Below are 111,293 nucleotides of genomic sequence, written 5' to 3' on the forward strand. Positions count from 1 at the left end.
TTGCCGGCGGCAACGCGGTGATTCTCAAACCGTCCGAGCTGACGCCGTTGTCGGCCCTCAAATTGGTCTCGTATCTGGTTTCGGCGGGTTTGCCTGAGTCCGTGGTCACCGTCGCCACCGGCCGCGCCGAACTCGGCAAAGCCCTGGTCGCCGCCCGCGAGGTGCGCATGATCTCCTTCACCGGCGGCTTCGTCACCGGCGAACAAATCGCCCGCACCGCCGGCCTGAAGAAACTCGCCATGGACCTGGGCGGCAACGCACCGGTCATCGTCATGGGCGATTGCGACCTCGACGCGGCCGTTGAAAGTTGCCTGTCCGGCGCCTTCTGGGCTGCCGGCCAGAACTGCATCGGCACCCAACGCCTGCTGATCCAGGCGCCGATCTACGCAGCCTTCCGCGAACGTTTCGTCAGCCAGGCCCAAGCGCTGGTGGTGGGCAATCCCTTGCTGGCCGACACCGACATCGGCCCGATGATCACCCCGCAAGCCGCACAAAATGCCGAGCATGTGGTGAACGAGGCCCTGCAAGAAGGCGCCACCTTACTCTGCGGCCACCGCCGCCAAGGCGCCTGCTACGCCGCCACCGTCCTGGAAAACGTCGACCACGCCAGCCGCCTCTGGCGCAACGAAGTCTTCGCCCCGGTGGTGGTGTTGCAGCCCTTCGACACCTTCGACGAAGCCATCGCCCTGGCTAACGAGCCCGACTACAGCCTCCACGCCGGCATCTTCACCAACGACCTCGCCACCGCCATGAGCGCCGCACGCCGAATCGAAGCCGGAGGCGTGATGATCAACGACTCCTCCGATTTTCGTTTTGATGCGATGCCGTTCGGTGGCTCCAAATACGGCAGCCTGGGGCGGGAAGGGGTGCGGTTTGCCTACGAGGAAATGACCCAACCGAAGGTGGTGTGCCTGAATACGTTGGGTTGAACGATCCGGGAAACAGGAAGCGGGGAGCGCTGTCCGCCTGGCATTCCGCCCCGGACGACAGGCCGCATTGACGGCGCCCCCTCGGCGCGGGCGGGCCGGTCAGGCCCGGGCCATCCTTAGTTGATGCTGCGAACGGAGATCGCCGAGGTATTCGGCCTCCAGTCCTTCCAGGGCGGCGCAACGGTCGATCAGGTCGCGACGACGAACCTTGCCGGTAATTTGCGCCATGACCATCAAGCCTTTGAGCACACCGGCTTCTTTGGCAAACCGCTCGACCCGCTCTATGGTCGCCTCGGGTACACCCGTCATCGACAGGTACCGGGCAAAGCAATGGCGGGAGCCGGCCAGGAGCGTGAACACATCATGCAGCGCGCGAAACTTGGTCGTGTTGCAGGCCAGGGGATTGTCGAGCAGCTGTTCCAGGTGGGCGTAGAACCAGGGTTGCGCCTGGAAGTTATCCAGGAATGCCTGATGCCGCTGTCGGAATGCCGCGTCGACATCGTGTTGTTGAGTCGGCGTCCATTCCAGGCAAAACATTCGCCGACTGCCCTCATTCTGGAAGAACTGATCAAGCACCTCCTGGGGGTATCGGTACTCGCACAGCACGCTGGCGGGGTTGTCATCGACGATGTCCCAGCTGCCATCGGTATTGGCCTGGCGCAGCACGACAACGTGCTGCGCATGCGAGCTGCGGTATTCGGGACAGTGGGCAAAGTAATACACATCCCCCGACAGGAAGGCGCAGCCATAAGCCTGGATCTGCTGGTGGATGACGGGCAGCAGGTCATCCAGGCATTCGGCCTTGCGCTCATGAAAACGTATGCCCAGCAGTGCCAGGTCGTCGGCGGCGAAATAGGGACTTTGCAGCGCGTACTTGGCTTTGTTCTCCACCACCATTTGCTGGAAGATGTCGTCCACCGCAGGCAGCGCGTTATAAAAAAGCCAGTCCACTTCAATGCCCAGGCGCTTCATGAACACAACGGCATGACGCTGGAAGCAGTTGAGGAAACGCCGGTCGTACAGATGTACATCGTAGGGGAACTGTTGTTCTTCCATGACGGGCAATCCTTGGCCTAGGCAGTCAGGTAGTGGTTCAGGAGAAGCCCGGCGACGGACGCCGGGCTGCCCAGGAACTGGGGGGCCAGATGGTCGGTTTCGAACTCGATTTGAAAGGCGTCTTCCAGGCGCGTCACCAGGAGCATCAGCTTCATCGAGTCAACACCTGCTTCGAGAAAAGACAACTCAGGGTTGACCTGGACGCTCTGGGGCGCCACTTCCTTCATCAATTGGTAGATCTGTGCGAGTACGGTGTTTCGATCGGTTTCAAGGTCTGTGGAACTCATCGGGTGCCTCCGTCAATCAATTATGAACGCGCCAGCGGAACGGGCTGCGAGGCTCGACGCAACTGAGCCAGCCCCAGCAGCCCAATGGCGGTGACCAGGCCGGTGCCGATCATCAGCCCTGGGCCGGATGCCGGACCGAAGACCGATGCCGAGGTTGCAAAGGTCAATAACAAAGGGCCGGTGGCCTGCATCGAGTACGCACAGAACGTGCTGCGACTGCCCACCAATGCCGCCTGGGCATCGTTGTTCGCGCAGCGCATCAATTGGCTGCGAACGGCGATTCGCAGGTGGTTGGTGACGAATCCGACCAGAAATGCCCCGACCAGCGAAAGCAGCACTTGGGGCGCCAGGACCATCAGCGCGTCGACCACGATCAGACAGGTCGCGAACATCACCAGGCGGTGTTTGCCCAGCGGCATCAGCGCGGCCAGGAAGGCTCCGATACCCGCGACGCCGGAAGCGATGCCGAAACTGGTGGGGCTCCAATGGTTAACTTGCTGATAGACGACGGGCATCATGCTGTTGAATGCGCCGATATGCAGGGCAATCAGCCCAAGGCAGGCCATCCATCCATAAGGCATTTCGAAGGTATCGTCAGAGGTTGTCCTGGCCTGCGTGGGTGCAGGGCCTGGAGTCTGGATCGCTGCGCTGCGTTTCATCCTGCCAGCCAGCAAGACCGGGCTGAGGGCCGCGCCAGTCAGTGCCACGGCGATCAGAAAGACCGAATCATCGAGCAGACCCAACAGTGCTCCTCCGGCCAACGAGCCCGTGAAGCCACCGACCTGGATGGCGGTTTGCATATAGCGCGCGGCATCGTCCGCCGGTAGCCAGCCGGCGACGACCCGGCGGGTATTCTCGATTTCCAGGGAGCTGGCTGTGAGGAAGTCGACCGTTCCCACCATCAATGCGATCAGCAGGAATACACCGAGAGCCGCGGCCAGTCCAAACCAGGCAAAGAGTGCCGCAATGACAAAGGCGGCGACACGCAACGCGACCAGCCAGGCGGCGCCGATGTTGGCCGCTCGCCCTCGGCTCACCAGGTCCAGCGCGAACGGTACAGCCACCGAGAGACACAGGACGACACCCAGGGGGACGCTCGAACCGGACAGTTTGAGCGACATCCAGATCACGCCAGTCAGTACAGCCTGGTCACAAGCCGTGGACAGCGCTACGACACCGTAGAACAGCAAGTTTCGCGACGACATGAATGGAACTCCGGTGGGGCCAATCGCGTGACCGGTGAGTGACGAAGCAGGGACCGTCGAACGATGTCTTCGAGAAAAACCGCAAGCCATCGCCTTCATGATCGGCTGAAAGGCGCTACGAGGACGCCTGAAAATACCCAGGCCCCGACACGCTCCGCAACTTGCGTTAGCAAAACTAAAGGCCATTGCAAAAACCTAACGCAACGCCACGAGCGCGGTTGCCGGTAGTAGGCTCTGACCACCGATGACATCGGACGCAGGAGCGAGCAGCGTGAGAAGTGAAGGACTGCAAACACTGATTTCAAAGTTGAAAGAGAACCCGCGCAACACGGTTGTGTTTCATGGACGTACTGAAATGGAACGTGTCCGGTTTTCTGACTTGCACCAGGCTGTTTCGCTTGTCTCGCAGCAGCTCGGCGAGTTCGGCCTGGAGGCGGGCATGCAGGTCGCAATGGTCGCCGAAAACGGCAAGGCGGCTTTTTTGCTGGATCTTGCCTTGTTGAATATCGGCTGTATCACGCTGCAGGTTCCCGAGAAAACCGCGGGGAGCGCCCTGGCCGACATCGGCCAGCAGAACATTGCCTTTCTGCTGGCTAACGCCTTGCACAAGGATGAGGTGGACACCGGTTCGTGGGAGCCCATTGGAACATTGCAGGGGATGAGCCTGTTCCGTAACCCGGCCTGTTCGAATGCATTCGCTCCGGTCGCGGGACCCATTATTTTTTCGTCCGGGACGAGCGGCAAAGAGAAGAAGATTCGCGTCAATAACGCGACCGTCCTGCTGAATGCCCGGCAGTTTTTTTCAGCCATCGATGCCCGGCAAGACGACAGTTTCCTGATCTTCCTGCCCCTCTCCAATTATCAGCAGAAGTTGTTGATCTACGGCTGCATCGATACCGGCATCGATATTGTTCTCAGTGACATGCAGAGCGTCATGCAGGCCCTGAAGCAAACGTCCCCCAGCCTGTTTCTGGCCCCTCCGCTTTTTTATGACTCGATGTGGCGCCTGGCGGATGGACGCGGCGAGAAACTGCGTGAGCTGTTCGGTACGGGCATGCGGCAGATGTGGAGTGGCATGGCTGCACTGCCGTCGGCCATCCTGGAGGGGTATCGCGCTGGTGGGCTGCCGTTGCTCGAAGCCTATGGCATGACGGAGTACGGCCCTATCGCCGTCAACACCCTCCAGCATAACCGGCCCGGTTCGGTGGGACGGGCGCTGGTTCCAGGCAGCGTGACGCTGGAAAGTGACGGGGAAATTCTACTCAGGTCGAGTCAACGGTTGACCTGCGGTTATGTGGACCAGCCTGTTGATGTCGAGCAAGCGGTGTATCGGGATGAAGTCGCGATCGCCACGGGCGACGTCGGTCGCATCGACGATGAGGGTTTTATTTTCATCGAGGGTCGCAAGAACGACACGATCATCACCTCGGGTGGCCAGAAAGTTCATCCCACTGCCGTCGAACAATCATTCAACAGCCTGCCTTGTGTGCAGTATGCCGTCGCGCTGGGTGCCCGTCGGCCTCACCTGGGGATGTTGCTGGTGGTCGAACAGATCGATTCGAGCGCCCGGCAACTGATTGAAAAAACCATCAGCGATTACAACGTCGGTGCCAGCGTACCGATACGCAACTATTTCCTGTCCACCGAGCCGTTCACCGCCGAGAACGGTTTGCTGACCCGGAACCTGAAGCTGCAGCGCAAGAACATATCGTCCCGATACGAAACTTGCGTATTCAACTGAGTCGTCACGCAAACATTGATCTTCCACACTGAGAAGGCAAGGAGATTTACCTTGGACGCGTTAAAAGAAGACTTCGGACTTAGCGATGAGGAAATTGCTTTTTTCTTCAAGAATGGATACGTAAAGCCGTTCAAGGTCTACGAGCCTGAAGAGATGGAACGGCAATGGCGAACGGTGCGCCTGCAGACACTGGATCGCAGCAATGCGGTTTATTCCGACAATACAATCTCCAACTCAGGCAGTAATAACCTCGCCAACTATGACCGGCATCTGGATATTCCTTTTCTCGGTCAACATGTTTGTAACCCCAAGATCGTACATAAAGTGCGTAGTCTCATGGGCAAAGACTTGCTGTGCTGGCGCACCGAGTTCTTCTCGAAGTATCCGGGAGATGCCGGGACCGACTGGCACCAGGCAAACACCTTCGCTGGGGTGGCGGGGCGCCCTCATATCATCTGGCCTGATGACTCGGGGCGTCGCGGGACGCTGACCGCCTGGACCGCTTTCACCGACACGATGAAAGACACGGCCTGTATGGCGATCGTCCCCGGCACCCACAACATGATGCATTACGACGAAGATAAGCGTCTGATATTCAATCCGGAAAAAAACAACGACCTCGTCAAGGACGGTGTTCGTCGTGGGTTGTGGGGTTACGACTACCGCGATCTGCAAGTCGATCCGGATTGGAAGCCTGACGAGTCGAAAGCGGTCTACTTCGAGATGAAAGCCGGCGAATGCGTGATTTTCTGGTCGACAGTGCTGCATTCCTCGCTTCCGCATCTGGGCCTGACCGACAAGATGCGCTTGGGCTATTCCGCTCGCTACGTGCCACCAGAGGTGCTCATCCACCCCGATACCGACATGCTTCACGAGTTCGGTGGAGAGGTCAGCCTCGAAAACTACGGCGCTGTCGTGGTGTCGGGCGAGAACCGCTATACCCACAACCGCATTCGCGAAAAGAACATGCTGGGCGAGCCGTTCATCCCTGCCTGATCACTGTCGGGCCGGATCGTCTCCGGCCCTGTTCTGTATAAGGACGAACGCGCATGCGCATAATGATTGACGCTTGTTCCTACGCCTTGGGTGAAGTCGAACGTCCTTATCACGATGTGCCTGACTTCAAGAATATGCTTGATCGCTTTGGTTATCCGGATGAACCCTCGGTATTTGGCTGGGGAAGTTACTTCAAGACCGACGGCGATATATTCGACCTGGGCATCAGGTCCGCTCGCCAGACCCTGGCCCAGAGCCGCGTATCTTCGGACGATGTCGATTTCGTCATGTTCTGCTCGACCTGTTTTCCGGGAAACGAGATCGAGTACATCAATTACAACGTTCGACTGTATGAACGTCTGGAACTGAAGAAAGCGTTTCCCATCGGCATCACGCTGAACAACTGCATCAGTTTCATGAGTGCGATCGTGATGGCTGAAAGCATGGTGCGCAGCGGGATCTACAACAACATCCTGATCATCACCGCCGACAAGGTCTACGACGAGTCCATACGCTTCAACAACTTTGCCTTGCTCAGCGATTCGGCGGCCAGTTGCCTGGTGACCCGTTGCGATGGGCCGGGCCTGGAAATAGTGTCCGCGCGTTTCGGTGTCAGCCAGGATCCGATCACCTCCAATCACGGGAAAGACGAGCCTGAACTTTATGGGCGCATCCTGACTGACGTACTGGAGGCTAGCGCGGTAACCCTGGCCGATATCAGCAAAGTGTTTTGCAACAACATCTTCCGCCCCGTGACGCAGCTCAAGGAAACCCGTCTCGGGTTTTCGCGTCGGCAGCTGTACCTGGATAACGTGGCGCGCTGCGGGCATTGCTTCTCGGCAGATACGTTAATCAACTATGTCGACTATGCCCGACAGAACACGCCGGCCGAGGACCAGAAATTCCTGTTCTCGATCGATGCCCCCAACCTGCGCGCCAACCTGCTTGCTCAATACAAACATCAACCGTGACTCATCCAATATCGCTCTCTGGAGGAATGCCCATGAACATGCCAACCCAGGAACTGCACACTCCGACCGACACCCATACGTTGTCGACGGTCCACGCCATTTGGGCCGAAGTGCTCAAGCATCCGGCGCAAACCGACCAGGCGGACTTCTTCGACGCCGGAGGCAACTCGATGCTGCTGATCGCGATACTGAACCTGGTCCATGAGCGGCTTGACCGCGAGATCAACCCGGCCGCGCTGGTCGACGGTATCACCCCGGCCAGGCTCGCTGAACTGGCCGCCTGAGCATGCCCAGGCCGACGCAGAGACCCACAGGGAAGGATTTTTTATGATCGAGTTCATTGATTCTCGCGGTGTGCCTGTGCGAGTGCAGGACGCCGCCGAAGCAGACGAATTGGAGACTGCCCTGACGGGCATTCTTGGAATGGAGTTCGATCCACTCCCACTCCTGCAGCGGCGCGAAGTGCGTTGCCCGATTTCTCGGTTGATCGAAAGTGTCGTCAGGTTATCGAGCATGGAAGACCGGCAGATCCAGCAGGCCACGCTGCTGCTGGGCAGTCTCGACCCTGAACAGTTGAACCCCCGTGAGCGAGGGCATCTGGCGGCCTGCGATCATTGGGTCAACCAGGACTATGATCTGGCCCACGCCTGCTGGCGCGAACTGCTGGTCCAGCATCCGCGCGACATCGTGGCCTTGTTCAGCGTGCATATGCTGGAGTTCAACATGGGGTGGACCGAGCGGATGCGCGAAACCGTGGTCGCGATAAGGCCCTTCTGGGGACCCGCGCATCCGCTGTATGGGTACGTGCGGGGCATCGAAGCCTTTGCCCTGGTGGAAAACGGCGACTATGACGCCGCGAGTATCGCGGCCGAGTGCGCGCTGGCGATCAACCCTCGGGACATCTATGCGATCCATGCCGCCTGTCACGTCGGCTACGAGCGTGGGCAGTACGCCCAAACGCTGAAGTGGCTGGACGACACCGAGCGTAATTGGGCTGACAACCTCTGCATGCGCATTCATCTGTGGTGGCATCACGCGCTGTTCAACCTCTACATGCAACGCCCGGATGCGGTCCTGCAGACTTTTCATCAGAAAATCAGGATCAAGAACGACCCAGACGGATATGAGGATCTGGACGCAGTCAGTCTGTTGTGGCGCTTGTCGCTGACGGGGGTGGATGTCTCCGAACTGTGGCAGGAAGTGGCGCAATACTGGATGCCGTCCATCGATCAATCACAGTACTGGTTCAACGATGTGCATTCGATCATGGCGATGGCCAGCTCCAATCACCAAGTGCTGGTGCAGCGCATCTTGCGACGTATCGACGCCACGTATGCCAAGGTCCCGATGATTGCCAACGTGACTCGCACTGTTTGCCGGGGGCTGATTGCCTTCCAGCAAGAGGACTACGACAGTGCCCTGGAATTGTTGAGCAAGATATTGCCGGCGGTGCGGGCCATTGGCGGCAGCAATGCGCAACGTGATCTGCTGGAACTGACCACGATCGAGGCGGCCATACGGGCCCGACAATTCGATCGTGCAAGACAGCTCATTCAACAGGGACGCAGCCTGCGTCACCCTTCACCCTTTCGTACATTCTTTGTCGACCGTTTACAGGATGAGGAACCGATCCACCTGCGAGCTTGACCGGACAGGTCCGTGCGTTGCGCTCAAGAGCGCAATGCACTGTCCTCACCGGCCGCGCGGGGTGATTCCGTCGAGCAGACGTTGCATGTTTCCCGAGAGCAGCAGGCGAACATCGGCAGCGCCGATACCCTGATCCGGGTCGACGATGAACGCGCGCAGTCGTTTGTTGATCGCCTCATGATTATTGATGGGCCAGTCCGTGCCAAAGATGATCTTGTGATTGATCTCGCTCTGGAACAGCGTGGTCAGCACGGGGGCGTTGCCGCGGGCATCTATTGCGTGCTGGGCGCCACTCAGGTCCAGGTAGACGTTGGGGCGGTACTTGCAGAGCTGGATACATTGGGCCTGATCATTGACCGCCCCGTGGGCGAGGATGAAGGGGATATTCCGGTAGCGACGCGCCGGTTCGTCCACCCACATCGCTTGGGCGGGAGCGAAGGAGAGCGCCGGGGAGGTCGGCCCGATGTGCAGCAATACCGGCAGGCGATAAGCGTCACAGTATTCGTAGAAGGGCGTCAGCGCCGGGTCATCGGCCTGGTATCCACAAGGTGGATAAAGCTTCAGGCCGCTGAAGCCGTACTCCTCGATGCCCCGGATGAACAGATCGAGCCCGTCCTGTCCCCAGCGTGGATCCACGCCGGCAAAGACGTCGAAACGTCCGGCATGGCGCTGGAGAATGGCTCGGTGTTCCTGGAACATCTCATCGATACTCAGTTCGACGTCCGGCAACGCGAAGGAGAAGTCCGGAAGCAGCAGGACGGAGCGGCTGATGCCCGCCCTGTCCATCGCGGCAATCTGGGCGTCCCCCTGGTGATCGCTCAATTCGCGCTGGAACTGATCGATGATTCTCGATCGGGAAACCGGGAATCCGCTGGCCCGCAGTTTCACTTCGATGTTATCGGCCACCCCCTCCAGGAAACTCAGCGGGGTGAAACGTGTGGAGGCGACGTGGCTATGGCCGTCGATGAGTGTCGGTTCGTCGATATCCCCGGGCACATCACTCATCGCCCACCTGCTGCTTGCGCAGAAAGCGTGCGTAACGCTCCATCATCTGCCTGACGACGCCTTCGCTTTCACGGTCAACGCCGAAAACGTAGCGGGGGAAATCCAGGCCCTTTTGTACGTCCCAGATCTGATCATGCTGGTCCGGGGAAAAGAGCTGCGCCGGATCACCCACGGCGATCCAGCCGATCGGCACCGTCGTGCCTGCCTCCAGCACGGTCTTGATATGGACCACCCCATTGATGCGGACCTCCGAGCCTTTGCCGAGGCGGGCGCCGTTGAAAACGGACGCACCGGTTGCGACAAACACCTCGTCCTCGATGCGGCAACCGGTCAGATGGCAGTGCGGTCCCACCATCACGTGATTGCCGATATGGCAGTCGTCATGGGCGGTGCTGCGGATCACTGCATTTTCCATGACGATGCAGTTCTCCCCGATCATCAGCGCGCCGCCTTCTGCGACAAGGACCGCGCCGTGCCCAATGACCGTTCCGGCACCGATGGACACATTGCCTTCCAGGACCGCACTCGATGCAATCCGCGCGGTGGGAGCAATTTTCTGTTTGGGTTCGGTTTTGTCAGGCATGTGCACGATTCCTTTCAGTTATTGTTTTTCTCCAGAGACGAAGAATACGCCGATCCCCGCCCAGCCGCCCGGGCTCTCGATGCTTTGCGTGATCACAGCCATCTCGCGTCGGGCCAGTTCGAGTTCGTCTTCTGGAATCACTTCCATCTTGTAGCCAAAGACCAGGTCGCAGAAGGCGCTCGCGCCGATCAGCGAGGTAGACACCAGCAACATGCTGCAGCGGATGTCGCCGTAGCCGGCTTCTTCCAGGTAACTCGCCAGCTTGCTGCCGACGTGACGATCGCCTCCGCGAGCGGCTTGAGCCCTGGCCACGCGAGTGAGGAAGGACTGCAGCTCGGGCGGCTGGGGTGACGCGCCGAACCACCGGTCGTCAATGTCGCAGATACACAGTCGCCCGCCGATGGCCAGGCTGCGGTGGATATTGCGCAAGGCGCTCAACGGGTCCGACAAGTGCTGGAAAACCATCCGCGCATAGCTGAAATCGAATTGCCCGGGGTCGGTCAGGCTGTCGTCATAAAGGTTGCATTGGCGTACCTGCGCTTCGTCAATCCCGGCGCTGGACAATTGCTTGCGCGTTTCGCTGATACTGGTTTCGTTGCAATCCAGTGCCGTCAGGCGGCTTGGCTGGGCACGAAGCGCGATCTGGGTGGTGATGATGCCGGGACCGCAGCCGACATCCAGAACCCGTTGTCCCTGGGTCAGGCCGGCTTGCCTCAAGTGATCGAACTCCAGGTCCAGCGCAATACCTGCCTGGGATTTCAGGCGGCGCAGGGAGTCTTCGTTGTCACGAAAGGTTCCCAGCTGATACGACTCGTCAACGATCAAAACCATGAGCATTCCCTTCCATTTTTTTCTGTAGCCAGACTATGTCGACCAGATTGTTTTCCAGTCTTGCGATTCGAGGAATCCGTACACATTCGGCAAAGCCCTGAGACTTGCACCCGCGGGCACTGGCGTGATTCGGCCCCAGGATAATGGCGACCAACGATTCGAAACCTGCCTTCCGGGCCGAGACCTCCAGGGCCTGCAACAATCGAATACCGACCCCGCGTGCGCGCATGTCTCGCCGCACATACACGGCGACTTCCGCCATGGTTTCGTCGTCGGGCCGGGCGGAAAATGGCTTCAGGGCACCCCACGCGACCGTATCGCCATCACTCGATAGATAGACAAGCACGGCAAAGCGCCGATCTTTTCCAAAATAGGTCAGCCTGAACTTTTCAATCGAGTCGTGGGGGACATCGCAGTTGGCGAATACCTTGTCGGCAATGGCCTGATTGTAGGTTTCCACCATGGAGGGCAAATCATCGGGAGTGGCCGGCCGAATCATCTAGTAACTTCCTGTAAAACACGTTCAGCATCGAATTTCCGCGTGCGCCCACTGCGCCGCCCAACAGGAAGGGGCTGTCGGAAAACCATGAAGCATGGTGTTGCATATGGCTATCCACCACGCTGATCAGCGTGTGAACGCCTTGCTCTATTCCCTTTGAAGCGCATGCCGTGGAAAGCACATCGAACACAGTGGAACTGGCGTCTTCGTCTTCACTGTGCAGGACCAGCTTCATGCTGCCGTCGTAACCGGCGCGTTCGTGAAACCGAAAGTACACGGCCCAGCCGGACGGCACTCCGTCCCAGCGCGTACAGCGATAGGCGCCACCCGGCCGACGGGAATTGAATATCTCTGCGACACAATCATCCGGGCTGGAAAAACGTTGGGCCAGGACCCGTTGCCAGGTATCGCTCCCCATGGCGTCGGTCAAACATCTCAATGTGGCATCGGGGGCCATGGGGTGTGCGTGGTAAGCATCCGATACAGTACTTTTCACGATGACGAACCCTCTCGCTCACCCTGTCTTGATGTGACTTGAGTCTACGCCCAAGCATGCCGGGCAAACGGCACGTTAGATTTTTTAAAGCCACGGCAGTAACGCTTAACGAGCCTTGACGGCGTTGCGGATCGCTCAACAGGGCGTGGGTTGAAGGGACTTGCTGGCGGTATCGATGATGCGTCTTCCCACCAGATCCTTGACCACTGAATGGTTCATCCAGCCATGCCAATACAGGGGTTCCCTGTAGCAGTTTTGCGGCATCAGATCGACCAACTGCCCCTCTTCGAGCAGCGGCGCGGCGACATCCGCAGGCATCAGCGTGTAGCCAAGCCCCGCCAGGACCGCATCCTGGACCATCGGCAATGAAGGCAAGTAATGACAGGGGAAGCGCTCGATCGAAACACCCAGCAGTTCGCGGAGGAAGGCTGCATGGCGCGTGTCATTACGCCCGCGGGTGATCGCCGGCGCATCGAGCAGCGAATGTGTGCCCAGGCCCCGGGCCAGATAGCGGTGCATATAGTCAGGTGTACTGACGCATTTGTATTCCATGACCCCCAGCGGATGGACTTCAAACCCATCGAGGGGCTCGGCAACCACCGAAACGCAACCCTGGACATCCCCGCGTTTGAGAATGTTCAGGCTGGAGCAACGGTCATCGGAAATGATTTCCACACAGACCTGTTCGGCCCGCATCAACTCGATCAGTAGCGGGGCGAACCAGGTGTTGAGCGAGTCGGGATGTACACCAATGGCAATCTTTGAATTTGTATTGCCCTTGCGCGAAAGCAGCCTCAGGACATCATGTTCCAGCGAACGCAATGCCGAGACATGTTGTAGTAGGGCCTGGCCGGCTGAGGTGGGATGGATCGGTCTTTCGCGAATGACCAGGATGGTTGAAAGCGAGTTTTCCAGCGACTTTATTCGTTGCGAAATGGCACCGCTGGTGATGTTGAGCGCCGAGGCTGCGCGTTCAAAACTCTTATGCTCAATGACACAGGCAAACGCTTCCAACTGTTGGCGATCCAGCATGTCAACCTCCCTGTAAGCCACTGCGTTATCAGACTGATAACGCAAGGTTATGAACATCCGTGTGCTCGTGGCTCAATGGCCACCCCACATACATTTTCATTGGCAGCAATCCGAAAAAATCGGATCGTTTGAATAAGGAAGACTGTCATGGGGAACGCTGCCCCAGTTGTTCAAATCACGAGCCCGTCCAAGGGTGTGGCGCGTCGCGTTCGAATTTCCTGTTCGATACGAATCGCGTGGCTTGCACCCGGGCTGAAGCCATAATTTCGAATGGCTATATTCTTATGCGAACACAAAATAGCCCCATTACGCCCTTTGAGACAAGTCCTGGATCCAATCCATTTGCCGGATGGAATCATGGCTTTTTAGTGCTATCTGGTCTCGTCAGAAGGCACCGTCGGGCTTGAACCCAAAGGCCAGATAATCGCTTGAGCGACAATGGTTCGCTCGCCATTGAAAGTGACGGCCGGACCGCCGTGTAGCGCATAACCCATTTTCAGGGCATCGCTGACGCGATGACAAAATGCAGCATCGTCGGGGCCTGTCAGCACCCTGTAGATGGGAAGCCCGTCGGGCGGTAGGTTCATGCTTCTTCTCCTTCAGTACACCGGCAGCGACATGTTGGCCGTCGTTCGACGCCGCCGTGGAGTGGCGTTCTGCATACCGTGAGGCAGTCTACTCGCCGTGGATCGGGGCCAACAACGGTCATGCCGCGTTGATGTCCCTGACAACCCCCTCAATCGACACTCTCGCAGCGTTGTCTGCAACTGCGCCAGAATCCGCCGGGCTTGTGCGCCTTGGGTTGGGTCGGTAGTTTGAGGCCTGCCACTGCCCACCAGTGACACCAGAAAACACCCAAGGAACGCCCCACATGCTGCAAATGGATTGGCTCAGTCACAACATGGACAAATGCGACCTGATGGCCGAATGGCTTTATCAGGAGTTCAGCTACGAATTCGCACAACAATCCCTCGCCAGTTGGCAGCACGAATTCTCGGCCGGGCAACACGATGGTCGCTGGAAATGCCTGATCGCCACGGAGCAAGGCCAACTGCTGGGCGGCGTCTCACTGGCCGACAACGACCTGCCCGACCGGCCAGAACTGGGGCCATGGTTGGCATGCGTCTACATCGCACCAGAAGCCCGACGCAGAGGGCTCGCCGCGCAGTTGATCGAAGGCATTTGTACTTATGCGAGAGAGGCTGGATTTTCCACCTTGTACCTGCACACCCACAGCCAGAGTCATTACTACGCCAAGCTGGGCTGGGAAGTGTTGGAGCGCTTCGAGGCCTGGGGGAAAGAACAATGCCTGATGGCTCGGCGTTTATAAGCAGCGGCCCAACAAAGACAGCACCTGACGATGGATGGCACGCTACGTCGCTGCAACATGATCACCTGGCCACCCCCAATCCCCTGTGGGAGCGAGCCTGCTCGCGATAGCTGTGTATCAGCAACCTTCCGGCCCGCTGTTTATCGTGACTCCACGAGACTAGCCACGACCGACATCGCCTTGCGCCATTGCCTACAACTACGCCAGAATCCGCCGGCTTGTGTGCCTTGGGCCGCGTCGGTAGTTTGAAGCCTGTCACTGCTCATCAGTGATCGGGTTTCGCAGCCCGGACTCTATAGGCGCACAACGTCACCTTCGAAAGCAGATAGCCTATGTCTGTGATTTCGTCAGAGGTGGCTGTGCGTGGGAGACCTTTGGTCTGCCGGTCCCTAGAGTCCCGGTCTGCGAACCCGCGTACAGCTGCCACCCTAACTTCGTTTCGCAGCGGATGGTGGTAGCTCCAACAGACTCTAGGAGCTTTGCCATGGCCAAAATTACACCGAACCCTCCACCCACGGACGAACATGAGTCTCGCGTTCAGTCTGCTCGTAACAAGAAGCTTGATGACGCTGCCAATCGGGCTTTGGATTTTTATCTGAAGCCTGCGCTGAAGAAGGAACCGTCCGACAAAACCAACACCATCTTCCGTATCGCACCTGATGTTGATTCGGAATGTCTGCTTGCCAATCTCAGTGAAAACCTGGCTTCGGCGAATGCCATGATCAGTGATCTGGCGTTTGATCTGGATGGGTCAAGACGACATGTGGCGTTGGGAATTTTGCAGGTGATTGAGTTGAGTGAGCTGTTGGCGAATCGGGCTTTGGATATTGTTGAAGTGAGGTAACAAGGGACCACGCTTACCCCAGGTATGAAAAAAGGTCTTGCAGGGCAAGGCCTTTTCTATAGTCGAGAGATTGGTAGAGGGCTGTCAGGTTTGGGAGTGTCAGAAGATTCATAGCTCAAATTGTGCAAAAGGGTGCTGCACTACTACCGAATAGGAAACTTGTGGTGTTGTGTCTCCGGGGCTACAGTAATTGGCAGAATCTAGATTTTTGATGCTTAGGGGCTACAAATGACCACCTTGTTTGACGTGGCTGAGATGCTGAAACGGGCTCGAAGTGAGGCCGATTTGAGCCAGGATGCCTTGGCCAGTCGCGCTGGCGTATCCCGTTCAACAGTGGCACGTATGGAAACAATGGCAAAGGGGGACATGAGCGTCTCGGCCCTTGTCCGATTATTGGAAGCGGCCGGATACGACTTGAAATTAGTGAAGGCTGGCCATGAGCGCACAGTTGAGGACATCCTTGCCGAGCAACGTTCCGGAGTTTCTGAATGATGATTTTAGACGTACACGTCAGCGGCAAGACGGTCGCCAAACTTTACCGAGAGCGTGATGAGTACGTCCTGAAATACCTTCCGGGTACCGCCGCGGCGGACTTTGTCAGCTTGGCATTACCCGTGCGCGAAGAACCGTGGCGCTGGCCCCGAGATCTATTCCCGTTTTTTCGGCAGAATCTGCCTGAAGGGTACTTGTTGGGCGTTATCCGTGAAGAGTTTGGTGCCTTGCTGGATGGCACGGATTTATCGCTGCTAGCCGTAATCGGCGGTGCAGGCGTTGGGCGGGTGACGGTAACGCCGGAAGGCGTCATGCCGGGCGTCGAAATGGAGCCCTTGGAAATAGATCATCTGCTGACTGCTGAAAACACAACCGAGCATTTTGCGACGCTGGTACGCCGTTATGCTCGTGCGGCCCCGGCGACACGTTCTACCGCCATGTCGCCAGCAGCGACGTAGGCACACCCGTTCCTCTGTGGGAGCGAGCCTGCTCGCGATAGCGGCTCATCAGCCAAATAGATCAGCAATCTACAGACCAATCAGCAGTCCGCTACTCCCCCAATATCCAGCCGACACCGCCTTGCGCCATTGCCTACAACTACGCCAGAATCCGCCGGCTTGTGTGCCTTGGGCCGCGTCGGTAGTTTGAAGCCTGTCACTGCTCATCAGTGATCGGGTTTAGTCGCCCAGGGTGAAACAGGTTGTGCAAGGCGTCATCCAGTCAGGATTCCCATCCTGCACTCGATGGTGGCTGTGCGCAGGGCGTCCTCGGACGCGCCGGTTTCTTGTTTCCCCGGTCGACTAACCTGCGTACAGCTGCCTCCCATCGTTTAGTCGCGAGCGGGTGATGGCTCCAACTACAGGAAGCAAGACAATGGCAAAAGTTACTCCGAATCCCCCAACCACAGACGATACCGTCTCCCGCGCCCAATCGGCCCGAAACAAAAAACTCGACGACGCTGCTGCGCGAGCGTTGGACTTCTATCTGAAGCCCACACCTGAAAAAGAAACATCCGACAACGCTCACCCGCTGTTTCTTATCGCGCCTGATGTTGATTCTGAGTGTCTGCTTGCAAACCTCAGTGAGAACCTGGCTTCAGCGAATGCCATGATCAGTGATCTGGCGTTTGATCTGGATGGGTCAAGACGACATGTGGCGTTGGGAATTTTGCAGGTGATTGAGTTGAGTGAGCTGTTGGCGAATCGGGCTTTGGATATTGTTGAGGTGAGGTAGGGCAGGGCGTTCGCTGCCTCCTGGCGTAAAAAAGGTCTTGCTGAGCAAGACCTTTTTCGTATCCGAGAATCCCTAAATGATACCGGGCGCATTTGTGTCTGAGCTGGGCTTTGAGGGACTGGAGTAGGAGGGGCCGTTGTGGCTTTGTGTCTAGCCGTTGAAAAACACATTGCACCGGGTACACCACCCTTCAGCTGTGCTCCGGTTCATTGGAAAACGGAAGGGGGGATGACCTGAGTTGGCAACCGTCAAAACCAGTGAGAACCCTGTGAATTCACGCCGAATCTCCTCGGCTGGAACGCTCATGCCTACCTCATCGACTATTCGAAGAACCCCGCCCGATACCCTGCGGTCAATCCGTCGCCACTCGAGGTGCCAGCCTGTTATCCACGTGAAATCTCGAATTTGATAATCGCCGGTAGCGCTTTGGCATTGAGCGAGTTTCTGGTTGGAAAGGTCAAAGACAAAAAATAGGGGGCTTGGAAAGCCGAGCAGTTGAGTATCGTCCAGGCTCAAACCTTCTTTTAGGTTGATGGACGCTACAAGTGCTTTTGCTCTTCTCTTGCGCCGGATCAAATGCCATATGGAAAGGCAAAAAATAGAAACAGAAGCCAGGAAGAGCTGGCGTGCCTCGGCGGTAAGCTTATCGGGCCAATACGCAATCACGCCCCACACGAGTGCTGTCGTGGTAAGGCCGGATAACCAGGCGGCGGGGATCACCATACTGTTAGCGAGGCTGGTTCCGAGTGTCCTCAGACAGCTTTCCATTACTTATCCAATGTCATTTGTAGAAGAGCGTGCAGGTTATCACTGTGAGCGTTCAGGCATTGCACCTAGCCGGCTGAGTAGCGTGCTTTCGTACGACTGTTACGGTGACTTCAAGCATCCTTGCGTATGTTTGTCTGCTGGTTTTCAGGCATTAAAAAGCCGGCTTATGGCCGGCTTCTCGTTGACTGACTCAGTTCGTTTTTGACAAACCTTACCAGCCTTCAAAACGTACATCCGGCTCTTGCGGCCGGCTGTGGGACTTGGTCAGAAAGTGATCTGCCTTGTCGGTGCGAGGCATGGGCTCGCAAATGTGGGGCGCAGGATACGCGGGTTTTCTTCGGAAGCCCAGGGGTAAGTGTTGTGGAATCATTGGGTTACCGGTGATTCAAGGGACAAAGTGGGGGCTGCTTTGCAGCCCAGCGGGGATGAATCCCCTCGCCACAGAGGATCTCCTTGGTACAAGCAATCTCCTTGAGGCAGGGAGCGCTGGCTACTGTCCTTTAGTCCAGAGGCTCAATCGAATACCTGCGGGCGTTGCTTGTTGAGGGTGGACCACCAGAATACCCAGCCCAGTACCCTGATGTTTTGCGCTTCGATCTGTTCGGCGCTGAAGACTTCGTCCGGGTAGGCGGTGCTGTTGTGGCTGCGTAGGCGCAGGCGGTTGCCGGGGATTCGGTGGAGGTATTTGATGCGTAGCATGCCGTCGTGTTCGAGGGCGTAGATCTGGCCGTCGATGACTTGGGTGAGTCCGCGGTCGATGGCGAGGATCGAGCCGTCTTCGATGCGTTCGGCCATGCTGTCACCGACCATGGTGGTGCAGATGGCGTCGTTGGGGTTTATTTCCAGGGATTCGAGGTGGCTGCGGGGCAGGCGGATGGATTGGTCGGGGATTTCGGTGATGTGGGTTTTGTTGCTGCCCGTCGCGATAGGGGCTTCTGTGTAGAAGGGCAGTTCGACGTCCTGGGATTCCGCCACGCTGTAGACGCCCTGGACCTCGGCGGCTTCATAGGTGGTGCCGGGGCCGAGGCCCAACGGGGTTTGTGGGCCTTCGCCGTGGGCGAGCCATTGCGGGCTGACGGTCAGCAGGCCGGCGATACTGTGGATACGACCCGGCGGGATGCCGCGGTTGAACCAGTTGTTCACGTGCTGCGATTTAACGCCGTATAACTTCGCGAAGTCGGCGGATCGGATTTGTGCTTCTTTGAGAAGGGCTCTGAAGCGGTCGCCACTGGAGGTCTTTTTCATAAACGGAAAGTTTAGGAGCGACTGTGTTTTGAGCAATAAACAAGTCGTTCAAATTTATAAGACGATCTTTCCGTTTGCAGGATTTGAAAGCGGTGGGATAAACGCAATTAAACACTGTTAATACATTTTCGTATTAAGCGCTATTAAGGCATAAAAAAACCCCGGTGCAAACCGGGGTTCTTCTTTAAATCAGTTTCAGCCTTTGTAGGCGGCAACCGACTTGGTGATCGCTTCGCGAGCGGCGTCAGCACCGGCCCAGCCTTCGATCTTGACCCACTTGCCTTTTTCGAGGTCTTTGTAGTTCTCGAAGAAGTGTTCGATCTGCTGGATCAGCAGCGCTGGCAGGTCGGTGTATTCCTTCACGTTGACGTACAGTTGCGACAGTTTGTCGTGTGGCACTGCGATGACTTTGGCATCGCCGCCGCCGTCGTCGGTCATGTTCAGGATGCCGACCGGACGGGCGCGGATGACCGAGCCAGGGGCCACTGGGTAAGGGGTCACGACCAGCACGTCGAGGGGGTCACCGTCGTCGGCCAGGGTGTTGGGGATGTAACCGTAGTTGGCCGGGTAGAACATTGGGGTGGCCATGAAGCGGTCAACGAACAGGCAATCGCTGTCCTTGTCGATTTCGTATTTGATCGGGGCGTGGTTGGCCGGAATTTCGATCGCAACGTAGATGTCGTTCGGCAGGTCTTTGCCAGCCGGAATCTTGCTGTAACTCATTGGGCGGTGTCCCCGTTAGTTGACCAAAAGGCTGGTCGGATTGACCAAAAGTGGCGGCGATTATAGGCATATTCAGCCATCGATGCCACGTTACCAGGGTCTTAGAGACCTTAGTATGACGCCTGATAGACCGGATCTTCGGCCTGAAGTTGCCGCAGCCGGGCCAAAGGATCCTGGCGGTAGAACGCCTTGAGTTGGGCATAGACCTTCGGGTACGCCTGGTGCAGCAGGTCCGGGGCGCTGAAGAAGTATTCGCTGGTGACGGCGAAGAACTCCGCCGGGTTTTCTGCGGCGTAGGGGTCGATGAGGGTTTCGGCGTCGGGGTTATGGTCCAGTTGGCGGTTGAGGTCGTCGAAGGCCTGTTGCATGGCTTCGGCCCAGTCGCTGACCCGCATATCGGCGTGTAGCGGTGGCAGGCCGTTGGCGTCGCCGTTAAGCATGTCGAGTTTGTGCGCCAGTTCGTGGATCACCAGGTTGTAGCCGTCCCAGCCCCCGCTGGCGAGCACGCCGTCCCAGGCCAGGATGATCGGGCCTTGGGGCCAGGCCTCGCCGCTGTGTTCGCCGTCCCATTCGTGTTCGATGCCGCTGGCGTCGCGATGGCGCTGGGGGCTGAGGAAGTCGTCGGGGTAGAGGACGATTTCGTGGAAGCCCTGGTACCAGTTCAGCTCGCCCAGGTGCATCAGCGGCAATTGGGCCTGGGCGGCGAGCAGCAGGCGTTGTTCCTGATGCAATTCGACGCCGGGCAGGGCGGTCAGGTGTTTGTCCCGCAGGAACAGCACGCAGGCTTCACGCAGCCACTGGTCCTCGGCGGCGCTGATGCCGTCGAGGAAGCTCAGGTGATGACGCACGCGCTGCCAGGTGTCCTCGGCCACGGGATGCTTGGCGAGGGTGCGTTGGCGGCGCCAGTTGCTCAGGGACCACATGGGCGATCAGGCTTTCGAAGCACGCTGGCCCAGTTTACTGCGGACCAGGCTGATGATCATTGGCAACAGCGATACCAGAATGATGCCCACCACCAGCAGCGACAGGTTCTGCTTGATGAAGGGTACATTGCCGAAGAAGTAGCCGAGGGTGACCAGGCCACCGACCCACAGGACCGTGCCGAGCACGCTGAAGCCGAAGAAGCGCGCATAGGGCATTTTCCCCACGCCGGCGACGAAGGGCGCGAAGGTGCGGATGATCGGCAGGAAGCGCGCCAGGGTCACGGTCTTGCCACCGTGCTTGTCGTAGAAGTCGTGGGTTTGTTGCAGGTAGTCGCGGCGGAAGATTTTCGAGTTGGGGTTGCTGAACAGCTTCTCGCCTGCGGTGCGGCCGATGAGGTAGTTGGTGCTGTCGCCGAGGATCGCCGCCAGCATCAGCAGGCCGCCCAGCAGCACCGGGTCCATGCTGCCGCCTGCGGCTACGGCGCCGGCGATGAACAGCAGCGAGTCACCGGGCAGGAATGGCGTTACCACCAGGCCGGTTTCACAGAAGATCACCAGGAACAGGATGGCGTAAACCCACGTGCCGTAGTTGGTCACCAGCATGTCGAGGTACACATCGAGATGCAGAATGAGGTCGAGGGGATTGAAATCCATGCAATACACCTGTGATGACGGCCGGGTTGGGCGGGCTTGTGGGTCTGGCTTTGAGTAAGACTACTGGGTTTGTAGCTTTTCCTTACAAGCCGGAAAGATCGGGATTATACGGGCTGGAATGTGATGGGCGTGTTGAGTTTGTTGCGGGGGATTTCGGTTTTTGCAATATCGATTGATCGTTCCCACGCTCCGCGTGGGAATGCATCCTGTGACGCTCTGCGTCACCTTTGCTGAAGCGGAACGCTGAGCGTCCCTGGCGGCGTTCCCACGCGGAGCGTGGGAACGATCAGTGGCATTCAGGTGAGATCTTCGCTGATTGGCAACACGTAGTTCTTGAACTCGGTGTCTTCCTTGAAACCGATGGACTCGTAGGTCTTCTGCGCCACTTCATTGTTGCTGCTGGTGGAGACGCGCATGCGGACGGCGTTGGTTTCCTTGGCCATTTTTTTCGCGGTGCGGATCAGGTGGTCGGCCACCAGTTGGCGGCGGGCGTCTTCGGCGACGTAGATGTCGTTGAGGATCCACACGCGCTTGAGGGACAGCGACGAGAAGCTTGGGTAGAGCTGGCAGAAGCCCAGCAGCTTGCTGTCGTCGTCATCGGGCAGGGCCAGGTAGATCACCGATTCCTTGCGGCGCAGGCGCTTTTCGAGAAAGGCCCGGGACGAGTCCGGGTATGGCAGCGAGCCATAGAATTCCCGGTATTTGACGAACAATGGGGTCAGCAGGTCCAGGTGTTCCAGGGTCGCTTGAATAATCCGCATGGCAAGTCTCGTTTACAAAGGTCGACACAGAGTCTGACAACAACGGCGCGCTGCCGTGCTTTTGATGCTGCCTGAAAGCGGATCAAAAACGCAATGGATCTACGGATCAGCTTTGGGGCGGCATCAGTAGGAAATTACCTTTCATATCGGCACCGTTTTCCGACTCTAGAGTGTGCACCTGGGCTTCGTCCTTCAGATTGACCCCGGAAAGCTGTCGGCGACAGGCCTCGCGCATCAGGTAGACCAGGCGATGGGCCGCCATGCCGTAGCTCAGGCCTTCGAGCCGGACATTGGAGATGCAGTTGCGATAGGCGTCGGTCAGGCCGACCTTGGGGTTGTAGGTGAAATACAGGCCCAGGCTGTCGGGCGAGCTGAGGCCGGGGCGTTCGCCAATCAGGATCACTGACATTTTTGCCCCAAGGCGTTCAGCCACTTCATCGGCCACCGCGACCCGGCCCTGTTCCACCAGGATGACCGGTGAAACTGACCAGCCGTCGGCGGCGATCTGTTCTTCCAGGCGCGCCAGGAATGGCAAGGTATGGCGATGCACCGCCAGCGCCGACAGGCCGTCGGCCACCACGATGGCAAGGTCGACGCCGCCAGGATGGGCCGCCGCGTAATCGTCCAGCGCCTGCGCCGAGGCTTCATCCAAGCGTCGGCCCAGGTCCGGGCGCTGCAGATAGCTGTTGCGGTCGCTGGCGGCGCTGTGGAGCAACAGGCTCTCGCGGCCGCGCTCGGCCAATTGGGCACGAATGCCCTGGTGGTCGAACGCCAGGTGCACCGCATCCCGCGCCTGGGCGTGGGCGTATTGGAAGTCCAGTTGCGCCTGTGTGGGCAGGCTGGTGCCGGTGCGGCCCAGGGCGATGCGCGCCGGGGTCAGGCGGCGCAGTTCCAGCCAGGGGTTTTGCGAATCGACAGGTTTTTTGTCCATCGGCAGGTCACTCATCCCAAGTGAGCCAAGGCGTGACGAAACGCCGGAGGCAGGTTGTCGCCGAACCGCACCCGGCCGTCGGCTTGGGTGAAGATGCCCATGTTTGCCAGCCATTGCTCGAACTCCGGCGCCGGCTTCAGGCCCAGGGTCTGGCGGGCGTAGAGGGCGTCGTGGAACGAGGTGGTCTGGTAGTTGAGCATGATGTCGTCGGAGCCGGGGATGCCCATGATGAAGTTGATCCCGGCCACGCCGAGCAAGGTCAGCAGGGTGTCCATGTCGTCCTGGTCGGCTTCGGCGTGGTTGGTGTAGCAGATGTCGCAACCCATCGGCACGCCCAGCAGCTTGCCGCAGAAGTGGTCTTCGAGGCCGGCACGGATGATTTGTTTGCCGTTGTACAGGTATTCCGGGCCGATGAAGCCTACAACGGTGTTGACCAGGAACGGGTTGAAATGTCGTGCCACGGCGTAGGCCCGGGTTTCACAGGTCTGTTGATCCACTCCGTGGTGGGCGTTGGCCGACAGGGCGCTGCCCTGGCCGGTTTCGAAATACATCAGGTTGTTGCCCAGGGTGCCGCGATTGAGGCTGAGCCCGGCGTCGTAGCCCTCTTTCAACACGTTGAGGTTGATGCCGAAACTGGCATTGGCCGCTTCGGTGCCGGCGATGGACTGGAACACCAGGTCCAGGGGCACGCCACGGTTGGCCGCTTCGATGGAGGTGGTGACGTGGGTCAGCACGCAGCCCTGGGTCGGGATGTCGTAGCGTTGGATGATGGCGTCGAGCATTTCCAGCATGGCGCAGATCGAGGCCGTGCTGTCGGTGGCCGGGTTGATGCCGATCATGGCGTCGCCGTTGCCGTAGAGCAGGCCGTCGAGGATGCTCGCGGCGATCCCGGCCGGTTCGTCGGTGGGGTGGTTCGGTTGCAGGCGCGTGGACAAGCGTCCGCGCAGGCCGAGGGTGCCGCGGAATTTCGTCACCACGCGGATTTTCTGCGCCACCAGCACCAGGTCCTGAACCCGCATGATCTTGGACACGGCGGCGACCATTTCCGGGGTCAGGCCGGGGGCCAGTGCCCGCAGGCTGTGTTCGTCGGCGGCGTCACTGAGCAACCAGTCGCGAAAGCCGCCGACCGTGAGGTGGCTGACCACGGCGAAGGCGTGTTTGTCGTGGGTGTCGACGATCAGCCGGGTGACTTCGTCGGCTTCGTAGGGGATCAGCATTTCTTGCAGGAAATGGCTGAGGGGCAGGTCAGCCAGGGCCATTTGCGCGGCCACGCGCTCGCCGTCGTTGAGCGCCGCGACACCGGCAAGGAAATCCCCGGAACGCGCCGGGCTGGCTTTGGCCATCAGCTCTTTGAGGCTGTCGAAACGATAGGTCTGGGCGCCGACGGAATGGGCGAATGCGGCCATGGGCGGTGTCCTCCTGGTTCTCTTGATAACTCAAGTACACCGCAGAAACCCGTGTGGGAGCGAGCCTGCTCGCGATAGCGGAGGGTCAGTAAAACATTTGTCGACTGATACACCGCTATCGCGAGCAGGCTCGCTCCCACAGGGGGAACTTGCGTTCAGACAAGGAACTCAGTCCCCCGGCAGGCTCTGCGTGCACTTCCATAAGGCTGGCGCCGGCCATGGGGCCCGGCGCCGGTGCACTGTCAGATACCTGTGAGCATAGCGTCCGCCGGGGCATCGGAGCGTTGTTTGGCGGTCAGTTGGAAGTACAGATAGCCAACGAACATGAAGGCGAGGAACACCAGCCCGATCAGGGTATTGAACCAGGCCATTGCTACCAGGCACACCACGGCCAGGAACAGCGCGATGCCCGGCACGATGGGGTAGCCCGGGGCGCGGAAGGTGCGTTCCAGGTTCGGTTCGACCTTACGCAACCGGAACAGGCTGAGCATGCTGATGATGTACATCACGATGGCGCCGAACACCGACATGGTGATCATCGCCGCCGTCAGGCTCATGCCCTGCAGGTTCACCAGGCCATCGCTGTAGATCGCCGCGATGCCGATGACGCCGCCGGCCAGGATCGCCCGGTGCGGGGTCTGGAAGCGCGACAGTTTCGCCAGGCTCCGTGGCAGGTAGCCGGCCCGGGCCAGGGCGAAGAACTGCCGCGAGTAGCCGAGGATGATCCCGTGGAAGCTTGCCACGAGGCCGAACAGGCCGATCCACACCAGCATGTGCATCCAGGTGGAGTTATTGCCGACCACGGCTTTCATGGCCTGGGGCAGCGGGTCGTTGATGTTCGACAGCTGGCGCCAGTCGCCCACGCCACCGGCCATGATCATTACGCCGATGGCCAGGAACACCAGGGTCAGGATGCCGCTGACGTAGGCACGGGGAATCGTGCGTTTCGGGTCCTTGGCTTCTTCGGCGGCCATGGCCGCGCCTTCGATGGCGAGGAAGAACCAGATCGCGAAGGGGATCGCCGCAAAAATGCCCGGAATTGAAGCGAGGCTGAACTCGTTTGCACCAGACCAGCCGTTGAGCACGAAGTTACTGAAGCTGAAACCCGGTGCGACCACGCCCATGAACACCAGCAGTTCGGCCACCGCCAGCACAGTGACCACCAGCTCGAACGCCGCGGCGATGCTGACGCCGAGGATGTTGAGAGTCATGAACACGATGTAGGCGCCGACCGCTGCGATCTTGGGGTCCAGATCCGGAAACTGCACGTTGAGGTAAGCACCGATGGCCATGGCGATGGCCGGTGGCGCAAAGACGAATTCGATCAGCGTGGCGATCCCGGCAATCAGGCCGCCTTTCTCGCCAAAGGCCCGCCGGCTGTAGGCGAACGGCCCGCCCGCGTGGGGGATCGCGGTGGTCAGTTCGGTAAAACTGAAGATGAAACAGGTGTACATCAGCGCCACCATCAGCGCAGTGATCAGAAACCCGAGGGTCCCCGCGGTGCCCCAGCCGTAACTCCAGCCGAAGTATTCGCCCGAGATCACCAGGCCGACGGCGATGCCCCATAAATGGAGGGTGCCGAGTGTGGGTTTGAGTTGGGTATTAGTTGTCATAAGTCCTCGCTGTTCTTTTTGATCTGTTGGACTTTCAGTAGGGGTGTGCAGCGGATACGCAAAGCTCATGCCAGCGACAGGGCATTGATTCTATGGTGTGGATGGAGGACTTCTTGTCGATCGTTCCCACGCTCCGCGTGGGAATGCAGCCTGGGGCGCTCCGCGCTCCTTGAAGCCGAACGCAGAGCGTCCGTTGAGGCGTTCCCACGCAGAGCGTGGGAACGATCAGCTCCAGGCTTAGAAGAAGCCCAGCGGATTGATGTCGTAGCTCACCAGCAGGTTCTTGGTCTGCTGGTAGTGATCGAGCATCATTTTGTGGGTTTCACGACCCACGCCGGATTTCTTGTAGCCGCCGAACGCGGCGTGCGCCGGGTAGAGGTGGTAGCAGTTGGTCCAGACGCGACCGGCCTTGATGGCCCGGCCCATGCGGTAGGCGCGGTTGATGTCGCGGGTCCACAGGCCGGCGCCGAGGCCGAACTCGGTGTCGTTGGCGATCGCCAGGGCTTCGGCTTCATCCTTGAAGGTGGTGATGCTCACCACCGGGCCGAAGATTTCTTCCTGGAACACCCGCATCTTGTTGGTGCCCTTGAGCAGGGTCGGCTGGATGTAGTACCCGCTGGCGAGGTTGCCTTCGAGTTTTTCCACCTGGCCGCCGGTCAGCAACTGGGCGCCTTCGCCCTTGGCGATTTCCAGGTACGAGAGGATCTTGTCGAACTGCTGCTCGGACGCCTGGGCGCCGACCATGGTGTCGGTGTCCAGCGGGTCGCCGCGTTTGATCTGCTCGATCTTCTTCATCACCACTTGCATGAATTCGTCGTAGATCGATTCCTGCACCAGGGCGCGGGACGGGCAGGTGCAGACTTCACCCTGGTTGAAGAACGCCAGCACCAGACCTTCGGCGGCCTTCTCGATGAAGCTCGGCTCGGCCTGCATGATGTCTTCAAAGAAGATGTTCGGCGACTTGCCGCCCAGTTCCACGGTGGACGGGATGATGTTCTCGGCGGCGCATTTCATGATGTGCGAGCCGACCGGGGTCGAACCGGTGAAGGCAATCTTGGCGATGCGCTTGCTGGTCGCCAGGGCTTCGCCAGCTTCCTTGCCGAAGCCTTGCACTACGTTCAGCACGCCGGGCGGCAGCAGGTCACCGATCAGTTCCATGAGCACGCAGATGCCCAGTGGGGTTTGCTCGGCGGGCTTGAGCACCACGCAGTTGCCGGCGGCCAGGGCCGGGGCGAGTTTCCAGGCGGCCATCAGCAGCGGGAAGTTCCACGGGATGATCTGCCCGACCACGCCCAGCGGCTCGTGGATGTGATAGGCCACGGTGTTGCCGTCGATCTCGGCGGCGCTGCCTTCCTGGGCCCGCAGGCAACCGGCGAAGTAGCGGAAGTGGTCGGCGGCCAGGGGGATGTCGGCGTTGAGGGTTTCGCGCACGGCCTTGCCGTTGTCCCAGGATTCGGTGATCGCCAGGGTTTCGAGGTTCTGTTCGATGCGGTCGGCGATTTTCAGCAGGATCAGCGAACGGGCCTGGACCGAGGTGGCGCCCCAGGCATCGGCAGCGGCGTGGGCGGCGTCCAGGGCTTTTTCGATGTCTTCGGCCGTGGAACGCGGGAATTCGGCAATGGGCTGGCCATTGACCGGGGAAGTATTGGTGAAGTACTGACCTTTGACAGGCGCGACGAACTCGCCGCCGATGTAGTTACCGTATTTGCTCTTGAACGAGACGATAGCGCCTTCAGTACCGGGGTGAGCGTAACGCATGGTGAGTTCTCCTTGGCTTTTGTGCTTATACGGGAGGCCGCGCAAATTGAGCGCTGGTATTTAAGCCTAGAGCAAAGGTCGGGCCATTGCCGTGCAGAGCCCGGAAATCAAGACGTTGAGGGGATTTCTTCGGACCAATGGAGGCCCCGCGTGACGATTGCGATACAGAGGATGTGACACTTTGTGCCAATTGTGAGACGGCCGTTGACCGACGGGTCACGCCAGCATTGCAAAGCGCTTGTGCCTGGAGGATGCTGGGGCAATCTGTGAGTTGCCCAAGTATCGATGGAGACGTCGGGCATCCTGTGGGAGCAAGGCTTGCCCGCGATGAACGATGACGCGGTCTAACTGTGATCCGCGCCAAGGCAATCGCGGGCAAGCCTTGCTCCCACAGAAACAACCCTTTACCTGGGGCTAGGTGTTCAGCAGTGACTCCAGCAAGGCCGCAACCTTCGGGGAGAATAATAAGAAATGCACAGCAACCATTTGAGTCGCCATGCCCAGCAGGTCCTGACAGTTACCCAGGGCAAGGCCCATCTGCAAGGACCCGGCAGCGATCCGTCGATTGCCCGTTCCTGGCTGCGCTGCCTCGAGGACTATCACCTGGACCCAGCCCAGAACCTGGCGCCGACGGTGCTTGAGCATGGCCGGGTGCTGGAAAGCCGCGAGCGTCTGCAGCAAGTGCTGCACATTGCCGGTTCCGAAATGACCAGCCTGCACCAGCAATTGTCCGGCGCCGGCCACGCGGTGCTGCTCACCGACGCCCGGGGCGTGATCCTCAACTGCGTCACCGCTCCCAGCGAGCGCAAGATTTTCGAACGGGCCGGCCTCTGGCTCGGTGCCGATTGGAGCGAAGCCTGCGAAGGCACCAATGGCATCGGCACCTGCCTGGTGGAGCGCCAGGCGTTGACCATCCATCAGGAAGAACATTTTCGTGGTCGCCACACCGGCCTGACCTGCTCGGCCAGCCCGGTGTTCGACCCACATGGCGAACTGCTGGCGGTGCTCGACGTGTCCTCGGCCCGGCCGGACGTGTCGCGCCAGAGCCAGTTCCACACCATGGCGCTGGTCAATCTCTCGGCGAAGATGATCGAGAGCTGCTATTTCCTGCGCTGCTTCGACAATCAATGGCTGCTGCGCTTTCATCTGCAGGCCGAGTCCGTGGGGTTGTTCAGCGAAGGGCTGCTGGCGTTCGATGGAGAAGGGCGGATCAGCGCCGTCAACCAGAGCGCACTCAACCTGCTGGGGCGCATTCGTGGTGGCTTGCTGGGCCAGCCGGTAGAGGCGTTTTTCGATTGTTCACTGGACGAGTTGCTGGGCCGGGCCAGCGCCCAGGCCAGCGCCAGTTGGCCGCTGCGCACCCGTGATGGTCGGCATTTGTTCGCGGTGCTGCGTGGTCAGCCTCGTAGCATCCCGGTTCCGCTTGTCCCGGCGCCCAAAGCCATGGAGCCTGCGCGACTGACGGGCATCTGCCTGGGGGATGCGCAACTGCAGGAGCATTTCCGCAAGGCGTTGCGGGTGTTCGAGCGCGATGTGCCGCTGCTGATCAATGGGGAAACCGGTTGCGGCAAGGAAGCCTTCGCCAAGGCCGTGCATCACGCCAGCCAGCGCGCCGGGAAAAACTTCGTTGCCCTCAATTGCGCGGCCATCCCCGAAAGCCTGATCGAGAGCGAGCTGTTCGGCTATCGCGGTGGCAGCTTTACCGGTGCCCGCAAGGAGGGCATGCGCGGCAAGCTGCAACAGGCCGACGGCGGCACCTTGTTCCTGGATGAAATCGGCGACATGCCCTTGGCCTTGCAGACCCGCTTGCTGCGGGTGCTGGAGGATCGTCAGGTGGTGCCCATCGGTGGCGAGCCCGAGACGGTGAACGTGCGCATCATCAGCGCCACCCACCGGCAATTACTTGAGCGGGTACAGGACGGCAGCTTCCGCGAGGACCTGTACTACCGGCTCAACGGCTTGGAAATTCCTTTGCCGGCGTTGCGCGAGCGCAGCGACAAGTCGCAGTTGCTGGACTTTCTGCTGGCCGAAGAAAGCGGCACCGAGACGGTGTTCATCGACGAACCGGCGCGCCGGGCGCTCCTGGCGTTCGACTGGCCGGGCAACGTGCGGCAGATGCGCAACGTCCTGCGCACCCTCGCCGCGTTGTGCGACGGTGGCAGGGTCGGTCTGGACGACCTGCCGGCGATGATTCGCCAGGCACGCCCGGCATTGGAGGAAACACCCGCGTCCGAACATCCGCTGGAGGATGCGGAACGTCTGGCGTTGCTCAATGCGCTGGAACAGACCCGCTGGCACATGACCAACACGGCCGAGCAACTGGGCATCAGCCGCAATACCCTCTACCGGAAACTGCGCAAACACGCGATCGCTCGCTGATCACCGCTCCTCCAGGCACCGAAGCCCTGTGGGAGCAAGGCTTGCCCGCGATAGCCTTGACACGATTCCATGAAAGTCCGCGTCATCGTTATCGTTCATCGCGGGCAAGCCTTGCTCCCACAAGTCGAAAGACAAGGTGCGATTTCCCCCTCCCTACGCTAACCTGCGGCCATGTTTTACGAGGTCGACTATGCACATCCATATTCTCGGTATTTGCGGCACTTTCATGGGTTCGATGGCGGTCCTGGCCAAGGAGCTGGGCCATCATGTGACCGGTTCCGACGCCAACGTCTACCCGCCGATGAGCACCCAACTGGAAGCTCAGGGCATCGAGCTGACCCAGGGGTATGACCCGGCGCAACTGGACCCGGCACCGGACCTGGTGGTCATAGGCAACGCCATGTCCCGTGGCAACCCGGCGGTGGAGTACGTGCTCAACAAAGGCCTGCCGTATGTGTCCGGGCCGCAGTGGCTGGCCGACCATGTGTTGCAGGGGCGTTGGGTCCTGGCTGTGGCGGGTACCCACGGCAAGACCACCACCAGCAGCATGCTCGCCTGGGTGTTGGAACACGCGGGCATGAGTCCGGGCTTCCTGATCGGCGGTGTGCCGCAGAATTTCTCGGTGTCGGCGCGCCTGGGCGGTACGCCGTTCTTCGTGATCGAAGCCGATGAATACGACAGTGCGTTTTTCGACAAGCGTTCGAAATTCGTCCACTACCGCCCGCGCACGGCGATCCTGAATAACCTGGAATTCGATCACGCGGACATCTTCCCTGATCTGGCGGCCATCGAGCGGCAATTCCACCATCTGGTGCGCACCATTCCAAGCGAAGGCCTGGTGATTCACCCGACCACCGAGCCGGCCTTGCAGCGGGTCATCGAAATGGGCTGCTGGACCCCGGTGCAGACCACCGGCGCGGGCGGACAGTGGCAAGTCAAGTTGCTGAAGGAAGATGGTTCGCAGTTCGAGGTGATGTTCGAAGGCCAGTCCCAAGGCGTCGTGGAGTGGGAATTGACCGGCCAGCACAACGTCGCCAACGCCCTGGCTACCTTGGCGGCCGCGCGTCATGTGGGTGTGGTGCCGTCGATGGGCATTGCCGCATTGAGTGCGTTCAAGAGCGTCAAGCGTCGCATGGAAAAGGTCGCCGAAGTGCACGGCATCACCATCTATGACGATTTCGCCCACCATCCGACCGCCATTGCCACCACCCTCGACGGTTTGCGCAAACGTATTGGCGATGCGCCGCTGATCGCGATCATCGAGCCGCGCTCCAACTCGATGAAACTTGGCGCCCACCGCGATGGCCTGCCGGAAAGCGTGGTCGATGCCGATCAGGTGATCTGGTATGCGCCGGCCAACCTCGGTTGGGACCTGGGGGCCACGGCCGCACTGTGCACGGTGCCGTCGATTGTCAGCGATTCCCTGGAAGGCATCATCGAGCGCGTGAAGAGCCAGGCCCAGCCCGGCACCCACGTGGTGATCATGAGCAACGGCGGCTTCGGCGGCCTGCACGGCAAACTGGCTGAGGCGCTGCAATGAACACTCGCTTCGAGAGCAATGGTCCGGAGCGCATCACGCTGGCGATGACCGGTGCGTCCGGCGCCCAGTACGGCTTGCGCCTGCTCGATTGCCTGGTGCGAGAAGACCGTGAGGTGCACTTTCTCATTTCCAAGGCCGCGCAGTTGGTGATGGCCACGGAAACCGACGTGACCCTGCCGGCCAAGACTCAGATGATGCAGGCCTTCCTCACCGAATACACCGGGGCGGCGGCGGGGCAGATCCGGGTGTACGGCAAGGAAGACTGGATGTCGCCGGTGGCGTCGGGCTCCGGCTCGCCGGCGGCCATGGTGGTGGTGCCGTGTTCCACCGGCACGCTGTCGGCGATTGCCACCGGGGCCTGCAACAACCTGATCGAACGGGCTGCGGACGTGACGCTCAAGGAGCGCCGCCAGTTGATCCTCGTGCCGCGGGAGGCGCCGTATTCGAGCATTCACCTGGAGCACATGCTCAAGTTGTCGAACATGGGCGTGACCATCCTGCCGGCCTCGCCGGGCTTCTATCACCAGCCGCAGACCATCGACGATCTGATCGATTTCGTGGTCGCGCGGATTCTCAACCTGATGAATATCCCCCAGGACATGTTGCCGCGCTGGGGCGAGCACCATTTGAGCAGTGATGAATAAGCTGTTGATCGTTCTGCTGGCGCTGCAACTGACCGGCTGCGCCACCGCCCGCACCCTGGACGCCGCCAAGCCTGGCGCACCGGTGGTGTATGCGGGTACTCGCCTGGATCTTTACGCCCTCAACGGTGGCTGCTGCGCCAAGGATCGCTTTGGCGCCGAAGCCCCGAGCTATCCTGGCGTCGATCTGCCGGGCAGTGCGTTGCTCGACACCTTGTTATTGCCGTTGTCGTTGTTTACGGCGATGGGAGTGGGGTTTCAGGCGACGGGTGGGTTGTAATCACCGAATCCTGGCCTTATGGCGAGGGCACTTTCTGTGGGAGCAAAGCTTGCTCGCGATGCGGCCGCCTCGGTTCCAAGGCAAGAACCGCGTCAACTTCATCGCGGGCAAGCCTTGCTCCCACAGTTTGCTTGCTGAAAATCCTGTTTCAGCAGTCTTAAGAGTCACTTGCCCAGCTTACGCAACTCGTCCGACTCCACCACCCGCACCCCATCCTGTTCTTCCAGCGCCAGGCGCCACATGGCGCGGGCCAGTTGGCAGGCTTCGATGCCGTGGTATTTGCCGGGAATCAGTTTCGACAAGGGCCCGGCCAATTGCTCGGCCAGGCGGGGTTCGACGCGTTCACCCAACAGCAGGGAAGGACGGCAGATGGTCAGCTGCGGCCAGTCCTGGGCCTTGAGTGCGGCTTCCATTTCGCCTTTGACCCGGTTGTAGAAGATGGATGACGTTGCATCAGCCCCCAGGGCGCTGATCACCACCAGATGCCGTGCGCCCAGCGCCCGGGCACGTTTGGCGAAGGCCACGACCAGGTCCAGGTCCACCGCGCGAAAGGCTTGTTCCGAGCCGGCCTTCTTGATGGTGGTGCCGAGGCAGCAGAAGGCGATGTCGACCTGGCCGCTGAGGCGAGGCAATACGTCGGCCGGTTCCCCAACCGGGTTTTCCAGGCGTGGATGCTCGGCCAACGGCCGGCGGGAGGGCGCCAGGACGCGGCTGATGGTCGGCTCGTTGAGCAGCCGATCCAGCAGGTGTTCCCCGGTCAATCCGGTAGCGCCGGCGAGCAAAACATGCTGAGGCGTCAAGTACATAGTGTTTCCCCCTTGATACGGTTCAGCTTAGTTGCTCTTTTTGGCCTCGTCGTTCAGTGCAGCACTTTGCAATGCTTTTCGTGCCTGCAATTTGCGCAGCAGTTGCCAGTGGGAGAGGACGGTCCTGGGGGCCCAGATCTGCGGCTCGGACGCCTCGAAATTATCCGCCTGCTCCCGTTCGGCCACAGTGGCCTTGGCCAGCTTGAAGGCTTGTTCCAGGTCGTCGGTCTGGTTCAGCGCCTGGGCGAACAACGCATCGCCGAAATAGGTGAAGTTGGCTTCCTCGGAGCAACCGAAGGACACCCGGTCGGCCCGTGAAGCGGTCATGACCAGGGTGCGTTCGTCCTTGAGCGCCGGGATGAAACCGCCGGAGTAGCAGGCCGAGATCACCACGATCTTGTCGCGGTTCTTCAGCGGTGCCAGCACCACGGCCAGTTCGTCGGCGGGCAGGTCGGCCAGTTCCATGCGTGGCTGGTCGAGTACCAGTTCATGTTCGCTGGTGCCATGGCTGGTCAGGTAGATGAAAATCAGGTCTTCCGGGCCGCTGCGTTCGGCCAGGGTGCTGGCGGCGCGGCGCAGGCTTTCGCGGGTCGCCATGGGGCGGTCGCCCAGGTGATCGCGATGATTGACCAGGCGGATCTGGCCGAACGCGCCGAAACGGCTGGCGAGCATGTTGGCAACATAGTCGGATTCGCGCAGGAACACGCTTTGCTTGCCGTCTCCGCCCAGAGTCAGGCTGTACAGCTCCACTGCTGGTGTCGAAGCAGGGATCTGGGCCAGGGCGTCGTCCAGCAGGCGGCCCTGTGACAGCAGGCCGAGTTCGAGTACGTCCGGCAGCAGCTTGCCATCCGCGTCGCGCACCCGCTGGCCGTTGGACCAGGTGCCGCTTTGTACCGTACCGTCGGTCAGCACCAGGGTGCCGCGCCCGTGGTAACTGTCGTTTTCGAACGCACCGATGTAAAAACTGCCATCGGGCAGGTTCAGGCGGCCCTGGCCGGTAAAGCGCCATTCATTGAAGCGGCCGAGGTAATGGCTGCCATCGGCGCCGATCAGCTCGCCCTTGCCGGTGAGCGCGCCGTCCTTGAACTGGCCGATCCAGACGTCGCCGTCGGCATTTTCGTAGCGGCCGCGGCCGTTGAGCTGGTTGTTCTTGAAGCTGCCGACATAGACATCGCCTTCGGCGCTGTTGAACGTGCCTTTGCCCTGGAGCTGGCCATCGACGAAATGCCCGGTGAACTGGTTGCCGGCGGCATCGAAGCGCTGACCATCGCCGTTGGGCTTGCCGTTGGCGAACGGGCCCTGGTACTGGCTGCCGTCGGCGAGCTCCAGGCGGCCGAGGCCCGAATACCGGTCGGCCTTGAATTCGCCGCGGTAGGTGACGCCGTTTTCCTTGAGCGTGCCTTCGCCGTCCCGTCGCCCCAGCTTGAAGCCACCGGTGTAGCTGCTGGTGGGCGTGTCGAGGCTGCCCTGGCCGTGGAACAGGCCTTGCTGGAACTGGCCGCGATAGACTTCGCCATTGCTGCCGTGCCATTCCCCGGTGCCATGCCATTGGCCTTTGTCGAACTGTCCGGCATACCAACTGCCGTTGGGATAGTCGATGCGTCCCTGGCCCTGCAGCAGCCCGTTCACCAGATCGCCGCGATAGCGTCCGCCATCGGGCAGGCGTGCGTCAGGCGGCAACAGGGATTCGCCATCGCCGCAGGCGGCCAGCAGGAGGGTCAAAGCCAGGGGGAAAAGTAAGCGCATAACGGGATCCAGGTAATCAGGCGACGAGTATGCCGCAGCTATGCGCGATAGAACTAGAGAAGCGGTGCGAAACTGCCTGGGCGGTTTCGCATGCGCAAAGGGTTACACGAAGCAGAGCGACAGGGGTTCGGCGATGTAGGCCGGTTTGTCCGAGCCTTCGATTTCCAGCGTGGCGTTGGCTTTGAGCAGCCATTGGCCGGGTTTTTTCTCGGTGGCATCCACCAGGTCGACTTTGAGCCGCACCTTGGAATCGACCTTCACCGGCTGGATGAAGCGCACGCTGTCCAGTCCGTAGTTGACGACCATTTTCACGCCTTCAGGCAGGATCAGGATGTCTTCCATCAGCTTGGGCATCAGCGAAAGCGACAGGAAGCCGTGGGCAATGGTGCTGCCGAATGGCGTCTGTGCGGCCTTGACCGGATCGACGTGGATGAACTGAAAGTCGCCTGTGGCTTCGGCGAACAGGTTGATGCGGTCCTGGTCGATGGTCAGCCAGTCGGAACGTCCGAGTTCCTTGCCGACATAATCTTTGAGCGCTGCAACGGGAACATAGGGCATTGAGACTCTCCTTGGTTCATCGGTTCTATCTTTGGTACGGGGGTAGGTGGCCTGCGTGGTCAATTCGTGTGCTCAAATTAGCCGTACAGGCCACTAGCGCCCCCGGGAACCACTGTAGATCAACATGACGCACAGGGCAGGTCACTGACCATGCTTTTTACGAATGCCGGTCCATAGCCTGGGCGTGCTTATAATGCGGGCGCTTTCATTGGGTAGAGGTTGCAGGGGAGAGGACGGATGTTGCTACGGGGCCTGACCTGGCTGGTGCTGTTCCAATTGCTGGGCACCGCCATCAATCATTTGTTCTTGCCGGTGCTGCCGGGGCCGATCATCGGCCTGCTGCTGTTGCTGGGCTATTTGATCGTCCGTGGCGAAGTCGCCGAGCCATTGAGCCTGGCCGCCAGCAGCTTGCTGCGTTACTTGCCGTTGCTGCTGGTGCCGCCGGCGGTGGGGGTGATGGTCTACGCCCGCGCCATCGCCGCCGATTTCTGGGCCATCGTCGGCGCGCTGGTGTTGTCGCTGGTCCTGTCCATGGCGTTCACCGGGGTGTTGATGCAGCGCCTGGGCCGGCATCACGTCGCGGCCGTGGAAGAGGACCAGCCATGATCCTCGACTGGCAGGGCGCCTGGGCGTCGGTGATCCATCATCCGCTGTTCGGCATCGGCATTACCCTGGGGGCCTATCAACTGGTATTGGCGGCATTCGAAAAGACCCGCTGGGTATTCCTGCAACCGGTGCTGATGTCGATGGTGCTGCTGATCGGTGTGCTGGTCAGTTGCGGCATCAGCTACGCCGAATACCGCAAGAGCACCGAAATCCTCAGCATCCTGCTGGGGCCGGCCACGGTCGCGCTGGCGGTGCCGCTGTACCTGAACCTGCGACGGATCCGGCAATTGTTCTGGCCGATCTTTACTACGCTGGTGATAGGCGGGGTGTTCGCCACCGGCTCCGCGGTGTTGCTGGGCTGGGCGTTTGGCGCCGAGCACATGATTCTGATGACCATGGCGCCCAAATCGGTGACCTCTCCGATTGCGATGCTGGTGGCCGAGCAGATCGGCGGTGTGGCGGCCATGGCGGCGGTGTTCGTCTTGATCACCGGGGTACTCGGGGCGATCCTGGGCCCGAGCATCCTGACCAGGCTGGGTGTCCACAGCCCTGAAGCCCGGGGCATGGCCCTGGGCCTGACAGCTCATGCGGTAGGGACTTCGGTGGCGTTGCAGGAAAGCGAAGAGTCCGGCGCCTTTGCGGCGCTGGCGATGAGTCTGATGGGCGTGGCCACGGCGGTGCTGCTGCCGCTGGTGGTGTCGATGACGGTCTAGGAAACAGTTATGAATTTGCCGCTTTTTCCGTTGAACACCGTGCTTTTCCCCGGCTGCATTCTCGATTTGCAGATATTCGAGGCACGTTACCTCGACATGATCGGGCGCTGCATGAAGAAGGGCGAAGGGTTCGGGGTGGTGTGCATCCTGGACGGGCAGGAAGTCGGCATCGCGCCGCAAGGTTATGCACGGGTCGGCTGTGAGGCGCTGATCACCGACTTTTCCCAGCAGGACAATGGCCTGCTGGGAATTCGCGTGCAGGGCGGACGCCGCTTTATCGTGCATGGCAGCAGTGTCCAGGCCGACCAGCTCACCGTGGCCGATGTCGAATGGCTGGAGGATGAACCGGAGCAACCGCTGCAGGATGAGGACGCCGACCTGGTGGCGCTGCTCCAGGCCCTGGCCGAGCACCCGATGGTCGAGGCCCTGAACATGGGCACCGAGGCGACCGGCCAACAGTCATTGGCCAACCAACTGGCTTACCTGCTGCCGTTCAATGAGCTGGACAAGATCGACTTGCTGCAACTGGATGATCCGCAACAGCGCCTGGATGCGATTCAGGCGCTGCTCGATGAGTTGCAGGGCGAGCTCTTCGCCTGAGGCTGTTCACCGCAAATCATTGTGGGAGCGAGCCTGCTCGCGATGGCGGTGTGTCAGCGAAGCAGGTGTTGGCTGAGGCGCCGCCATCGCGAGCAGGCTCGCTCCCACAGGGATTCCTCTGTGCCGATGAAATCAGTCTGCATCAATAGGCATACCGCAGCATCCCATGGGGCAGGTGCCGCAGGGCAAAGAAGCTGAATGCGGCCACCAGCGCCGGCAGGATCAGCCACCAGATCTTCGGCGGCATGGCGGGCAACGGAGTCTGGCGCTGGCTCAGCCACAGGACGGCGGCGCAGACGCAGGCGGCGAGCATGGCGCCAGCCAGGATGTCGCTGGGCCAATGGGCGCCCAGGTACACCCGGGACAAGGCAATCGCCAGCGCCGGCAGACAGCCCAGCAGCAGCCAGGTCAGGCGCAGGCGTGGCGGTTGTCCGCGACCGGCCAGGACCGCGAGCGCCAGGAACAGCGCGAACGAACCGGAGGCATGGCCACTGGGCATGCTGTAGCTGGTCAGCGGATCGGCCAGGATTTCCGGGCGCACGCGGGCGAAGAAATGCTTGCTGCCGGTATTGGCCAGGGCGGTGAGCAGCATGGTGGCGCCGGCGAAGATCGCCTGTCGCCATTGGCGGGCCAGCAACAGCAATCCGGTCAGCAGGGCGCTGAAGATCAGCATGAAGCGGAATTCGCCGATCAGCGTGAAGGTCACGGCGATCTCGTCCAGCATCGGGCTGCGATGTTCCTGGACCAGGGTCATCAACCCTTGGTCGAAGGCCGTCAGGTAGCGGAAGCCGATGAACAGGCCAAGCAGGATCACCAGGCCCAGGCCGGCAATCAGCGCCGTGGCATGTCGGTGACGCCGCAGGCTGCTGTTGACACTCAACCCGATCATCACCGCGACGCTGCCGATGACGATGCCGGCCTGTAGCCAGAAGCCTTCGGGCAACGGCAGGCGAATCGCCGCCCCGGTGGCCCAGCCCGGCAACAGATACGCCACGCTCCAGCCCGACGCGGCCAGCAGGCTGACGGCGGCAAAGCGGGGGAAGGGCATGTCGCACATCCCGGCGACCATCGGCAGCATCGGTCGCAGCGGGCCGATAAAGCGTCCCACCAGCAGGCTGGCGATGCCGTAGCGCTGGAAATAGCTTTCCGCCGCGTTCATCCATTCCGGGTGGTGCCGCAGTCCCGGCAGGCGTCGGATGTTCTGGTGGAAGTGCCGGCCGAGGAAATATGAGGCCAAGTCCCCGAGCAAGCCTCCCAGCAAGCCCAGCAACAGTGTCTCGCCCAGGGACAAGGCGCCACTGCCGGCCAGCACCGCCACGGCAAACAGCAGCACGGTGCCCGGTACGATCAACCCGGCAATCGCCAGGCACTCCACGCACGCCACGATGAACACCGCCACCGCCAGCCATTGCGGGTTGGCAGCTAGCCAGCCAGTGATGCTATCGAGCCATGGGCCCATAAATACAACTCCATTGAATGTGCATTGTTTTACTGTGGGAGCGAGCCTGCTCGCGATAGCGGTGTGTCAGTCAACATCAATATTGGATGTACGGACGCCATCGCGAGCAGGCTCGCTCCCACAGGGGATCTGTTGTGAAGCAAAAAAACCTGGTTCCCACAGGAAATTGTGTTGCATCGCTCATGGCAGCAAAAAATAATCGCGCCCCTCGACCTGTCCGCGCCGCAACGGGTTGCGGGTGCACCACGGTGCGTAGGCGGCGTCGACGAAACGGTAGGGCAGATGCTCGTCGCGTCCCAGTGGGATGCCCAGGCGGGTGGTCTGGATCACATTGACCGTCGGCACCGCCACGTCTTCCACCAGCAACCGTTCAGGGTCGAAGCGTTTGGCGTCCCATTCCGGCACCTTCAGCCCCAAGGCCTTGCACAGCAGGGTCTGGCCGGCGCAGAGCTTCTGCGGCGTACGTGGGCGGCCTTGGGCGTCGGGATTGTTCAGCAGCATCTGCGCCAGGCTGTCCGGACCGGAGATGCCATCGACCCATGGGTACGCCGATTTGATCAGCACCGCGTTACCCGGTCCCTGGGCGCTGAAGTTCAGCGAGTCGCCGCCCCGGGCGTAGTACATATAGATGTGGCCGCCGTCCAGAAACAGTGCCTTGCGTTTTTCCGTATAGCCCAGGGAGGCGTGGCTGCCCTTTTCGGCGAAATAGTACGCTTCGGTCTCGATGATTCGGGCGCTGAGCCACAGCTCGCCGACCCTGTGGCGAATGACTTTGCCCAGCAGGTCCCTGGCGAGCACCTGGGCGTCGCGGTCAAAAAAGGCATGGGGCAAGGCGTTTGGCGTAGGTGGCGAATCGGTCATGGCAGTAGACGAATTGAGGCCAAAGGAAGGGCGATGATAGCAATGGAAATCTTAATCGCCGCTGAACAGGTGAAATTCCTGACAGTTTTGCGCCTCCGCCGGTCACCACTGTGAGTCCATGCTGTTAGTCGAGGGTTACGACAGCTATAATCTGCCGCTTTCCTCTTCGCCAAGACCACACAGACCATGACTGAGTCCGTTCTTGACTACATGACCCGCCTGGGTCGCGCCGCTCGCGAAGCGTCGCGCATCATCGGCCGTGCCAGCACCGCGCAGAAAAACCGCGCCCTGCAAGCCGCCGCCAATGCGCTGGACGCCGCTCGCGCCGAGTTGTCCGCCGCCAATGAGCTCGACCTGGCCGCCGGCCGGGCCAATGGCCTCGAGCCGGCCATGCTCGAGCGCCTGGCGCTGACCCCGGCGCGCATCGACGGCATGATCGTCGGTCTGCGCCAGGTGGCGGCACTGCCGGACCCGGTCGGGGCGATCCGCGACATGAGCTACCGGCCATCGGGTATTCAGGTCGGCAAGATGCGCGTGCCCCTGGGCGTGGTCGGGATCATCTACGAGTCGCGGCCGAACGTGACCATCGATGCCGCGAGCCTGTGCCTGAAGTCCGGTAACGCGACCATCCTGCGCGGCGGTTCCGAGGCGATTCATTCCAACCGTGCCATTGCCGCCTGCATCCAGCGCGGCCTGGCCGAGGCCGGTCTGCCGGCCGCCGTGGTGCAAGTGGTGGAAACCACCGACCGTGCCGCTGTCGGCGCGCTGATCACCATGCCCGAATTCGTCGATGTCATCGTGCCGCGCGGCGGCAAGGGCCTGATCGAACGGGTCAGCCGCGATGCCCGTGTACCGGTGATCAAGCACCTGGACGGTATCTGCCACGTCTACGTCAGTGCTCACGCCGAGCTGCCAAAGGCCCAGCGCATCGCCTTCAACGCCAAGACCTATCGTTACGGCATCTGCGGCGCGATGGAAACCCTGCTGGTGGACCAGGCCGTTGCCCAGGACTTCCTGCCGGCGATGGCTGCCCAGTTCCGCGAAAAAGGCGTCGAACTGCGGGGTTGCGAGCGCACCCGGGCGATCATCGAGGCGGCGCAAGCCACCGAAGAGGACTGGAACACCGAATACCTGGCGCCGATCCTGTCGATCCGCGTGGTCGACGGTCTGGACCAGGCCATCGAGCACATCAATCGTCACGGCTCCCACCACACCGACGCCATCGTCAGCGAACACCAGGGCGAAACCCGGCGCTTCCTGGCTGAAGTGGATTCGGCGTCGGTGATGATCAACACCCCGACCTGCTTCGCCGATGGCTTTGAATACGGATTGGGCGCCGAGATCGGCATTTCTACTGATAAGCTGCACGCCCGCGGCCCGGTCGGCCTCGAAGGCCTGACCTGCGAGAAGTACATCGTGGTCGGTGATGGCCAGTTGCGCGGACAGGAGCCGGTCTGACTTGGGCGACCTCGACCCGTCAGCCGCTGTGACGACGACAGCTGTGCCCAGGCGCATCGGCATCCTGGGCGGCACGTTCGACCCGGTGCACATCGGCCATTTGCGCGGTGCGCTGGAAGTCGCCGATGCCCTGGGCCTCGATGAGCTGCGCCTGACGCCCAACGCCAGGCCGCCTCACCGGGATATACCGCAGGTGTCGGCGCAGGACCGTCTGGCGATGGTCGAGTGCGCGGTGGCCGGCGTGTCGCCGCTGGTGGTGGACGCCCGCGAATTGCAGCGGGACAAACCGTCCTACTCCATTGACACCCTGGAGCTGATGCGGGCCGAAATGGCCGCCGACGCCCAGGTTTTCCTGCTTCTGGGCTGGGACGCATTTTGCGGCCTGCCCACTTGGCACCGTTGGGAAGAGTTGCTCCAGCATTGCCACATCCTGGTGCTGCAACGCCCGGATGCCGACAGCGAGCCGCCGGATGCCTTGCGCAACCTGCTGGCGGCACGCTCGGTGAGCGACCCGCTGGCCCTCAAGGGGCCGAGCGGACAGATTGCATTCGTCTGGCAGACACCGCTCGCGGTATCCGCCACCCAGATCCGTCAACTGCTGGCCAGCGGTAAGTCGGTACGTTTCCTGGTGCCCGACGCGGTCCTGGCCTACATCGATGCGCACGGGCTGTACCGTGCGTCGAACTGAACGAGGCTGCTTCAAGGCACGTGAGTACGTGTAGCGAAGCGCCCGAATATACGAGCAAAACGAGTTTTATATGACTGACAAAGACGTAAACAAAGTAAAGCGCAAGGGCACCTTCAAGAGCGCCCCGCTGCCCGTGGAGGCGCACACTGGCGCCGTGCTGGCCGGCGAAGAGCTGGTCAAGGTGGCCGTTGCGGCCCTGGAAGACGTCAAGGCCCAGGACATCCAGGTGATCGACGTTCGTGAAAAGCAGAGCATCACTGACTTCATGATCATCGCCACCGGTACCTCCAACCGCCAGATCGGCGCGATGCTGGACAAGGTCCGCGAAGCGGTCAAGGCCCAGGGTATCAAGCCGCTGGGCGAAGAAGGCAAGGGCGACAGCGACTGGGTCCTGCTGGATATGGACGATGTCATCGTGCACATGATGACCGCCTCGGCACGCCAGTTCTATGACCTGGAGCGCCTGTGGGCCGGTGCCGAACAGAGCCGTGCGGCGGATGCCCGTCACCACAGCCCTGAAAACACCCATGAGCACTTCACCAAGCTCAACAAAGACCAGCAGTAAGGGATCGCTGTGCGACTGCGCCTGATCGCCGTCGGTTCCCGCATGCCCAAGTGGGTGGAAGAAGGCTGGCATGAATATGCCAAGCGTCTTCCTTCCGAGCTGGCCCTGGAACTGGTGGAAATTCCGCTCAACACCCGTGGGAAGAACGCCGACGTGGCGCGCTTCATCCGCCAGGAAGGCGAAGCCATGCTGGCCAAGGTCGGGCCGAACGAGCGCATCGTCACCCTCGAGGTCCACGGCAAGCCCTGGAGCACCGAGCAACTGGCGGTCGAGCTCGATCGCTGGCGGCTGGACTCGCGCACGGTGAATTTCATGGTCGGTGGCCCGGAAGGGCTGGCGCCGGAAGTCTGTGCGCGGGCCGATCAGCGCTGGTCGTTGTCGCCCCTGACGTTGCCGCACCCGTTGGTGCGGATCCTGATCGGTGAACAGTTGTATCGTGCCTGGACAGTCCTGTCCGGGCACCCTTACCACAAGTAATCCTGCCCTCATGCCTCAGCCGATCCGCATCAAGGACCACGAAAAAGACGCCCGCCTGGTGCGCAGTCGCGTCGTGTTCGGCGCCATTACCGTGGTGACGCTGATCGGCGTGCTGATCGCGCGGCTCTATTTCCTCCAGGTGATCCAGTACGAGTACCACTCGACCCTGTCGGAAAACAACCGTGTGCATGTGCAGCCGATCCCGCCGACCCGCGGGTTGATTTTCGACCGCAATGGCGTGGTGGTGGCCGACAACCGGCCCAGTTTCAGCCTGAGCATGACCCGCGAGCGGTCCGGCGACTGGCAACAGGTGCTGGATGTCATCGTCGAAGTGCTGCAACTGACGCCCGAGGATCGGGCCATCTTCGAGAAGCGCATGCGCCAGGGACGTCGGCCGTTCGAGCCGGTGCCGATCCTGTTCGAGTTGACCGAAGAGCAGATTGCCCTGATCGCGGTGAACCAGTTCCGCCTGCCGGGCGTCGAGGTGGTAGCGCAGTTGGTGCGTCATTATCCCCAGGGGGCGCATTTTGCCCACTCGGTCGGCTACATGGGGCGGATCAACGAGAAAGAGCTCAAGAGCCTCGATCCGGTCAACTACAGCGGTACCCACCACATCGGCAAGACTGGCATCGAGCGCTTCTACGAGCCCGAGCTGCACGGCCAGGTGGGTTACGAAGAAGTCGAGACCAACGCCCGCGGTCGCGTGTTGCGGGTTCTCAAGCGCACCGACCCGATTCCCGGCAAGGACATTGTCCTGAGTCTGGACATCAAGTTGCAGGAAGCCGCCGAAGCGGCCCTGGGCGGACGACGGGGCGCCGTGGTGGCGCTGGACCCGGCCACCGGCGAGGTCCTGGCGATGGTCAGCCAGCCGAGTTTCGACCCGAACCTGTTCGTCACCGGCATCAGCTTCAAGGCCTATGCTGAGTTGCGCGATTCCATCGACCGGCCGCTGTTCAACCGTGTATTGCGCGGCCTCTACCCGCCGGGCTCGACCATCAAACCGGCCGTGGCGATTGCCGGGCTGGACGCCGGCGTGGTGACCGCCTCGAGCCGGGTCTTCGACCCCGGCTATTACATGCTGCCCAACTACGACCACAAGTACCGCAACTGGAACCGTACCGGCGACGGCTATGTGGACCTGGAAACGGCGATCATGCGTTCCAACGACACCTACTTCTATGACCTGGCCCACAAGCTGGGGATCGATCGGTTGTCGTCCTACCTGGGTAAGTTCGGCATCGGCCAGAAAGTCTCCCTGGATATGTTCGAGGAGTCGCCCGGCCTGATGCCTTCCCGGGAATGGAAGCGGGTGACCCGGCGCCAGGCGTGGTTCCCGGGTGAAACCCTGATCCTGGGGATCGGCCAGGGCTACATGCAGGCAACGCCTTTGCAACTGGCCCAGGCCACGGCCCTGGTGGCGAGCAAGGGCAAGTGGCATCGCCCGCACCTGGCCAAGACCATCGAAGGCCAGCCGCCCGTGGACCCGGACCCGATGCCAGACATCGTCCTGCACAATCCGTCGGACTGGCAGAAGGTCAACAACGGCATGCAGCAAGTGATGCACGGTGCCCGGGGTACGGCGCGCAAGGCGGCAATCGGCTCGCCTTATCGCATCGCCGGCAAGAGCGGTACAGCCCAGGTGGTCGCGATCAAGCAGGGCGAGAAGTACGACCGCTCCAAGGTCCAGGAGCGCCACCGCGACCACGCCCTGTTCGTCGGTTTCGCCCCGGCCGACAACCCGAAGATCGTTGTGGCGGTGATGGTCGAGAACGGTGAGTCGGGCTCTGGTGTCGCCGCGCCAGTGGTGCGCCAGGTCATGGATGCCTGGTTGCTGGATGAACACGGCCAGCTCAAGCCTGAGTACGCAAGCCCCACCACCGCGGAGGCTACGGCCCGTGAAGAATAATTTCGACCGGATCCTCTCCAGCGAAGACGTGATGCGCCGTCGCGCCACGCTGTTGCAGCGCATGCACATCGATGGCCCGCTGCTGGTCCTGCTGCTGATCCTGGCCGCGGGCAGCCTGTTCGTGTTGTATTCGGCCAGCGGCAAGAGCTGGGATCTGCTGGCCAAGCAGGCCACCTCGTTCGGCATCGGGCTGGTGTCGATGATCGTCATTGCCCAGCTCGAACCACGTTTCATGGCGCGCTGGGTGCCGCTGGCCTATGTGGTGGGCGTGAGCCTGCTGGTGGTGGTGGACGTGATGGGCCATAACGCCATGGGGGCCACGCGCTGGATCAACATCCCCGGGGTGATCCGCTTCCAGCCTTCGGAGTTCCTGAAGATCATCATGCCGGCGACCATCGCCTGGTACTTGTCCAAGCGTACCTTGCCGCCGCAGCTCAAGCACGTGTGCATCAGTCTGCTGCTGATCGGCATCCCGTTCATCCTGATCGTGCGCCAGCCGGACCTCGGTACTTCACTGCTGATCCTGGCCGGTGGCGCCTTCGTGCTATTCATGGGTGGGTTGCGCTGGCGCTGGATCCTGAGCGTGGTTGCCATCGCGATACCGGTGTCGGTGGCCATGTGGTACTTCGTGATGCACGACTACCAGAAGCAACGCATCCTGACCTTCCTCGACCCGGAAAGCGACCCGCTGGGCACCGGCTGGAACATCATCCAGTCCAAGGCCGCCATCGGCTCCGGTGGGGTATTCGGCAAGGGCTGGCTGATGGGCACCCAGTCGCACCTGGACTTCCTGCCGGAAAGCCACACCGACTTCATCATCGCCGTGATGGGCGAGGAGTTCGGCCTGGTGGGGATCTGTCTGCTGCTGCTGATCTATCTGTTGCTGATCGGCCGGGGGCTGGTCATCACCGCCCAGGCCCAGACCCTGTTCGGCAAGTTGCTGGCGGGCAGCCTGACCATGACGTTTTTTGTTTACGTTTTCGTCAACATCGGTATGGTCAGTGGCTTGTTGCCGGTCGTAGGAGTGCCGTTGCCCTTCATTAGCTACGGAGGAACTTCGCTGGTGACGCTACTGTCAGCGTTTGGGGTCTTGATGTCGATCCATACCCACCGCAAGTGGATCGCGCAGGTTTGAATAAGGTGAAGAGTTCAATGCAAGCAATGCGTGGCTGGTCGACGCGACATGCGTGGGTCGGCCTGATCAGCCTCCTGGGCGGTGCGTCGCACGCCTTGGCCGGTGATTACGAAGGCTCGCCGCAGGTGGCCGAGTTCGTCGGTGAAATGACCCGCGATTACGGCTTTGCCGGTGAGCAACTGATGGGGGTGTTCCGCGAGGCCGAACGCAAGCAGTCGATCCTCGATGCGATCTCCCGGCCCGCCGAGCGGGTCAAGCAGTGGAGCGAATACCGGCCGATGTTCATCACCGAGGCGCGCATCGCCCGGGGTGTGGACTTCTGGCGCCAGCACGAGGCCGCCTTGACCCGCGCCGAGCAGGAGTACGGTGTGCCGGCCCAGGTCATCGTGTCCATCATCGGTGTCGAGACCTTCTTTGGCCGCAATACCGGGAATTTTCGGGTGATCGACGCCCTGTCGACCCTGGGCTTCGATTATCCGCCGCGGGCCGAGTTCTTCCGCAAGGAACTGCGTGAATTCCTGTTGCTGGCCCGCGAGGAGCAGGTCGATCCGCTGACCCTCAAGGGCTCCTATGCCGGGGCCATGGGCCTGCCGCAGTTCATGCCCAGCAGTTTCCGCGCCTATGCGGTGGATTTCGATGGCGATGGCCACATCAATATCTGGACCAACCCCACCGATGCCATCGGCAGCGTTGCCAGCTATTTCAAGCGCCACGGCTGGGAAGCCGGACAACCGGTGGTCAGCCGTGCCGACGTGCGTGGCGACCAGGTGGACGAGGGCCTGAGCGAGGGCATCGAGCCGACGAAAACCGTCGGGGAGTTGCGGGCGCTGGGCTGGTCGAGTCATGATGCGCTGCGTGACGACATGCCCGTCACCGCCATCCGCCTGGAAGGTGAACAGGGTCCTGAATACTGGATGGGCCTGAAGAATTTCTACGCAATTACGCGTTATAACCGCAGTGTGATGTACGCCATGGCTGTGCATCAACTGTCTGAAGAGCTGGTCAAAGCACGGGGCGTCAAATAATGCAGGCATTGCCTACCTATCAACCCCTGAAAGCCAGGCCCCTGAAGTTCGTGGCACTGGCTGCGCTGTCGCTGTTGGTCGTCAGTTGTTCGACCAGTCGCGCACCGACCCAGAAGAGCTCCACCGCCGTGCGCGCCATGCCGGGCCTGGACATCAACCGTGCCCACAAGGACGGCGCGCCGTGGTGGGACGTGGATGTCTCGCGCATTCCCGACGCCACCCCAACCCTGCACACCGGCCCCTACAAGGCCAACCCGTACACGGTGCTGGGCAAGACCTATTTCCCGATGGCCGACTCCAAGACCTACGTCGCGTCGGGCACGGCGTCCTGGTATGGCACCAAGTTCCATGGCCAGAACACCGCCAACGGCGAGGTGTATGACCTGTACGGCATGAGCGCGGCCCACAAGACGCTGCCGTTGCCCAGTTACGTGCGGGTGACCAACCTGGACAACAACAAGAGCGTGATCCTGCGAGTCAACGACCGTGGGCCGTTCTATTCCGACCGTATCATCGACCTGTCGTATGCGGCGGCGAAAAAACTCGGTTACGCTGAAATCGGCACCGCGCGGGTCAAGGTTGAGGGCATCGACCCGCAGGAGTGGTGGGCCCAGCGTGGCCGTCCGGCGCCTTTGATGCTCAACGAGCCAAAAGTGGCGCAAAATGCCGCGCCGACAGTAACGGCGTCCACCGGCACGGTCGAACAATGGACACCACCGCCGCAGCAACACGCCGCGGCCGTAGTGCCTGTGCAGCTGGATGCAAAAAAAAACGCTTCTGCAACAGCGTCTGGCCAGTATCTGCAAGTGGGCGCGTTCGCCAACCCGGACGCTGCCGAACTGCTCCGCTCGAAGCTGAGCTCGATGGTGAGCGCTCCGGTGTTCATCAGCTCGATCGTGCGCAACCAGCAGACACTGCATCGGGTGCGCCTGGGGCCGATCGGTTCTCCGGGTGAAGTCCAGCAGGTGCAGAACAGCGTGCGCCTGGCCAATCTCGGTTCGCCGAGCCTGGTCACCGCCGAATGATTGATTGAAGGCCCGCTTGCGGTTCGAGCGGGTCCGGTTGTTGGCTCCATGAATAACAAAAGCCCGGCAAGGGTGTGAGTGAGCAACTTGCAAACGCGGCAGCCCGTCAAGAAGGCTGCCTGTTAAGTATTGCCCTTGGGCAGTTTCCATTAGCGATTTCGAGAGACGGATGAATATCACCACCTTTGCCAAACGCCTTTGCCTGCTAGTCCCGCTGCTTCTTTCACCTGCCGCGTTCGCGGCCGAGATGATGCCGGCTCCCCCTCAATTGGCCGCCAAATCCTTTGTGCTCATGGATGCCAGCAGCGGCGAGGTGCTGGTAGAGAACAACGGTGACCAGCGCCTGCCACCAGCCAGCCTGACCAAGCTGATGACCGCCTACATCGCGACCCTGGAAATCCGTCGCGGCCAGATCGGCGAGAACGATCCGGTGACCGTCAGCGAAAACGCCTGGCGCACCGGCGGTTCGCGGATGTTCATCAAGGTCGGCTCGCAGGTGACCGTCAGCGATCTGCTGCATGGCATCATCATCCAGTCTGGCAACGACGCCAGCGTCGCCCTGGCCGAGCACATTGCGGGCAGCGAAGACGCGTTTGCCGACATGATGAACAAGACGGTCGCCGACCTGGGCATGACCAACAGCCACTTCATGAACCCCACTGGCCTGCCGAACCCTGAGCACTACTCGTCGGCGCACGACATGGCGCTCCTGGCCCGGGCGATCATCCACGAAGACCCGGCGCACTACGCCATCTATTCCCAGAAGGAATTCTTCTGGAACGGCATCAAGCAGCCTAACCGCAACCTGTTGCTGTGGCGCGACAAGACCGTCGACGGCCTGAAGACCGGCCACACCGACGAGGCCGGCTACTGCATGGTGTCCTCGGCGGTGCGTGACGGCATGCGCCTGATCGCCGTGGTGTTCGGCACCAGCAGCGAAGTGGCCCGTGCCGCTGAAACCCAGAAACTGCTGACCTACGGTTTCCGCTTCTTCGAAACCCAGACGTTCTACCAGAAGGGCACCGAACTGGCCCAGGCCCAGGTCTGGAAGGGCACCAGCAGCCAGGTGAAAGCCGGCCTGGCCGAAGACCTGACCATGACCCTGCCAAAAGGCCAGCTCAAGAAGCTCGCTGCCAGCATGACCCTGAACCCGCAACTGACCGCCCCCATCGCCAAAGGCGACGTGATCGGTAAGGTTGAAGTCAAACTGGAAGACAAAGTGGTGCACAGCGCCGACTTGATCGCGCTGGACGCGGTCGAGGAAGGTGGTATCTTCCGCCGCATGTGGGATAGCATCCGGCTATTCTTCTACGGCTTGTTCAACTGAATCGAAGGTTGACTGCACGGCCCCGTTCCTGTCCGGTGCGGGGCCTTGTTCGTTTTCACGTCTACGAGGCCGTTACGCCATGACAGACTCAGAAGTAAAGGCGCCAAAGATCGAATTTCCCTGCAAGGACTATCCGATCAAAGTGATTGGCGACACCGGAGTGGGCTTCAAGGACAAGGTCGTTGCCATTCTGGAGAAACACGCCACCGTCGATCTCCTGACCCTGGCCGAGCGCCAGAGCAGCAATGGCAAGTACACGACGATCCAGTTGCACATCGTTGCTACCGGCCAGGAGCAGCTGTACGACATCAATAGCGAGCTGCGGGCGACCGGCGTCGTGCACATGGTGTTGTGATGCCGGGCACGCTGGGCTTTCGCGAGCTGGGTCAGATGGCTTACGAGCCGGTCTGGCATGCCATGCAGCGCTTCACCAACGAACGAGGCAACACCGCCGAAGACGAAGTCTGGCTGGTGGAGCACCCGCCGGTGTTCACCCAGGGCCAGGCCGGCAAGGCCGAGCACCTGCTGCTGCCGGGGGATATTCCGGTGGTGAAGGTCGACCGGGGCGGGCAGGTGACTTACCATGGCCCCGGCCAGCTGGTTGCCTACCTGCTGCTGGATGTGCGCAAGCTGGGGTTCGGTGTGCGTGAGCTGGTGACGCGCATGGAAACCTGCCTGATCGAGCTGCTGGCCAGCTATGGTGTCACGGCGCAGGCCAAGCCGGATGCGCCGGGGGTCTACGTCGACGGGGCGAAAATCGCCTCCCTGGGCCTGCGGATCCGCCACGGTTGTTCGTTTCACGGCCTGGCGTTGAACGTGGACATGGACCTTTCGCCGTTTCGACGGATTAATCCCTGTGGTTACGCGGGGCTGGCGATGACCCAGCTGCGCGATCACACAGGATCGATTGAATTTGCCGAGGTAAGTGCCCGGCTGCGCGCGCAGCTCGTCAAACACCTCGACTATGCTGAGCAGACGACCCTCACGGGCGGAATCGACTGATATGACTACTGATGCAGTGCAAACCATGATCCCGACGCAGGATGTTACCGAGCGTCCGGCCCCACGTGCCAAGGTTGAGGCCGGCGTCAAGCTGCGCGGCGCCGAGAAGGTTGCGCGCATCCCGGTCAAGATCATCCCGACCACCGAATTGCCGAAGAAGCCGGACTGGATCCGCGTGCGCATTCCGGTGTCCCCGGAAGTCGACCGTATCAAGGCCCTGCTGCGCAAGCACAAGCTGCACAGCGTCTGCGAGGAAGCTTCCTGCCCGAACCTGGGCGAGTGCTTCTCCGGCGGCACCGCGACCTTCATGATCATGGGTGACATCTGCACCCGTCGCTGCCCGTTCTGCGACGTCGGCCACGGCCGTCCGAAACCACTGGACGTCAATGAGCCGGAGAGCCTGGCCATCGCCATTGCCGATCTTAAGCTCAAGTATGTGGTCATCACCTCGGTGGACCGCGACGACCTGCGTGACGGCGGTGCCCAGCACTTTGCCGATTGCATCCGTGAAATCCGCAAGCTGTCGCCGAACGTACAGCTCGAGACGCTGGTGCCGGACTATCGCGGTCGCATGGACATCGCCCTGGAAATCACCGCCGCCGAGCCGCCGGATGTGTTCAACCACAACCTGGAAACCGTGCCGCGCCTGTACAAGGCTGCGCGTCCGGGTTCGGACTACCAGTGGTCGTTGACCTTGCTGCAGCGCTTCAAGCAGATGATGCCGCACATTCCGACCAAGTCTGGCTTGATGCTGGGCCTGGGCGAGACCGACGAGGAAGTTATCGAGGTCATGAAGCGCATGCGTGAACATGACATCGATATGCTGACCCTGGGTCAGTATCTGCAACCTTCGCGTAGTCACTTGCCGGTGCAGCGGTTCGTGCATCCGGATACCTTTGCCTGGTTTGCCGAGGAAGGGTACAAGATGGGCTTCAAGAACGTGGCTTCGGGGCCGTTGGTACGGTCTTCGTATCATGCTGATGAGCAGGCTAAGTTGGTCAAGGCGGAGTTGTTGGGTTCCTGATTTGGGCCGAGGCGTATGGTGTGTATATCCGGTTCATCGGTAATGGCGGCTGGCGGTTCCGCCCTTACGGCGGCTTACTTTTTTTCAAACGCCAAAAAAAGTAAGCAAAAAAGGCTTGGCCCCACCACTCGGTGCCTCGCCTAGGCTCGGCATGCCCTCACTCCGGCATTGCTCCGTGGGCCCGCCGCGAAGGGCCATCCATGGCCCAGCGCGGCTAACCCGGCATCCATGCCGGGTTGCCCACTACGCAATGCCTGCGTTCGGCCAGCGTGGTTAACGGGGCCTGAAGATCAAAAGCAAAGCAAAGCAAAGCAAAAGCAAAAGCAAAGCGGTTCAGCTGATCTGTCTTTGAAGCGTACATGCTCCCCCTGTGGGAGCGAGCCTGCTCGCGATAGCGGTGACTCAGTTTGCATGAAGCAACGGATCTGCAAACCAATCTGACCCCCACAGGGAACCCCACGAATGCCCCTTCACCCCACCCAAACCCTGTGTCCCCACCAACCTGTCCCAGCGTTGCCATCCGAAGGGCTGATCGGTGTGATCGCACCCGCCGGTCCCGCCCCGCTGGACACGGATAAGGCGGTGCAATGGATGCGCGCCCGTGGTCATGAGCTGCGGATATTCCCGGGTGTCTATGAGAAGGACGGTTACCTGGCCGGCAGTGACGATACGCGACTCAACGATTTGCACGGGGCTTTCGCCGACCCGGAGGTCAACGCCATCATTTGCCTGCGCGGCGGCTATGGCACGCCACGTCTGCTGGATCGCGTCGACTTCGAACTCTTGCGGCGCAACGCCAAGCCTTTCGTCGGCTACAGCGATATCACCGCGCTGCACCTGGCTATCAGCCGTTACGCGGGGTTCGTCACCTTCCACGGGCCGCTGCTCAATGCCGATCTCCTGGGGGACAAGGAACCGCCTACGGTTACCTCGTTTTTCAGTCTGCTGCGTGGGCAATTGAAGGCGGGCAGTGTACTGAGCCATCCCGAGGCTTATCCATTGACCGCGGTTGAGCCTGGCGTCGCCCAGGGGCGCCTGCTGGGGGGCAATCTGTCGATCATTGCGGCGACCATGGGCACGCCTTATCAGATCGACGCCGAAGGCGTGATCCTGTTCATCGAGGACGTCAACGAGCCGCTGTATCGGATCGACCGATTGCTGACGCAGCTACGGTTGGCCGGCACGTTGCAGAAGTTGCGAGGGGTGCTGGTGGGCGACGTGGCCGGTGTGGATGGCGAGGCGTTGAACCGGTTGCTCAAGCAGACCTTCGGGCCGTTGCGGATACCGGTGCTGTCCGGCTGGCGCAGTGGCCATTGCGATCCGAACCTGACCTTGCCCCTGGGGGCGTTGGTGAGGCTGGATGCGGGGGAGAAGAGGTTGGTGTTGGAGCAGGATGTGGTGGTGGGGCGGTAGTTCGGCGTTGATTGGAGGTCAGTCTTCGCGAGCAGGCTCGTTCCCACATTGAAATGCAATTCCCTGTGGGAGCGACCTTGCTCGCGAAGCGCCAGCCGCCATACGGCGACTCAACGCTTGCGCAGGTTCTCCAGCAACTGGTGCGTCGGATACCCATCCGCCGGCCAACCGAGCGCCTGCTGGGCGCTGCGAATCGCTTTGCGGGTGTTGGCACCGATGATGCCGTCGGGGTTGCCAGCATCGTATTGATGCTGAGCCAGCAGTGTCTGCAGTTCGATGCGTTCGGTGCGGCTCAGCGGCAGGTCGTCCTTGGGCCACTGGCCATAGACCAGCCCGCCACCCGCGAAGCGCTCCGACAACAGCCCAACTGCCAATGCGTAGGATGACGAGTTGTTGTACTTGAGGATGGCGCGGAAGTTGTCGAATACCAGGAACGCCGGGCCTCGGTAGCCAGCCGGTAGCAGCAGCGCTGCCGGCAGTTGCCGGTCACCCGGAGGAATCGGCATGCCGTCGTAGGTGGATACGCCCAGCCGCATCCATTCGGAGAACGGCTTACGAGTCGTGCCGTCGGCCAGGGAGTAGTCGAACCCTTCTTTGAGTTCTACCTCGAACCCCCACGGCTGACCGCGTTGCCAGCCTGAGCTTTGCAGGTAATGCGCGGTCGAGGCCAGGGCGTCGGTGGAGCTGCCCCAGATGTCGCGGCGGCCATCGCCGTCGAAGTCCACCGCATGGGTGTTGTACGTGGTGGGGATGAACTGGGTCTGGCCCATGGCGCCAGCCCAGGAACCGAGCATTTTTTCCGGGGCGATATCACCCTGTTGCAGGATTTGCAGCGCGGCGATCAGCTGTGCCTGGGCGAAGCCTGGGCGTCGGCCTTCATAGGCCAGGGTCGCCAGGGAGTTGATGACGGACTTGGTGCCCTGGAATTGGCCGAAGTTGCTCTCCATGCCCCACACGGCCACCAGCGCCTCGCGATCAACACCGTAGCGCTGCTCGATGCTTTGCAGGATCTGGGCGTTCTGTTGAATCAGCGTCTTGCCTTTGTTGACCCGAAGCGGCGATAGCGCGCCATCGAGGTATTCCCACACGGGGCGGGTGAATTCCGGCTGGCTGCGATCGGCCTTGATCACGCTCATGTCGGGGCTCACGCCGATAAAGGCGCGATCGAACAGGTCGGCGCGGATCCCGGCGGCCAGTGCTTCCTTGCGGAAGCCGGCCTGCCATTCGGCGAAGGTCTGGGTCGGGACGAGGTCCAGGTTTTCACCGGTCGGCACCACCGGCGGGACCATGGCCGGGGCGGTCACGGCAGGAACGGTCTGGAGCGGTTGGGCATCGGCGGCGGTGGGTTTTTCTGCGCAGGCGACAAGCAGTGCGAAGCTTGTGGCGGCAATCAATTGGCGCAGTGGCCAGCGGCGGGTAAGGCAAAAGGGCATGCAGGGGTCCAGAAATGCAAATCAGGTGCTGACCTTATCATGGGCAGGGTGCAAAGGGCTTGTCCGGATGTTTCAGGCCGCCATAAAGCAAGAAGCCTCCCAGTTGTCAGACTGGAAGGCTTGGCGGCGGTAGCTGCCTTTGCCCTTGGCGGGCCGTTCCTGGCGGCTGCGGAACAGGGGCTGGGCGATGATGGACTTGGCCTTGTTGGGGCCATGCTTGGATGGCTTTTTGCTCATGGTTGGATCTCTCGTGGGTGGGTTTTGCGGGGATAATCATGGGGCAGCGTTGGGGGGCTGTCCAGTCCTTGCCGGCTGGAGGAAATGTGTGCGGAAGTTGCGGCCAGCGAGCTTTGTGGCGAGGGGGCTGTGGGAGCAAGCTGTGCTCCCACAGCGGCTCCCTCGCCACAAAGGCATCTGGCAGAGCGATAGATTATTCGGCGGGCAACGCCAGTCGCTGGCCGGCCATCAGCAGGGACAGGCGACTGAGGCTCATCCATGGCGATCCGGCAGCCTGGCCCTTGATCTGTGCGTCGATGCGCTGGGCCTCCAGCAGCAATTGCGCCCAGCGCGGCGCCGAGTAACGTTGCAGGGCCTTGCTCATCAGCGGCTTGCGTTTGTCCCACACTGGCGGACGGGCCTGGCTGAAGGCTTTGTCCAGCGGTACGCCCTGGCTGTATTGCAAGGACAGGTTCGCCAGCAGGCGCAGCTCCCGGGCCAGGGCCCAGAGGATCACCGGCGGCTCGACGCCTTCGCCACGCAGGCCCTCAAGCATGCGCAGGGCATGGGCGGCTTCGCCGTTGAGGATCGCATCGGTCAACCCGAAGACGTCGAAACGCGCGCTGTCGGCCACGGCGGCCTGCACCGTTTCCACGGTGATCTGGCCGCCCTCGGCCATCAGCTTGAGCTTTTCGATTTCCTGGGCGGCAGCCAGCAGGTTGCCTTCGACCCGGGCGGCGATCAGCTCCACCGCATCCTGACTGGCCGACAGGCCGGCCTGGGACAGGCGCTGGCGGATCCAGCTTGGCAGTTGGCTGACGTCCACCGGCCAGATCTGCACGAACTGGGTTTGCGGGCCTTCGACCAGGGCTTTGCCCCATTTGGTCTTTTGCGCGCTGCCGTCGAGTTTCGGCAGGCTGATGAGCAACACCGTGTCCTCGGCCGGCCTCGAGCAGTACTCGATCAGCGCGGCAGCGCCCTTGTCACCGGGTTTGCCAGAAGGCAAGCGCAGTTCCAGCAGGCGCTTTTCGGCAAACAGCGACATGCTCGCCCCGGCCTGCAGCAACGTGCCCCAATCGAAATTGGCGTCGGCGGCGAACACCTGGCGTTCGTCAAAGCCTTGCTGGCGGGCGGCAGAGCGAATGGCGTCGGCGGCTTCCTGGCACAACAGCGGATCATCGCCGCTGATGACATAGACCGGCGCGAGGGCGCCTTGCAGGTGTTTGCCGAGTTGTGCGGGGGCGAGTTTCATAAGAGAAGGCATGCGGGGCGCCGGAGCGCCCCACGAAGCTTATTCAGCCGGGATTTGCATAGGCGACTGCTGCGGAGTTTCCGCTTCAGCCTTGCGTGCCGCTTCCAGTGCCTCGGCCTCAGCCTTGGCCTTGGCGTCGGCGGTCTGTTGCAACTGTTCCAGCTGGGGCAGGCTCAGCTGTTGCAGGCGCAGCATCATGCGCTGGACGAGGTCGCGGCGCATTTCTTCGCGTACCTCGGTCGACTCCTGGTCGGAACCGGTGATGTTGTTGCCGTCATGCAGGTAGACCTTCTGCACCTGGAGCTTGTCTTCCAGCAGCAACAGGTTGTTCTGGCCGCGGATCTCATAGTTCAGCACGCTGTTCAGTTCATACTCGGCGGAACGACCGGCACCGGCGTAGCTCAGGCTGCGCTGGGTTTGTTGTTCACGGGTCAACACCAGCTTGTAGGGCGCACCGCTATAGACTTTCACCCCGCTGTTTTCCAGCGTCGAACGCAGCATCTTCACCGTGGCCCCGTAGGCATCGCGTGCACTGAGGTCCAGTTCAGTGATGGCCAGCTCGGTGGTGCCGGTGCCGCGCAGCTGGAAGCCGCAGGCGCTCAGCAGAACCGTCAGGCACATGACCAGCAGATTACGTTTCATCATCTTGTTGCTCCCCTTGAAACCTATGGGCCGGCAATGCGGCCCCGGCAGGTCATATTCGGCGCCGGGTCCCTGACCCGGCGCCCGATCCAATTAGCTTGCGACGATGTTGACCAGTTTGCCGGGCACGACGATCACCTTGCGGATTGTCAGGCCATCGACGAAGCGCAACACGTTTTCATTGACCCGTGCGGCCGCTTCGACTTCTTCGCGCGTTGCGGTGGCCGGCATTTCGATCTGGCCGCGCAGCTTGCCGTTGACCTGGATGACCAGGGTCAGGCTGTCCTGCACCAGCGCGCTTTCGTCCACCACCGGCCAGCCAGCGTCGATCACCGGGGCCGCGTGGCCCAGTTGGTTCCACAGCTCGTGGCTGATATGCGGCGTGATAGGCGCCAGCAACAGCGTCACGGCTTCGAGGCCTTCGTGAAGCAGCGCGCGATCCTGTTCGGTCGCCTGCGCGGCCTTTTCCAGCACATTCATCAGGGTCATCACCTGGGCGATGGCGGTGTTGAACTTGTGGTTCTGGCCGACGTCATGGCTGGCCTGCTTGATGGCCAGGTGGATCGATCGGCGAATGGCTTTCTGTTCGTCGTTCAGGCTTGCCACATCCAGTTTTCCTGGCAGGCCCTGGACGACGTGAGCCTGGGCCAGGCGCCAGACGCGCTTGAGGAAGCGGTGCGAACCTTCGACGCCGGAGTCAGACCACTCCGCGCTCATGTCGGGTGGCGAGGCGAACATCATGAACAGGCGGCAGGTGTCTGCGCCGAACTGGTCGATCATCGACTGTGGGTCGACGCCGTTGTTCTTCGACTTGGCCATTTTCTCGGTGCCGCCGATTTCCACCGGCAGGCCGTCTGCGATCAGTTTGGCGCTGATGACCTTGGCTTTGCTGTCGCGTTCGAGTTCGACGTCGGCCGGGTTGAACCAGGTATAGGCACCGTTGGCTTCGCGGCGATAGTAAGTCTCGGCGACCACCATGCCCTGGGTCAGCAGGTTCTTGAACGGCTCGTTGGAGCTCACCAGGCCTTCGTCACGCATCAGCTTGTGGAAGAAGCGCGCGTAGAGCAGATGGAGAATGGCGTGTTCGATGCCGCCGATGTACTGATCCACCGGCAACCAGTGGTCGGCGGCGGATTTTTCCACCAGGCCGCCTGTGTAGTGCGGCGAGGCGTAGCGGGCGTAGTACCACGAGGACTCGACGAAGGTGTCCATGGTGTCGGTTTCACGCTTGGCCGGCGCGCCGCATTTCGGGCAGTTGCACTCGTAGAACTCGGGCATGCGTGCCAGGGGCGAACCGGCGCCGTCGGGTACGACGTCTTCCGGCAGGACCACGGGCAGTTGATCTTCCGGTACCGGTACGTCACCGCAGGCACCGCAATGCACGATCGGGATCGGACAGCCCCAGTAACGCTGGCGGCTGATGCCCCAGTCGCGCAGGCGGAACTGGGTGCGGGAGGCGCCCAGGTTCTTCTTGATCAGGGCTACTTCGATGGCGTCGAACGCGCCGGCGAAATCCAGGCCGTCGAATTCACCGGAGTTGATCAGCTCGCCGTGTTCACCGTAGGCGTCCTGCCAAGGGGCTGGGGTCTGGTCGCCGGCGCTGGTGCGGACCACGGTCTTGACCGGCAGGTTGTACTTGTGGGCGAACTCGAAATCGCGCTCGTCGTGGGCCGGTACCGCCATGACGGCGCCGTCGCCGTAGTGCATCAGCACATAGTTGGCGACCCACACCGGGAGTTTTTCACCGGTCAGGGGGTGCTCGACGAAAAGCGAGGTCGGCACGCCTTTCTTTTCCTGGGTGGCGACGTCGGCTTCGGCGACGCTGCCGCCCTTGCATTCGGCAATGAACGCCTGCAGCGCGGGGTCGTTCTGTGCCGCCAGGGTCGCCAGCGGATGCTCGGCGGCCACGGCCACATAGGTGGCGCCCATCAGGGTGTCCGGACGGGTGGTGAAGACCTTCAGGGTGCCGGCTTCGCCAATGGAGGCGACGTCGTACGGGAATTGCACTTCCATGCCCCGGGACTTGCCGATCCAGTTGCGCTGCATGGTCTTGACCTGCTCGGGCCAGCCGGTCAGTTCGTCGAGGCTCTCCAGCAGTTCATCCGCGTAGGCGGTGATCTTGAAGTAGTACATCGGGATTTCGCGCTTTTCGATCAGCGCGCCGGAACGCCAGCCGCGACCGTCGATCACTTGCTCGTTGGCCAGTACGGTCTGGTCCACCGGGTCCCAGTTCACGGTGCCGTTCTTGCGGTAGATCACGCCTTTTTCGAACAGGCGGGTGAACAGCCATTGTTCCCAGCGGTAATAGTCGGGCTTGCAGGTGGTGACTTCCCGGGACCAGTCCACCGCCAGGCCCAGGCTGCGCAGCTGGGACTTCATGTAGGCGATGTTTTCATAGGTCCATTTGGCGGGCGCGACATTGTTCTTCATCGCGGCGTTTTCCGCCGGCATGCCGAAGGCGTCCCAACCCATGGGTTGCAGGACGTTCTTGCCCTGCATGCGCTGGTAGCGGGAAATCACGTCGCCGATGGTGTAGTTGCGCACGTGCCCCATGTGCAGCTTGCCGCTGGGGTAAGGGAACATCGACAGGCAGTAGTAGGTTTCCTTGCCTGGCTGTTCACTGACTTCAAAGGACTTTTGCTCGTCCCAGAAAGACTGGGCGGCGGCTTCGATTTCACGGGGCTGATAGTGTTCGTGCATGGCTACTTTTGTACTGAATGGGGTGGCCCAATCCTCTTCGTTGCCATGCTGGACGCGGACGACGCCGAATGCGGCGCTTTCGATGCCCAGCGGAGCTGGAAGTGGAGTTACAGGAAGCGCCGTAGCATACATGACCGCACTCTGCGGAGGGAAACCCTGATTGCGTGTCGGGCAGTGTCGACAGCCGGTGCCGCCGGGCGTTCAGGGCCGTTGGTCGCGGCGTCCTGCCGGTTTGCCCAGCGAAGCTAAGCTTCTCAATGGGGAGTGAGTCTTATCTTCAATGAGGTGAGGGATGGTTGAATCACAACGAGAAGTCGCTACACCGGAGTTGTATGAAAAGCTGATCGATCGTCTCGGGGTGGCCCTGGACGCTGCAAGAACCGCCGGGCGCTTGCGTAATGAACGTCCGGTAGAGTTGGAACTGCGTGGCTTGAGCCCCGCAGAGTTCGAACTGGTCAAGGCTTACCTCGAACAGGTCGGACATCAGGCCCGCACAAGCGGGGGCCAGGTACTCCAGCGTCTTGATGCGCCCCATTCGGCCAAGGTTGTCTGGCTCAAGGATCGGACGCCCGACAAAGATGCTGTAAAAGTCCGGTCGCTGCAGTTCAAGTAAAGCCGGATACACGCGTTTCGCTTTTTTTGGTCCAGGCTTGATTCAGGCTTCTTTCGAATCAGTTGTCGCTTTGCGTCAATCCACCTAGGCTTCGGGCATCTTTGGAGATGCCCGATGCCATTTCGCTATTTCATCAAACAATTGTTGCTGCCGCCCGGCATTCTTTTGCTGCTGCTGGCGCTTGCCTGGTGGTGGCGCCACTCTCGGCCGCGCCTGGCCCGCGTATGTTTTATCGCTGGGTTCGGCGGTTTCTGGCTGATGAGCCTGCCCGTGGCGGTGCAATGGAGTGCAGAGGCGCTGGAGCGTGAGCCGCCGTTGTCGCTGAGTGAATGGGCGACCCTGGCCCAGCGTGCCGATGCCATCGTGGTATTGGGCTCGGGCCGCGAGCGCGGCGACCTGGCCTGGGGCGCCGACCAGCCCACCGGTGTCGGGTTGGAGCGCCAGCGTTACGCCGCGCGACTGGCCAAGGCGTCTGGATTGCCCGTGCTGACGTCCGGCGGCTTGCATTATGGCACGCCGCCCAGCGAGGCAAAGCTGATGGCCGATTCGATGTTGGATGATTTTGGCGTCACCGTGCGCTGGCAAGAGGGGCTCAGCCGCACTACCTGGGAAAACGCGCAGATGAGTGCCGGGATCCTCCAGCCGGAAGGGATTCGTCGCGTCGTGGTGGTGACCCAGGCGTGGCATATGCCGCGAGCTGTCTGGAGCTTCCAGCGAGCCGGGTTCGAAGTGGTCGCTGCACCGGTGGGCTTCCTGGGGCAGGACAATGCCCGGCCGCTGGGCGGCTGGATGCCGGAGTTCAAGTCGATCTGGCAGTCGGGGCAGTTGATGAATGAGGCGGTGGGGTTGGTGGGGTATTGGTTGTTTTACCGCTGAGGTGTTAGCGGATCGTTCCCACGCTCCTGCGTGGGAATGCCTCAAGGGACGCTCTGCGTTCCAAATCGGGCTGGCGTCGGCCGCCAATGTGACGCGGAGCGTCACGGGCTGCATTCCCACGCGGAGCGTGGGAACGATCAAAAAAGTCGGTTAAACGGTCTTGGCGATCCGGCTGGTCACCAGCGCCCAACCCAGCAGCAGGACGCACAGGATGATCAGCGGCCACGAGCGCCATTGCAGGTACGGCGTCAATTCATGCATCGGCACCACTTCGCCGTACAGGATGCCGCGTTCGAATTGCGGGATCCGGGCGGTGATCTGGCCGATGGGGTTGATCAGGCCGGTCACGCCGTTGTTGGTGGCGCGAATCATCCAGCGACCGGCTTCCAGGGCGCGCATCTGGGCCATTTGCAGGTGTTGCAGTGGGCCGATCGAGGTGCCGAACCAGGTGTCGTTACTGATGGTCAGCAGCAGGTCGCTGCGGGCCGAGAGGCCGGCGGCGAACTCCGGATACACCACCTCATAACAGATGAACGGTGCGATCTGGTAACCCTTGGCTTGCAGCAACGGCTGATCGGCCGGACCCCGGGCGAAGTCCGACATGGGCAGGTCGAAGAAGGCGATCAGGCCGCGCAGCAGGTCCTGCAAGGGCACATACTCGCCGAACGGCACCAGTTTCTGCTTCAGGTAAGTGCCGTCACCTTCGCCGGTCACGGTGATGCCGTTGAAGTAGCGTTTTTCATGACGTACCAACTGGCGAATCGGGACGCCGGTGATCAGCGCCGAATGCCGCTCGGCAGCGAAACTGCCCATCATGTCCAGGTAGCCCTGGGCAGATTCCTTGAGCACCGGGACCGCGGTTTCCGGCCAGATCAGCAGATCGACGCGCTTGGAGGTAAAGCTCATGTCGCGGTACAGCGCCAGTTGGGCGTTGAGCTGTTCCGGATCCCACTTCATGCTCTGTTCGATGTTGCCCTGGATGGCGGCAACGCTGAGTGGGTCGCCCGAGGGGCTGGTCCAGGCATGGCCCTTGAGTGCCATGCCGGCCACCCATGGGCCGATCAGCAGGACCATGCCCGCTGCGATCAAGCCCTTGCGTCCGGCGCGGATCAAGCGGGGAGTGTTGTACAGCAGGGCGGCGGTCAGGGCCAGGGTGAAGGAAATCAGCCACATCCCACCCACCGGCGCGAGACCGGCCAAGGGGCCGTCGAGCTGGCTATAACCGGAATAGAGCCATGGGAAGCCGGTGAGGAACCAGCCGCGAAAGGCTTCCTGGCCCAGCCACAGTGCGGCGAATGCCAGTGCGTCAGCCAGCGGGGCTTCATTGCGCCGCAGCCAGCGCGCCCAAAGCCAGGCGGGCAGGGCGAAGAACCAGGCGATGGCGGCCACGAACAACAGCATCAACAGCCCGGCGAGCAACACCGAGGCGCCACCGAAGTTATGGATACTGACGTAGATCCAGCTGGTGCCCGCACCAAACAGGCCAAAACCGAAGCACCAGCCCCGGCCCAGGGCCTGGCGTGGCGAAAGTTCGCGCAGCCCGGCATAGAAAAGTCCGACCGCCAGCAATGCCAGCGGCCAGATGTCGAACGGTGCCAGGGCCAGGGTGGTGATCGCACCGGCCGCCACGGCCAGCAGGTTACCGGGCCAGCCGGGGCGGGTTATCCAGCGCATGTGTGTCCTTAGCGGGTCTCGCAGGGGTTATCGGCCAATGGGTGACAGGCGCAGCAGGTGGATCCGGCGGCTGTCGGCGTTCAGGATGCGGAAGCGCCAGGAACCGATTTCCGTGGTTTCGTTGCGCTTGGGCAGGTGCCCGAAAGCGCTCATCACCAGGCCGCCGACGGTGTCGAATTCGTCGTCGGAGAATTGGCTGTCAAAGAATTCGTTGAAGTTCTCGATCGGCGTCAGGGCCTTGATCAGGAAGTCGCCGCTGGGCAGTGGCTTGATGTAGCTGTCTTCTTCGACATCGTGCTCGTCCTCGATGTCGCCGACGATCTGCTCGAGCACGTCCTCGATGGTGACCAGCCCGGCCACGCCGCCGTACTCGTCGATGACGATGGCCATGTGGTTGTGGTTGGCGCGAAACTCACGCAGCAGCACGTTCAGGCGCTTGGACTCGGGCACGAAGGTGGCCGGGCGCAGCAAGTCCTTGATATTGAAGCTGTCGCCGTTTTCCTGAAGGATCAGTGGCAGCAGATCCTTGGCCAGCAGCACACCCATGACGTCGTCATGGCTCTCGCCGATCACCGGGTAGCGCGAGTGGGCGGAGTCGACCACGGCCGGCAGGAATTCACGGGGTGTCTGGGTCGCCTTGATGCTGACCATCTGCGAGCGCGGAACCATGATGTCCCGTACTTGCAGGTCAGCGACCTGAATGGCGCCTTCGACGATGGCCAGCGCTTCGCTGTCCAGCAGTTTGTTCTGGTGTGCATCGCGCAGCAGCTCCAGCAGCTCCTGGCGGTTTTTCGGCTCATGGGCAAAAGCCTGGGTGAGCTTGCCCAGCCATGACTTCTGCCCGTTGCTCGATCGATCTTCGCTCATAGCGATTACTCTGAATCCTTTGTCGTTACAGGTTGATGTATCAGTGTTCGTCGCCGGCGTAGGGGTCGGAATGACCCAGCTCTGCAAGCAACGTTCGTTCCAGTGCTTCCATTTCTTCGGCTTCGTCATCTTCAATATGGTCGTAACCAAGCAGATGCAAGCAGCCGTGAATGACCAGATGAGCCCAGTGGGCTTCGGAAGGTTTGCCTTGTTCCGTGGCTTCGCGCTCCACCACCGGGACGCAGATTACCAGGTCCCCCAGCAGCGGGATGTCGAGCAGTTCGTCGGGGACGTCGGCGGGAAAGGACAGCACGTTGGTCGCGTAGTCTTTCTGGCGCCAGGTATGGTTCAGCTCGCGGCCTTCGGGTTCGTCCACCAGGCGGATCGTCAGTTCCGAGTCGGCGCTGCGCTGACGCAGGGCCAGCTCGCACCACTGGCGGAACTGGATTTCGCTGGGGACGGCGTGGGCGCTGGCCAGTTGCAGGTCAAGTTCAAGCATCTTGGCGGCTGCCTTTGCTTTCGTGCATATCCTCGGCGCGCTGCTCGAAGCGCTCGTAGGCCTCGACGATGCGCTGCACCAATGGATGGCGCACGACGTCCTTGGGCAGGAAATGCGTGAAGCTGATGCCTGGCACGTCCTTGAGCACCTGGATCACATGGTTCAGCCCGGACTTGGTGCCCCGGGGCAGGTCGACCTGAGTGATGTCCCCGGTGATGACGGCGGTGGAGCCAAAGCCGATCCGGGTCAGGAACATTTTCATTTGCTCGACGGTGGTGTTCTGGCTCTCGTCGAGGATGATGAAACTGTTGTTCAGGGTCCGGCCACGCATGTAGGCCAGCGGTGCAACTTCGATGACCTGGCGCTCGATCAGCTTGGCGACGTATTCGAAGCCGAGCATTTCATACAGCGCGTCATAGAGAGGGCGCAGGTAAGGGTCGATTTTCTGGCTCAGGTCGCCGGGCAGGAAGCCGAGTTTTTCCCCGGCTTCGACCGCCGGACGCACCAGCAGGATGCGCCGCACCTGTTCGCGTTCCAGGGCATCGACCGCGCAAGCCACGGCCAGGTAGGTCTTGCCCGTACCGGCCGGGCCGATACCGAAATTGATGTCGTTGCCCAGGATTTCCTTCACGTAGCGCTGCTGATTCAAGCCGCGAGGGCGAATCATGCCTTTCTTCGTACGTAGGGCCACGGCAGGTTCCGCGGGGGTGTGGTTGTCGAGCTCTTCGACGGCCGACTCCTGCAGGAACAGGTGGACGGTGTCCGGCGACAGCTCGCTCCCCTTGGTTTCCCGGTAGAGACGGCGCAGCAGGTTTTCCGCGGAGGTGGTGTGCTTGGGTTCGCCGATCAGCTCGAACTGGTTTCCGCGGTTGCGGATCTCGATGGCCAGGCGCTGTTCGATCAAGCGCAGATGCTCGTCGAATTGCCCGCACAGATTGGCGAAGCGGCGAGCCTCGAAGGGCTCGAGAATGAAACGATGGGGTTCGATGGGTGCGTTCAAGGTCGTTTTTAGCCGCCCAGGGGCAATTGAGATGAAATCAAGGATAACGCCAGTAGGCTGGGTGCGAAAGCTCTTAAACAGGCGAATCCGATCACAGGGTTGGCACAACCCATAGTGGGAGCAAGGCTTGCCCGCGATGAAAGCACCGCAACCTTGCTGAAGATCGCGCTGCCTTGATCGCGGGCAAGCCTTGCTCCCACAGGTCTTGCTTGCACAGGCAATAGTGTTTTGAAAAGGTTACTGGATCAACGAGCCCCGCAGGGAATGCGGTTGCGCGGAGTCGATGTGCACGTCGGCGAACTGGCCGATCAGGGCCGGGGTGTCGCAGCGGAAATTGACGATGCGATTGTTTTCGGTCCGGCCTTGCAGTTCGCCCGGGTCTTTTTTCGAATAATCGGTGACCAGAATCCGTTGGGTGGAGCCGACCATTTGTCGGCTGATCTCGAAACCCTGCTGGTTCAGACGGTGTTGCAAGGCGTTGAGCCGCTCTTTTTTCAGTTCTTCGGGGGTATCGTCCGCCAAGTCGGCCGCCGGGGTGCCAGGGCGCTGGCTGTAGACGAACGAGTAGGAAAAGTCGAAACCCACTTCTTCGATCAGCTTCATGGTCTGTTGGAAGTCTTTCTCGGTTTCACCGGGAAAGCCCACGATGAAGTCCGAACTGATGCAGATTCCCGGCACCGCCGCTCGCAGTTTGCGCAGCTTGGACTTGTACTCCAGTGCCGTGTGGTTGCGCTTCATGGCCGCCAGGATCCGGTCGGAGCCCGACTGCACCGGCAGGTGCAGGTGCTTGACCAGCTCGGGGACCTCGGCATGGGCGCGGATCAGGCTGTCGGAGAACTCCAGCGGATGGGAGGTGGTGTAGCGAATGCGGTCGATGCCGTCCACCGCCGCCACCACGCGGATCAGCTCGGCGAGGTCCGCGAGCCGTCCGTCGTGGGTCTGGCCGCGATAGCCGTTGACGTTCTGCCCCAGCAGCGTCACTTCCCGCACGCCGTTTTCCGCCAGGTGAATGATCTCGGCGATCACGTCGTCGAAGGGGCGGCTGACTTCTTCGCCCCGGGTATAGGGCACTACGCAGAACGTGCAGTACTTGCTGCAGCCTTCCATGACCGAGACGTAGGCACTCGGGCCGTCGATACGCGGCTCGGGCAGGTGGTCGAATTTCTCGATTTCCGGGAACGAAACGTCCACCTGCGGCAGTCTGGTGACACGGGCCGCGTCGATCATCTCCGGCAGGCGGTGCAGGGTCTGTGGGCCGAAGACCACGTCTACATAGGGGGCACGGTCACGAATGGCAGCGCCTTCCTGGCTGGCCACGCAACCGCCCACGGCGATGACCATTTCCGGGTTGGCCAGCTTCAATTCGCGCCAGCGGCCGAGCTGGGAATAGACCCGGTCCTGGGCACGTTCGCGGATCGAACAGGTGTTGAGCAGGATCACGTCCGCGTCTTCGGCGCGTGCGGTGACCTCCAGGGCCTGGTGCTCACCCAGCAGATCGACCATGCGCGAGCTGTCGTACTCGTTCATCTGGCAACCGTGGGTTTCGATGTAAAGCTTCTTGGCCATGGAGGGAGTCATCACGTGATTCAAAGAACCGCGCATTATAGGGAACAAGTCCCGCGGTTCCTACCGCTGTGCGAGCAGTGGCTATGCTATAGTTCGCGCCCTCATTTTTACCTGCCGATGTGTTTCGCCCGCCATGACCAAACGTGAAGCTCCAATCTACAAGGTGATTTTCCTCAACCAGGGCCAGGTGTTCGAAATGTACGCCAAGCAGATCTATCAAAGTGATCTGTGGGGCTTTCTGGAGGTGGAAGAGTTCGTCTTTGGCGAGCGCACGCAAGTGGTCGTCGACCCGAGCGAAGAAAAGCTCAAGGCGCAGTTCGAAGGCGTGGTGCGCAGTTTCGTGCCGATGCATTCGATCGTACGCATCGACGAAGTCGAACGCCTGGGCACCCCGAAAATCAGCGAAGCCCGGGGTACGGTCGGCAATGTGATGCCGTTTCCGATGCCGATGCCTGAGAAGTAAGGTTCAAGTCCGAGTCGCTGCTAATCGCGAGCAGGCTCGCTCCCACACGGGATAACAGGTGTTCACAAATCTTGTGCTCACAGAGTGCCAATGTGGGAGCGAGCCTGCTCGCGATGAGGCCATCAAGGCCACAGCAAAATCAGGGTAACGGCGAGAAGGGCGTACGCCCATCGGCGTTCTGCAGTTCCATCAGGTATTTGCGGAAGATCTGCCCCAGCACCTGGGTCGCAACTTCCAGTTCGGCACGGGGCATCTGCTCGGCGACTTCGTCGGCGGTGTCCAACGCATCTTCGGCGCCGTTGACCGCCGCCATCTTCAATACGATGTAGGCCTGGACGTTATTGGCCGGTACGCCTTCGCCATGGAAGAACATGCCGCCCAGCTTGAATTGTGCCTGGGCATGGCCCTGCAGCGAGGCTTTTTCGAAATAGTTGAGGGCTTGCTTGAGGTCGCGTGGCGCGCCCTTGCCTTCATAGTAGAACTCGCCCAACTCGTATTGCGCTTGTGCATCGCCTGCGTCCGCCGCTTTTTGACAGGCGTCGAGTGCCGGTGCGAGATCTTGTGGCTGGGTATTGAGCGTGCAACGGCCCACCGCCGGGATCAACAACGAGTTACCGCCTGCTTGTGCATTCGCGAGCAGCGGCTGAAGGAGCAACAGGCAGCCCAGGGCAAGGGTGCGGCCGGTGCGGTTCATGGGAATCGACTTACCTCTGAGGGGCGCGCGGACCCTCCGGGGGATCCAATAAGCGCGCATTATGAAATAAGCAGGGCCATCCTTACAAAGTCTTTACTCGTTTTTCTGCTGCCAGAGCGTGTCGATGACTGCTTTATAGATCAATACGTAGGAAAAGAGACGAAACGTGTCGGTAATCGCTGACGCCGGTGTCAGCCAGCGTCAGTTATCCACAGGCTTACTTCATGGCGGCGAAGGCCCGCTCGGCCGCGTCGAGGGTGATCTTCAACTCGGCCTCGCCATGGGCGATGGAGGTGAAGCCGGCTTCGAACGCACTCGGCGCCAGATAGACGCCGCCCTCGAGCATCAGGTGGAAGAAGCGCTTGAAGCGGTCCGCGTCGCTGGCCATCACGTCTTCGAACGTCACGATGTCGTCGGCGCCACTGAAATACAGGCCGAACATGCCGCCGGCCTGGGTGGTCACGAACGGGATGCCGGCCGCGTCGGCGCGCATCTGCAGGCCGTCGAGCAGGCGGGTGGTGAAATCGGTCAGCTCGGCGTGGAAGCCCGGTCGGCTGATCAGGCGCAGCGTGGTCAGGCCGGCGGCCATGGCCAGCGGGTTGCCCGACAGCGTGCCGGCCTGGTAGACCGGGCCCAGTGGCGCGATGCATTCCATGATGGCGCGTTTGCCGCCGAAGCAGCCCACCGGCATGCCGCCGCCGATGATCTTGCCGAAGGTGCTCAGGTCCGGCGTCACGCCGTAATGGGCCTGGGCACCGCCGAGGGCGACACGGAAACCGGTCATCACTTCGTCGAAGATCAAGACCACGCCGTGTTTGTCGCACAGGTTACGCAAGCCTTCGAGGAAGCCCGGCGCCGGCGGTACGCAGTTCATGTTGCCGGCCACTGGCTCGACGATGATGCAGGCCACTTCCTGGCCAACCTCTGCGAGCATCTTTTCGACTTCTTCGAGGTCGTTGAACGGCAGGGTCAGGGTGTGTTTGGCGAACGCCGCCGGTACACCGGCGGAACTCGGCACGCCCTGGGTCAGCGCACCGGAACCGGCCTTGACCAGCAGGCTGTCGGAGTGACCGTGGTAGCAACCTTCGAACTTGATGATGCTGTCGCGACCGGTGTAGCCCCGTGCCAGGCGGATCGCGCTCATGGTCGCCTCGGTGCCGGAGCTGACCATGCGCACCATCTCCATCGACGGCACGATGGCGCAGACCAGGTCGGCCATTTCGGTTTCCATGGCGGTCGGGGCGCCATAGGACAGGCCGTGTTCCAGCTGCTTGCGCACGGCGTCCAGCACCTCTGGATGACTGTGGCCCAGGATCATCGGACCCCACGAGCCCACGTAATCCACATAGCGCTTGTCGTCTTCGTCGGTTACATAGGCGCCTTCGGCGTGTTTGAAGAACAACGGGGTGCCGCCGACGCTCTTGAACGCACGGACGGGGGAGTTCACGCCGCCGGGGATATGTTTCTGGGCGTTGGCAAACAGGGTTTCGGAACGGGACATGGTCGGTCTCTCGAAAACGGAAATTATTTGATCTTCAACAGATCGTTGAATGCGCGGGCGCGGCGCGTCACTTCATGAGCGTTGTCGGCGCCGAAAAGGCCATGCACCACGGCCAGCAGGTCGACGCCGTGGGCCACCAGCGGGGCGGCATTGTCCAGGGTGATGCCGCCGATGGCGCACACCGGTACATGCAGTTTGAGGCGAGCCTGTTCGAGCAGTTCAAGGTTTGCGCTGGGCGCACCGGGCTTGGTGTTGGAGTTGAAGAAGCGGCCGAAGGCTACGTAGCTCGCGCCTTCAGCGGCGGCCTGTGCGGCCAGCTCCAGGCTGGCGTGGCAGGTGGACCCGATGATCGCCTTGTGCCCGAGCAATGCCCGTACCGGCGCCAGCGGCCCATCGGTCTGTCCCAAGTGCACGCCAACGCCCAGGCGCGCCGCCAGTTCGGCGTCGTCGTTGATGATCAACTGGGTCTTGTAGCGCTCGCACAGGTCGCGCAGGGCTTCGGCTTCCCGCAGGTGCCGGGCCTCGTCGCTGCTTTTATCGCGGTATTGCAGCAGGGTAACGCCGCCTTCCAGTGCCGCTTCTACATAGGCGAGAAATCTACCGGCCAGCAACTGGCTATCAGTGATGGCATAGAGGCCACGTAATTTCATTCCACTGCCCTCTGTTTCTGGCAAAAAATGTGACTGGCAAAAATGTTACGAGCAGAAATCCAGCGGCAGGCGACGTGGCACGAACTGGCCTTTGCCCAGTTGTTCGGCGTCGCGCAGGGTGCGCCAGGTGTAATCCAGGGCGGTGCGCACGGCACTGGCGAGGTGTTCGCCTTGGGCCAGTCGACCGGTCAGGGCGCTGGCCAGGGTGCAACCGGAACCATGGTAGCTGCCGGGCAAGCGCTGGCAGGTAAACGTCTCGCGGTGTCCGTCGCGGCTGTACAGACGATTATGGACTTCATGTTCGTCGCCATGCCCGCCGGTGATCAACAGGTGCTTGACGAAGGGCAGCAGTTTTTCGGCGCACTCATCGGCGCTGCCTTCGGGCAGTTCGGCGAGGATGCGGGCTTCCGGCAGGTTCGGGGTGGCGATGATCGCCAGGGGCAGCAGGCGTTCGCGCATGGCGTAGCCGACTTCATCCTTGCCCAGGCGTCCGCCGCCGCCAGCGCGCAGCACCGGATCGCAGACCATGGGCAGGTGCGGGTGCGCCTGGAGCAGTTCGACCACGGTGTCGACCATCTCCAGGGAGCCGAGCATGCCCAGCTTGACCGCCGCCACCGACGAATCGTTGAGCACGGCATTGGCTTGCGCCAGGACCCACTCGCGATCGAGTACGCGGAAGTCGCTTACGTTCACCGTGTCTTGCACGGTCAGCGCGGTAACGGCCGGGGCGGCATGGCAACCCTGGGCGAGAAGGGCTTCGATATCTGCCTGCAAGCCGGCGCCACCACTGGGGTCGTGGCCGGAGAGACAGAGGACAACGGGGCGAGAGCTGTAGATATTCATGGTGCGCGAGCTTACCACCAAACCCCTGTGGTCGGCGCCACCGATAAATTCCCCGTGCCATTGGGTGAGCGATGCGCCGCGGCAGCATGCAACTTGACCAAAGCAACAGCTCTATCTCAATGCTTTGCTCTGAAACGCCCGTTCTAGAGCCTTCTGCAAGAGAGATTTCAATGGTGCAAGTTGGCCATCAACGGCTATGCTAAGGATGGATCCAACTTAATAACAGGTAATGCCGGTTTTACGTCTACTCAGGGAATGGGGGGCTTCCTGACTCAACCGGACAGGCCACGCTGGGGCTTAAATGCGCTATTTGCTGATGTTGCTGCTGTGCTTGTCCCCTTTGGCAAGCGCCCTCGAATTCGACGAGTTCACCCAAAGCCTGCCCCTGGGCCAAGCGCTGCAAGTGTTCGAAGACGCAAACGGCACCGCCACCCTCGACGATGTGCTGGCCGAAGCCGCTGCCGGTCGCTTCAAGCCCCATGACAAGGCAACGCTGAATGCCGGTTACTCGCGGTCGGCGTTCTGGCTGAAAATCGACCTCCATTACCGTCCCCACAATGTGAATGCCCAGCGCACCTGGTTACTGGAGCTGGCCTATCCGCCCTTGGATCATCTCGATCTGTATCTGCCTGATACCAGCGGAGTCTACCGTCTGGTTCGCCAGACCGGCGATGCGCTGCCATTCAACGCCCGGGAAATTCGTCAGAACAGCTACCTGTTCAGCCTGGATTTTGTCCCCGATCAGCGCCAGACCGTTTATCTGCGCCTGCAGAGCCAGGGGTCGATCCAGGCGCCGCTGACCCTGTGGTCCAGCACTGCTTATCTCGAACAGCAGCCGGTGCGCTTGTATGTGCTGGGGATTATCTATGGCGTGCTGCTGGGCATGCTGGTGTACAACTTGTTCATCTACCTGAGTGTGCGGGACACCAGTTATCTCTATTACATCGTCTATATCGCCTCGTTCGGCTTGTACCAGTTGTCGGTCAACGGTGCCGCCGCCGAGTATTTCTGGCCGGACAACCCTTGGTGGACCAACGCCGCGACACCATTCTTCATCGGCTGCGCGGCTCTGTTCGGCAGTCAGTTTGCCCGCAGCTTCCTGCAAACCGCCCAACACAGTCGCTGGCTCGATCGCCTGTTGTTGGCGCTGATCGTCTTCAGCGCGGTGGTGGTGGGCCTGTCGCTGATGGCCAGTTACGCCCTGGCCCTGCGTCTGGCGACGGCGCTGGCGCTGGTGTTCACGGTGGTGATTTTTGCTGCCGGCCTGTTCGCCTGGTGGCGTGGGCTGAGGGTGGCGCGTTACTTCATCATTGCCTGGTCGGCGTTTTTGCTGGGAGGCATCGTCAATACCCTGATGGTGCTCGGTTATCTGCCGAACGTGTTCCTGACCATGTACGCCAGCCAGATCGGCTCGGCCATCGAAGTGGCGTTGTTGTCCCTGGCCCTGGCCGACCGCATCAATGCCATGCGTGAGCAACAGGCCCAGACCCTGCTGGATGCCGGGCAGAAGCTGGAAGTGCTCAACCAGCAACTGGCCCACGGTAACAAGCTCAAGGACGAATTCCTCGCGACCCTGACCCATGAACTGCGTACGCCCATGAATGGCGTCATCGGCTCGCTGGAGTTGATGGAAACCGTCGAGATGGACGAGGAGCTGACCCAATACCAACAGACCGCCGCCGGCTCGGCGCGGGACATGATGCGCATGGTCAACGGCATGCTGACCCTCACGGAATTGCAGGCCGGCAAGCTCAAGGTCAATCCGGCGCCGTTCAGCCTGCGCGGGATGCTCGATGTCTTGCAGGTGCAGTTCGCGGCCAGTGCGCAGGCCAAGGGCCTGGATTTCAAGGTCGATGTGGCGCCGGGTCTGGCGGATCGGTTGCTCGGTGACAGCTGCAAGTTGACCCAGTGCCTGGAATGCCTGCTGGACAACGCCATCAAATTCACCCGGGTGGGCGGCCTGGCCATGCGAGTCAGCGGCAAACCGATGGAGCATGATCGCTGGGGGCTGTCCTTCGCCGTGATCGACACAGGGATCGGCTTCACCGATCTGGGCGAAGCGACCTTGTACCAGCGTTTCTTCCAGCTCGACGGCTCCATGACCCGTGAGTACGGCGGCCTGGGCGTGGGCCTGGCAATTTGTCGGCAGTTGGTGGGGTTGATGGGCGGCCGCTTGACCCATACGTCCGAGCCTGGGCGCGGCAGCCGCTTTCAGCTGGACATCGAATTTGAAATGGCTTTGCCGATGGCGAGCTCCACGCCGTTTCCGTTCAGCAAAAGACACGGCATGCGTCAGCCTCAGGACTGTACGGTGCTGCTGGCCGATGACGACAGCATCGATCAACTGGTCATGCGCGGCATGCTGCTCAAGCTGGGCTACCGGGTGCGCACCGCCGACAGTGGCCGTGGGGCGCTGGAAATGTTGCGGGACGGCAGTTTCGATGCCGTGGTGCTCGATTGCCAGTCGCCACCTTTGGACGGCGTGTCGGTCTGCTGCCAGATCCGTACCCTGGCCGGCTGTGAGGAGTTGCCGGTGCTGGTGGTCGGCCCGAACCTGGACCCGAATGGTTGTCCGGCGGGCGCCTTGGTCGATTACTTGGGCAAACCGGTGAAGTTCGAGGTTCTGCAGGCGATTTTGCAACGTCGCGTGCTGTGTCCGGGGCAGGGCGAAAGCGCCGACATTTAGGCGGGTATGACACTTTGTTCGGCCTGGAGGCAGTGCTTAACTGGTTCCTGCTGGCCGACCGAGGAGCCCTGTCATGAACCTGCACCAGTTCGCCGAAACCCACGACGTCACCAATCAGCCGCCCTCCCTGGACGGCGCCAACCTGTATCGCATCGACTTGCCGCTGCAGCAATGGTCGCAGCGTTTCGGTGCCGGCTGGGCCCAGGCACGGATCGATGAGTACGGTGGGTTGGCCGGCGGGCCGCTGATGGAGGCAGGGTTCCTGGCCAACCAGAACAAACCGGTATTCTCCAGCCATGACCGCTATGGTCACCGCGTTGATCTGGTGGAGTTCCATCCCGCTTATCACCAGCTGATGCGTACCGCCATCGAGCATGGCCTGCCCAGCCTGCCCTGGGCTCATCCGCAACCCGGCGCCCATGTGGCCCGGGCGTCGATGACGTATCTGCACAGCCAGGCCGAAGCCGGCACGGGCTGCCCGTTGACCATGACCTTTGCCAGTGTCCCGGCGCTGCGCTTGCAGCCGGACCTGGCTGAGCGCTGGATGCCGAAAGTGCTGGCCACCGAGTACGACCCGCGCAATGTCGGCATGGCCCACAAGGCCGGCGTCACCCTTGGCATGGCGATGACCGAAAAACAGGGCGGCACCGATGTGCGGGCCAACACCACCAAGGCTTTCCCGGTGGGCGCCCGGGGACCGGGCCAGGCCTATGAACTGGTGGGCCACAAGTGGTTCTGTTCGGCGCCGATGTGCGATGCCTTCCTGACCCTGGCTCAGACCGACAAGGGTCTGACCTGTTTCCTGTTGCCGCGCCATCGTCCGGACGACACCCGCAACCAGTTCTATATCCAGCGCCTGAAAAACAAGCTGGGCAACTGCTCCAATGCTTCCAGCGAAGTCGAGTTTCGCGGTGCCCTGGCCTGGATGATTGGTGAGGAGGGGCGCGGCGTGCCGACCATTATCGAGATGGTCGCCATGACCCGCTTCGATTGCATGGTCGGCTCCAGCGCCCTGATGCGCCAGGCATTGACCCAGGCCAGCCATCACTGTGCCCATCGGACAGTCGGCGGCAGGCTGTTGAGTGAGCAGCCCTTGATGCAGAACGTGCTGGCCGACCTGGCGCTGGAAAGCGAGTCCGCGTTGGCCTTGAGTTTGCGCATGGGGCGGGCGCTGGATCACTTGAGTGACGAGCACGAAGCCAAGTTCGCCCGGCTGGTGACGGCAGTGGGCAAGTACTGGATCTGCAAGCGCGCCCCCGCGATGATCAATGAAGCTGCCGAGTGCATGGGGGGCGCCGGTTATGTCGAAGACAGCATCCTGCCGCGCCTGTACCGGGAGGCGCCGGTCAATTCAACGTGGGAAGGCTCCGGCAACGTGCAATGCCTCGATGTGTTGCGGGCCCTGTCCAAGGAACCTGGTGTGTTGGAGGTATTGTTCAATGAGTTGGGCGACGGCCACGGCGACAAGCGCCTGGCCAACCACATCCACCAATTACAGGCGGCGTTCAAGGACACCGACGATATCCAGTTTCGCGCCCGGCAATTGACCGAAGACATCGCCGTGGGCCTGCAAGCCAAGCTGTTGCTGGAGGCGGGCAACAGCGACGTCAGTGATGCCTTCATCGCCAGCCGCCTGGGTTCGACTGGCCGGGTCTACGGCGCCTTGCCACGGGGGTTGAGAGTGGAGGCCATCGTGACGCGTTCTACCCCGCAGGGGTTCTGACGGCCGATTATCCCGATCTACTGTAGGGGTGGCTTGGACGTCAATGTGAGGAGGGAGGCTGATAACTCCCTCTTCACTTTGATTGGTTTCGATTAACCTAGCAGCCGGACGATGGCGCCGATGTCATTGCCAGAGCCAGAAATCAGTATTTTCTCGTCAGGTTGTACCTGGAGGACAGGAGGCGGTCTTGAATCCATTAGTTGGAGTTCAGGCGCGGTAAAGTTGGTGTCCTTAGCGCCGTCCTTTGTATATCTTAGCAATGCGGTTCTACTTGATTTTTGGCACAGTACTATAAGTTTTTCGTCAGGTTGTGCCGTTGCATACAAGGCTTGCCATCCGTAGTCTGATTCGTCGGTTACAAATATTTCCAGAGCATTTCCTCGGTTAAACGTATTGTCTTGCGTGCCGTCTGCGTTAACGCGTGACAGAAGTGGTAACGTCCCCAGCAGGCTGCCATTCTCTCCTTTAAAAATATAGCCTGCAGCCAATGTCTTTCCGTCAGGCTGTTGTGCCAAATGAATGAGTTCTACATGAAAGCCTCCCGTGCCATCAATCAAAACAAACCCCTGATTGAAGCCGCCATAACTCAAATCAAGCTCGCCTTGGTTGGTATAGCGGGCAATGAGGCCGCCTTTTTGGTAGATGCCACTGACCAGTAGCTTGTCCGCCTGTATAGCGATGGATTGAAAACTGGCGCCCGGCATTGAATACACCACGCCGTTGTTGCCGAAGGTCACGTCAGGCTTGCCCGCCGCATTAAGACCAAAAATCACACCGTCACGCCCGGCTCCAGTATCTCTGGCTTCCGTTGCCACAAAAACCCTTCCGTCATCCCTGGCGGCTATTCTCACTCTACGACGGTTCGCCAGCTCTACGTTGAAGGAAGTGACCCCGCCGGTGCCAAACATAAGATCCAGACGGCCGTCGGTAAGTAGGCGAGCGAATAGCGCCCCACTGAAAAAATCGAAGGACTCGTTAAGACCTCCAACTACGACAATTTTTCCGTTCGCGAGTACGACAAAGTCCAAAAGCGTAAAGGTTTCGTTAAATGAGAGACGAGTATAAACCACGCCCCCGCTGCCAAACGTGGTATCCAGAACGCCTTCCGTCGTGTGCTTCACAATTGCCAGGGCGTTCATTTGCTCGGCCATCGAAATTGAAAGTATCTTTCCATCCGGCAGTAGCCTGGACGTTCCCTGAAAGCGCCCGGGCGGAAGTTGAATTCGAACAATGCCTTGAGTACCGAAGCTGTCATCGAAGCTACCTGGAGCGGTGCCGTGTTTGGTTGATATGTTCATTGAAATGGACCTTGGTTGTTTGGTAGAGAGGCCTTACAACGCGATCATTTGGGCATTCGTTCTGTCTCAAAGATTGGCAACAGGCACAAGAACAGAACCACATGGATTGGCTGTCTGTATACTGTCGAGAATGACAGCTATTATGAGGGCGGCATCGATAGCGCCATGCAATGGAGGGCGAGTTGTTCTCATCCTTCCTCGAAGAGGGTGACCGCAGGTCTAATCATTTCAGGTCGATACCTGGCCGTCGTCGCGAGCAGGCTCGCGTCCATTAGGTAAAGGGGGTGGATGATCGAGCGCGCCAACACGCCACTGTTCCCGTAAGACGGCGATGCAGGCAAGATGAAGGTCTGCAAGTCAGAACACAGGAAGCTGATCGTGACCGAAGCGTTTATTGTCGTTCAAACCGCCGAACAAGCCGTGGATCGCCTGGCGGCCCTGCACGAGCGTGCGACCACCGCGCTGAACCAGGCGCTCATGCGCTACCTCAAGGACCGCATCGAGCCGGATGCCGAGCAACGTGCGCTGTTCCGCTATCCGGCGTTGCGGCTGACCTACCACTGCCACGGCGAGGTCCCGCAAACCACCCGCGCCTATGCCAAGGTCCAGTTGCCGGGCACCTACAGCGTCACCGTCACCCATCCTGCCGCGTTCCGTAAATACCTGCTCGAACAACTCGTCCCGCTGATGCATGACTTTACCGTCACCGTGGAAGTGGGCGTCAGCGAGCAGAACATTCCTTACCCGTATGTGGTGGAGCAGGGCGATGAACTGGCCGGTTCCGGTGTGACGGCGGCGGTGCTGGCGCGGGTGTTTCCCAGCACCGACCTGTCGGCCGCCACCGATGGCATCGCCGACGGCCTCTATGACTGGGAGAACACCGACCCGCTGCCTCTGTCACTGTTCGACGCCGCCCGCGTGGATTTCTCCCTGCGTCGTCTCGTGCACTACACCGGCAGCGATTGGCGTCATGTGCAGCCGTGGATCCTGCTGACCAACTATCACCGTTATGTCGACCAGTTCATCGTCCATGGCCTGGAGCAATTGCGCAGCGACCCGCGCTTCGTACGCATGGTCCTGCCGGGCAATGTGATCATCGACAAGAACATGGACCACAGCGAAGCGTCGGCCATCGCCGCCGGCGTGGTCTGGCACCGTTACCAGATGCCGGCCTATCACCTGCAGGCCAACGACGGCCATGGCGTGACCCTGGTGAACATCGGTGTCGGCCCTTCCAATGCCAAGAACATCACCGACCACCTGGCCGTGCTGCGACCTCATTGCTGGCTGATGATCGGCCACTGCGGCGGGTTGCGGCAGTCCCAGACCATCGGCGACTACGTGCTGGCCCACGCCTACATGCGCCGTGATGGCATCCTCGACCGGGTGGTGCCACCGAATATCCCGATTCCCGCCCTGGCAGAAGTGCAGTTGGCGCTTCAGCAAGCCGCGGCGAACATCACTGGCGAAAAAGGCGATGAGCTGAAGAAACGCCTACGTACCGGCACCGTGCTGACCTACGACGACCGCAACTGGGAGCTGCGCTGGGCCCAGGAGCGTCCGCTGATCAACCTGTCCCGCGCGGTGGCGGTGGACATGGAGAGTGGCACCATCGCCGCCCAGGGTTATCGCCTGCGGGTGCCCTATGGCACGTTGCTTTGCGTCTCGGACAAACCGCTGCACAGCGAAATCAAGCTGCCGGGCTCGGCCAACGCGTTCTATGAGCGGGCGGTCAACCAGCACTTGAAAATCGGTATCGAGGCATTGGATCTGTTGCGCAACCAGCTCAATTCATTGCATTCGCGCAAACTGCGCAGCTTCGACGAGCCGCCGTTCCGCTGATACCGTTCGGACGGTAGTCATTTAACGGTCGGGCCACTAGCATGGTCGGCCCTGACCGTTAGTTAGATAGTGCCGCCATGTCCCGTCCTCCACGTCCCGTTTCCCGCCGCCCTGGCGTGAAACCCCCTGCATCCGCCGCGCGCCGGGTCGCGAAGGCGCCTCCGGCCGAGCCCAGGCTGATCCTGTTCAACAAGCCTTTCGATGTGCTGACCCAATTCAGCGATGGCGAGGGGCGAGCGACGCTCAAGGATTTTATCGACATCCCGGGCATCTACCCGGCCGGGCGGCTGGATCGCGACAGCGAGGGGCTGTTGTTGCTGACCAACGACGGGCAATTGCAGGCACGTATCGCCGACCCCAAGCACAAACTGGCCAAGACTTACTGGGTGCAAGTGGAAGGCGAGCCAAGCGCTGAACAGGTGCAACGCCTGCGTGATGGCGTGGAGTTGAACGACGGCATGACGCTGCCCGCCGAGGCGCGCTTGCTGGACGAACCGCTGCTATGGCCGCGCAACCCGCCGGTGCGTTTTCGCAAAAGCGTGCCTACGAGTTGGCTGGAACTGGTCATACGCGAGGGGCGCAACCGCCAGGTACGACGGATGACCGCTGCCGTGGGGTTGCCGACGTTGCGGCTGGTGCGGGTCAGGATTGGCGATTGGACGATCGAAGGGCTTGATCAGGGCCAGTGGAAAGAGGTCCCGGCGCGCCTATAGCGCCCCGGACTCGATCAGGCCGATCACCACGCTCTTGATGACGAACGCCGCCACGCCGAGCCCCAGCACGAAAAACAGGATGAACGAACCGAAACGCCCGGCCTTGGACTTCTTCGCCAGATCCCAGACGATGAAGCCCATGAAAATGATCAGAATGCTGACCAGGCCGGTCATCATCCACTCTTCGAAAACAGCAGGATCCATCGAAACACTCCGGCGTGGGCGGGGTTGGAAAGGCGGGGCGAGTATACGGCATGGGGGCCGGGCGAGGGATTGACCTGCGGCGGTGTGTCGCAGCTATTCATCGCCTTCTCGATGGTGCGACTGCCCGGACCCTGTGGGAGCCGAGCTTGCTCGCGATGGCGGTGGATCAGCCAAGTCATTGTCGACTGTAATGCCGCCATCGCGAGCAAGCTCGGCTCCTACAGTGGTTGAGGCGGTTTCAGCTGCGCAGATGGGTCAACGGCAATTCGGTACTGCTGAGCACCTGGTTCAGCACGAAACTCGAGCGCACGCTGGTGACGCCGTCGATCCGGGTCAGGTGGCCCAGCAGCAGTTTCTGGTAATGGTCCATGTCCGGCACCACCACCTTGAGCTGGTAGTCCGCGTCCATGCCGGTCACCAGGCTGCACTCGAGCACTTGCGGCAGGTTGCGAATCGCGGCTTCGAAGTTTTCGAAGCGTTCGGGGGTGTGACGGTCCATGCCTATCAGCACGTAGGCGGTCAGGCTCAGTCCGAGCATTTTGCGGTCGAGCAACGCGACCTGGCGGGTAATGTAGCCGTCGTCTTCCAACTGTTTGACCCGCCGCGAACAGGGCGAGGGTGACAGGCCGATGCGCTCGGCCAGTTCCTGATTGGAGATGCGCGCGTCGCGCTGCAATTCCGCCAGAATGCTCAGGTCGTAACGGTCGAGTTTGCTCATCGGTCGGGCCTTTATCTTGATAATTGCGTGGGATTATCTATCCGGGGGTAAAAATTGCGCAAGCGATGTTTAATTGAGCAATCTTCGCAATCATCTGTCGCCGGCCCAGGCCTATTCTTATCACCAAGATCACTGCTCGGACAAACAGTCCAATGCAGCCCGCCCAAGCAGGCCGGCTGCGGTCGCGGCACCCACCGGTGCCTGGTAGCCAGACAGGCCACTCATGACCCCCGAGCTGCACACTGTCCAGAAGACGGCGTGAGGTGAGCCGACGCCACAAGCGTCGAGCACGGACGAAGTTCTCAAGGGGAGGCCGACGGGTCTCCCTTTTTTAATGCCTGCGAAATAAGTGGCGCTGCTGATAATCTGGTGCAGAACCGGCCTGGGCTTTTCCCAGTCTTATCATCAGGCCCTGAACCGTTGTGAGGAATAACATGAAGTCGCGCATCTGGCGTCTGGCAGGTGTTGGTCTGTTGTGGGCAAGTGTCAGTGCGCAAGGGATGGCCGATGATCAGCAAAACCGTGGTGGCCCGGACGGCGGTCGTGACCACGACCAGCGCGGTGGCAACAGCCAGGGCCATGTTGAACAGCCCCGGCCCCGGAGCAACGAAATCATCCGCGGCGACAACAGCCGCCAGTTCGAACCCGGCGCCCAGCGCCAGGGTGGCCCATCCTATGACCGATCACCCCAGGATCCCAACGGTCATGGTCGTCCGCCGCAACAGCAGCAGCCGGGCAACAACCTGCCGATCCAGGGCCGGCCCGACAGCGTGACCCAGACTCGGGAGCCGCAACCGGGTTACTACCGCGATATCCCGCGCCGCAGCGACGGTTATCCGAGCAATCGGCCACGCCCCGAGCATGACAATCGTCCAGATCAGCACTGGGCCGGTCGCCCGGACGGGCATGGCAATGGTTGGGGGCCGGGGCCGCAATATCGTCCCGGTTATGTCATCGACCGCTTCCCGGATCGCAATTACCGTGTGCCCTATCGTGGCCAGGACTATTTCTTCTCGGGTGGCTATTGGTATCGCCCGCAAGGACCACGCTATGTCGTGGTGCAGCCGCCTCGGGGCATCCGCACCCGTTACCTGCCCGACTATGCCCGGGAAGTCTGGATCGGCAGCTCGCTGTTCTTCCTCGCCGCCGGTGCTTATTACATCTACGAAGCCAACACCCAGGACTACGTCGTGGTCGACGCCCCCGTCGCCAACCCGCAGCCACAACCCCAGGGCAACAGTTTCGATGTGGTGGCTTATCCGGCCAACGGTCAGTCTCCCGAGCAGGTCAACCAGGATGGCTACGAGTGCTATCGCTGGGCGGTGCAGCAGAGCGGCTTCGATCCGCGCAACTACACCTACCCGCCCGCGCCGGAAGTGGTACAGACCTACCGGCAGGCTCAGGGGAGTTGCTTGAGCAGCCGTGGGTATCAGGTGAGTTACTGAGGTTTGTTTGTTCAGTAAAAAAGACTGGGTGCTGAACGCCACAAACCTGTGGGAGCAAAGCTTGCTCGCGATTGGGTCAGTCAGTCGACAACAATGTTGGCTGATCGGCCGCTATCGCGAGCAAGCTTTACTCCCACAGAGGTGAAGCGCATCAGGCGCTGGCGGTTTTCACCACTTCCGACGGATCGGCGTGCACCAGCACTTCGGCCTTCGGATAGGCGCGGTGGATCGCATCGGCGGCCTGGTCGCTGAGGCCGTGGGCCACTGACAGGGTCAGCTCTCCAGGCAATTCCAGATGCAGTTGCACGAACCAGTGGTTGCCGGAAATCCGCGTGCGCAAGTCATGGGCACCCAGCACGCCGGGCACGGCACAGGCCAGTTCCAGCATGTGCTGGCTGACGTTGGGCGGCAGTTCTTCGTCCATCAACACGGCGAAACTTTCCCGGGCGATCTGGATGGCGCTCCAGAGAATGTAGACGGCGATGCCCAGGCCGAACCAGGCGTCGAGTTGATACCAGCCGAACCCGGCCAGCAGCAGTGCCACCAGGATGCTGCCGTTGAGCAACAGGTCGGAACGGTAATGCAGCGAGTCGGCGCGAACGGCGTTGGAGCCCGTGGCGCGGATGACCCGGTGTTGCAACGCCAGCAGCGCCAGGGTCAGGGCCAGGGAAAACACGATCACGCCGACACTGAGCCAGGGCGCCTCCACCGGGACCGGGTTTTTCAGGCGCTCGAACGCCTGCAGGGCAATCAACACAGCGCTGCCGCCAATGAACAGCGCCTGGGCCATGCCGGCCAGGGATTCGGCCTTGCCATGACCGTAGCGATGATCGGCGTCGGCGGGACGCAAGGCGTAATGCACCGCCAGCAGGTTGAGCAGCGAGGTGACGCCGTCCAAGGCCGAGTCGGTCAGGCCGGCGAGCATGCTCACCGAACCGCTCAGCCACCAGGCCAGTGCCTTGGCGATAATCAGGATCGACGCCACGGCCACCGAGGCGCGGGTGGCCAGGCGTAGCAGGCGAGCGTGTTCGGGAGTGGTGGTCATGGCGCGGTCGTTCCTTCAGTGGCGCCCGTCATGCGGCCGGTTTGAGTCCGAGAGCGGCCAGTTGCTGCGCGCTGCCCTTGTGCTGGATCAGCCGTGGATCGTCCAGGGGGAAGCTGCGGCCCAGTTCGCTTTCCAGAATGGCCTGCAATTTATGGTTGTCGACGCTGCCGTCAGGGTTGACGGCCTGCTTGAGCTTTTCTGGCGCGATCTGGGCGGTCTTGCCCGGCTCGAAGTAAATGGCGCCGGTGGCGAAGTCCACCGCGAACGCGATCAGGCCGGGAATGATGTAGAACAGCAGGCCGACGGCGTCGAGCGCGGCAATGGCCGGGTCGATCTTGCCGTCGATCTGGCCGCGACGGTCAGGGTAGAAGATCGAGCCGCAGGCGCTGACCTGGGTCAGCAGGGTGGCGACCAGGACACCACCGATCACGCGAAAGGGAATACGCATAACAATCTCCTGAGCAGGTAAGGGCGTTGTGGGTTTGAGTCCAGACCACGCCAAACAGTTCGCCGTTATACTCGGCCCTCTGTTTTGGAGCCAGCATGATTTCTTTGCCGATTGATGAAGTTTTACCAACCCTGCGTCAAGCCTTGGCATCACGCCATGAAGCTGTGCTCGAAGCACCGCCCGGTGCCGGTAAAACCACCCGCGTTCCTCTGGCCCTGTTGAACGAGCCGTGGCTGGCCGGACAGACCATCCTGATGCTCGAACCCCGACGCCTGGCGGCACGGGCGGCGGCGGAGCGATTGGCCAGTGAGTTGGGTGAAAAGGTCGGTGAAACCGTCGGCTACCGGATTCGTCTGGACAGCAAGGTTGGCCCAGGCACCCGTATTGAAGTGGTCACCGAAGGAATTCTCACCCGCCGCTTGCAGGACGACCCGTCATTGGAAGGTGTGGGGCTGCTGATTTTCGATGAATTCCACGAACGCAGTCTCGACGCCGACCTGGCCCTGGCCCTGAGCCTCAACGGCCGGGAGCTGTTTCGCGAAGACCAGCCGCTGAAGATTCTGTTGATGTCTGCGACCCTGGAAGGCGAGCGCCTGGCCGGATTGTTGGACGACGCGCCGATCCTGCGCAGTGAAGGGCGGATGTTCCCGGTGACCGTGCGCTGGGGCCGTCCGTTCCAGCCCGGTGAGTTCATCGAGCCGCGGTTGGTACAGACCGTACTCGAAGCCCTGCACGATGAAACCGGCAGCGTCTTGGTGTTTCTGCCCGGGCAGGCGGAGATCCGTCGTGTCCACCAGCAACTGGCCGATGCCCTGGGCGAGGGCGGTAATGTGCTGCTGTGTCCCCTGCACGGCGAATTGGACCTCGCGGCCCAACGTGCCGCCATTGACCCAGCGCCTGCTGGCCTGCGCAAAGTGGTGCTGGCGACCAACATCGCCGAAACCAGCCTGACCATCAACGGCGTCCGGGTGGTGGTCGATGCCGGGCTGGCCCGGGTTCCACGTTTCGACCCGGGCAGCGGCATGACTCGTCTCGACACCCAGCGCGTTTCCCGGGCCAGCGCTACTCAGCGGGCCGGTCGGGCCGGGCGATTGGAGCCGGGGGTGTGCTATCGGTTGTGGTCCGAAGATCAGCACGAACAACTGGCCGCCTATGGCAGCGCGGAGATCCTTTCGGCGGACCTGGCCGGGCTGGCCTTGCAACTGGGGCGCTGGGGCGTGACGCCGCAGCAATTGGTCTGGCTCGACGTGCCGCCCGGCGCCGCCTACGCCCAGGCCCAGGACTTGCTGCAGCGTCTGGGCGCGCTGGACGGCGAGCAACTGACTCGTCACGGCCAGGCCATGGCCGAACTGCCGGCCCACCCGCGTATCGCTCATTTATTGTTGCGCGGGCAGGCGCTGGGGCTGGCGGACATGGCCTGCAACGTCGCGGCGTTGTTGGGCGAACGGGACATTCTCAGGGGCGCCGGCGCGGATTTGCACAGTCGTCTGGCCTTGCTGTCCGGCGAAGAGCGGGCGGCGCGAGGTGCGCAAGGTGGCGTGACGCGGGCGCGGCAACTGGCCCGGCAGTATCGCGGCTATTTGCGGGGCAAGGCCGAAGAAGCGGTGGCCGATCCCGATCATCCGCGTTGGCTCGGGGCGCTGCTGGCGTTGGCCTACCCGGATCGGGTCGCGCAGCAGCGACGACCCGGCGGCGCGGAGTACCGCTTGGCCAACGGCCGTGCGGCGCTGTTTGCCGAGGCCGACAGCCTGATGAAGCAGCCGTGGCTGGTGATCGCCGATCTCGGCAGCCGCCAGGGCCAGCGTGAAGAGCGGATCTACCTGGCAACGGATTTCGACCCGGCGCTGTTCGATTCCGTACTGGCCGAGCAGGTGCACACGGTGGATCAACTGGACTGGGACGAGCGCGAAGGCGTGCTGCGGGCCGAGCGCCAGCGCAAGGTCGGCGAACTGGTGCTCAGCCGCGAACCGCTGACCGGCCTGGATGAGTCCGCCCGTAGCCAGGCCCTGGTGAACCTGGTGCGGCGCAAGGGCCTGGAGCTGTTGCCCTGGACGCCGGAACTGCGGCAATGGCAGGCGCGGGTGGCACTGCTGCGTCGACTGGACCTGGACGCCAAGGGCGAAAGCGAATGGCCCGACGTCAGCGACAAAGCGTTGCTCGGCAGTCTTGAACATTGGCTGATGCCGTATCTGGGCCGAGTCTCGCGCCTCAGCCATTTTGCCAACCTGGACCTGTCGAGCATCGTTCACAACCTGCTGCCCTGGCCGTTGCCGCAGCGGTTGGACGAGCAAGTACCCCATCACTTGAGCGTGCCCTCGGGTTCGTCGATCCGCCTGGACTACAGCGAATATCCGCCGATCCTGGCGGTGCGCTTGCAGGAACTGTTCGGCCTGGCCGAGACTCCGCGCATCGCCGGCGGACGCCAGGTGGTCAAGCTGCACCTGCTGTCACCGGCACGCCGGCCGGTGCAGGTGACCCAGGACCTGGCGAACTTCTGGCGCAGCACCTACGCCGAAGTGAAGAAGGACCTCAAGGGACGTTATCCCAAGCATTACTGGCCGGATGATCCGCTGGTGGCGGAGGCGACGGCGCGGGTCAAGCCGCGTAAGTGAACAGACGTTAATCCGAGTGGACCCGAACCCTGTGGGAGCCCGCTCGCGATGGCTATCTGTCAGTCACATCAAAACTGGCTGAGCACCCGCTATCGCGAGCAGGCTCGCTCCCACATGGGCTCCGGGCTGGCCGCACGATCGTTATTCACCGCAGGATTCCTGTGGGAGCGAGCCTGCTCGCGATAGCGGCCTATCAGTCGCATAGAAGTTGGCAGACACAGTGCATTCGCGGGCAGACTCGTTTCCACAGGTCTGCGGCTATGGCGTAACGGGCAGCAGGAACCGCGCAATCACCGGCAAGTGATCGGAGATGCGCAGCGTATCGTCCTGCCGCACCTGGGCCTCGACCCGTTTGATACGCGGGCTGTAGAACAGGTAGTCGACGGTGCGGTCCGGGCCGTTGAGGCCGGGGTCGTTCGGGTAGTGGGTCAGCCAGTGCGCACGGTCGATGCCGCTGGCCTCGTTGTTGGTGGGAATCATCGGGTACTTGTCCCACAGCAGGTGCAGCGGGCTGTCGGCGGAGTAGGGGGTGCGCTGTTCGGGCGGCAGGCGCAGGTACTGCCCCAGGGGCAGCAGGTTGAAGTCGCCGCCGATCAGCCAGGGCATGCCTCGGGATTCGAACTTGTCCAGGGCCTGGGCCACGGCAGTGACCTGCTTGGGCAGGGTTTCGTCCGGCTGCGTGGCCCGCTCCAGATGCGTGTTGAGCACGGCCAGTTGGCTGCCATCGCTCAGCGGCATGTAGCTCACCAGCAGGGCATTCTTCGGTTGGAACTGGCGGCTGATGAAGTTGGCCTCGGCCACCGGCAGTTGCACCCGTTCGGCATGATCGATGCGGTAGCGGCTCAGCGTTGCCAGTTGTCGACCGACGCTGCCGAAGATATGGGGGCTGGGTATGAAATCGGCCTTCCAGTCGAAGGCGCTGGTGCTGCAGGGGTAAAGGTCGGCGAGCCGCTCCTGCAATAACTTGAGCTGGTCCTGGTAGTCGCTGGCCTTGGCGCCGTTGTCCAGTTCCTGCAGCAGGACGATGCCGGGTTGTTCGTCACGGATGACCCGTGCCACTTCGTCGAGGCTGAAGGCCATGTCTTCCAGGGTCGGGCTTTCATCGTCGCCTTGGGCCAGGTCGTGCCAGAACACGTAGCGCTTGCCAGCCAGGAACTGGACGTTCCAGGTCATCACCTTGATCGCCTGACCGGGCATCAGCGGTGCGGCGCTGGCGGTACAACTGACCGGCAGTGCTTCCCGGGCATGTGGGCGCCAGGTCAGGCTATAGATCGACAGGGCGGCCAGGCAAAGCACCGACAACAGGCCCAGCAGGGTGTAGCGCAGTAGGCGGGTCATGGCTCGGGTTTTTCCCCGACCAGCATGAATATCCGGAACAGCACCACGCTGGTGAACAGTTGCAGGAAGCTGTGAACGCTGTCGATCAACAGGCCTAGCCAGGGGTTCTGGGGCGGTGGGTACACCGAGACGCTGGCGCCCTTGAGCAGCCACAGCGGGCCCATCACGCCCATGATGCACAACAGGATCCGCCAGAACTGGCCGCGACTCATGCGCAGGCTTTCCTTCATCGCCGCCAACGGCGCCAGGCCTCGGAGCACCAGCAGGTATTCGCTGAACGCCAGGGTCACCATCAGCCACAGGCCCGGCAGGATGTACAACGATATGCCCAGCAGGATCAGCAGCGTGTTGAGAGCGGTCAGCAGCGCGAAGCGCGGCCAGAGGGTGAGGGCCGCGGCGAGGAGGTCGCGAATGTGCGGCGATTCGCCTCGGCTACGGGCGTCGAGAAACAGGATCAGCGCAGCGGTGTACACCGGATACACCAGCAGCCCGACGATCACGCTATAGCCGGGAAAGCCATCCGGGCCGACGGCGCGGTCGACGGCTTGTTGCAGCACGGCCTCGAGTATCACCAGTGGCAGGCACAGCTGGGCGATCCGGCCCAGATGGCGCTTGAAGAAATACAAAGAGTCACGCAGCACGTCAAACGGATTCATGAGTCGGGATCGCAGGTCCAGAAGCGGTCCGACACTTTAACCGATCAGGCACCCGCACTAGCAAACGTAAACATCAGGTAAAGACCATTGAATCCTTCGCGGCAAGCCCCATTACTGGTGGGCACCGGTTCTGCGGAACCGGCTTGGTTTTCTACCCGGCAATCTGATGAGGTCGCCATGAACAGCGAAGAACAAACCCTGATCGATGGACTGTTTTCACGGCTGCAGCAGGCCGAAAAGGATTCAGGCCCGCGCGATGCCCAGGCCGAGGCGCGGATCAAGGAGCATCTGGCCAGCCAGCCCTCGGCCGGCTATTTCATGGCCCAGGCGATTCTGGTGCAAGAGGCGGCAATCAAGCGCCTCGACGAGCAGAACAGGCAACTGACCGAGCAAGTCCAGCAACTGCAGGCGGACCTGCAGAACGCCCGCAGCCAGCCTTCGGCACCCAGTGGGGGCGGTGGTTTCCTCTCGAGTATTTTCGGGGGCAGCAGTCGTGATTCGCGACCAGCCCCTGCTCCAAGCGCTCCGGCAACCGGCGGTGGCGGCTGGCGCGAGCCGGCGCGGCCATCCTTCAACAATGCCCCGGCTCAGCAGGGCTTCGGTGCGCCGCCAGCGGGCTATGGTGCCCCGCAACAACAAGCCCCGGCGGCGAGCAGCTTTCTGGGTGGCGCCCTGAAAACCGCAGCCGGCGTGGCCGGTGGCGTGATGCTGGCGCAAGGTATCAGCAGTCTGTTCCACAGCGGCCAGCAGCCCCAGGAGATCGTCGAGATCATCAAGGAAGAGCCGGCCCAACCGGTCAACGACGTGGGTAACAGCGGCGACAACGGTTGGGGCGACGACCAGCGCATGGCTGACAACGATCGCTACGGCAACGACCAGGGCGGTTTCAGCGACGCGGACTACAGCGACGACTCTTCATTCTTTGGCGACGACGATTCTTTCGTCTGACCTGCCATTCGTCCGGGGTGCCCACGCGCCTCGGACCGATTATTCGCGGAATCCTCCTTCGGGCTGGCATACTGGGCGCCTTTTCGGGCCTGGTGGCCATATCGGCCACCAATGCCTGACCCAGAGCCTGCGCGCTTGTGCATTCAAGAGGAACCGCGGTGAAGAAAATCGCAGTGTTCGCCGATGTTCAGAACCTCTATTACACCGTGCGCCAGGCCTATGGATGTCACTTCAACTACGCCGCCCTGTGGGCCGACGTCAGCAAACAAGGGCAGATCGTCGAGGCCTACGCCTATGCGATCGATCGCGGTGACAGCAAGCAGCAGCAATTCCAGCAGATCCTGCGCAACCTGGGTTTCACCGTGAAGCTCAAGCCCTATATCCAGCGCAGCGATGGCTCGGCCAAGGGCGATTGGGACGTGGGCATCACGCTGGACATCATGGACGCCGCCGACCATGTCGACGAGATAGTGCTGGCCTCGGGTGACGGCGACTTCGACATGCTGCTCGAACGCATCATCAGCAAGCACGGTGTGCAGGCGGTGGCGTACGGCGTGCCGGGGCTGACGGCCAACTCGCTGATCCGCGCCGCCAGCCGCTATGTGCCCATCGAAGGCGCGCTGTTGCTCAAGAATTGATCGTTACGGAGTTCAGACAGGTTTGGAACGCATCGCAGTCATCGACTTTGAAACCACCGGAATCACCCCGAGCAGCAGTTGCCGAGCCACGGAAATCGCCGTGGTGATACTCGAGCAAGGCCGGATCGTCGACCGCTACCAGAGCCTGATGAATGCTGGCGTGCGGGTGCCGGCGTTCATCGAGCAACTGACCGGCATCAGCAATGCCATGCTGCGCAGCGCGCCGTCGGCCGAGCGGGTGATGAACGAGGTCAACGAGTTCGTCGGCATCACGCCGTTGCTGGCACATAACGCCGCGTTCGACCAGAAGTTCTGGGACTTTGAACTGGGGCGGATCAAGCGCACCCGCTTGCAGAATTTTGCCTGTTCGCTGCTGCTTGCCCGACGCCTGATGCCCGCCGCGCCGAACCACAAGCTCGGCACCCTCAACGCCTTTGCCGGCCTGCCCCATACCGGCCAGGCCCACCGGGCCATGGCCGACGCCGAAATGGCCGCCAACCTCACCGCGCACCTGGCGTCGGAACTGCGACACAAGCATGGGCTGCGGGAGCTGTCCCACGATCTGTTGTGCAGCTTGCAGAAGGTCCCGGCGGCGAAGATCAATGAGCATCTCAAGCGTCATCGCGGGTTCTGAGATCACCGCCATCCAAATGTGGGAGCGAGCCCGCTCGCGATGGCGGTGTGTCAGCCACTGCAAATATTGACTGACCTGGCGCTATCGCGAGCAGGCTCGCTCTCACAGGGGATTGATGGTGGACGCGGGGATCGGATCAACCCGAATAACTGTGGGAGCGAGCCCGCTCGCGATGGCGGCGGCAAAGATAAAACAGTTGCTCCCACAGGGTTTGATCGGTGTTGGGCGATTTACTTGCCGTTGCTTTCCAACTGCCCCAACGGCACGCGCTTTTCAATGGCACTGGACAGCACGATCGAGGTCTTGCTGAAGCCGAATTTGGCGATCCGGTTGATCAGCTCTTCCAGCTCCGGCATCGAGCCGACCGCCGCTTGCATGATCACGCAGGGGTCGACGGTCACCCGGTGGCATTCGGTCAATTGGGGAATCTTGCACAAGTCGTCGTAGACCTTCTGGTTGCCGTGCTGGTTCATCCGCAATTCGATCACGCACTGTACCGGCAGACCGATCTTGGCCATGTCGACCTTGGCCTGGTAGCCGGTAATGATCCCGCTGGCCTCCAGCTTGCTGACCCGCTCGGCCACGGCCGGGGCCGAGAGGTTCACTTTGCGGGCCAGTTCGGCGTAGGACGCACGACCATTTTCCAACAGGGCGCTGAGCAGCATGCGGTCGTATTTATCCACGGTCTGGCTTCCAAGTGACGTGACTTTCGAAAGCACGGTTTATAGCGCTGATCTCCGTGGTTTGAAAAGTGTATGGGTGGGATAAACAGGTTTTGTAGCTTATTTTCCGCTCGTCGCCTTTCTAGAATAACGCCTCTCATTGTCCTGACTTCGAGCTGACCATGCCTGGCCCACGCCGTTTTCCACTGCCGCTGATCGCTGCCTTCTTTGCGTTGTACATCATCTGGGGTTCGACTTACCTGGTGATTCGCATCGGTGTGGAGCATTGGCCGCCGCTGTTGCTGGCCGGGATTCGCTTCGTGCTGGCCGGCTCGCTCATGTATGGCTTCCTGCGTTGGCGCGGGGCGCCGGCGCCGACCTGGGCGCAGTGGAAGGCCGGGGCCATCATCGGCGTGCTACTGCTCAGTTTCGGCAATGGCGCGGTCAGCGTCGCCGAGCATACCGGTGTGGCCTCCGGGGTGGCGGCGTTGGCCGTGGCGACGGTGCCTTTGTTTACCCTGCTTTGCGGGTATTTCTGGGGCGCACGTAATACGCGCCTGGAATGGGCGGGCATTGTGCTGGGGCTGATCGGCATCGCGATGCTCAACCTGGGTTCCAACCTGCAATCCAGTCCGCTGGGAGCCACCTTGCTGGTGTTCGCGGCGGCGTCGTGGGCCTTCGGGTCGGTGTTGAGCAAGCATCTGCCGTTGCCGGCGGGGGCGATGGCCAGCGCCGTGGAAATGCTGGTGGGTGGCGTGGTGCTGTTGATCGGCAGCTTCGCCAGTGGCGAACACCTGGAGCGCATCCCACCGTTCGAAGGCTGGTTCGCGCTGGCCTACCTGACCTTCTTCGGTTCGATCATCGCCTTCAACGCCTACATGTATCTGCTCAAGCATGTACGGCCAGCGGCGGCCACCAGTTATGCCTATGTCAACCCGGCGGTGGCGGTGCTGCTGGGGATCGTGTTTGCCGGCGAAAGCATCGGCGTCGAAGAGTCCCTGGCGATGCTGGTGATCATCAGCGCCGTGGTGTTGATCGGGCTGCCCCAGTGGCGCAAGCCCAAGCCTGCGCCGGTTGAATCCTGAATTAAGGTAAACTGCCGCGCATTGCACACCCTGCGCTGATTTTTCCTACGGTACTTCCATGACTTTCGCCACCCTTGGCCTGATCGAACCCTTGCTGCGCGCCCTCGAGACGCTCGGCTACCAGACCCCGACCCCGGTGCAGGCCCAGGCCATGCCGGCGGTGCTGGCCGGTCGCGACCTGATGGCCGCGGCCCAGACCGGCACCGGCAAGACCGCCGGTTTCGCGGTGCCGCTGTTGCAGTTGCTGACCACCGAAGGGCCGAAAGTGGCCGCGAACTCGGTACGGGCGCTGATCCTGGTGCCGACCCGTGAACTGGCCGAGCAGGTCCATGAAAGCGTGCGCCAGTACGCGCAGAACCTGCCGTTGAGCACCTACGCCGTGTACGGTGGCGTCAGCATCAACCCGCAGATGATGAAGCTGCGCAAGGGCGTGGACCTGCTGGTCGCCACGCCGGGGCGCTTGCTCGATCTGTTCCGGCAGAACGCGCTGAAGTTCAACCAGTTGCAGACCCTGGTGCTGGACGAAGCCGACCGCATGCTGGACCTGGGCTTCTCCGAGGAACTGGCGAATATCTACAAGGCGCTGCCGAAGAAACGCCAGACGCTGCTGTTCTCGGCGACCTTTTCCGACGCCATCCGTTTGCTGGCCGGGCAGATGCTCAACGATCCCCTGAGCATCGAAGTGAGCCCGCGCAACGTCGCCGCCAACACCGTCAAGCAATGGGTGGTGACGGTGGACAAGAAGCGCAAGCCGGAATTGTTCGTGCACCTGATGCGCAAGAACAAGTGGAAGCAGGTACTGGTGTTCGCCAAGACCCGCAACGGCGTCGATGCGCTGGTGGAAAAACTCCAGGGCCTGGGCGTTAACGCCGATGGCATCCACGGCGATAAACCCCAGGCCACCCGCCAGCGTGCGCTGGACCGTTTCAAGCTCGGTGAAGTCCAGATTCTGGTGGCTACCGACGTCGCCGCCCGTGGGCTGGATATCGAGGACCTGCCGCTGGTGGTGAATTTCGATTTGCCGATCGTCGCCCAAGACTATATCCATCGCATCGGCCGTACTGGCCGGGCGGGCGCCACGGGGCAAGCGATTTCCCTGGTGTGCGCCGATGAAGTGAACCTGCTGTCAGCCATCGAGATGTTGACCCGCCAGACCTTGACTCGCCAGATGGAACAGGATTTCGAGCCTGAGCACCGGGTGCCGGATACCGACGCCAGTGGCCAAGTGATCAAGAAACCGAAAAAGCCGAAGAAGCCAAAGACGTCGGGCGGTGGCGGCAAGCGCAACCTGGGCAAGTGGGTGGACAGCGGGGACTCGGCACCGGTGGAGCCTTCGGTCAAGCCGGTGCGCAAAGTACCGGTGTTCAATACCGGGCCGCGTAAACGCAAGCCTTGATCATTCCCACGCAGAGCGTGGGAATGATCACTGCCTTAAGAACTCCAGCATCCCCAACCCCGCCGCTCGCCCACTGGCGAAGCACGCCGTCAGCAGATAACCGCCGGTCGGTGCTTCCCAGTCGAGCATTTCCCCTGCGCAGAACACGCCGGGTATCCGCTTGAGCATCAGGCTTTCATTCACGGCTTCGAATGTCACGCCACCGGCGCTGCTGATGGCTTCGTCCAGGGGACGGGTTTTCACCAGGGTGATGGGCAGTGCCTTGATGGCCTGGGCCAGGCGCGCAGGGTCGGCGAAGCCATCGGCCGGTGTGAGTTCGCGTAACAACGCCGCCTTGACCCCATCGATCCCCAACTGGCTGTGCAGGTGCTTGGCCATCGAGCGTGAACCGCGCGGCTTGCTCAAGGCCTGGAGAACTTTATCCACAGGCCGACCCGGCAGCAGGTCCAGATGGATCGTCGCGCTGCCATGGCGATTTATGGCCTCGCGAATCGGTGCCGACAGGGCATAGATCAGGCTACCTTCGATACCGGTGGCGGTGATCACACATTCGCCGAGACGGGGGACGTCGTCGTTCAGGCCGATGGCGATGTTTTTCAGCGGGGCGCCAGCAAACCTGCTGACCATCAGATCGCTCCAGGCCTGCACGTCGAAGCCGCAGTTGCTGGGTTGCAACGGTGCAAGGGCGACACCGCGCTGTTCCAATGCCAGCATCCAGGCGCCGTCGGAGCCCAGGCGCGACCAACTGCCGCCGCCCAGTGCCAGCAGCGTGGCGTCGGGCTGGAGCGTCTTTTCACCTTCCGGGCCGGCTATTCGCAAACTATTGTCGGGGTTCCAGCCGAGCCAGCGATGGCGGGTGTGGATTGCCACTCCAGCATCGCGCAGGCGCTTGAGCCAGGCACGCAGCAGCGGGGCGGCTTTCATGTCGGTGGGGAACACCCGCCCGGAACTGCCGACAAAGGTGTCGATGCCCAGCCCGTGGATCCAGCTGCACAGCTCATCCGCCCCGAAGGCCCGTAGCAGCGGGGCGATATTCGCGGCGTTCTCGGCGTAGCGGGACAGAAATGCCGGGAAGGCTTCCGAGTGGGTGATATTCATACCGCCGACGCCGGCCAGCAGAAACTTCCTGCCCACCGAGGGCATGCCGTCGTACAGGTCGACCTGAATGCCAGCCTGGCTCAACACCTCGGCCGCCATCAAGCCGGCAGGGCCGCCGCCGATGATGGCGACGTGGGGAGTGGAGGGCTTGGAAGCTTGGGTCATGGTGTGGACTGCAGAGATGGGAATAAGCGCGGCATTCTATCAGCACGAAAATCCTGTGGGAGCGAGCCTGCTCGCGATTGCGGTGGATCAGCGACATCAATGTTGGAGGGGGGACCGCTATCGCGAGCAGGCTCGCTGCCACAGGGGATGAGGGTGTTGCTGAAATGTGCTCAAAAAACAACCAGTCCTCTGCAAGCTATACCCGGTATAGCGTGTAGGCCGTTTCGCTCAGGTTATCCACAGGCCGCTCCACAGGCATTGTGGGTAACGCACCCAGGTTTCAATGACACCCTGATGACGTCCAGACCTTTTGTGCGCTGTGATGCAGGATCCCGTGGCGTCGGGCCAGGGCCCTGCGGTCCTTGCTGTAGCCGCCGCCGATCACCCCGACCACCGGGATGTCACGCCCGAGACAATGGCGCATGACGCTCTCGTCCCGGGCGGCGAGCCCCTCGTCTGTCAGCTTCAGGTAACCGAGGGCGTCGTCCTTGTGGACATCGACACCGGCGTCGTACAGCACCAGGTCCGGCTGGTAGAGCGGCAACAGGTAGTTGAGGGCATCGTCCACCACCTGCAGGTACGCCGAGTCTTCCATGCCCATCGGCAGCGGAATGTCCCAGTCGCTCTGGGCCTTGCGGGCGGGAAAATTCTTTTCGCAGTGCAAGGAAACTGTCACCGCGTCCGGGGTGTCATGGAGTATTCGCGCGGTACCGTCGCCCTGATGCACGTCGCAGTCGAAAATCAGCACCCGCGAAACACGGCCACTGGCGAGGAAATAGCGGCTGATCACCGCCAGGTCGTTGAAAATGCAGAACCCGGCAGGGTGGTCGTAGTGGGCATGGTGGGTGCCTCCGGCCAGATGACAGGCCAGCCCGTGTTCGAGGGCCTGCTCGGCCGCCAGCAGCGAACCGCCCACGGCCCGTACCGTTCGCCGGGCCAGGGCTTCGCTCCAGGGCAGGCCGAGCCGCCGTTGGTCTTCGCGGGACAACTCGCCGCTCATGTAGCGTTCGATATAGCTGCGGTCGTGGGCCAGGGCGAGGATCTCGGACGGGCACAGCGACGGGCGCAACAGGTCCGCGTCACGGGTCAGCCCGCTGTCCACCAGGTGGTCGCGCAGCAGGCGGAACTTGTCCATGGGGAAACGGTGTTCCGCCGGGAATTCGGGACTGTAGTCTTCGTGATAGATAAGCGGCAGCGGCATGGTGTTTTCAGCAGTGATTGAATGACCGATCCTACCAGCGATGTAGACTCTAGTGGCCTGTGTGGCTAATTCGTGTACTCAAATTAACCTTACGGGCCAATGGGCAAGGAAGGGGAGTAAAGATGGAGCCGATACTGGAACTGGAAAGTGCGCGACTGCTCATGCGGCAGTGGCACGACGAAGATTTGCCGGCGTTTGCGGCCATGTCTGCCGATCCGCAGGTGATGCGTTATTTCCCGGCCCCCCTGAGCCGCCTTGAAAGTGCCGCGCTGATCGGGCGCGTGCGCGGGCATTTTGCCGAACATGGTTTTGGCTTGTGGGCGCTGGAGCGCAAGGACACCGGTGCCTTTATCGGTTTTACCGGACTGGGCGTGGTGGGGTTCGACGCGCACTTCACGCCGGCAGTCGAGATCGGCTGGCGCCTGGCCCGGGAGCATTGGGGCCTGGGTTATGCCAGCGAAGCCGCCTGGACGGCGTTGCGCTGTGGGTTTGACCGCCTGGGCCTGGACGAAGTGGTGGCATTCACCTCGACCGATAACCTGCCGTCGCAAAAGGTCATGCAGGCGATCGGCATGCACCATGACCCGGTTGACGATTTCGAACATCCAAGACTCGCGGTCGGCCATCCATTGCGTCACCATGTGCTCTATCGCATCAACCGCGAGCAGTGGTTGCAGACCCTGCACGGTTAACCGACACGGACGTCTACACTGCCCGCCAGAATGGGCAACAATTGATCCACCGTCGCGGCGCAGACTGCGCGGTGTGCTGTGTGAGGAAGTCTGAATGAGCCACGTGTTGGAAGATCTGGTCGACCTGCTGACCCTGGAACCGATCGAAGAAAATCTGTTTCGCGGCCGCAGCCAGGACCTGGGGTTCCGCCAATTGTTCGGCGGTCAAGTGCTGGGCCAGTCGTTGTCGGCGGCCAGCCAGACGGTGGAAGAGGCGCGCCATGTGCATTCGATGCACGGCTATTTCCTGCGTCCGGGCGACGCGGCGTTGCCGGTGGTCTACCAGGTGGACCGGGTACGTGACGGCGGCAGCTTCAGCACCCGCCGGGTGACGGCGATCCAGAAAGGCCATCCGATCTTCACTTGCAGTGCGTCGTTCCAGTACGACGAGCAGGGTTTCGAGCACCAGAGCAGCATGCCCCAGGTGGTCGGGCCGGAAAACCTGCCCTCCGAACTGGAACTGACCCAGCAGCGGGCGCACCTGTTGCCCGAGCACATGCGGGAAAAACTGTTGTGCCCCAAGCCGATCGAGGTGCGCCCGGTCACGGAAAAAGACCCGTACAACCCGCAGCCGGCCGATCCGATCAAATACGTGTGGTTCCGCGCCGATGGCGCCCTGGCGGATTCGCCGGCGTTGCATAAATACCTGTTGGCCTACGCATCGGACTTCGGTCTGCTGACCACGTCGATGCTGCCCCATGGCAAGTCGGTCTGGCAGAAGGACATGCAGGTCGCCAGCCTCGACCACGCCTTGTGGTTCCACGCCGACCTGCGTGCCGACGACTGGTTGCTCTATGCCATGGACAGCCCTTGGGCCGGCAATTCCCGCGGATTTTCCCGTGGCAGCGTGTTCAACCGCGCCGGGCAACTGGTGGCCTCGGTGACCCAGGAAGGCCTGATCCGGCATCGCAAGGACTGGGCATGAGCCTGGTGGATGTACGGCACTGGGTCTTCGACATGGATGGCACGCTGACCGTCGCCGTGCATGATTTCGCGGCGATCCGCGTGGCCCTGGCGATTCCGGCCGAAGACGACATCCTGACCCATCTGGCGGCCTTGCCGGCGGATGAAGCCGCCGCCAAGCATGCCTGGCTGCTGGAGCACGAGCGGGACCTGGCGCTGGGCTCCAGGCCGGCGCCGGGCGCTGTCGAGCTGGTACGTGACTTGGCCGGGCGTGGCTACCGCCTGGGAATCCTGACCCGCAACGCCAGGGAACTGGCCCATGTGACACTCGAGGCCATTGGCCTGGCCGATTGTTTCGCCGTGGAGGACGTGCTGGGGCGTGACGAAGCACCGCCCAAGCCGCACCCGGGTGGCCTGTTGAAACTGGCCGAGGCCTGGAACGTGGCGCCAGCGGACATGGTCATGGTCGGCGATTACCGCTTCGACCTGGACTGCGGCCGTGCGGCGGGTACGCGGACCGTGCTGGTGAACCTGCCGGACAATCCATGGCCGGAGTTGACGGATTGGCATGCCCGGGATTGTGGCGAGTTGCGGCGGATGATTTCGGTTTGAGAGGCAGGTCGGCAGGTCAACCGCTATCGCGAGCAGGCTCGCTCCCACAATGGGGCTTCTGTGGACGCTGATGATGTAATCGACACCGTCCCCTGTGGGAGCGAGCCTGCTCGCGATGAGGCCTTTACTGCCCAAACAAGGCCTTCAGCCCCTCCGCCGAATTGAACATCCCAGCCCCATCATGCCCCACGCCGGGCACCTCGATCAGCCGTTGGTTCAGCCCCTCGGGGTGACGTCGGGTCAGGTAGTCGAAGAAGAAATGCCCGCGCAGCAACCGATACGGCCCCTGGGTCTGCGCCTCACAGCTTTTATCCAGCGCCGGGTGCTCCGGGTCGACGTCCTGTTGCCCGAGCAGGTAAGTGATGTCGCGCTTGATGTAGTTGTCCTCCAGTTGGGCGGCTGTTTGCCCGGCGGCATAGGCGGGAAGGTTGAGCAAACCGTATTTCCAGCGATTGAAAGCGGGGCAACCAGCAGGGTCGAAGGCCATGGGCCGCTGTGCATCGAAGTAGGCATAGGAGGACGGGTTGGCGATGACGAAGCGCGGGGCGATCCGGTACTGCCCATGGGCGAGCAGGGCATAGCGCTGAACCACCTGGGCGCCGCCGGAATGACCGGCGATGACGATTTCCTTCACGTCGGGAAACTGCTGCCGGTCGCTGACCCGCGCAACGATGTCGTCGAGAACCTGGTAGGAACTGACCGGACTCGGTCCTGTGGATAAGCCGCCGGCCATCCAGTCGTTGCCTTGCCAGCGCAACAGCTCATTGGGGAGCTGATGACGGGCGACGTCCTGCTCGTTGAGAAACTGCGGAGCGATGATCAACGTGGTGGCCAGTTGTCCGGCCTGGCTGGCGGCTTTCTCGGCGCTGTGCAGGTAGGTGTCGGCATTGCGCAGCCGCCCATGGAGGATGATCAGCACACGTTGGATAGACGTCGGGGGCGGGCTTACCCCGACCACCATGCTGCCGCCCTTGAGTTGTAACCGCCCCTGCGCCACCGTGTTCACAACGTGTTCGTCAGCCTGGGCGAAGAGGCTGCACAGCACCAGTGCGATCGATGCGGCCCATTTCATCTACAGGTTTTTCGCCGCAAAAGTGTCGCATTGGCTCACTTGGCCTTGGGCGAACCCGGCCTTGAACCAGCGCACCCGTTGCGCTGAGGTGCCGTGGGTAAAGGAGTCCGGCACCACGCGCCCCTGGCCTTGTTGCTGCAAGCGATCGTCACCGATGGCGTTGGCGGCGTTCAAGGCTTCTTCAACATCTCCGGGCTCCAGCCAGTTCAGGCGCTTCTGTGCATGGTTGGCCCAGACGCCGGCCAGGCAATCGGCCTGCAATTCCTGACGCACCAGCAGCCCGCCGTCGCCTTCCATCTGCCGGCCTTGCTGGCGAGCCTCCTGGATTTTCGCCGACACACCGAGCAACGTCTGTACATGGTGGCCGACTTCATGGGCGATGACATAGGCCTGGGCGAAGTCCCCGGCGGCGGAGAAGCGTTGGGACATCTCCTTGAAGAAACTCATGTCCAGGTAGACCTGCCGATCCGCCGGGCAATAGAACGGCCCGGTGGCCGACGAGGCGAGGCCGCACGCCGAGTTGACCCGACCGCTGAACAGCACCAGTTTGGGTTGCTGATATTGGCGTCCGGCCTGCTGGAAGACCTGGCCCCAGGTGTCTTCGGTATCACCGAGGATCGAACGCACGAACTCGGCCTGTTCATCGTTGGCCGGTGGCGCCTGGCGAGTTTGAGAGGAGGTCGGTGCGGACTGATCCATCTGCCCGGCCAGTTGCCCGAGGATCTGCATCGGATCCTGGCCGGTGATCCAGCCGATGCCGACGATCAGGAGAATGGCCGTCAGGCTCAGTCCCTTGCCCCCGCCAAAGCGCATCCCACCACCGCCGCCATCACCATCGCCACGGGCGTCCACCACGTTGTCACTGCGGCGACCTTTTTTCCATAGCATGTGAGAGTCCTCTGATTGACCGTGTGGACAGTGTTGCCGTTGCTTCGGAATGCCGCCAGTTTACTAGCAGTTTTCTGACATAAGCACCCGGTAGGAGCGAGCCTGCTCGCGATTGCGATCAATCAGCTTGCATCAAGCCTGAATGTACCATCGCCATCGCGAGCAGGCTCGCTCCCACAAAAGACAATATCAGCCGATGAATGTGTACTTGGTTCCAGAATCTGCATTAGACTTTCAATATTCTGGAATCGATAACCTTGCATCGGGGTACCATGGCTGGAAGTCAAATTGAGCGGGTTTTCGATGTGCTGGAAAGTCTCGCCAGCGAACCTCGCGGCTGGCCACTTCAAGGGCTGGCCGAACAACTGCAGATTCCCAAGAGCGCCACTCACCGCTTGCTCGCTGAACTGACGCGCCTGGGCTACGTGCGCCAGAACCCCGAGAACCTGCGTTATCACGTGTCAACCCGGCTGATCGCCTTGGGGTTTCGCTATCTCTCGCGCAGTGGTGCCGACATCGTGCAGCCGGTGCTGGACCGTCTGGCCCGGGAAACGGGTGAGCTGGTGCGCCTGGGGGTCATCGAAGGGGAACGCCAGACCTGGATCGCCAAGTCCCAAGGGGCGCGGTCCGGTTTGCGCTACGACCCGGACATGGGGCGCGAGACGCCGCTGTTCTACACGGCGTCGGGCCATGCCTGGCTGGCGTGCATGAGCGATGCCGAGGCGCTGGCGCTGGTCGAGCGCCAGGCTGCGCAGGTGCCCGCCGACGTAGGGCCAAACGCGCCCCACAGCACCCATGAACTGCTCGAGTACCTGCGTGCGGCCCGCGAGCAGGGGTATGCCTGTGTCGAGGAGAGCTCGGCGGTCGGCACTTCGGCCATCGCCGCCGTGGTGCGGCATCCGCTGGACAGTCGGATCGTCGGCGTACTCAGCGTTGCCGGGCCCAGCGCGCGGATGACGCGGGTGCGGTTGCATGAGTTGGCCCCGACCTTGCTGGTGTTTGCCGAGGAATTGTCGCAAGCGAGCCAGGCGTCGGAGCTGTTCAGCTGACACTCGCAGATATTGGCCCTACCAACCAGGATCACCCCATGACCGTCAGCACCCCGCTTTCCGGTGTCAATCAGGCCTTAAAGGGCATCCTGCTGATTGTCTTCGCGACGTTCCTGTTTTCCAGCCATGACGCCTTGTCGAAGTACCTCTCGGGCTTCTATCCGATCATCATGGTGGTGTGGGCCCGTTATGTGGTGCATACCCTGCTGATGGCGGGCATCTTCCTGCCGCGCTCGGGGTTGCGGGTGCTGCGCACGAAACGTCCGTTGTGGCAGTTGGCGCGGGCGTTGTGTCTGCTGGGCACCAGCCTGTTTTTCACCACGTCGCTGCTGTACATCCCGTTGGCCGAGGCGACGGCGGTCAACTTCCTGGCCCCGGTGCTGGTCACGGCGCTGTCGGTGCCGCTGCTGGGCGAGCGGGTGACGCGCGGTCAATGGGTGGCGGTGATCTTCGGCTTCATCGGGGTGCTGATCATCGTCCATCCTGGCGGAGACCTGTTCACACCGGCCGTGCTGTTGCCATTCTGCTCGGCGCTGTTCTTCTGTTTCTATCAGTTGCTCACTCGCAAGCTCAGCGAAGTCGACAGCCCTACCACCAGCAACTTCTTCGCCGGCCTGTGCAACACATTGGTGATGAGCGCACTGGTGCCGTTCTTCTGGCAGGTGCCGAGTCTGTTGCATGGGGCGATGATGCTGGCGCTGGGGGCCTGTGGGATGACGGCGCACCTGATGCTGACCCAGGCCTTCCGCGTTGCCGCCCCGGCACTGCTGGCGCCCTTCAGCTACTGCCAGATCGTCTTTGCCGGCTTGCTGGGTTGGCTGTTGTTCAGCCACACGCCGACGCTGACCACGGTGCTGGGTATTGTGCTGATCTGTCTCAGTGGATTGGCCGCGGCGTGGCAGCAGCGGCGCAGATGACACGGACCTGTGGCGAAGGAGTCTTGTGGGAGCAAAGCTTGCTCGCGATGAGCGGAAACACGATCTGTAAATCGAGGTGCCTTCGTCGCGAGCAAGCTTTCTCCCACAGGCTTTGCTCCCACTGATTTCTCTGGGATCTCTCTTCACTGCATGAATCAGTTTTCCAGCGTCGGAATCTTGCGCGGTGCCATGAAGTACAGCCAGATCAGGGCCGTGAAGTACATCGCCGGAATCAAGGTGAACAACACGGTGTAGTTGTTATTGGTCACTGTCAGGATGTGCCCTACCAATTGGGTCATGAACATCCCGCCGATGGCCGCGCACATGCCGCCGAAGCCGAACACCGTGCTCATCATGTGCTTGGGTGTGTAGTCCATCACCAGGCTCCAGATATTGGCCGTCCAGGCCTGGTGCGCGCCGATGGCCAGGGAAATGGCGAACACCGCCATCCACAGGTTGCTGGCGCCGGCGGCCATGATCACGCCGACGATGCAGCAGGCGAACAGCAGCATGGAGACCAGTCGTGCCTTGATCGGATTCAGCCCGCGACCGATCAGGAACGAAGAGAGGATGCCGCCACCCACGCTGCCGAAGTCGGCGGTGAGGTAGATGATGATCAGCGGGATACCCATCTGGGTCACGTTGATGCCCAGGCTGTATTGCTGGTTCAGGAACGGTGGCAGCCAGTAGAGGTAGAACCAGAACACCGGCGCCGTGATCGAGTAGGCCAGGGCGAACGCCCAGGTGCCGCGCATGCGCAGGATGCGGGAGAAGGGCACACGGGCTTGTTCCGGTTCGCTCTCACGTTGGATGTAGTCCAGTTCCGACTGTTTGACGCTGGGGTGGTCTTCCGGATTGAAGTACTTCAGGCCCCAGAACAGCAACCAGATCCCGCCCAATGCCGCCATGCACAGGAATGCAGCCTGCCAGCCCCACACTTGCAGGATCAGTGGCAGCAGCATGGGCGTGAACATGGCGCCGACGTTGGTCCCGGCGTTGAAGATACCGGTGGCCACGGCTCGTTCGCCCGCCGGGAACCACAGCCGGGTGGTCTTCACACAGGCGGGGTAGTTGGCGGCTTCGGTGAGGCCCAGGATGAAGCGGCAGACCATGAAGCCCGCCGCGGAAGTGGCCAGGCCATGGGCGCCGGTCGCCAGGCTCCAGAGCAGCACGGCGAAAAAGAACACGCGCTTGACGCCGATCCGGTCGATCAACCGGCCCTGCAGTATGAAGCCGACCGCATAACCAACCTGGAACCAGAAGTTGATGTTGGCGTAATCCATCGCCGTCCAGCTCATTTCCTTGGCCAGAATGGGTTGCATCACGCCCAGGGCAGCGCGGTCGATGTAGTTCAGCGTGGTGGCGAAAAACACCAGTGCGAGCATGCCCCAACGGGTCTTGCCCACAGCCAGGGCGCCGCGGATCTTGTCACCGACGCCGCCGGTCGTGACACCCATGCCTGGGCTCAGGGAGGAACTTTGGGAAGGATTCATAGGGTGTACCCGTTTTTGAAATTCTTATGGGGTGGTCGGGGTTTCATCCATTGATGCCGGGGTTTTGGCCCGGCATCAATGTGGAGCTGATGGTGCGCAGTGGACGAAAAGTCGTCAATTCGTACCAGGGCATTTTGTTCGATAATCGCCCAAAAAACTAACCGGATGGTACATATTAAATTGCTGAAAGGCGTTGGCGCCTCAATAATCTGTCCACTCTTTCAAAAAGCGGCGAACCTTCTGTAGCCGATGCCTGTCCCGGGAGCCGAACCCATGCAGCGTTCCATTGCCACCGTATCCTTGAGCGGTACTCTGCCGGAAAAACTCGAAGCCATTGCCGCCGCCGGTTTCGACGGGGTGGAAATCTTCGAGAACGACCTGCTCTATTACGACGGCAGCCCTCGGGAAATCCGGCAGATGTGCGCTGACCTGGGCATCGCGATCACGCTGTTCCAGCCGTTTCGTGACTTCGAAGGTTGTCGCCGTGATCGCCTGGCCCGCAACCTGGAGCGCGCCGAGCGCAAATTCGACCTGATGCAGGAACTCGGCACCGACCTGGTGCTGGTGTGCAGCAACGCCTCGGCCGACAGCCTGGGGGACGAGCGGATTCTGGTGGAGGACCTGCGACAGCTGGCCGAGCGGGCCGGCGCGCGGGGCTTGCGCATCGGTTACGAGGCGCTGGCCTGGGGGCGGCACGTGAACACTTATCAACAGGTCTGGAACATTGTGCGCCAGGCCGACCACCCTAGCCTGGGCGTCTTGCTCGACAGCTTCCATACCTTGTCCCTCAAGGGCGATCCGAGTGCCATTGCCGAGATCCCTGGCGAGAAGATTTTCTTCGTGCAGATGGCCGATGCGCCGATCCTGGCGATGGACGTGCTGGAGTGGAGCCGGCATTTCCGTTGTTTCCCGGGACAGGGGGAATTCGACCTGCCGGGCTTCCTGGCACCGATCATCAAGAGTGGCTATACCGGGCCGCTGTCGCTGGAAATCTTCAACGACGGTTTCCGCGCCGCGCCGCCACGGGCCAATGCCGCCGATGGTCTGCGTTCGTTGCTGTACCTGGAGGAGAAGACCCGCCAGCGCCTGGCCGCGGAAGCCGCGCCGGTGGCCAATCTCGATACATTGTTTGCCCCGCCATCGGCCAGCGAATACGACGGCATCGAGTTTCTTGAATTCGCTGTGGACGATAACCTCGGCGCCAAGCTGTCCCACTGGCTGGAACGGTTGGGATTCGTCAAGGCCGGCCAGCATCGTTCCAAGAATGTCAGCCTGCTGCGCCAGGGCGATATCAACCTGATCCTCAACTGCGAGCCGTACTCCTTTGCCCACAGTTTCTTCGAAGCCCATGGACCGTCGCTGTGCGCCACCGCCGTGCGGGTAAAAGACAGTGCCAGCGCCCTGAAGCGGGCCGTGGATTACAAGGGGCAGCCCTATCGCGGCCTGGTGGGGCCCAACGAATTGGAATTGGCGGCGGTGCGCGCACCGGACGGCAGCCTGATCTACCTGGTGGACCAGGAGGCGGACGTCTACGGAACGGATTTCAACCTGCAACCGGGTGCGGTCATCGGGGCCGGGCTCAAGCGTATCGACCATATGGCAATGGCGCTGCCGGCCGACAGCCTCGACAGTTGGGTGCTGTTCTACAAGAGCCTGCTGGATTTCGAAGCCGATGATGAAGTGGTGTTGCCCGACCCTTATGGGCTGGTGAAGAGCCGGGCCCTGCGCAGTCGCTGCAGTTCGATCCGCTTGCCCCTGAACATTTCCGAAAACCGCAACACCGCGATCTCTCACGCGCTATCGAGCTATCGCGGTTCCGGCGTGCATCACATCGCCTTCGACTGCGATGACATCTTCGCCCAGGTCAGCCGCGCCAAGGAGGCCGGCGTGCCGTTGCTGGATATTCCGCTCAACTATTACGACGACCTGGCGGCACGCTTCGATTTCGACGATGAGTTTCTCAGCGAACTGGCGTATTTCAATGTGTTGTACGACCGCGACGCACAGGGCGGTGAGCTGTTTCATGTCTACACTGAACCGTTCGAGGGGCGATTTTTCTTTGAAATCATCCAGCGCAAGGGCGGCTATGCCGGGTATGGCGCGGCCAACGTCGCGGTGCGACTGGCGGCCATGGCCAAGTCCCGCAGCGGTGGCTTGCGGCACGCCAAGTTGTAGGGAAATCGTAACGCGGCAGTAAAACGGTAATCCTGTGCCTTCCTTCACTGCACGGGCCAGCCCATAATCGCCAGCTTGTGCAGTGATGGCCGTGAGCCCGCAATGACTATGAATCCAGAACTGTCCGACGCCCTCGACGAGCCTCTCGTCGCGCCGCGCAAGAGTCGCAAGAACAACCCGGAGAAGACCCGGGAAAACATTCTTCAGGAAGCCATCGTCGAGTTTGTCCAGCAGGGCCTGGCCGGCGCCCGGGTCGATGCCATCGCTGAACGTATCCACACGTCCAAGCGGATGATCTACTACTACTTCAACAGCAAGGAGCAGTTGTACATCGAGGTGCTGGAAAAACTCTACGGTGATATCCGCAGCACCGAGAGCCGCCTGCACCTGGCGGAGTTGGCTCCGGTCGACGCAATCCGACGCCTGGTGGAGTTCACCTTCGACCACCACGACCGCAATGTGGATTTCGTGCGCATCGTCTCTATTGAGAACATCCACAACGCCGAATACGTCAAGCAATCAGGCGTGATCAAGGCGATGAACAGCAGCATCCTCGACGCTCTGGACCTGATCCTGCGTCGCGGCGCCGAAGAAGGCGTGTTCCGCGCTGGCCTCGAACCCCAGGATGTGCATTTGCTGATCAGTTCGTTCTGTTTTCACCGCGTGTCCAACCGTCACACCTTCGGCGAGATTTTCCAGATCGATCTGGCGGACGAGGCGATCAAGCAGCGTCATCGCCAGATGATTTGCGAGTCGGTGTTGCGGTATCTGCAAGCCTGAGTGCAAACCCTTGTGGGAGCGAGCCTGCTCGCGATAGCGGTGTGTCAGTCGAAATATAAGTGACTGACACACCGCTATCGCGAGCAGGCTCGCTCCCACAGGGTCTTCAGTGATTCATGCTTTGGAAATGCTCCAGCATCCGCTGCGCATCCGGCGCCATGCCACTGAACAATTCAAACGCTTTCACAGCCTGGAACACCGCCATGTTGCCGCCGTCCAGGGTGCGGCACCCCAGGGCCCGGGCGCTGCGCAGCAGTTCGGTTTCCAGTGGGAAGTAGACGATCTCGGCGACCCACAATTCGCCCCGCAGCAAATCGACCGGCACCGGCATGCCAGGTAGTTTCGCCATGCCCATCGGGGTGGTGTTGACCAGGCCGTTCGCCTCGGCCATGGCCATGGGCAAGTCGTGCCCGGCACGGGCGCGGCCAGCGCCGAAATGCTGGTTCAGGTTGTTTGCCAGGGCTTCGGCACGGCTGAATTCGACGTCAAAGATACTCAGCGTCTGGACACCTTCCGCCAACAACGCGTGGGCAACGGCCGCGCCGGCACCTCCGGCGCCCATCTGCACCACGTATCGACGCAAGACGTCCCCGAGGCCGCGGCGAAAACCCTCGGCAAACCCGAGGCAGTCGGTGTTGTGGCCGATGCGCTTGCCGTCCTTGAACACCACGGTGTTCACCGCGCCAATGCCGCGGGCCTCGGCCGAGAGCTCATCGAGCAGCGGGATGATCGCCTGTTTGCAGGGGAAGGTGATGTTCAGGCCGGTGAAGTTCATGCGCTCGGCAGCCGTCAGCAGATCGGGCAGGGCACTGCTGTCGAGTTTCAACGCGTCGAGGTCGATCAGTCGATAGAGATAGCGCATGCCTTGTGCATCGCCTTCATGCTCGTGGAGCGCGGGCGTGCGAGACGCCTGGATGCCTGCGCCGATCAGGCCGGCCAGTACGGTGCTATTCGACATGCGCTTCAACCTTTCAACCGCTGACTGAAATGTTCCAGGGCCAGGCGATAGCCATGGCTGCCAAAGCCGCACATCACACCGATGGCGACGGATGAAACGAAGGAGTGGTGACGGAACGTTTCCCGGGCGTGGACGTTGGACAGGTGGACCTCGATCACCGGTACTTCGCTGGCGACCAGCGCATCGCGGATCGCCACCGACGTGTGGGTCCAGGCCGCCGGGTTGATCACGATACCGGCACACCGGCCACGGGCGCCGTGAATCCAATCCAGCAATTCGCTTTCCTGGTTGGTCTGGCGAAACTCCACCGCCAGGCCGAACTCTTCAGCGGCGCGGCCGCACAGCGCCGAGATATCCGCCAGGGTTTCATGGCCGTAGGTCGCAGGCTCGCGGGTGCCGAGCAGGTTCAGGTTCGGGCCGTTCAGCACCAGAACGATCGGAGGCATTGCAATTTCTCCACATTGTTATTGTTGGTTTCGGTTGGATTTAAACCGGTGGAGATAAATTGTACTAGATGGTTAATTTGGTCAAACAAAGCCGCTGCCGTGGGTTAATAAGTGTTCGATGATCGGACACCAGCTTTCAATCAGGCAGGGATGGGACTGTGGTGAATGGTTATGTGGCGAGGGGATTTATCTGTGGCGAGGGGATTTTATCCCCGCTCGACTGCGTAGCAGTCACAACCAGCCAACACGGTTTGTCTGTTACACCGCGGTGCGTGGTTTTAGGGGCTGCTTCGCAGCCCAGCGGGGATAAATCCCCTCGCCACAGATAGATCCCTCGCCACAGGGATGGGCTCAACGCCGGGTCAGCAACACCCCGGATTCCATGTGATGGGTCCATGGAAACTGGTCGAATAACGCGCAGCGCGTGATGCGGTGGGTGTCGTGCAGTTGTGCGATGTTCGCGGCGAGGGTTTCCGGGTTGCAGGAGATGTACAGGATGTTGTCGAAACGCCGGGTCAGCTCGCAGGTGTCCGGGTCCATGCCGGCGCGCGGCGGGTCGACGAAGACACTGCCGAATGCATAGCTTTTCAGGTCGATGCCGTGCAGGCGGCGGAACGGACGGACTTCGTTCAAGGCTTCGGTCAGTTCTTCGGCCGACAGGCGCACCAGCGTTACGTTATCCACTGCGTTTTCACTGAGGTTGCTCAGCGCCGCGTTCACCGAAGTCTTGCTGATTTCGGTGGCCAGCACCTTGCGCACACGGGTCGCCAGGGGCAGGGTGAAGTTGCCGTTGCCGCAGTACAACTCCAGCAGGTCGTCGCTGCGATCGCCCAGGGCTTCATAAGCCCAGTTGAGCATCTTCTGGTTCACGGTGCCGTTGGGCTGGGTGAAGGCGCCTTCGGGCTGGCGATAGCTGAAGGTGCGACCGCCCACGTCCAGTTTCTCCACCACGTAGTCGTGGCCGATCACTTCCCGCTTGCCCTTGGAGCGACCAATGATGCTGACGCCCAGGTCGCTCGCCAGCTTCGAGGCCGCTGCATGCCAGTGCTCATCCAGGGGGCGGTGATAACACAGGGTGATCATCGCATCGCCCGCCAGGGTGGTCAGGAACTCCACCTGGAACAACTTGTGGCTCAGGGGCGCACTGGCCTGCCAGGCGGCCTTGAGCTGTGGCATCAACTGGTTGATGCGCAGGCTGGCGATGGGAAACGTTTCGATGAGGATCGGCGTGCGCTTGTCGTCCTGGGAGAACATCGCGTAATGCCGTTCGCCGGCCTCGCGCCAGAGACGGAATTCGGCGCGCAAACGGAAGTGCTGCAGCGGCGAGTCGAACACGGCCGGTTCCGGTGCATCGAACGGGGCCAGCAGGTCGCGCAGGCGGGCGACCTTGTCCTGGAGCTGGGCGGTGTAGGCCTGGGTATCAAAAGTCATGCGTTGAACCAACCCAACTTGATCACGAACAGAATCGACAGGATGACCAGCGCCGGGTTCAGCTCACGGCCGCGACCGGACACCAGCTTGATGGCGGTCCAGGCGATGAAACCGAAGGCAATGCCGTTGGCGATGGAGTAGGTGAACGGCATCGCCAGTGCGGTAATCACGACCGGGGCGGCGACGGTGATGTCGTCCCAGTCGATTTCCGCCAGGCCCGACGTCATCAGCACAGCCACGAACAGCAAGGCCGGTGCTGTGGCAAAGGCTGGCACGCTGGCGGCCAGCGGGGAGAAGAACAGCGCCAGCAGGAACAGGATCGCCACGACGATGGCGGTCAACCCGGTGCGGCCACCGGCGCTGACGCCCGCCGCCGATTCGATGTAGCTGGTGGTGGTGGAGGTGCCCAGCAGCGAACCGGCCATGGCCGCGGTGCTGTCGGCGATCAGCGCACGGCCCATCTTCGGCATGTGGCCGTCCTTGCCCATCAGCCCGGCGCGCTTGGCGACGCCGATCAGGGTGCCGGAGTTGTCGAACAGGTCGACGAAGAGGAAGGCGAAGATCACGCTGACCAGACCGATGTCCAGGGCGCCCTTGATGTCCAGTTGCAGGAAGGTCGGGGCCAGGGATGGCGGCATCGACATCACGCCGCCGAACGGGGTGAAGCCCATCAGGATCGAGACGAGGGTGACCGCGAGGATGCCGATCAGCACCGCCCCGCGCACTTTCAGTGCTTCGAGAGCGACGATCAGCACGAAGCCGAGCGTGGCGAGAATCGGTGCCGGTTGCTTCAAGTCGCCAAGGCCGACCATGGTGGCTGGGTTCTTCACCACGATGCCGGCATTGCCCAGGGCGATCAGTGCCAGGAACAGGCCGATGCCGGCGGCAATGGCCGAGCGCAGCGGCAAGGGTATGCTGTTGATGATCCATTCGCGGATGCGAAAGATCGACAGCAGGAAGAACAACACGGCGGAGATGAATACCGCACCCAGCGCCACTTGCCAGGTATGGCCCATGTGCAGGACCACGGTGTAGGTGAAGAAGGCGTTCAGGCCCATGCCCGGTGCGAGGGCGATCGGGTAGTTGGCGATCAGGCCCATGACCGTGGAGCCGATGGCCGCCGCCAGGCAGGTGGCGACGAACACCGCGCCCTTGTCCATGCCGGTTTCGCCGAGGATGCTCGGGTTGACGAACAGAATGTAGGCCATGGCCAGGAATGTCGTGACACCCGCCAGGATCTCGGTCCGCACGTTGGTGTTGTGTGCCTTGAGTTGAAACAGCCTTTCCAGCATGTCTGCTCCCCGTGGCGCGCCGGGCGCCGTGAATGTATCGACCTCAACAGCAAAGCACAGACGGCCAGTGGCGTCCGGGAGTTTTCTGCGGGTCGGAAAAAGCCGCGCATGATACCAGCAGCGCGGCGATGTGACTGCGATCGTCGTCGATGTTTTACCGAAGCAAAAAGAGGGCCATACTGCGCGCGGTTCCCGGAGCTCGATAGGTGTCGAATGAAAAGAAATCTGCTGGCAGTGGCATGCGCAGTGAGCCTGTGGTTGCCCGGTCAGGTCGTCAACGCCGCCTCGGCTCCGCCCTTGAGCCAGGTCAAGGTGCTCAAGGTCGAGTCGCCGGCCTGTGGCTTTGAAGACATCACCGAAGGGCAGGCCCAGACCCGATGTGATCACCGCGGTCCGAATATCAAGGTCTACGTGCTGGAGGTTGGCTATGGCCACCAGCCCCAGGTCACGCTCGACGGTTTCGAGGTCGACGGCACCCGTTCGCCGGTGTGCGCGTTCAGCAATGGCAATCTCAATGATTGTTCCGCCCGGACCAAAGTGGTCGGCTACCTGTATATCTTCGACCTGAAGGGCAAGCAGGAAGGCACCTTCAGTTTCAGCAATACCTCGATCAATGCCCCGGGCAATCGCATGTCGACCCAGCTGTACATCAAATAGCCCGCCTGGCTCCGTAGGAGCTGTCGAGCGAAGCGAGGCTGCGATTTTCCCCCGGGCCGGTTGAGTCCCGAGCGGAAGATCAAAATCAAAGATCAAGATCAAAGATCGCAGCCTTCGGCAGCTCCTACGCTAGGCTTGCAGTAATCACCCAGCGGAGAGTCGCCATGATTCCTGGAACCAAGATCCCCAGGGCCTTGATTGCCGTCGCCGAAGGTGTCGACGACTTGCAGGCCGTCACCCTGATCGATGTGCTGCGCCGAGCCCAGATCGAAGTCGTCGTGGCGAGTATCGAAGGGCGACGGATGCTGACCTGTGCCCGCGGTACGCGCCTGACGGCCGATGGCATGTTGGTGGATATGCTGGTGCAGGACTTTGACCTGATCGTCCTGCCCGGTGGCATCATCGGCGCTCAGCACCTGGCGGCCCATCAGCCCCTGCAACAGCTGGTCAAGGGCCAGGCCGCCACCGGACGTTTCTTCGCCGCCATTGCCGAAGCGCCGGCACTGGCGCTACAGGCTTTCGGCGTTCTGCGTCAGCGGCGCATGACCTGCCTGCCCGCGGTAAGCCAGCAACTGTCCGGTTGCAGCTTTGTCGATCAACCGGTGGTGGTGGATGGCAACTGCATCACCGCCCAGGGCTCGGCGGCCGCCCT

General features: G+C 61.5%; 110 protein-coding genes (2 of these 110 running past the window's edge). 54 read left to right on the forward strand and 56 right to left on the reverse strand.

The window, feature by feature from the left end:
• Window positions 1-929, forward strand: partial view of an aldehyde dehydrogenase family protein gene (locus ACODTO_RS09270; protein WP_489106324.1) — the 3' portion only. It extends 484 nt beyond the left edge of the window; the window shows 929 of its 1,413 coding nt (coding positions 485-1,413); the start codon falls outside the window, past its left edge; it ends in the stop codon at window positions 927-929.
• A 99-nt stretch (window positions 930-1,028) separates the two neighbouring features.
• Here ACODTO_RS09270 and ACODTO_RS09275 read toward each other — a convergent pair whose 3' ends face one another.
• Genes ACODTO_RS09275 through ACODTO_RS09285 form a run of 3 tightly spaced genes read right to left on the reverse strand, consistent with a single transcriptional unit; the run spans window position 1,029 to window position 3,477 of the window.
• On the reverse strand, window positions 1,029-1,985 hold the full coding sequence (locus ACODTO_RS09275; RefSeq protein ID WP_489106325.1) for a hypothetical protein: 957 nt from the start codon (window positions 1,983-1,985) through the stop codon (window positions 1,029-1,031).
• A gap of 17 nt (window positions 1,986-2,002) precedes the next feature.
• Window positions 2,003-2,272, reverse strand: coding sequence for an acyl carrier protein (locus ACODTO_RS09280; RefSeq protein ID WP_024780075.1), 270 nt, complete (start codon window positions 2,270-2,272; stop codon window positions 2,003-2,005).
• Window positions 2,273-2,292: 20 nt separating this feature from the next.
• Window positions 2,293-3,477 carry a hypothetical protein gene (locus tag ACODTO_RS09285; protein WP_139649148.1) on the reverse strand — a complete coding sequence of 395 codons (1,185 nt, stop codon included), beginning with the start codon at window positions 3,475-3,477 and terminating at the stop codon, window positions 2,293-2,295.
• 244 nt (window positions 3,478-3,721) lie between these two features.
• Between ACODTO_RS09285 and ACODTO_RS09290 the strand changes: the two genes are divergently transcribed.
• The 5 genes from ACODTO_RS09290 to ACODTO_RS09310 are packed head-to-tail and all read left to right on the forward strand — an operon-like array spanning window position 3,722 to window position 8,832.
• Window positions 3,722-5,218, forward strand: a complete 1,497-nt coding sequence (locus ACODTO_RS09290; RefSeq protein WP_489106326.1) for an AMP-binding protein — start codon at window positions 3,722-3,724, stop codon at window positions 5,216-5,218.
• Window positions 5,219-5,269: 51 nt separating this feature from the next.
• Window positions 5,270-6,214 (forward strand): chlorinating enzyme, encoded by a 945-nt coding sequence (locus tag ACODTO_RS09295; protein WP_041022323.1) that lies wholly within the window; start codon window positions 5,270-5,272, stop codon window positions 6,212-6,214.
• A 53-nt stretch (window positions 6,215-6,267) separates the two neighbouring features.
• Window positions 6,268-7,185, forward strand: coding sequence for a hypothetical protein (locus ACODTO_RS09300; protein WP_489106327.1), 918 nt, complete (start codon window positions 6,268-6,270; stop codon window positions 7,183-7,185).
• A gap of 32 nt (window positions 7,186-7,217) precedes the next feature.
• Window positions 7,218-7,469, forward strand: coding sequence for an acyl carrier protein (locus ACODTO_RS09305; protein WP_041022321.1), 252 nt, complete (start codon window positions 7,218-7,220; stop codon window positions 7,467-7,469).
• Window positions 7,470-7,512: 43 nt separating this feature from the next.
• Window positions 7,513-8,832, forward strand: coding sequence for a tetratricopeptide repeat protein (locus ACODTO_RS09310; RefSeq protein ID WP_489106328.1), 1,320 nt, complete (start codon window positions 7,513-7,515; stop codon window positions 8,830-8,832).
• A 45-nt stretch (window positions 8,833-8,877) separates the two neighbouring features.
• Here the strand turns inward: ACODTO_RS09310 and ACODTO_RS09315 are convergent, their stop codons facing one another.
• From ACODTO_RS09315 to ACODTO_RS09345, 7 genes are all read right to left on the reverse strand, one after another.
• Window positions 8,878-9,837, reverse strand: a complete 960-nt coding sequence (locus ACODTO_RS09315) for an amidohydrolase family protein (RefSeq protein WP_052435114.1) — start codon at window positions 9,835-9,837, stop codon at window positions 8,878-8,880.
• Window positions 9,830-10,420, reverse strand: coding sequence for a gamma carbonic anhydrase family protein (locus ACODTO_RS09320; RefSeq protein WP_489106329.1), 591 nt, complete (start codon window positions 10,418-10,420; stop codon window positions 9,830-9,832). The genes ACODTO_RS09315 and ACODTO_RS09320 overlap by 8 nt, the downstream gene beginning before the upstream one ends.
• Window positions 10,421-10,438: 18 nt before the next feature.
• Window positions 10,439-11,251 carry a class I SAM-dependent methyltransferase gene (locus tag ACODTO_RS09325; protein WP_489106330.1) on the reverse strand — a complete coding sequence of 271 codons (813 nt, stop codon included), beginning with the start codon at window positions 11,249-11,251 and terminating at the stop codon, window positions 10,439-10,441.
• Entirely contained in the window at window positions 11,235-11,750 is a 516-nt protein-coding gene (locus ACODTO_RS09330) for a GNAT family N-acetyltransferase (protein WP_489106331.1), read from the reverse strand. The genes ACODTO_RS09325 and ACODTO_RS09330 overlap by 17 nt, the downstream gene beginning before the upstream one ends.
• The gene (locus tag ACODTO_RS09335; protein ID WP_139649159.1) at window positions 11,725-12,207 is read right to left on the reverse strand and encodes a hypothetical protein; all 483 of its coding nucleotides are present in this window, start codon (window positions 12,205-12,207) and stop codon (window positions 11,725-11,727) included. Before ACODTO_RS09335 ends, ACODTO_RS09330 begins: the two co-directional genes overlap by 26 nt.
• A 174-nt stretch (window positions 12,208-12,381) precedes the next feature.
• Window positions 12,382-13,278: an HTH-type transcriptional regulator ArgP gene (argP, locus tag ACODTO_RS09340; RefSeq protein ID WP_041022317.1), complete on the reverse strand. Its 897-nt coding sequence runs from the start codon at window positions 13,276-13,278 to the stop codon at window positions 12,382-12,384.
• Window positions 13,279-13,649: 371 nt separating this feature from the next.
• Window positions 13,650-13,865, reverse strand: coding sequence for a DUF1737 domain-containing protein (locus tag ACODTO_RS09345; protein WP_175386572.1), 216 nt, complete (start codon window positions 13,863-13,865; stop codon window positions 13,650-13,652).
• 284 nt (window positions 13,866-14,149) lie between these two features.
• Between ACODTO_RS09345 and ACODTO_RS09350 the strand changes: the two genes are divergently transcribed.
• From ACODTO_RS09350 to ACODTO_RS09370, 5 genes are all read left to right on the forward strand, one after another.
• Window positions 14,150-14,608, forward strand: coding sequence for a GNAT family N-acetyltransferase (locus ACODTO_RS09350; protein ID WP_464709772.1), 459 nt, complete (start codon window positions 14,150-14,152; stop codon window positions 14,606-14,608).
• 484 nt (window positions 14,609-15,092) lie between these two features.
• On the forward strand, window positions 15,093-15,452 hold the full coding sequence (locus ACODTO_RS09355; RefSeq protein ID WP_489106332.1) for a DUF6124 family protein: 360 nt from the start codon (window positions 15,093-15,095) through the stop codon (window positions 15,450-15,452).
• A 228-nt stretch (window positions 15,453-15,680) separates the two neighbouring features.
• Window positions 15,681-15,944, forward strand: a complete 264-nt coding sequence (locus ACODTO_RS09360; RefSeq protein WP_489106333.1) for a helix-turn-helix domain-containing protein — start codon at window positions 15,681-15,683, stop codon at window positions 15,942-15,944.
• Window positions 15,941-16,402, forward strand: a complete 462-nt coding sequence (locus ACODTO_RS09365) for a HipA N-terminal domain-containing protein (protein WP_489106334.1) — start codon at window positions 15,941-15,943, stop codon at window positions 16,400-16,402. Before ACODTO_RS09360 ends, ACODTO_RS09365 begins: the two co-directional genes overlap by 4 nt.
• 415 nt (window positions 16,403-16,817) lie before the next feature.
• Window positions 16,818-17,177 (forward strand): DUF6124 family protein, encoded by a 360-nt coding sequence (locus ACODTO_RS09370; RefSeq protein ID WP_053191369.1) that lies wholly within the window; start codon window positions 16,818-16,820, stop codon window positions 17,175-17,177.
• Window positions 17,178-17,327: 150 nt separating this feature from the next.
• On the opposite strand, the gene ACODTO_RS09375 is transcribed toward ACODTO_RS09370, so the two are convergent.
• From ACODTO_RS09375 to exaC, 10 genes are all read right to left on the reverse strand, one after another.
• A complete protein-coding gene (locus ACODTO_RS09375) occupies window positions 17,328-17,945 on the reverse strand; it encodes a hypothetical protein (RefSeq protein WP_489106335.1) in 618 nt (205 codons plus the stop codon).
• Between the two features lie 513 nt (window positions 17,946-18,458).
• Window positions 18,459-19,190, reverse strand: coding sequence for a LexA family transcriptional regulator (locus ACODTO_RS09380; protein WP_139649167.1), 732 nt, complete (start codon window positions 19,188-19,190; stop codon window positions 18,459-18,461).
• A gap of 195 nt (window positions 19,191-19,385) precedes the next feature.
• Entirely contained in the window at window positions 19,386-19,913 is a 528-nt protein-coding gene (gene ppa / locus ACODTO_RS09385; RefSeq protein ID WP_139649169.1) for an inorganic diphosphatase, read from the reverse strand.
• A 110-nt stretch (window positions 19,914-20,023) separates the two neighbouring features.
• The gene (locus ACODTO_RS09390; protein ID WP_175386577.1) at window positions 20,024-20,836 is read right to left on the reverse strand and encodes a M90 family metallopeptidase; all 813 of its coding nucleotides are present in this window, start codon (window positions 20,834-20,836) and stop codon (window positions 20,024-20,026) included.
• Window positions 20,837-20,842: 6 nt separating this feature from the next.
• A complete protein-coding gene (locus ACODTO_RS09395; RefSeq protein ID WP_139649173.1) occupies window positions 20,843-21,490 on the reverse strand; it encodes a DedA family protein in 648 nt (215 codons plus the stop codon).
• A gap of 296 nt (window positions 21,491-21,786) precedes the next feature.
• Window positions 21,787-22,251 carry a GNAT family N-acetyltransferase gene (locus ACODTO_RS09400; RefSeq protein ID WP_024780096.1) on the reverse strand — a complete coding sequence of 155 codons (465 nt, stop codon included), beginning with the start codon at window positions 22,249-22,251 and terminating at the stop codon, window positions 21,787-21,789.
• A 106-nt stretch (window positions 22,252-22,357) separates the two neighbouring features.
• Window positions 22,358-23,182, reverse strand: coding sequence for an ethanolamine ammonia-lyase subunit EutC (eutC, locus tag ACODTO_RS09405; protein WP_053191469.1), 825 nt, complete (start codon window positions 23,180-23,182; stop codon window positions 22,358-22,360).
• A gap of 11 nt (window positions 23,183-23,193) precedes the next feature.
• On the reverse strand, window positions 23,194-24,588 hold the full coding sequence (locus ACODTO_RS09410; RefSeq protein ID WP_024780098.1) for an ethanolamine ammonia-lyase subunit EutB: 1,395 nt from the start codon (window positions 24,586-24,588) through the stop codon (window positions 23,194-23,196).
• 242 nt (window positions 24,589-24,830) lie between these two features.
• A complete protein-coding gene (eat, locus tag ACODTO_RS09415) occupies window positions 24,831-26,201 on the reverse strand; it encodes an ethanolamine permease (protein WP_139649177.1) in 1,371 nt (456 codons plus the stop codon).
• A gap of 237 nt (window positions 26,202-26,438) precedes the next feature.
• Complete coding sequence (gene exaC / locus ACODTO_RS09420) at window positions 26,439-27,959, reverse strand: acetaldehyde dehydrogenase ExaC (protein ID WP_053191367.1); 1,521 nt, start codon at window positions 27,957-27,959, stop codon at window positions 26,439-26,441.
• A 471-nt stretch (window positions 27,960-28,430) separates the two neighbouring features.
• On the opposite strand from exaC, the gene ACODTO_RS09425 reads away from it, so the two are divergent.
• The 4 genes from ACODTO_RS09425 (at window position 28,431) to ACODTO_RS09440 (ending at window position 32,799) form a co-directional block, all read left to right on the forward strand.
• Window positions 28,431-30,338, forward strand: coding sequence for a sigma-54-dependent Fis family transcriptional regulator (locus ACODTO_RS09425; RefSeq protein ID WP_175363186.1), 1,908 nt, complete (start codon window positions 28,431-28,433; stop codon window positions 30,336-30,338).
• Window positions 30,339-30,528: 190 nt separating this feature from the next.
• Window positions 30,529-31,878 (forward strand): UDP-N-acetylmuramate:L-alanyl-gamma-D-glutamyl-meso-diaminopimelate ligase, encoded by a 1,350-nt coding sequence (mpl, locus tag ACODTO_RS09430; protein WP_175386583.1) that lies wholly within the window; start codon window positions 30,529-30,531, stop codon window positions 31,876-31,878.
• A complete protein-coding gene (ubiX, locus tag ACODTO_RS09435) occupies window positions 31,875-32,522 on the forward strand; it encodes a flavin prenyltransferase UbiX (RefSeq protein WP_175363185.1) in 648 nt (215 codons plus the stop codon). Before mpl ends, ubiX begins: the two co-directional genes overlap by 4 nt.
• Window positions 32,515-32,799, forward strand: coding sequence for a YceK/YidQ family lipoprotein (locus ACODTO_RS09440; protein WP_041023160.1), 285 nt, complete (start codon window positions 32,515-32,517; stop codon window positions 32,797-32,799). The genes ubiX and ACODTO_RS09440 overlap by 8 nt, the downstream gene beginning before the upstream one ends.
• Before the next feature lie 164 nt (window positions 32,800-32,963).
• On the opposite strand, the gene ACODTO_RS09445 is transcribed toward ACODTO_RS09440, so the two are convergent.
• The 3 genes from ACODTO_RS09445 to ACODTO_RS09455 form a co-directional block, all read right to left on the reverse strand.
• The gene (locus tag ACODTO_RS09445; protein WP_489106336.1) at window positions 32,964-33,605 is read right to left on the reverse strand and encodes an oxidoreductase; all 642 of its coding nucleotides are present in this window, start codon (window positions 33,603-33,605) and stop codon (window positions 32,964-32,966) included.
• A gap of 27 nt (window positions 33,606-33,632) precedes the next feature.
• The gene (locus tag ACODTO_RS09450) at window positions 33,633-35,351 is read right to left on the reverse strand and encodes a C13 family peptidase (RefSeq protein WP_139649188.1); all 1,719 of its coding nucleotides are present in this window, start codon (window positions 35,349-35,351) and stop codon (window positions 33,633-33,635) included.
• Between the two features lie 102 nt (window positions 35,352-35,453).
• A complete protein-coding gene (locus tag ACODTO_RS09455; protein ID WP_139649190.1) occupies window positions 35,454-35,909 on the reverse strand; it encodes a MaoC family dehydratase in 456 nt (151 codons plus the stop codon).
• A 237-nt stretch (window positions 35,910-36,146) separates the two neighbouring features.
• Between ACODTO_RS09455 and ACODTO_RS09460 the strand changes: the two genes are divergently transcribed.
• Genes ACODTO_RS09460 through ACODTO_RS09470 form a run of 3 tightly spaced genes read left to right on the forward strand, consistent with a single transcriptional unit; the run spans window position 36,147 to window position 37,828 of the window.
• Window positions 36,147-36,515: a CidA/LrgA family protein gene (locus ACODTO_RS09460; protein ID WP_139649192.1), complete on the forward strand. Its 369-nt coding sequence runs from the start codon at window positions 36,147-36,149 to the stop codon at window positions 36,513-36,515.
• On the forward strand, window positions 36,512-37,228 hold the full coding sequence (locus tag ACODTO_RS09465) for an LrgB family protein (protein WP_139649194.1): 717 nt from the start codon (window positions 36,512-36,514) through the stop codon (window positions 37,226-37,228). Before ACODTO_RS09460 ends, ACODTO_RS09465 begins: the two co-directional genes overlap by 4 nt.
• 9 nt (window positions 37,229-37,237) lie before the next feature.
• On the forward strand, window positions 37,238-37,828 hold the full coding sequence (locus ACODTO_RS09470) for an LON peptidase substrate-binding domain-containing protein (protein WP_139649196.1): 591 nt from the start codon (window positions 37,238-37,240) through the stop codon (window positions 37,826-37,828).
• 142 nt (window positions 37,829-37,970) lie between these two features.
• Here the strand turns inward: ACODTO_RS09470 and ACODTO_RS09475 are convergent, their stop codons facing one another.
• On the reverse strand, window positions 37,971-39,287 hold the full coding sequence (locus ACODTO_RS09475) for a bifunctional DedA family/phosphatase PAP2 family protein (RefSeq protein ID WP_489106337.1): 1,317 nt from the start codon (window positions 39,285-39,287) through the stop codon (window positions 37,971-37,973).
• Between the two features lie 180 nt (window positions 39,288-39,467).
• Window positions 39,468-40,148 carry a DNA-3-methyladenine glycosylase gene (locus tag ACODTO_RS09480; protein ID WP_139649200.1) on the reverse strand — a complete coding sequence of 227 codons (681 nt, stop codon included), beginning with the start codon at window positions 40,146-40,148 and terminating at the stop codon, window positions 39,468-39,470.
• 186 nt (window positions 40,149-40,334) lie between these two features.
• On the opposite strand from ACODTO_RS09480, the gene ACODTO_RS09485 reads away from it, so the two are divergent.
• From ACODTO_RS09485 to ACODTO_RS09545, 13 genes are all read left to right on the forward strand, one after another.
• On the forward strand, window positions 40,335-41,606 hold the full coding sequence (locus ACODTO_RS09485; protein ID WP_139649202.1) for a glutamate-5-semialdehyde dehydrogenase: 1,272 nt from the start codon (window positions 40,335-40,337) through the stop codon (window positions 41,604-41,606).
• Between the two features lie 43 nt (window positions 41,607-41,649).
• The gene (gene nadD / locus ACODTO_RS09490; RefSeq protein WP_489106338.1) at window positions 41,650-42,294 is read left to right on the forward strand and encodes a nicotinate-nucleotide adenylyltransferase; all 645 of its coding nucleotides are present in this window, start codon (window positions 41,650-41,652) and stop codon (window positions 42,292-42,294) included.
• 70 nt (window positions 42,295-42,364) lie between these two features.
• The gene (gene rsfS / locus ACODTO_RS09495) at window positions 42,365-42,859 is read left to right on the forward strand and encodes a ribosome silencing factor (protein ID WP_047702701.1); all 495 of its coding nucleotides are present in this window, start codon (window positions 42,365-42,367) and stop codon (window positions 42,857-42,859) included.
• 9 nt (window positions 42,860-42,868) lie between these two features.
• Window positions 42,869-43,336, forward strand: coding sequence for a 23S rRNA (pseudouridine(1915)-N(3))-methyltransferase RlmH (gene rlmH / locus ACODTO_RS09500; protein ID WP_003185785.1), 468 nt, complete (start codon window positions 42,869-42,871; stop codon window positions 43,334-43,336).
• 10 nt (window positions 43,337-43,346) lie between these two features.
• The gene (gene mrdA, locus ACODTO_RS09505) at window positions 43,347-45,242 is read left to right on the forward strand and encodes a penicillin-binding protein 2 (RefSeq protein ID WP_139649206.1); all 1,896 of its coding nucleotides are present in this window, start codon (window positions 43,347-43,349) and stop codon (window positions 45,240-45,242) included.
• Window positions 45,243-45,273: 31 nt separating this feature from the next.
• A complete protein-coding gene (gene rodA, locus ACODTO_RS09510) occupies window positions 45,274-46,377 on the forward strand; it encodes a rod shape-determining protein RodA (protein WP_175364255.1) in 1,104 nt (367 codons plus the stop codon).
• 17 nt (window positions 46,378-46,394) lie between these two features.
• Window positions 46,395-47,402 carry a lytic murein transglycosylase B gene (gene mltB / locus ACODTO_RS09515; protein ID WP_139649210.1) on the forward strand — a complete coding sequence of 336 codons (1,008 nt, stop codon included), beginning with the start codon at window positions 46,395-46,397 and terminating at the stop codon, window positions 47,400-47,402.
• The gene (locus ACODTO_RS09520) at window positions 47,402-48,427 is read left to right on the forward strand and encodes a septal ring lytic transglycosylase RlpA family protein (protein ID WP_041024393.1); all 1,026 of its coding nucleotides are present in this window, start codon (window positions 47,402-47,404) and stop codon (window positions 48,425-48,427) included. Before mltB ends, ACODTO_RS09520 begins: the two co-directional genes overlap by 1 nt.
• Before the next feature lie 169 nt (window positions 48,428-48,596).
• The gene (locus ACODTO_RS09525; protein ID WP_139649212.1) at window positions 48,597-49,754 is read left to right on the forward strand and encodes a D-alanyl-D-alanine carboxypeptidase family protein; all 1,158 of its coding nucleotides are present in this window, start codon (window positions 48,597-48,599) and stop codon (window positions 49,752-49,754) included.
• A 79-nt stretch (window positions 49,755-49,833) separates the two neighbouring features.
• A complete protein-coding gene (locus ACODTO_RS09530; RefSeq protein WP_041024391.1) occupies window positions 49,834-50,109 on the forward strand; it encodes a DUF493 domain-containing protein in 276 nt (91 codons plus the stop codon).
• A complete protein-coding gene (gene lipB, locus ACODTO_RS09535; protein ID WP_041024390.1) occupies window positions 50,109-50,756 on the forward strand; it encodes a lipoyl(octanoyl) transferase LipB in 648 nt (215 codons plus the stop codon). The genes ACODTO_RS09530 and lipB overlap by 1 nt, the downstream gene beginning before the upstream one ends.
• 1 nt (window position 50,757) lies before the next feature.
• Window positions 50,758-51,780: a lipoyl synthase gene (gene lipA, locus ACODTO_RS09540; protein WP_024776648.1), complete on the forward strand. Its 1,023-nt coding sequence runs from the start codon at window positions 50,758-50,760 to the stop codon at window positions 51,778-51,780.
• Window positions 51,781-52,242: 462 nt separating this feature from the next.
• Window positions 52,243-53,193 carry a S66 peptidase family protein gene (locus tag ACODTO_RS09545; protein WP_489106339.1) on the forward strand — a complete coding sequence of 317 codons (951 nt, stop codon included), beginning with the start codon at window positions 52,243-52,245 and terminating at the stop codon, window positions 53,191-53,193.
• A gap of 110 nt (window positions 53,194-53,303) precedes the next feature.
• Here ACODTO_RS09545 and ACODTO_RS09550 read toward each other — a convergent pair whose 3' ends face one another.
• The 5 genes from ACODTO_RS09550 to leuS form a co-directional block, all read right to left on the reverse strand.
• Window positions 53,304-54,626 carry a lytic murein transglycosylase gene (locus tag ACODTO_RS09550; RefSeq protein ID WP_139649216.1) on the reverse strand — a complete coding sequence of 441 codons (1,323 nt, stop codon included), beginning with the start codon at window positions 54,624-54,626 and terminating at the stop codon, window positions 53,304-53,306.
• A 72-nt stretch (window positions 54,627-54,698) separates the two neighbouring features.
• Window positions 54,699-54,863 (reverse strand): alternative ribosome rescue factor ArfA, encoded by a 165-nt coding sequence (gene arfA, locus ACODTO_RS09555; protein ID WP_489106340.1) that lies wholly within the window; start codon window positions 54,861-54,863, stop codon window positions 54,699-54,701.
• A 193-nt stretch (window positions 54,864-55,056) separates the two neighbouring features.
• Window positions 55,057-56,094 (reverse strand): DNA polymerase III subunit delta, encoded by a 1,038-nt coding sequence (gene holA, locus ACODTO_RS09560; RefSeq protein WP_139649325.1) that lies wholly within the window; start codon window positions 56,092-56,094, stop codon window positions 55,057-55,059.
• 39 nt (window positions 56,095-56,133) lie between these two features.
• Entirely contained in the window at window positions 56,134-56,739 is a 606-nt protein-coding gene (locus ACODTO_RS09565; RefSeq protein WP_139649218.1) for an LPS-assembly lipoprotein LptE, read from the reverse strand.
• 90 nt (window positions 56,740-56,829) lie between these two features.
• Window positions 56,830-59,436, reverse strand: coding sequence for a leucine--tRNA ligase (gene leuS / locus ACODTO_RS09570; RefSeq protein WP_139649220.1), 2,607 nt, complete (start codon window positions 59,434-59,436; stop codon window positions 56,830-56,832).
• 292 nt (window positions 59,437-59,728) lie between these two features.
• On the opposite strand from leuS, the gene ACODTO_RS09575 reads away from it, so the two are divergent.
• Entirely contained in the window at window positions 59,729-60,049 is a 321-nt protein-coding gene (locus ACODTO_RS09575; protein ID WP_175363889.1) for a hypothetical protein, read from the forward strand.
• Between the two features lie 114 nt (window positions 60,050-60,163).
• The gene (locus ACODTO_RS09580) at window positions 60,164-60,925 is read left to right on the forward strand and encodes a YdcF family protein (RefSeq protein WP_175386467.1); all 762 of its coding nucleotides are present in this window, start codon (window positions 60,164-60,166) and stop codon (window positions 60,923-60,925) included.
• A 150-nt stretch (window positions 60,926-61,075) separates the two neighbouring features.
• On the opposite strand, the gene lnt is transcribed toward ACODTO_RS09580, so the two are convergent.
• From lnt to miaB, 5 genes are all read right to left on the reverse strand, one after another.
• Entirely contained in the window at window positions 61,076-62,599 is a 1,524-nt protein-coding gene (lnt, locus tag ACODTO_RS09585; RefSeq protein WP_489106341.1) for an apolipoprotein N-acyltransferase, read from the reverse strand.
• A gap of 27 nt (window positions 62,600-62,626) precedes the next feature.
• Window positions 62,627-63,466, reverse strand: coding sequence for a CorC family transporter (locus ACODTO_RS09590; protein WP_024780845.1), 840 nt, complete (start codon window positions 63,464-63,466; stop codon window positions 62,627-62,629).
• Between the two features lie 40 nt (window positions 63,467-63,506).
• Window positions 63,507-63,965: an rRNA maturation RNase YbeY gene (gene ybeY, locus ACODTO_RS09595; RefSeq protein WP_139649228.1), complete on the reverse strand. Its 459-nt coding sequence runs from the start codon at window positions 63,963-63,965 to the stop codon at window positions 63,507-63,509.
• Window positions 63,958-64,965 carry a PhoH family protein gene (locus ACODTO_RS09600; RefSeq protein ID WP_139649230.1) on the reverse strand — a complete coding sequence of 336 codons (1,008 nt, stop codon included), beginning with the start codon at window positions 64,963-64,965 and terminating at the stop codon, window positions 63,958-63,960. The genes ybeY and ACODTO_RS09600 overlap by 8 nt, the downstream gene beginning before the upstream one ends.
• Before the next feature lie 237 nt (window positions 64,966-65,202).
• Entirely contained in the window at window positions 65,203-66,531 is a 1,329-nt protein-coding gene (gene miaB / locus ACODTO_RS09605) for a tRNA (N6-isopentenyl adenosine(37)-C2)-methylthiotransferase MiaB (RefSeq protein WP_176563037.1), read from the reverse strand.
• Window positions 66,532-66,664: 133 nt separating this feature from the next.
• Between miaB and ACODTO_RS09610 the strand changes: the two genes are divergently transcribed.
• On the forward strand, window positions 66,665-66,994 hold the full coding sequence (locus ACODTO_RS09610) for a DUF1820 family protein (protein ID WP_024780849.1): 330 nt from the start codon (window positions 66,665-66,667) through the stop codon (window positions 66,992-66,994).
• A 139-nt stretch (window positions 66,995-67,133) separates the two neighbouring features.
• On the opposite strand, the gene ACODTO_RS09615 is transcribed toward ACODTO_RS09610, so the two are convergent.
• The 4 genes from ACODTO_RS09615 to ACODTO_RS09630 all read right to left on the reverse strand — a co-directional run bounded on the left by ACODTO_RS09615 (window position 67,134) and on the right by ACODTO_RS09630 (window position 70,682).
• Complete coding sequence (locus tag ACODTO_RS09615; RefSeq protein ID WP_139649234.1) at window positions 67,134-67,688, reverse strand: tetratricopeptide repeat protein; 555 nt, start codon at window positions 67,686-67,688, stop codon at window positions 67,134-67,136.
• A 217-nt stretch (window positions 67,689-67,905) separates the two neighbouring features.
• Entirely contained in the window at window positions 67,906-69,189 is a 1,284-nt protein-coding gene (hemL, locus tag ACODTO_RS09620) for a glutamate-1-semialdehyde 2,1-aminomutase (protein WP_139649236.1), read from the reverse strand.
• 23 nt (window positions 69,190-69,212) lie between these two features.
• Window positions 69,213-69,839 carry a thiamine phosphate synthase gene (gene thiE / locus ACODTO_RS09625; protein WP_489106342.1) on the reverse strand — a complete coding sequence of 209 codons (627 nt, stop codon included), beginning with the start codon at window positions 69,837-69,839 and terminating at the stop codon, window positions 69,213-69,215.
• Between the two features lie 45 nt (window positions 69,840-69,884).
• The gene (locus ACODTO_RS09630; RefSeq protein WP_175386473.1) at window positions 69,885-70,682 is read right to left on the reverse strand and encodes a hydroxymethylpyrimidine/phosphomethylpyrimidine kinase; all 798 of its coding nucleotides are present in this window, start codon (window positions 70,680-70,682) and stop codon (window positions 69,885-69,887) included.
• A gap of 301 nt (window positions 70,683-70,983) precedes the next feature.
• On the opposite strand from ACODTO_RS09630, the gene ACODTO_RS09635 reads away from it, so the two are divergent.
• The gene (locus ACODTO_RS09635; RefSeq protein ID WP_489106343.1) at window positions 70,984-73,368 is read left to right on the forward strand and encodes a 7TM diverse intracellular signaling domain-containing protein; all 2,385 of its coding nucleotides are present in this window, start codon (window positions 70,984-70,986) and stop codon (window positions 73,366-73,368) included.
• 73 nt (window positions 73,369-73,441) lie between these two features.
• Window positions 73,442-75,091: an acyl-CoA dehydrogenase family protein gene (locus ACODTO_RS09640; RefSeq protein ID WP_489106344.1), complete on the forward strand. Its 1,650-nt coding sequence runs from the start codon at window positions 73,442-73,444 to the stop codon at window positions 75,089-75,091.
• Between the two features lie 92 nt (window positions 75,092-75,183).
• Here the strand turns inward: ACODTO_RS09640 and ACODTO_RS09645 are convergent, their stop codons facing one another.
• Window positions 75,184-76,389, reverse strand: coding sequence for a hypothetical protein (locus ACODTO_RS09645; RefSeq protein WP_489106345.1), 1,206 nt, complete (start codon window positions 76,387-76,389; stop codon window positions 75,184-75,186).
• 342 nt (window positions 76,390-76,731) lie between these two features.
• On the opposite strand from ACODTO_RS09645, the gene amn reads away from it, so the two are divergent.
• A complete protein-coding gene (gene amn / locus ACODTO_RS09650) occupies window positions 76,732-78,231 on the forward strand; it encodes an AMP nucleosidase (RefSeq protein WP_175363881.1) in 1,500 nt (499 codons plus the stop codon).
• 77 nt (window positions 78,232-78,308) lie between these two features.
• Window positions 78,309-78,944 carry a pseudouridine synthase gene (locus ACODTO_RS09655; protein WP_139649247.1) on the forward strand — a complete coding sequence of 212 codons (636 nt, stop codon included), beginning with the start codon at window positions 78,309-78,311 and terminating at the stop codon, window positions 78,942-78,944.
• Here ACODTO_RS09655 and ACODTO_RS09660 read toward each other — a convergent pair.
• A complete protein-coding gene (locus ACODTO_RS09660) occupies window positions 78,939-79,148 on the reverse strand; it encodes a DUF2788 domain-containing protein (protein WP_003185724.1) in 210 nt (69 codons plus the stop codon). The two genes, ACODTO_RS09655 and ACODTO_RS09660, sit on opposite strands and share 6 nt — an antisense overlap.
• A 238-nt stretch (window positions 79,149-79,386) precedes the next feature.
• Window positions 79,387-79,866 carry an Lrp/AsnC family transcriptional regulator gene (locus tag ACODTO_RS09665; RefSeq protein WP_024780290.1) on the reverse strand — a complete coding sequence of 160 codons (480 nt, stop codon included), beginning with the start codon at window positions 79,864-79,866 and terminating at the stop codon, window positions 79,387-79,389.
• Window positions 79,867-80,300: 434 nt separating this feature from the next.
• Between ACODTO_RS09665 and ACODTO_RS09670 the strand changes: the two genes are divergently transcribed.
• Window positions 80,301-81,311: a DUF6515 family protein gene (locus ACODTO_RS09670; protein ID WP_489106346.1), complete on the forward strand. Its 1,011-nt coding sequence runs from the start codon at window positions 80,301-80,303 to the stop codon at window positions 81,309-81,311.
• A gap of 151 nt (window positions 81,312-81,462) precedes the next feature.
• Here the strand turns inward: ACODTO_RS09670 and ACODTO_RS09675 are convergent, their stop codons facing one another.
• Window positions 81,463-82,356 (reverse strand): cation diffusion facilitator family transporter, encoded by an 894-nt coding sequence (locus ACODTO_RS09675; RefSeq protein ID WP_139649250.1) that lies wholly within the window; start codon window positions 82,354-82,356, stop codon window positions 81,463-81,465.
• Between the two features lie 28 nt (window positions 82,357-82,384).
• Window positions 82,385-82,804: a hypothetical protein gene (locus ACODTO_RS09680; RefSeq protein WP_024780293.1), complete on the reverse strand. Its 420-nt coding sequence runs from the start codon at window positions 82,802-82,804 to the stop codon at window positions 82,385-82,387.
• Window positions 82,805-82,899: 95 nt separating this feature from the next.
• On the opposite strand from ACODTO_RS09680, the gene hrpB reads away from it, so the two are divergent.
• Window positions 82,900-85,416 carry an ATP-dependent helicase HrpB gene (gene hrpB, locus ACODTO_RS09685; RefSeq protein WP_489106347.1) on the forward strand — a complete coding sequence of 839 codons (2,517 nt, stop codon included), beginning with the start codon at window positions 82,900-82,902 and terminating at the stop codon, window positions 85,414-85,416.
• Between the two features lie 258 nt (window positions 85,417-85,674).
• Here hrpB and ACODTO_RS09690 read toward each other — a convergent pair whose 3' ends face one another.
• Complete coding sequence (locus tag ACODTO_RS09690) at window positions 85,675-86,754, reverse strand: endonuclease/exonuclease/phosphatase family protein (RefSeq protein ID WP_489106348.1); 1,080 nt, start codon at window positions 86,752-86,754, stop codon at window positions 85,675-85,677.
• The gene (locus tag ACODTO_RS09695; protein WP_139649255.1) at window positions 86,751-87,410 is read right to left on the reverse strand and encodes a hypothetical protein; all 660 of its coding nucleotides are present in this window, start codon (window positions 87,408-87,410) and stop codon (window positions 86,751-86,753) included. The genes ACODTO_RS09690 and ACODTO_RS09695 overlap by 4 nt, the downstream gene beginning before the upstream one ends.
• Window positions 87,411-87,587: 177 nt before the next feature.
• Here ACODTO_RS09695 and ACODTO_RS09700 point away from each other — a divergent pair, with 177 nt between their 5' ends.
• The 3 genes from ACODTO_RS09700 (at window position 87,588) to ACODTO_RS09710 (ending at window position 89,630) form a co-directional block, all read left to right on the forward strand.
• Window positions 87,588-88,358: a DUF2076 domain-containing protein gene (locus ACODTO_RS09700; protein WP_139649257.1), complete on the forward strand. Its 771-nt coding sequence runs from the start codon at window positions 87,588-87,590 to the stop codon at window positions 88,356-88,358.
• Between the two features lie 158 nt (window positions 88,359-88,516).
• Window positions 88,517-88,996, forward strand: a complete 480-nt coding sequence (locus tag ACODTO_RS09705) for a LabA-like NYN domain-containing protein (protein WP_139649259.1) — start codon at window positions 88,517-88,519, stop codon at window positions 88,994-88,996.
• A 22-nt stretch (window positions 88,997-89,018) separates the two neighbouring features.
• Window positions 89,019-89,630 carry a 3'-5' exonuclease gene (locus ACODTO_RS09710; RefSeq protein ID WP_024780299.1) on the forward strand — a complete coding sequence of 204 codons (612 nt, stop codon included), beginning with the start codon at window positions 89,019-89,021 and terminating at the stop codon, window positions 89,628-89,630.
• 230 nt (window positions 89,631-89,860) lie between these two features.
• Here the strand turns inward: ACODTO_RS09710 and ACODTO_RS09715 are convergent, their stop codons facing one another.
• The gene (locus tag ACODTO_RS09715; RefSeq protein ID WP_489106349.1) at window positions 89,861-90,313 is read right to left on the reverse strand and encodes an Lrp/AsnC family transcriptional regulator; all 453 of its coding nucleotides are present in this window, start codon (window positions 90,311-90,313) and stop codon (window positions 89,861-89,863) included.
• A gap of 161 nt (window positions 90,314-90,474) precedes the next feature.
• On the opposite strand from ACODTO_RS09715, the gene yedA reads away from it, so the two are divergent.
• Window positions 90,475-91,377, forward strand: a complete 903-nt coding sequence (gene yedA, locus ACODTO_RS09720; protein ID WP_041023058.1) for a drug/metabolite exporter YedA — start codon at window positions 90,475-90,477, stop codon at window positions 91,375-91,377.
• A 58-nt stretch (window positions 91,378-91,435) separates the two neighbouring features.
• The gene (rhlE1, locus tag ACODTO_RS09725; protein WP_489106350.1) at window positions 91,436-92,773 is read left to right on the forward strand and encodes an RNA helicase RhlE1; all 1,338 of its coding nucleotides are present in this window, start codon (window positions 91,436-91,438) and stop codon (window positions 92,771-92,773) included.
• Between the two features lie 27 nt (window positions 92,774-92,800).
• On the opposite strand, the gene ACODTO_RS09730 is transcribed toward rhlE1, so the two are convergent.
• Window positions 92,801-94,036, reverse strand: coding sequence for a TIGR03862 family flavoprotein (locus ACODTO_RS09730; protein WP_139649264.1), 1,236 nt, complete (start codon window positions 94,034-94,036; stop codon window positions 92,801-92,803).
• A gap of 280 nt (window positions 94,037-94,316) precedes the next feature.
• Entirely contained in the window at window positions 94,317-95,237 is a 921-nt protein-coding gene (locus tag ACODTO_RS09735) for a histone deacetylase family protein (protein ID WP_139649266.1), read from the reverse strand.
• 122 nt (window positions 95,238-95,359) lie between these two features.
• Here ACODTO_RS09735 and ACODTO_RS09740 point away from each other — a divergent pair, with 122 nt between their 5' ends.
• The 3 genes from ACODTO_RS09740 to ACODTO_RS09750 all read left to right on the forward strand — a co-directional run bounded on the left by ACODTO_RS09740 (window position 95,360) and on the right by ACODTO_RS09750 (window position 97,483).
• Window positions 95,360-95,929, forward strand: coding sequence for a GNAT family N-acetyltransferase (locus ACODTO_RS09740; RefSeq protein WP_139649268.1), 570 nt, complete (start codon window positions 95,360-95,362; stop codon window positions 95,927-95,929).
• Window positions 95,930-96,023: 94 nt separating this feature from the next.
• Window positions 96,024-96,893 carry an acyl-CoA thioesterase II gene (gene tesB, locus ACODTO_RS09745; RefSeq protein WP_175363875.1) on the forward strand — a complete coding sequence of 290 codons (870 nt, stop codon included), beginning with the start codon at window positions 96,024-96,026 and terminating at the stop codon, window positions 96,891-96,893.
• On the forward strand, window positions 96,890-97,483 hold the full coding sequence (locus tag ACODTO_RS09750; protein WP_139649272.1) for an HAD family hydrolase: 594 nt from the start codon (window positions 96,890-96,892) through the stop codon (window positions 97,481-97,483). The genes tesB and ACODTO_RS09750 overlap by 4 nt, the downstream gene beginning before the upstream one ends.
• A 124-nt stretch (window positions 97,484-97,607) precedes the next feature.
• Here the strand turns inward: ACODTO_RS09750 and ACODTO_RS09755 are convergent, their stop codons facing one another.
• Window positions 97,608-98,555 carry an alpha/beta fold hydrolase gene (locus ACODTO_RS09755; protein ID WP_489106351.1) on the reverse strand — a complete coding sequence of 316 codons (948 nt, stop codon included), beginning with the start codon at window positions 98,553-98,555 and terminating at the stop codon, window positions 97,608-97,610.
• Window positions 98,556-99,443, reverse strand: coding sequence for a KPN_02809 family neutral zinc metallopeptidase (ypfJ, locus tag ACODTO_RS09760; protein WP_139649276.1), 888 nt, complete (start codon window positions 99,441-99,443; stop codon window positions 98,556-98,558).
• Window positions 99,444-99,715: 272 nt separating this feature from the next.
• Here ypfJ and ACODTO_RS09765 point away from each other — a divergent pair, with 272 nt between their 5' ends.
• On the forward strand, window positions 99,716-100,492 hold the full coding sequence (locus tag ACODTO_RS09765) for an IclR family transcriptional regulator (RefSeq protein WP_175363873.1): 777 nt from the start codon (window positions 99,716-99,718) through the stop codon (window positions 100,490-100,492).
• A 38-nt stretch (window positions 100,493-100,530) separates the two neighbouring features.
• On the forward strand, window positions 100,531-101,409 hold the full coding sequence (locus tag ACODTO_RS09770; RefSeq protein WP_139649280.1) for a DMT family transporter: 879 nt from the start codon (window positions 100,531-100,533) through the stop codon (window positions 101,407-101,409).
• 155 nt (window positions 101,410-101,564) lie between these two features.
• On the opposite strand, the gene ACODTO_RS09775 is transcribed toward ACODTO_RS09770, so the two are convergent.
• On the reverse strand, window positions 101,565-102,902 hold the full coding sequence (locus tag ACODTO_RS09775; protein WP_139649282.1) for an MFS transporter: 1,338 nt from the start codon (window positions 102,900-102,902) through the stop codon (window positions 101,565-101,567).
• Window positions 102,903-103,175: 273 nt separating this feature from the next.
• Here ACODTO_RS09775 and quiC point away from each other — a divergent pair, with 273 nt between their 5' ends.
• Entirely contained in the window at window positions 103,176-105,077 is a 1,902-nt protein-coding gene (gene quiC, locus ACODTO_RS09780; protein ID WP_139649284.1) for a 3-dehydroshikimate dehydratase QuiC, read from the forward strand.
• A gap of 102 nt (window positions 105,078-105,179) precedes the next feature.
• Complete coding sequence (locus ACODTO_RS09785; protein WP_139649286.1) at window positions 105,180-105,857, forward strand: TetR/AcrR family transcriptional regulator; 678 nt, start codon at window positions 105,180-105,182, stop codon at window positions 105,855-105,857.
• A 106-nt stretch (window positions 105,858-105,963) separates the two neighbouring features.
• Here ACODTO_RS09785 and ACODTO_RS09790 read toward each other — a convergent pair whose 3' ends face one another.
• The 4 genes from ACODTO_RS09790 to ACODTO_RS09805 form a co-directional block, all read right to left on the reverse strand.
• A complete protein-coding gene (locus tag ACODTO_RS09790) occupies window positions 105,964-106,815 on the reverse strand; it encodes a shikimate dehydrogenase (protein ID WP_489106352.1) in 852 nt (283 codons plus the stop codon).
• Between the two features lie 5 nt (window positions 106,816-106,820).
• Window positions 106,821-107,261, reverse strand: a complete 441-nt coding sequence (gene aroQ / locus ACODTO_RS09795; RefSeq protein ID WP_047702651.1) for a type II 3-dehydroquinate dehydratase — start codon at window positions 107,259-107,261, stop codon at window positions 106,821-106,823.
• 351 nt (window positions 107,262-107,612) lie between these two features.
• Window positions 107,613-108,692 (reverse strand): tRNA (uridine(54)-C5)-methyltransferase TrmA, encoded by a 1,080-nt coding sequence (gene trmA, locus ACODTO_RS09800; RefSeq protein WP_053191325.1) that lies wholly within the window; start codon window positions 108,690-108,692, stop codon window positions 107,613-107,615.
• Window positions 108,689-109,984, reverse strand: coding sequence for an NCS2 family permease (locus tag ACODTO_RS09805; protein ID WP_139649292.1), 1,296 nt, complete (start codon window positions 109,982-109,984; stop codon window positions 108,689-108,691). Before ACODTO_RS09805 ends, trmA begins: the two co-directional genes overlap by 4 nt.
• A 213-nt stretch (window positions 109,985-110,197) precedes the next feature.
• On the opposite strand from ACODTO_RS09805, the gene ACODTO_RS09810 reads away from it, so the two are divergent.
• Together ACODTO_RS09810 and ACODTO_RS09815 are read left to right on the forward strand one after the other, a co-directional pair.
• A complete protein-coding gene (locus ACODTO_RS09810; protein WP_139649294.1) occupies window positions 110,198-110,641 on the forward strand; it encodes a DUF4879 domain-containing protein in 444 nt (147 codons plus the stop codon).
• A 164-nt stretch (window positions 110,642-110,805) separates the two neighbouring features.
• Window positions 110,806-111,293 carry the 5' portion of a DJ-1 family glyoxalase III gene (locus ACODTO_RS09815; protein WP_139649296.1) on the forward strand. It continues 79 nt past the right edge of the window, so only the first 488 of its 567 coding nucleotides appear in the window; it begins with the start codon at window positions 110,806-110,808; the stop codon falls past the right edge of the window.

This window comes from Pseudomonas sp. FG13 (assembly GCF_057809755.1).

Bases quoted from the DNA above. Each gene is read 5' to 3' on its own strand.
- ACODTO_RS09275 (WP_489106325.1), bottom strand. From the start codon at position 1,985: ATGGAAGAACAACAGTTCCCCTACGATGTACATCTGTACGACCGGCGT.
- ACODTO_RS09280 (WP_024780075.1), bottom strand. From the start codon at position 2,272: ATGAGTTCCACAGACCTTGAAACCGATCGAAACACCGTACTCGCACAG.
- ACODTO_RS09285 (WP_139649148.1), bottom strand. From the start codon at position 3,477: ATGTCGTCGCGAAACTTGCTGTTCTACGGTGTCGTAGCGCTGTCCACG.
- ACODTO_RS09290 (WP_489106326.1), top strand. From the start codon at position 3,722: ATGACATCGGACGCAGGAGCGAGCAGCGTGAGAAGTGAAGGACTGCAA.
- ACODTO_RS09300 (WP_489106327.1), top strand. From the start codon at position 6,268: ATGCGCATAATGATTGACGCTTGTTCCTACGCCTTGGGTGAAGTCGAA.
- ACODTO_RS09305 (WP_041022321.1), top strand. From the start codon at position 7,218: ATGAACATGCCAACCCAGGAACTGCACACTCCGACCGACACCCATACG.
- ACODTO_RS09310 (WP_489106328.1), top strand. From the start codon at position 7,513: ATGATCGAGTTCATTGATTCTCGCGGTGTGCCTGTGCGAGTGCAGGAC.
- ACODTO_RS09315 (WP_052435114.1), bottom strand. From the start codon at position 9,837: ATGAGTGATGTGCCCGGGGATATCGACGAACCGACACTCATCGACGGC.
- ACODTO_RS09320 (WP_489106329.1), bottom strand. From the start codon at position 10,420: ATGCCTGACAAAACCGAACCCAAACAGAAAATTGCTCCCACCGCGCGG.
- ACODTO_RS09325 (WP_489106330.1), bottom strand. From the start codon at position 11,251: ATGGTTTTGATCGTTGACGAGTCGTATCAGCTGGGAACCTTTCGTGAC.
- ACODTO_RS09330 (WP_489106331.1), bottom strand. From the start codon at position 11,750: ATGATTCGGCCGGCCACTCCCGATGATTTGCCCTCCATGGTGGAAACC.
- ACODTO_RS09335 (WP_139649159.1), bottom strand. From the start codon at position 12,207: ATGGCCCCCGATGCCACATTGAGATGTTTGACCGACGCCATGGGGAGC.
- argP (WP_041022317.1), bottom strand. From the start codon at position 13,278: ATGCTGGATCGCCAACAGTTGGAAGCGTTTGCCTGTGTCATTGAGCAT.
- ACODTO_RS09345 (WP_175386572.1), bottom strand. From the start codon at position 13,865: ATGAACCTACCGCCCGACGGGCTTCCCATCTACAGGGTGCTGACAGGC.
- ACODTO_RS09350 (WP_464709772.1), top strand. From the start codon at position 14,150: ATGCTGCAAATGGATTGGCTCAGTCACAACATGGACAAATGCGACCTG.
- ACODTO_RS09355 (WP_489106332.1), top strand. From the start codon at position 15,093: ATGGCCAAAATTACACCGAACCCTCCACCCACGGACGAACATGAGTCT.
- ACODTO_RS09360 (WP_489106333.1), top strand. From the start codon at position 15,681: ATGACCACCTTGTTTGACGTGGCTGAGATGCTGAAACGGGCTCGAAGT.
- ACODTO_RS09365 (WP_489106334.1), top strand. From the start codon at position 15,941: ATGATGATTTTAGACGTACACGTCAGCGGCAAGACGGTCGCCAAACTT.
- ACODTO_RS09370 (WP_053191369.1), top strand. From the start codon at position 16,818: ATGGCAAAAGTTACTCCGAATCCCCCAACCACAGACGATACCGTCTCC.
- ACODTO_RS09375 (WP_489106335.1), bottom strand. From the start codon at position 17,945: ATGGAAAGCTGTCTGAGGACACTCGGAACCAGCCTCGCTAACAGTATG.
- ACODTO_RS09380 (WP_139649167.1), bottom strand. From the start codon at position 19,190: ATGAAAAAGACCTCCAGTGGCGACCGCTTCAGAGCCCTTCTCAAAGAA.
- ppa (WP_139649169.1), bottom strand. From the start codon at position 19,913: ATGAGTTACAGCAAGATTCCGGCTGGCAAAGACCTGCCGAACGACATC.
- ACODTO_RS09390 (WP_175386577.1), bottom strand. From the start codon at position 20,836: ATGTGGTCCCTGAGCAACTGGCGCCGCCAACGCACCCTCGCCAAGCAT.
- ACODTO_RS09395 (WP_139649173.1), bottom strand. From the start codon at position 21,490: ATGGATTTCAATCCCCTCGACCTCATTCTGCATCTCGATGTGTACCTC.
- ACODTO_RS09400 (WP_024780096.1), bottom strand. From the start codon at position 22,251: ATGCGGATTATTCAAGCGACCCTGGAACACCTGGACCTGCTGACCCCA.
- eutC (WP_053191469.1), bottom strand. From the start codon at position 23,182: ATGGACAAAAAACCTGTCGATTCGCAAAACCCCTGGCTGGAACTGCGC.
- ACODTO_RS09410 (WP_024780098.1), bottom strand. From the start codon at position 24,588: ATGGCCGCATTCGCCCATTCCGTCGGCGCCCAGACCTATCGTTTCGAC.
- eat (WP_139649177.1), bottom strand. From the start codon at position 26,201: ATGACAACTAATACCCAACTCAAACCCACACTCGGCACCCTCCATTTA.
- exaC (WP_053191367.1), bottom strand. From the start codon at position 27,959: ATGCGTTACGCTCACCCCGGTACTGAAGGCGCTATCGTCTCGTTCAAG.
- ACODTO_RS09425 (WP_175363186.1), top strand. From the start codon at position 28,431: ATGCACAGCAACCATTTGAGTCGCCATGCCCAGCAGGTCCTGACAGTT.
- mpl (WP_175386583.1), top strand. From the start codon at position 30,529: ATGCACATCCATATTCTCGGTATTTGCGGCACTTTCATGGGTTCGATG.
- ubiX (WP_175363185.1), top strand. From the start codon at position 31,875: ATGAACACTCGCTTCGAGAGCAATGGTCCGGAGCGCATCACGCTGGCG.
- ACODTO_RS09440 (WP_041023160.1), top strand. From the start codon at position 32,515: ATGAATAAGCTGTTGATCGTTCTGCTGGCGCTGCAACTGACCGGCTGC.
- ACODTO_RS09445 (WP_489106336.1), bottom strand. From the start codon at position 33,605: ATGTACTTGACGCCTCAGCATGTTTTGCTCGCCGGCGCTACCGGATTG.
- ACODTO_RS09450 (WP_139649188.1), bottom strand. From the start codon at position 35,351: ATGCGCTTACTTTTCCCCCTGGCTTTGACCCTCCTGCTGGCCGCCTGC.
- ACODTO_RS09455 (WP_139649190.1), bottom strand. From the start codon at position 35,909: ATGCCCTATGTTCCCGTTGCAGCGCTCAAAGATTATGTCGGCAAGGAA.
- ACODTO_RS09460 (WP_139649192.1), top strand. From the start codon at position 36,147: ATGTTGCTACGGGGCCTGACCTGGCTGGTGCTGTTCCAATTGCTGGGC.
- ACODTO_RS09465 (WP_139649194.1), top strand. From the start codon at position 36,512: ATGATCCTCGACTGGCAGGGCGCCTGGGCGTCGGTGATCCATCATCCG.
- ACODTO_RS09470 (WP_139649196.1), top strand. From the start codon at position 37,238: ATGAATTTGCCGCTTTTTCCGTTGAACACCGTGCTTTTCCCCGGCTGC.
- ACODTO_RS09475 (WP_489106337.1), bottom strand. From the start codon at position 39,287: ATGGGCCCATGGCTCGATAGCATCACTGGCTGGCTAGCTGCCAACCCG.
- ACODTO_RS09480 (WP_139649200.1), bottom strand. From the start codon at position 40,148: ATGACCGATTCGCCACCTACGCCAAACGCCTTGCCCCATGCCTTTTTT.
- ACODTO_RS09485 (WP_139649202.1), top strand. From the start codon at position 40,335: ATGACTGAGTCCGTTCTTGACTACATGACCCGCCTGGGTCGCGCCGCT.
- rsfS (WP_047702701.1), top strand. From the start codon at position 42,365: ATGACTGACAAAGACGTAAACAAAGTAAAGCGCAAGGGCACCTTCAAG.
- mrdA (WP_139649206.1), top strand. From the start codon at position 43,347: ATGCCTCAGCCGATCCGCATCAAGGACCACGAAAAAGACGCCCGCCTG.
- rodA (WP_175364255.1), top strand. From the start codon at position 45,274: ATGCGCCGTCGCGCCACGCTGTTGCAGCGCATGCACATCGATGGCCCG.
- mltB (WP_139649210.1), top strand. From the start codon at position 46,395: ATGCAAGCAATGCGTGGCTGGTCGACGCGACATGCGTGGGTCGGCCTG.
- ACODTO_RS09520 (WP_041024393.1), top strand. From the start codon at position 47,402: ATGCAGGCATTGCCTACCTATCAACCCCTGAAAGCCAGGCCCCTGAAG.
- ACODTO_RS09525 (WP_139649212.1), top strand. From the start codon at position 48,597: ATGAATATCACCACCTTTGCCAAACGCCTTTGCCTGCTAGTCCCGCTG.
- ACODTO_RS09530 (WP_041024391.1), top strand. From the start codon at position 49,834: ATGACAGACTCAGAAGTAAAGGCGCCAAAGATCGAATTTCCCTGCAAG.
- lipB (WP_041024390.1), top strand. From the start codon at position 50,109: ATGCCGGGCACGCTGGGCTTTCGCGAGCTGGGTCAGATGGCTTACGAG.
- lipA (WP_024776648.1), top strand. From the start codon at position 50,758: ATGACTACTGATGCAGTGCAAACCATGATCCCGACGCAGGATGTTACC.
- ACODTO_RS09545 (WP_489106339.1), top strand. From the start codon at position 52,243: ATGCCCCTTCACCCCACCCAAACCCTGTGTCCCCACCAACCTGTCCCA.
- ACODTO_RS09550 (WP_139649216.1), bottom strand. From the start codon at position 54,626: ATGCCCTTTTGCCTTACCCGCCGCTGGCCACTGCGCCAATTGATTGCC.
- arfA (WP_489106340.1), bottom strand. From the start codon at position 54,863: ATGAGCAAAAAGCCATCCAAGCATGGCCCCAACAAGGCCAAGTCCATC.
- holA (WP_139649325.1), bottom strand. From the start codon at position 56,094: ATGAAACTCGCCCCCGCACAACTCGGCAAACACCTGCAAGGCGCCCTC.
- ACODTO_RS09565 (WP_139649218.1), bottom strand. From the start codon at position 56,739: ATGATGAAACGTAATCTGCTGGTCATGTGCCTGACGGTTCTGCTGAGC.
- leuS (WP_139649220.1), bottom strand. From the start codon at position 59,436: ATGCACGAACACTATCAGCCCCGTGAAATCGAAGCCGCCGCCCAGTCT.
- ACODTO_RS09575 (WP_175363889.1), top strand. From the start codon at position 59,729: ATGGTTGAATCACAACGAGAAGTCGCTACACCGGAGTTGTATGAAAAG.
- ACODTO_RS09580 (WP_175386467.1), top strand. From the start codon at position 60,164: ATGCCATTTCGCTATTTCATCAAACAATTGTTGCTGCCGCCCGGCATT.
- lnt (WP_489106341.1), bottom strand. From the start codon at position 62,599: ATGCGCTGGATAACCCGCCCCGGCTGGCCCGGTAACCTGCTGGCCGTG.
- ACODTO_RS09590 (WP_024780845.1), bottom strand. From the start codon at position 63,466: ATGAGCGAAGATCGATCGAGCAACGGGCAGAAGTCATGGCTGGGCAAG.
- ybeY (WP_139649228.1), bottom strand. From the start codon at position 63,965: ATGCTTGAACTTGACCTGCAACTGGCCAGCGCCCACGCCGTCCCCAGC.
- miaB (WP_176563037.1), bottom strand. From the start codon at position 66,531: ATGGCCAAGAAGCTTTACATCGAAACCCACGGTTGCCAGATGAACGAG.
- ACODTO_RS09610 (WP_024780849.1), top strand. From the start codon at position 66,665: ATGACCAAACGTGAAGCTCCAATCTACAAGGTGATTTTCCTCAACCAG.
- ACODTO_RS09615 (WP_139649234.1), bottom strand. From the start codon at position 67,688: ATGAACCGCACCGGCCGCACCCTTGCCCTGGGCTGCCTGTTGCTCCTT.
- hemL (WP_139649236.1), bottom strand. From the start codon at position 69,189: ATGTCCCGTTCCGAAACCCTGTTTGCCAACGCCCAGAAACATATCCCC.
- thiE (WP_489106342.1), bottom strand. From the start codon at position 69,839: ATGAAATTACGTGGCCTCTATGCCATCACTGATAGCCAGTTGCTGGCC.
- ACODTO_RS09630 (WP_175386473.1), bottom strand. From the start codon at position 70,682: ATGAATATCTACAGCTCTCGCCCCGTTGTCCTCTGTCTCTCCGGCCAC.
- ACODTO_RS09635 (WP_489106343.1), top strand. From the start codon at position 70,984: ATGCGCTATTTGCTGATGTTGCTGCTGTGCTTGTCCCCTTTGGCAAGC.
- ACODTO_RS09640 (WP_489106344.1), top strand. From the start codon at position 73,442: ATGAACCTGCACCAGTTCGCCGAAACCCACGACGTCACCAATCAGCCG.
- ACODTO_RS09645 (WP_489106345.1), bottom strand. From the start codon at position 76,389: ATGAACATATCAACCAAACACGGCACCGCTCCAGGTAGCTTCGATGAC.
- amn (WP_175363881.1), top strand. From the start codon at position 76,732: ATGAAGGTCTGCAAGTCAGAACACAGGAAGCTGATCGTGACCGAAGCG.
- ACODTO_RS09655 (WP_139649247.1), top strand. From the start codon at position 78,309: ATGTCCCGTCCTCCACGTCCCGTTTCCCGCCGCCCTGGCGTGAAACCC.
- ACODTO_RS09660 (WP_003185724.1), bottom strand. From the start codon at position 79,148: ATGGATCCTGCTGTTTTCGAAGAGTGGATGATGACCGGCCTGGTCAGC.
- ACODTO_RS09665 (WP_024780290.1), bottom strand. From the start codon at position 79,866: ATGAGCAAACTCGACCGTTACGACCTGAGCATTCTGGCGGAATTGCAG.
- ACODTO_RS09670 (WP_489106346.1), top strand. From the start codon at position 80,301: ATGAAGTCGCGCATCTGGCGTCTGGCAGGTGTTGGTCTGTTGTGGGCA.
- ACODTO_RS09675 (WP_139649250.1), bottom strand. From the start codon at position 82,356: ATGACCACCACTCCCGAACACGCTCGCCTGCTACGCCTGGCCACCCGC.
- ACODTO_RS09680 (WP_024780293.1), bottom strand. From the start codon at position 82,804: ATGCGTATTCCCTTTCGCGTGATCGGTGGTGTCCTGGTCGCCACCCTG.
- hrpB (WP_489106347.1), top strand. From the start codon at position 82,900: ATGATTTCTTTGCCGATTGATGAAGTTTTACCAACCCTGCGTCAAGCC.
- ACODTO_RS09690 (WP_489106348.1), bottom strand. From the start codon at position 86,754: ATGACCCGCCTACTGCGCTACACCCTGCTGGGCCTGTTGTCGGTGCTT.
- ACODTO_RS09695 (WP_139649255.1), bottom strand. From the start codon at position 87,410: ATGAATCCGTTTGACGTGCTGCGTGACTCTTTGTATTTCTTCAAGCGC.
- ACODTO_RS09700 (WP_139649257.1), top strand. From the start codon at position 87,588: ATGAACAGCGAAGAACAAACCCTGATCGATGGACTGTTTTCACGGCTG.
- yedA (WP_041023058.1), top strand. From the start codon at position 90,475: ATGCCTGGCCCACGCCGTTTTCCACTGCCGCTGATCGCTGCCTTCTTT.
- rhlE1 (WP_489106350.1), top strand. From the start codon at position 91,436: ATGACTTTCGCCACCCTTGGCCTGATCGAACCCTTGCTGCGCGCCCTC.
- ACODTO_RS09730 (WP_139649264.1), bottom strand. From the start codon at position 94,036: ATGACCCAAGCTTCCAAGCCCTCCACTCCCCACGTCGCCATCATCGGC.
- ACODTO_RS09735 (WP_139649266.1), bottom strand. From the start codon at position 95,237: ATGCCGCTGCCGCTTATCTATCACGAAGACTACAGTCCCGAATTCCCG.
- ACODTO_RS09740 (WP_139649268.1), top strand. From the start codon at position 95,360: ATGGAGCCGATACTGGAACTGGAAAGTGCGCGACTGCTCATGCGGCAG.
- tesB (WP_175363875.1), top strand. From the start codon at position 96,024: ATGAGCCACGTGTTGGAAGATCTGGTCGACCTGCTGACCCTGGAACCG.
- ACODTO_RS09750 (WP_139649272.1), top strand. From the start codon at position 96,890: ATGAGCCTGGTGGATGTACGGCACTGGGTCTTCGACATGGATGGCACG.
- ACODTO_RS09755 (WP_489106351.1), bottom strand. From the start codon at position 98,555: ATGAAATGGGCCGCATCGATCGCACTGGTGCTGTGCAGCCTCTTCGCC.
- ypfJ (WP_139649276.1), bottom strand. From the start codon at position 99,443: ATGCTATGGAAAAAAGGTCGCCGCAGTGACAACGTGGTGGACGCCCGT.
- ACODTO_RS09765 (WP_175363873.1), top strand. From the start codon at position 99,716: ATGGCTGGAAGTCAAATTGAGCGGGTTTTCGATGTGCTGGAAAGTCTC.
- ACODTO_RS09770 (WP_139649280.1), top strand. From the start codon at position 100,531: ATGACCGTCAGCACCCCGCTTTCCGGTGTCAATCAGGCCTTAAAGGGC.
- ACODTO_RS09775 (WP_139649282.1), bottom strand. From the start codon at position 102,902: ATGAATCCTTCCCAAAGTTCCTCCCTGAGCCCAGGCATGGGTGTCACG.
- quiC (WP_139649284.1), top strand. From the start codon at position 103,176: ATGCAGCGTTCCATTGCCACCGTATCCTTGAGCGGTACTCTGCCGGAA.
- ACODTO_RS09785 (WP_139649286.1), top strand. From the start codon at position 105,180: ATGACTATGAATCCAGAACTGTCCGACGCCCTCGACGAGCCTCTCGTC.
- ACODTO_RS09790 (WP_489106352.1), bottom strand. From the start codon at position 106,815: ATGTCGAATAGCACCGTACTGGCCGGCCTGATCGGCGCAGGCATCCAG.
- aroQ (WP_047702651.1), bottom strand. From the start codon at position 107,261: ATGCCTCCGATCGTTCTGGTGCTGAACGGCCCGAACCTGAACCTGCTC.
- trmA (WP_053191325.1), bottom strand. From the start codon at position 108,692: ATGACTTTTGATACCCAGGCCTACACCGCCCAGCTCCAGGACAAGGTC.
- ACODTO_RS09805 (WP_139649292.1), bottom strand. From the start codon at position 109,984: ATGCTGGAAAGGCTGTTTCAACTCAAGGCACACAACACCAACGTGCGG.
- ACODTO_RS09810 (WP_139649294.1), top strand. From the start codon at position 110,198: ATGAAAAGAAATCTGCTGGCAGTGGCATGCGCAGTGAGCCTGTGGTTG.